We start from the raw sequence: 110712 nt of genomic DNA on the forward strand, positions 1-110712 counted from the left end.
GACAACGTCAACAACCACGAGCGCCAGTACTACACCTCCGGCACCAGCAACGCCCAGCTCGACGGGCAGGGCCACCTCGTCATCACGGCCAAGAAGGAAAACCCCGGCAACTACAACTGCTGGTACGGCCGCTGCGAGTACACCTCCGCGCGGATGAACACCGCCGGCAAGTTCAGCCAGGCCTACGGCCACTTCGAGACGCGCATGAAGCTCCCGCGCGGCCAGGGCATGTGGCCCGCGTTCTGGATGCTCGGCGGCGGCAACTGGCCCACGGACGGCGAAATCGACATCATGGAGAACGTCGGGTTCGAGCCGAACACCGTGCACGGCACCATCCACGGGCCCGGCTACTCCGGCTCCGGCGGCATCGGCGCGGCCTACAACGGCCCGAACTTCTCCGACGACTTCCACACCTACGCCATCGACTGGGCGCCCAACCAGATCAAGTGGTACGTCGACGGGAACCTCTACCAGACGCGCACGCCGTCCGACCTGAACGGCAACCGCTGGGTCTACGACCACAACTTCTTCATCATCCTCAACCTCGCCGTCGGCGGGTACTGGCCCGGCGATCCCAACAGCAGCACGCAGTTCCCGCAGCAGCTGGTCGTCGACTACGTCCACGTCACCAACACCTCGGGCGGCGGCAGCGGCCGGACCGGCACCATCACCGGCATCGGCGGCAAGTGCGTCGACGTCGCCGGCGCGAACAGCGCCAACGGGACGCCGATCCAGATCACCGACTGCAACGGCAATGCCGCCCAGAGCTGGACCGTCGGCACCGACGGCACCCTCCGCGCCCTCGGCAAGTGCATGGACGTCGCCGCCGCGGGCACCGCGGACGGCACGCCGGTGCAGCTCTACGACTGCAACGGAACCGGGGCCCAGCAATGGGTCGTCACCGCGGCGCGCGACATCGTGAACCCCAACGCGAACAAGTGCCTCGACGCGACGGGCAACAGCTCCGCGAACGGCACCCGCCTGCAGATCTGGACCTGCGGCGGCGGCGCCAACCAGAAGTGGACCACTCCCTGAGCTTTACCCCATAAGGAGAATCAAGTGCGGCGAATCCTCGTCGCGCTAATGGGGTGTGCCCTGTTAGCGCTTTCCCTCACCACCGGCTCCGCGCAGGCGGCCGTCGAAGCGGGCCCGTCCGCGAGCCAGCTGCTCGCCAAAACCCAGAACTGCCAACAGATCTCCACCGGCAAGTATTCCTTCGACGAAGGCGGCGCGGCCACCGTTCCCGTCTGCCAGACCCCCGGCGCCGTGTTCTTCACCGCCGACATGGACATCGACTGCGACGGTGTCCGCACCACGCAGTGCAACGAGAACACCGACTGCTGCTTCTACCCCGACACCGCGTTCCACACCTCGACCGACCAGCCGCTCAACGCGGCGCAGCTGCCCTACATCGTCCTCCCGCAGCCGACGTCCACCTGGGACTACCGCAACTACGGGATCGACGGCGGTTCGGTCGTGGCGGTGATCTACAACAACCAGGTCACCTACGCGGTCGTCGGCGACACCGGTCCGACGAGCATCATCGGCGAGGCGTCCTACGCCACCGCCGTCAGCCTCGGCATCAACCCCGACCCGAAGAACGGCGGCACCGAAGGCCCGGTCACGTACGTCGTGTTCCCGAACACGCACGTCGACCCGATCGAGAACCACGCGAACGCGGTCAGCCTCGGCGAGCAGGTCGCCACGCAGTTCGTCGGCGGCACCACGCCACCGCCCGCCGGAACGGCCGGGCCGATCAAGGGCATCGGCGGCAAGTGCGCCGACGTCGCCGGCGCCAGCAGCGCCAACGGCACCGCCGTCCAGCTCTACGACTGCAACGGCACGAACGCTCAACAGTGGACGGTCGGCACCGACGGCACGGTCCGCGCGCTCGGCAAGTGCCTCGACGTCACCAGCGCGGGCACGGCCAACGGCACCCCGACGCAGCTCTGGGACTGCAACGGTTCGAACGCCCAGAAGTGGTCGGCGAACGGCTCGCAGAACCTCGTGAACGCCGGCTCGGGCAAGTGCCTCGACGCCACCGGCAACAGCTCCGCCAACGGCACCCGGCTGCAGATCTGGACCTGCGGGTCCGGCGCGAACCAGAAGTGGACGCTCCCATGAGAAAACTGCTCACGCTGCTCGGCGTGACCGCGCTCGCCGCGGCCACCTTCGCCGCGCCCGCGCAGGCCGCGGGCGAGACGGTCAACGTCTGGCTCACCACCACCAGCGACGCCGGCGGCCGGACGGTCACCCGCGGCCTCCAGCAGCAGACCCCGATCACGTTCGCCGCGGGCACCGGCACCGGTGGCGTGACCATCAACGTCAACGAAGGCACCACCTACCAGCAGTTCGAAGGCGGCGGAGCGTCCTTCACGGACACCGCGGCCTGGCTGATGAACTCCAGCGGCGCACTTTCCCCAGCGACCCGCGACGACACGATGCGCAAGCTGTTCGACCCGAACAGCGGCATCGGGCTGAGCTTCATCCGCAACCCGCTCGGCGCGTCCGACCTGGCCCGCTACAGCTACACCTTCGACGACATGCCGGCCGGGCAGACCGACCCGAACCTCACGCACTTCTCCATCGCCCACGACCAGGCCGACGTGCTGCCGCTGACCAAGCAGGCCAAGCAGCTGAACCCGCAGGCCAAGGTGATGGCGTCGCCGTGGAGCGCGCCGCCGTGGATGAAGGACAACGACAGCTACCTGCTCGGCTGGGTCGAATCGCAGTACTACCCGGCCTACGCGCAGTACTTCGTCAAGTACCTCCAGGCCTACCAGGCCGCGGGCGTGCCGATCGACTACGTCTCGATGCAGAACGAACCGACGTGCTGCGCGAGCTACCCGTCGACCAACTGGAACGGCGCCGGGCTGGCGTACTTCGCGAAGAACAACCTGCTGCCCGCCCTGCAGGGCGCCGGACTGTCCACGAAGGTCCTCGCGCTCGACTGGAACTGGGACACCTACGCCTCCTACGGCGCCCCGACCCTGGACGACTCGGCGATCCGCACCCACCCGAACTTCGGGGGCGTGGCCTGGCACGGCTACGGCGGGAACATCGCGCAGCAGACGACCACGCACAACCAGTACCCGAACGTCAACGCCTACTCGACCGAGCACTCCGGCGGCACCTGGATTTCGAACCAGCAGGCCGAGGACATGAACAACATCGTGGACTATACCCGGAACTGGTCGAAGAGCTTCGTCAAGTGGAGTCTCGGCGTCGACCAGAACATGGGCCCGCACAACGGCGGCTGCGGCACCTGCACCGGTCTGATCACCGTCCACAACGGAGACTCGCGCAGCGGGCAGGTCGACTACACCGTCGAGTACTACACGATGGGCCACCTGACGAAGTTCGTGAAGCCGGGCGCGTACCGGATCGACTCGAACGACAACTCGACCGTCCGCAACGTCGCCTGGAAGAACCCGGACGGCTCGAAGGCGCTGATCGCGTACAACTCCGGCACCGGCAACCAGAGCGTGCGGGTGAACTGGGGCAACTCGTCCTTCACCTACACCCTGCCCGGCCACACCTCGGCGACGTTCACCTGGAGCGGCAACCAAGGCAACGGCGGCGGCACCGGCAAGACCGGCCCGATCACCGGCCTCGGCGGCAAGTGCGTCGACGTCGCGGGCGCGAGCAGCACCAACGGCACCGCCGTCCAGCTCTACGACTGCAACGGCTCCGCCGCCCAGCAGTGGACCGTCGGCACCGACGGCACGATCCGCGCGCTCGGCAAGTGCCTCGACGTCACCGGACAGTCCACAGCAGACGGTGCGCAGCTGCAACTCTGGGACTGCGGCGGCACGGCCAACCAGCAATGGGCGGCCACCGCGGCCAAGGACCTCGTCGGCTCCGGGTCGAACAAGTGCGTCGACGCGACCGGCAACTCCAGCGCCAACGGCACCCGGCTGCAGATCTGGACCTGCACCGGCGCCGCCAACCAGAAGTGGAACGTGCCCGCATGAAGAAACGAGCAGCATTCGGCGCCCTGATCGCCGCCTCGGCGATGGTCTTCGCCCCGGGCGTCGCCCAGGCGGCGACCGGCCCGATCACCGGCATCGCCGGCAAGTGCGTCGACGTCAACGCGGCGAGCACCGCCAACGGGACGGCGATCCAGCTCTACGACTGCAACGGCTCAGGCGCTCAACAGTGGACGGTCGGTTCCGACGGATCCCTGCAGGCGCTGGGCAAGTGCCTCGACGTGACGAGCGCCGGCACCGCGAACGGCACGACCATCCAGCTCTGGGACTGCAACGGCTCCAACGCCCAGAAGTGGACGGCCAACGCGGCGAAGAACCTCGTCAACACCGGCTCGGGCAAGTGCCTCGACGCCACCGGCAACTCCAGCGCCAACGGCACCCGGCTGCAGATCTGGACGTGCGCGAGCACGGCCAACCAGCAGTGGACGCTGCCCAGCGGCGGCACCACCCCGCCGCCCGGCCCGGGCGTGATGGCCGTCGCGCCGTACCTCTACAACGGCTGGGGCGACCCGCCGAACCCGTCGACGATCCAGAACGCCACCGGCGTCAAGTGGTTCACGCTCGCGTTCATCCTGTCCAACGGCTACTGCAACCCGCAGTGGGACGGCGGCCGGGCGCTCACCGGCGGCGTCGACCAGAACACGATCAACGCGGTGCGCGCGGGCGGCGGCGACGTCATCCCGTCGTTCGGCGGCTACTCCGGCAACAAGCTGGAGTCGTCGTGCGGCAGCGCGGGCGAGCTGGCGGCGGGCTACCAGAAGGTGATCAACGCCTACGGTCTCAAGGCGATCGACATCGACATCGAGGCCGACGCGTACAGCAACCCGACGGTGCAGCAGCGCACGGTCGACGCGCTGAAGACGGTCCGGGCGAACAACCCGGGCATCAAGCTCTACGTCACCTTCGGCACCGGGCAGTCCGGACCGGACAGCAGCCTGGTGAACCGGGCGGCCCAGTCCGGGCTCACGGTCGACGGCTGGGTCATCATGCCGTTCGACTTCGGCGGCGCCGGCCAGAACATGGGCACGCTGACGCAGCGGGCGGCCGAGGGCCTCAAGAACGTCGTCAAGAGCGCGTACGGCTACGACGACGACACCGCCTACCGGCACATGGGCATCTCGTCGATGAACGGGATCACCGACAACAACGAGACGGTCACCCTGAACGACTTCACCACCATCCTGGGCTACGCGAACGCGCACCACCTGGCCCGGTTGACGTTCTGGTCGGCCAACCGCGACCGCCCCTGCCCGGGCGGCTACCCGAACAACGACACCTGTTCGGGTGTTTCCCAGCAGGCGTGGGACTTCACCCGGATCTTCGCCCGCTACGCCGGCTGACGCCGAGCCGCTGAAGGCCACCATCGGGGCACTGGATGCCCGGATGGTGGCCTTCAGCGCGGGTGCGGGCTGCCGGGCCGCGGCTCTGGGGAGGCGGCGGCCCGGCAGCGTGGTCCGCCTGCCGCTGGGGGTCTCCGGCGGCGGAACCGCACCGAGGTTATCCAGCGGCGCCGGAGCCAGGCCGGTGCTCGGCCCGTCCGGACGCCAAGCGTGCCCGAACGCGCACCGTAAACTGGCCGCCATGGCGGAGACCGTGGCCGACGTGCTGGCCGAGCTGGCGACCCTCGACGACCCCAAAGCCCGTGCGGTCAACGAAAAGCACGGCGACGACCACGGCGTGAACCTGAGCAAGCTGCGAGCCGTCGCGAAACGGCTGAAAACGCAGCACGACCTCGCCCGCGAGCTCTGGCGGACCGACGACACCGCGGCCAAACTGCTCGCGACGCTGATCTGCCGCCCGAAGGCCTTCGAACGCGACGAGCTCGACGCCATGCTCCGGACCGCGCGCACCCCCAAGGTGCACGACTGGCTCGTCAACTACGTCGTCAAGAAGAGCCCGCACGCCGAGGAACTGCGCCAGGCCTGGTTCGCCGATCCGGACCCGGTGGTCGCGAGCGCCGGCTGGGCCTTGACGACCGCCCGCGTCCCGGCGATGACCGAGGGCTTGGACGAACTCCTCGACGTCATCGAAAAGGACATGAAGGACGCCCCGGACCGCCTGCAGTGGGCGATGAACCACTGCCTGGCCCAGATCGGCATCGAGCACGCCGGACTCCGCGCGCGGGCGATCGACATCGGCGAACGCCTGGAAGTGCTGAAGGACTACCCGACGCCGCCGAACTGCACGTCCCCGTTCGCGCCCGTCTGGATCGCGGAGATGGCGCGACGGCGGTAGCTACTCCGTCGCGCTCGCCGCGCGGGCGGCGTCCGCGCGCTCGGCGTACGCCTCGACGAGCTGCTCCTCCGCGTCCGCGAGGTACTTCATCAGCAGCTGCTCCGCGCCCGGCCCGTCGCCCGCCTCGATGCGGTCGAGGATCTCGTGGTTGCGCGGCAGGTAGCGCTCGTGGAACCGGCGCGGCTCGGCCATGATGTGGAAGACCAGCCGCAGCTCGGCGGTCAGCCTGCCGACCAGCTCGTTGACGCGCTCGCTGCCGGAGAGCGCGACCAGCTCCTGGTGGAACCAGACGTTCGCGGTGCCGAGGTCCTTCCAGTTGCCGGTGCGGGCGGCCTCGTCGCCGATGTCGACCTTCTCCTTGATCCGCGCGAAGGTCGCCGGCTTGGCCGTCACCCCGCGGACCGCCGCGCACTCGATGATCTTGCGGACGCGGTAGATGTCGACGACGTCCTCGACGCTCGGGATGCGGACGAAGACCCCGCGGTTGAGCTCGTGTGCGAGCAGCCGCTCGTGCGTGAGCAGCCGGAACGCTTCGCGCAGCGTGTTGCGCGAGACACCGAGCGCGTTGCCGATGTCCTGCTCCGACAGCCGGCCGCCGGGCAGGAAGAAGCCCTCGGCGATGCGCTTGCGGAGGACGCCGGCGACCCGTTCGGCCGTGCTCTTGCGGCTGACCAGGCCCCGGTCCGCGGCCAGGCCCGGTAACCCGCTGTCTTCGATGACCACGCTCCGATGATACCCGTCACACAGAGGACGATCCAATTGCCGTCTTGTGGAATTGTTCAACAATCCCTACCGTGTGAGGCACGCCACGATGAGAGACACTGGCCAGGAGGTGCCCATGACCGCGACCACTGCAACCGAGGCCCGGCCGTTCGACTGGTTCCGCACGCTCGGAAAACGCGGACGGCGAGCCTTCGTCGGCGCGTTCGGCGGCTACGGCCTGGACTCGTTCGACTACCAGACGCTGCCGCTCGGCCTGGCCGCCATCACGGCCTACTTCGGCATCTCGAGCGGCGAAGCCGGTCTGCTCGGCACGACGACGCTGGTCGTGTCGGCCCTCGGCGGCGTCGGCGCGGGCATGCTCGCCGACCGGATCGGCCGCGTCCGCACGCTCCAGATCACCATCGCGATGTACACGATCTTCACCGTGCTCTGCGGGTTCGCGCCGAACTTCGAGACGCTGCTGATCTTCCGCGCGCTGCAGGGCCTGGGCTTCGGCGGCGAGTGGGCGGCGGGCGCGGCACTGGTCGCGGAGTACTCCTCGGCCCGCTACCGCGGCCGGACGGTGGCGTTCGTGCAGAGCGCGTGGGCGGTCGGCTGGGGCCTGTCGGTGGTCGTCTACACCGTCGTGTTCAGCGTCGCGAGCGACGACGTGGCCTGGCGGATCATGTTCTGGACCGGCGTCATCCCGGCGCTGCTCGTGCTGTGGGTCCGCAAGAGCGTCAAGGACGCCCCGCGCGCGGAGGAACGCCTCAAGACCGAACGCCCGAAGGGCACGCTCGGCCAGATCTTCAAGGGCGACCTCGTGCGCACGACGTTCTTCGCCGCGCTGCTGGCCACCGGCGTCCAGGGCGGGTACTACACGATCTCGACGTGGCTGCCGTCCTACCTGAAGAAGACGCGCGAGCTGACCGTGATCGGCACCGGCGGCTACCTCGCGTTCCTCATCACCGGCGCCTTCGTCGGGTACGTCTGCGGCGGCTACCTCACGGACCTGCTGGGGCGCAAGAAAACGTTCCTGACCTTCGCGCTGCTCTCGGCCGCGCTGATCGTCGCGTACACGCAGATCCCCAAGGGCGCCAACGGGCTCGTGCTCGTGCTCGGCTTCCCGCTCGGCTTCTCGATGTCCGCGATCTTCAGCGGCTTCGGGGCGTTCCTCGCCGAGCTGTACCCGACGGCGCTGCGCGGGACGGGGCAAGGCTTCACGTACAACTTCGGCCGCGCGGTCGGGGCGATCTTCCCGACCGTCGTGGGCTTCCTCGGCGCCGGCGGAGCGATCGTCTTCGGCGCGCTCGGCTACGGCATCGCGGTGCTCGCGCTGCTCGGCCTGCCGGAAACCAGGGGTATCGAACTCGTCGACTGAGGGGGAACTCATGACGACCTTCGACCAGCCGGCCACGTTCACGCCGGCGCAAGCACGCGCGGTGTTCCGCCGCGGCACCGCCCGCCCCACCACGGGCTGGGCCAACGGCTTCACCCAGACCAACCTGATCGCCGTGCCCGAAGACTGGGCCTACGACGTCCTGCTCTTCTGCACCCGCAACCCGCAGCCGTGCCCGCTGCTCGACGTCACCGACGCCGGCGACCCGGCCACCCGGCTCGCCGAAGGCGCGGACCTGCGCACCGACCTGCCGCGCTACCGGATCTGGCAGAACGGCGTGCTGGCCGGCGAGATGGCGGACGCGACCGGGCTGTGGCGCAGCGACATGGTCGCCTTCTCCATCGGCTGCAGCTTCACGTTCGAGACGGCGCTGGCCGCCGAGGGCGTCCCGCTGCGGCACGTCGACCAGGGCCGCAACGTCGCGATGTACGTGACGAACCGGCAGTGCGAGCCGGCCGGGCGGCTGTTCGGCCCGATGGTGGTGTCGATGCGGCAGATCCCGGAGGACCGCGTCGACGACGCCATCCGGATCACCCGGGCGATGCCCGCCGTGCACGGCGCCCCGGTGCACATCGGCGACCCGCGGGCGCTGGGGATCGAGGACCTGTCCCGGCCGGACTTCGGCGATCCGGTGGACGCCCACCCCGGCGACGTCCCGGTGTTCTGGGCCTGCGGCGTCACCCCGCAGGCGGCGCTGATGGCGTCGCGGCCCCCCTTTGCGATCACCCACGCGCCGGGGTACATGTTCATCACCGACCGCCACGACAGCGAATACCGGGTGGGCTGAAATGGACTTGAACAGCGATCTCGGCGAGGGCTTCGGCGCCTGGCAGATGGGCGACGACGAAGCCATGCTCGACATCGTGACCAGCGCGAACATCGCGTGCGGCTTCCACGCCGGCGACCCGTCGGTGATGCGGCGGGTGTGCGAGCTGGCGGCCGAGCGCGACGTCGCGATCGGCGCCCACGTCGGGTACCGCGACCTGGCCGGGTTCGGCAGGCGCGCGCTCGACATCGCGCCGGACGACCTGGCCGACGAGGTGCTCTACCAGATCGGCGCGCTCGACGCGTTCGCCCGCGCGGCCGGCAGCCGCGTGACGTACGTGAAGCCGCACGGCGCGCTGTACAACACCGCCGCGGTGGACGCCGAGCAGGCCGCGGCGATCGTCGCGGGCCTGCGCCGCTACGACCCCGCGCTCGCGCTGCTCTGCCTGCCGAACTCGGAAATGCAGCGGCAGGCGGAGGCCGCGGGGGTGGTGGCGTACGCCGAGGCGTTCGCGGACCGCGCGTACACCGCCGACGGCAAGCTGGTCCCGCGCAAGCGGCCGGGCGCGGTCCTGCACGACCCCGACCTGGTCGCCGAGCGCGCGGTCGGCATGGCGACCGGCGGCGTCGTGACCGAGGACGGCAGCAAGCTCGACGTGCGCCCGGATTCCCTGTGCGTGCACGGGGACACACCGGGCGCGGTGGAGCTGGCCCGGCGGATCGAGGCGGCGCTGGCGGACGCCGGCGTGCAGCTCGGCGCGTTCACCGGATGACCGTCCGGTTGCTGCCGTGCGGGCGGCGCGCGGTGCTCGTGGAAACCGGTGACGTGCTGGGCTACCAGGCGGCCGTGGCGGAACTGGCGCCGGACGGCGTCGAGGAGCTGGTCCCGGCGGCGCGGACGCTCTTGGTCCGCTTCGACCCGGCGGTGACCGACGCCGGCCGGCTGGGCGCGGTGCTGCGCGAAGTGTCCCCTGTGGACAGTGCGACGGCCGAAGCGGGCGAGGTGGTGATCCCGGTGGTGTACGACGGCGAAGACCTGGCCGAGGTCGCCGCGGAAACGGGGCTGAGCGTCGGTGCGCTGATCGCCCGTCACAGCGGTGGCTCGTACGTCTCGGCGTTCTGCGGCTTCGCGCCGGGCTTCGCGTACCTGTCCGGCTCGGACCCGGTGCTGCACGTGTCCCGCCGGTCCTCGCCGCGCACCCGGATCCCGCCGGGCTCGGTGGCGATCGCCGGCGAGTACAGCGCGGTCTACCCGAGCGCGTCCCCCGGCGGCTGGCGGCTGCTGGGCCGGACCGAAGTGCCGGTGTGGGACGTCGAGCGCGACCCGCCGAACCTGCTGCCACCCGGCACCCGCGTCCGGTTCACGGCGGTGCCGTCGTGAAGCTCGAAGTCGTGCGGCCGGGCTTCACGACGACGGTGCAGGACCTCGGCCGCCCCGGCCACGCGGCGCTCGGCGTCGGCCGATCCGGGGCCGCCGACCGCTCGTCGTTCCGGCTGGCCAACCGGCTCGTCGGGAACCCTTCCGACGCGGCGGCGTTGGAGGTGACGCTGGGCGGGCTGGTGCTGCGCGCTTCCGCCGTCACCACGGTGGCCGTCACCGGAGCCGCTTGCCCGCTGTCGAAGGGCGGCCTGAACGGCCCGATCACGCTGTGGCCGGGCGAGGAACTCGCGCTGGGCACGGCGGTTTCAGGCCTGCGGTGCTACGTGGCGGTGCGCGGCGGCATCGACGTGCCACCGGTGCTCGGCTCGCGGGCGACGGACACGCTCGGGAAGCTGGGCCCGCCCCCGCTCGCCGCCGGCATGCTGCTGCCGATCGGCGCGGCGCCGCCGGAGTTCCCCGTCGTGGACCTCGCGCCCCGGGCGTCGTTGCCGGAATCGCCGGTGTTGCGGGTGACACCGGGACCGCGTCGCGACTGGTTCGCTTCGCCGGACGAGCTGCTGTCCACTGTGTACACGGTCTCGCCGGACTCGGACCGCGTCGGCATCCGCTTCACCGGCCCCCCGCTCGCCCGGTTGCGTCACGACGAACTCCCGTCGGAGGCGTGCGTCCCCGGATCGCTGCAGGTCCCGCCGTCCGGCCGGCCGATCCTGTTCCACGCCGACCACCCGACGACCGGCGGCTACCCCGTGCTCGCCGTCGTCGAGGAGGCCGACCTCGACCTCGCGGCCCAGCTGCGCCCGGGGCAGACCGTGCGCTTCCGTCCCGCGTCGTGAGTGGGAAACAGGGTTCTAACCCTGTTTCCCACTCACGACCACCAGCCACGCGATGTTGGTGAGGGCGATCGCGAGCCACAGCGGCCAGGTGCGCCGGGCGCGGAACGGGCCCCGCTCGGCGAGGTAGGCGTCGAGGGCCTCCGCGACCTGGTCGTCGATCTCGTCGCGCAGCCCCGGGCTCAGCTCAGACATGGGCGGGCACCGCCGGCCGCGGCAGGGCGACGGACAGGCACGCCAGCGCCAGCGGCACCTCCAGACCGGCCATGAGCAGGGAAAACACGACGTCATCGCTGGCCGTCACGACGTCGAACCAGGCGTCGGCGAGCAGCAGCGTCGCCGCCCCGATGGCCGCGAACGGCGTCCGCGGGTCGCCGCGCCCGAGCAGCCAGGCCGTGGCCAGCAGGCCGACCGCCTCCGCCGCGTCGAAGCCCGTCCACGCGAGCCGCCAGTGCTGCGCCTGCACGACGTCCGGCAGCGTCAGCCCCAGTACCGCGATCCACGGCAGCAGGCACAGACCCGCCGCCCAGAACAGCTTTTTCATCGTGACCCCCGATCTCCCGATCCAAGGTAGCCGATTGCAGAGATTTTTTGCAAACAGTCTCTGTAGTACGCTCCGGCCATGGTCCAACGTCCCGAGAAGCGCGTGCTCACCGGCGCGGATCTCAAGGCCTTCTACAAGGCCCTCGCGAACCCGGTGCGCCGGGACATCCTGTCCTACCTGGGCAAACACGGCGAAGCGAACTCGACGAGCGTCGCGAAAGCCCTCGGCGAAAGCACCGGGACGACCAGCTACCACCTGCGCAAGCTCGCCGACCTCGACCTGATCGCGGAGCTCGAGGACCGCGGCGACGGGCGGGAACGCTGGTGGAAGTCGCTGATGAAGGACATCTACACCCCGCCGGGCCTCGAGCTGACGCCGGACGAGCGCGAGGCCGCGCTGAAGCTGGGCGCCCTGAAGCTGGGCCACGACCTGGGCCTGGTCACGCGCGCGTACGCCGGCTACGACAGCGCCGGCGGCTGGAACCAGATCCACCGGTCGGGCCTGCACCTGACGAAGGAGCAGGCCACCGCGTTCGTCGAGGAGTACCAGAACCTCGTCTGGAAGTACGTCAGCGAGCCGGGGCAGCACCCCCAAGGCTCCCGGGCGCTCGCCGTCCGGCTCATCATCGTGCCGGAGGAAGACGAGTCCACAGCGGACTAGAGCCCGGACACCCGCAGCGTGACGTTCAGCCGTCCGGTCAGGCCCAGTGCCGGGTCCGCCGTGCCCGGCAGGGTTTTCGGGACGCCGTGGTAGGCGAGCCGGGACGGGCCGCCGAACACGAAGACGTCGCCCGAACGGAGTTCTACGTCGGTGTACGGCTTGCCGCGCGTCTCGGTGTTGCCGAAGCGGAACACGCAGGCGTCGCCGAGGCTGAACGAAACCACCGGGGCCAGGCTGCGCTCGTCCTTGTCCTGGTGCAGCCCCATCTTCGCGGTGGCGTCGTAGAAGTTGACCAGCGCGATGTCCGGCTCGTAGGCCTGCTCACCGGTCGCGGCCGCCAGCGCGCGGCGGCCGAGGTCGCCCAGCCAGTCCGGGAACGGCAGCACCGGCGTCCCCTCCCCGGTGGTGCGCGAGTAGCCGTACGGGTACCAGTGCCAGCCAAGGCAGACGGACTTCACCGACATCACCCCGCCGTTCGGCAGCCGGGTGTGGCGGTAGCCGGACCAGCCGCGGCAGGCCGTCACGAACTCGCGCTGCTCGTCGAAACCGAGCCAGTCGGGCAGGTGCACCGCGCCGGGTGCGATCTCGGCGCGCGGGCGCGGCAGGAGGGCGTCCATCACCTCGATTGTGCCGGAAGCTCCCGCCGGGCACGGTCGGTGATCGTCGAGGGCACGACGCGGTGACCGCGGAACGTGACGCCCGCGACGGCGAACTGCCGCAGGAGACGTCCCAACGGACCAACGGGACGCTCCTGCGGCCGAAACCCCTCGCCCTGGGCCACCATGAACTAGACGTTCCCACACCCGAATGTCACAAGCCAGCGTGGATCAGCTACGAACGGGTCACTTGACCACGGCGGGGCGGATCAGTCACCGAACGTCACGACGGTGACGCCCGCCCGGGCCGGCACGGGGTCGTTCATCTCGGCCAGCGCCGCCGGGACGTCGCCGAGCCCGATCCGCCGTCCGATCAGCGTGGTGAGGTCGATCCCCGCCGTCTCGACGACGCGCAGCAGCTCCGGGTACTCGTGGGCCTGGAGCCCGTGGATGCCGACCAGCTCCAGCTCGCCGCCGATGACCCGGTGCATCGGGATCGGCGCGACACCCTGCGCGGGCGGCATCAGCCCGGCCTGGACGTGGCGCCCGCGCTTGCGAAGGCTGCCCACGGACGCGGCGCAGGTCGACGGCGACCCGAGGCAGTCCAGCGAGACGTGCGTGCCGCCCCCGGTCAGCTCGCGCACGTGCGCCGCGACGGCTTCCGGGCCGTCGAACGCCGACGCGTCGACAGTCAGCACCGCACCCGACTTCGCCGCGAGCTCCAGCGCCGGCGGCGAGACGTCGACGGCGACCACCTTCGCGCCCGCCGCGACGGCCAGCAGGACGGCGGAGATCCCGACGCCGCCGCAGCCGTACACCGAAACCCACTGCCCCGCGGTGACCCGGCCCTGCCGCAGCACCGCGCGGAACGCCGTCCCGAACCGGCAGCCGAGGGCGGCGGCTTCGGCGGCGCCCAGCGAGTCCGGCAGCGCCACCAGGTTCGTCTCGGCGTGCTCGATGGCGACGCGCTCGGCGAAGGACCCCCAGTGCGTTGCGCCGGGCTGGAACTCGCGGTCGCAGATCTGCTGGTCGCCGCGCGCGCACTGGGCGCAGGTCCCGCACGCGCAGACGAACGGCACGGTGACGCGTGCGCCGAGCGCCCACCCGCGCACGCCGTCGCCGAGCGCGACGACCCGGCCGGCGAGTTCGTGCCCGGCGACGTGCGGCAGCGTCACGGCGGTGTCGTGGCCCTGCCAGGTGTGCCAGTCGCTGCGGCACACGCCGGTCGCGTCGACCTCGATCACCGCACCACCCGGCGGCGCCACCGGCTCCGGCACGTCCCGCAGCACGGGCGGGGCGCAGAACTCTTCGATCACGACAGCTCGCATGGCGGCGAGCCTACGTGATCCACTCGTTTCCCTTGCTGTCGCTCAATTGAGCGGCGGCGGCTGGGCGTGGAAGCGCGTTCTTCCCCGCGGCGGCCCGAGGAGCTTGCTGAGCGAGCCGTCCGGCACGTTCAGGATGTCCTCGAGATTCCGCAAGGCCTCCAACGATTCCGCGCGTTCCGGGCGGCACCGCCCGGACTGCCAGTGGCTGAGGGTGGCCAGGCTGACCACGGTTCCCCTGCCGCGCAAGCGATAGCGGATCCGATCGAGCCCGAGCCCGCGGGCCCGGATCGCCGCCCGCAGGGCCACGTCGAACGGGCCCGCGGCGAGCAGCTGGCTCAGCTCCGCCTGTTCCCCCCGGTCGATCGTGCGTGTTCGCTGACCGGTCATCACAACGCTCCGAAGCACTCCCGAATACGAACATTGGAGCGTAGGCGCAGGTTCGCAAGATCGGAAGAGCACTCACCCACCTGCCGTGCGCACCTTCCCGGCGATCGCGGCGAACGGTTCCGCGTAGCCGGAATTGATCGTGACGTAGGTAATCCCCCACCGCTCCCGCCACCGGAGAAGCCTTTCCGCGGCCCGGTCCGGGTCCGCGGGCAGCACGGTGACGGCACCGGCCGCGGCGAGCTCGGGCACGTCGACCCCGGCCCACCGCGCGATCCCGGGCGACGGCTCGTCTCCGACGGCCATGAGGTTCAGCCCCAGCTCGATGTCCGGCAGCCGCGCCCCGGCGAGCGTACGGAATCGATCCACAATGGACTCGGCCGCGCCCTCGGTGGTCTTCGGCGCCCAGGTGAACGTCACGGTGTCGGCTTCTTGCGCGGCGAGCGCGAGCATTTTCGGCCCCCCGCCGGCCACCACCAACGGCGGCCGGTCGGCCGTGCGCTTGAGGTACGCGATGGTCTCGGCCATCCGTGTGACGCGCTCACCCGGTGAGGGGAACTCCCGCCCGAGGCTCTCGGCGTGCGCCGCGGCCCCGGGCCGTCCGACGCCGAGCCCGAGCTCGAAGCGCCCGCCGGTCTGCCGGTGGAGGGTCTGCGCCTGCCAGCCGAGCGCCCGCGCGTCCCGGAAGGGATCGGCGAGCACGAAGGTGCCGAGCCGCAGGTCCCGCGTGACCGCGGCGGCGGCACCGAGGAGGACGAAGGGATCGGCGGTCCCGACGGGGTCGGTGGCGAGGAGGGTGTCGTAGCCGAGGTCCTCGACCCGCTTGGCCTGGCTCGTCCAGGCGGTGAGATCGGGCGCGAAGCCGGCGACGATGCCGAAGCGGAAGGGTTTCATGCGGCCATGGTCGCGGGGACGGGTTCGTCACCACATCCGCTTCACGACGTCACCCGCGCGTACGCCCCTCAGCGTCATCACGTCTTGGTCACCGAACGTAACACCAGCGGAGGCCGGTTCGTCTGTACGCACATCCCGGCGATGAGAGCGAGAGCAGATCGATGACCACCGAGGCGAACACCGGCCATGCACCGCTACCCGAGCCGGATCCGCAGCCTCCGCGCCGACGGCGCAAGCCACTTTTGATCGCTCTCGGCGCTGTCGTCGCCGCGGCGACCGCCACCGCACTGGCGGTCGTCTTCACGACCGGCAGCACCGCGGTCAACGGCACCTTGTCGTTGCTGTGCGACGTGCAGTGCATCAAGTCCACCGCCAACGGCTACGACGGGTACGCCGACCTCAGTGACGGCTCACAGGTCACCCTGGTGAACGAAAGCGGCCGGGTCGTGGCCACCACCGAGCTCCACCGGACTCCCGGCGAGGAAACGAAACTCGTCGACGGGATGTGGGTTCGAACGTTCACCTTCACGTTCGCCGACGTGCCGGGCGCGGACCGCTACGGCGTCCACGTCGGGAACAGCAACCGCGGCACCCTGTGGAAAGACGCCGACGAAGCCGAGCGGGCGGGATTCCAGCTTTCCCTCGGGGGCTAGCGCAGCGTAACCGACAACGCCTGCGCGATCTCCTTGCCGATGGCGTGCGTGGCCGCGTCCGGGGGTGAGCCCACCTTCACCACCATCGGGCCGCCGAACGGCTGGCGCTCCACCACCTCGATGCGTTCGCCCAGGTTGATCGCGTGTTCCGTCAGGTAGCGCAGCAGCTCCGGGTCCGTGTCCCACACCCGGACGATCTCGCCGACCGCGCCCGGCTCGAGGTCGTCCAGGATGCGGACCGACAGCTCCTCCACGCTGCCGTCCGGGGCCGGGATCGGGTCGCCGTGGGGGTCGCGGACCGGGTTGCCGAGCTTCGCCGCGATGCGCTCCACCAGCCGGTCGGACACCGCGTGCTCCAGCGCGTCCGCCTCCGCGTGGACCTCGTCCCACGTGTAGCCGAGCTCCGAGACCAGGTACGTCTCGATCAGCCGGTGCCGGCGCAGCACCGAGCGCGCCAGCAGCCTGCCGTCGGCGGTCAGCTCGATGCCGCGGTACGGCACGTGCGTGACCAGGCCGAGCTGGGACAGCTTCGTGACCATCCCCGACGCCGAGGACGGGCTGACCTCCAGCCGGCCGGCGAGTGACGTGTTGGTGACCGCCTCACCCCGCTCGACCAGGCCGTAGATCACCCGGACGTAGTCCTCGACCGACGAGGACCTCCGGACCGAACCATCTCCCATGCCGCATACTTTACGGGGCCGGGTTCTTTCTCGTGAAAGTTCACGGCCGCCAGCGGTATCGGATCCAGCCGGGGACCGGCTCGGCACCCAGCTGGGCGTAGAACGCCTGGCCCTTTTCGTTGCCCTCCTGCATGTCCCACTCGACGCGGCCGGTCGTGCGGTTGCGCAGCTCGTCCAGCAGCTCTCCCCCCAGCCCGTGGCGGCGGTGGGCCGGGCGGACGAACAGGTCGTCCAGCCAGATCCCCGGCCGGGCCTCCCACGTCGAGAAGTTCCAGCTGCAGAACGCGAAGCCGGCGACGGTCCCGGGCTCGCCGGGCGGGGTGGCGAGCAGCACCCACGCCTTCGGGTCCGGCCCGAACAGGTGCCCGCTCATCTCGGCGCGGTCGAGCTTCAGGTCGTGGTTGTCCTCGTAGACGGCGTGCTCCTCGATGAGCGCGCAGATTTCCTCGATGTCTTCGAAGACGGCGTCGCGGACGGGCATCTCGCCTCCCGTTTCTGTCGGTGGTGGTCGTTACTGTCGGGCTCGGAGGTGGTCGATGTCGCCGGAAGGCAAGTTCGAGGACCTGGTCGACGAGTTCACCGGACGCCCTGGCATCACGCCACCCGGGGCGACCGGCGGGTTCGGGCGCACCGCCCTGCGCGTGGACGGGCGGATCTTCGCGGTGTTCGTCCGCGGGCAGCTGGTGCTGAAGCTGCCCAAGGCCCGGGTGGACGAGCTGGTCGAGGGCGGGCACGGCGTGCGCTTCGACGCGAACAAGGGCACGCCGATGAAGGAGTGGCTGGCGCTGGACGCGGCGTCGCCCCAGCCGTGGTCCGCGCTGGCCGAAGAAGCACTCGATTTCGTGGGAAGGAAGTGAGTCATCAGGCTTGATAACGCAGTTCGCCGCCGACGGCGGTGCCTTGCACGCTGAGCCCGTCCAAAGCGGACTCCTCGAGCGGGGACCCGGACAACACGGCGAAGTCGGCGAGCTTCCCGGGCTCGAGCGTGCCCAGGTCACGCTCGGCGAAGGTCGCGTACGCCGATCCGTACGTGTACGCGCGCAACGCCTGCTCCGGCGTCAACGCCTCTTCGGGCGCGAAGGGGGCCCCTGACGCCGTGCGCCGCCGAACCATGTCGGCGAGCGCGAGCAGCGGAGCGCCGTTCACGACCGGGCGGTCCGAAGACGCGGGGAGCACGCAGCCCGCGTCGAGGACGCTGCGCAGCCGGTAGCACCACGGGACGCGGGGCTCGCCGAGCGCGGCGCGCATGCCGTCGCCGAGCTCGTTGACGAACCGTCCCTGCGGTGACGGGATGAGGCCGAGCGAAGCGAGCCGGGTCAGCTCCGCGGGCTGGAGCACCGCGCAGTGCTCGATGCGGTGCCGGTGGTCCGTGCGCGGCGTAGCGGCCAACGCGGCTTCGTAGGCGTCGAGGACGACGGTGATCGCGCGGTCGCCGATCGCGTGCGTCGCGATCTGCCAGCCCGCCTCGTGGGCGCGGCGGATCGTGCGGGCCAGCTCGTCCTCGGGCACCTGGAAGTAGCCGCGGTTGTCCGGCTCGCCGTCGAACGGGTCGTGCATCGCGCAGGTGCGACCGACGAGGGAGCCGTCGGCGAACAACTTCATCGGGCCGACGCGCAGCCACTCGTCGCCCAGGCCGGTGCGCAGGCCGAGGTCGAGGCCGAAGCCGGCGCCGTCGGGCAGGTCGTGCAGCACGCTCGCGGCGACCATCACCGTGCCGCGCACGCGCAGCACGCCGGCATCGCGCGCCTGCTGGTAGGCGGCCAGCTCCGCGGGTGTCTCGCCGACCAGGCCGCCGCCGATCCCGGCCTCCTGGACGCTGGTGATGCCCTCGGCGAGGTACTGCTCGGACGCCCGGGCGAGCCCGCGCACGACCCGCGAAACCGGCGTCGGGTACGTCAGCGGCCGCAGCAGCAGCTGGGCCTGCTCGCGCAGCAGCCCGGTCGGCGAGCCGTCGGTGTGCACGACGTCGCCGCCGACGGGCACGTTGCCGAGGTCGAGCTGGTCGAGCACGGCCGAGCTGACCACGGTCATGTGCCCGGACGTGTGCTTGAGCCGCACGAGCATCCCCGGCGCGGCGCGGTCCAGGCCGTGCCGGTCGGGGTGCCCGCCGGCGAGCTTGTTCTGGTCGTACCCGCTGCCGACCACCCAGCTCCCGGGCGGCAGCGTCGCGGCGCGCGCGGCGACGGCGTCGTAGACCTCCTCGACGCTGCGGCAGCCGCCGAGCGGGACGTCGTCGAGGCCCATGCCGAACCACGCCATGTGGTTGTGGGCGTCGTGGAAGCCGGGCACGACGAACCCGCCGGCGAGGTCGACGCGGGCGCGTGCGGACAGCTCGCGGGCGTCGTCGCCGAGCGCGACCACCCGGCCGTGCCACACGGCGAGCGCGCTGGTGACGCCCTCGCCCGTCCACACCGTGGCGTTCTCGTAGACCGTGTCGACCCGCATACGGCTGAGGCTATCGATCGATCGATCGAACGTCTAGCATCGCCCTCATGCCCACCGTGGACTTCGCCGTCGAGGACGGCATCGCGCAGATCCGGCTGAACCGGCCCGAGCGGCTCAACGCGGTCGCCGCCGTCCTGGTCGACGACTTCCTCGCCGCCCTCGACGCGGCCGCCCGCAGCGACGCCCGCGTCGTCGTGCTGTCCGGGAACGGGCGCGCGTTCTGCGCGGGGCACGACCTCAAGGAGCCCACCCCCGCGGGTGACTCGCGGACGCGGCTGGACCGGCTCCAGGACGTCACGCGGCGGCTGCGCGGGCTGCGCCAGCCGGTGATCGCGGCGGTGCACGGCTACGCGATCGGCGCCGGCGCGGAGTTCGCGCTCGGCTGCGACCTGATCCTGGCCGCCGAGGACGCCGTGTTCGCGTTCCCGGAGGTCTCGCTGGGCCTGAGCGTCACCGGCGCGGCGTCGCGGCTGCTGCCGCTGCTCGTCGGCCCGCTCAAGGCGAAGGAGCTCCTGCTGCTCGGCGAGCGCTTCGACGGCCGGAAAGCCGCCGAGCTGGGCATGGTCAACGCCGCCGTGCCCGCCGACCGGCTCCAGGCCGAAGCGCTGAGCTGGGCGAAGCGGATCGCCGAGCACCCGCCGGCGGCCGCGGCGATGGCGAAGCGCGTCCTCGACACTCCGATCGACGTCGAGCCGGCGCTCGAACTCGAAGTCAGCCACGCCCTGATCACCGAGCACTCGGCCGCGGTCGCCGCGTCGACGGAAGCGTTCCGGAGCCGGGGATGACCCCGCTCGCCGAGATCGGGACCCTGGACCAGCTCGTCCGGCGCGCCGCCGAGCTGTGGCCGGAGCGCACGGCGTGGGTGTTCGACCACCTGGACGAGGCGTTCACGTTCGCCGAGGTCGACCGCGAAAGCTCGCGAATCGCCGCGGCGCTGGCCGAGCGCGGCGTCGGTCCCGGCGACCGGGTCGCGGTGATGCTGCGGAACGTGCCCGCGTTCCCGCTGACCTGGCTCGCGCTGGCCAAGATCGGCGCGCAGCTGGTGCCGGTCAACACGAACTACCAGGAGTTCGACGGTGCCCACGTCCTCCGCCATTCCGGCGCGAAACTCGTCGTCGCCGCCGAAGAGTTCACCGGCCTCCTCAACCGGATCGGCCTCACCGAGGTCATCACCCCGGCCGCACTTTCACGTGAAAGTGCCCACCTGGGGCCCGCACTTTCACGTGAAAGTGCGGGCTTCACGCCGGTGCCGGAACTGCCGGTCAACATCCAGTACACCTCGGGTACGACCGGCGCCCCCAAGGGCTGCGTCCTGCCGAACCGCTACTGGACGACGCTCGCGATCGGCCTGGCCACCGACTTCCCCGCCGTCGGCGAAGCGGACGTCCTCCTGACCGCGCAGCCGTTCCACTACATCGATCCACAGTGGAACGTCGCGCTCGGGCTGGCCGGTGGCGCCACGCTCGTCGTGCTGGACCGGTTCCACCCCAGCACGTTCTGGGCGAAGGTCCGCGAGCACGGCGTCACGTGGTTCTACTGCCTCGGCCTGATGCCGGCGCTGCTGCTGCGCCAGGAACCGTCGGCGGCCGACCGCGACCACCGCGTCCGCGCGATCTGCGCGTCGGCCATCCCGCGCGAGCTGCACGCCGAGCTGGAGGCGCGCTGGGGTGTCCCGTGGTACGAGGCGTTCGGGATGACCGAGACCGGCGGCGACATCCGGATGACCGCCGCCGACCACGACGAGACCGTCGGCACCGGCTGCATCGGGCGCCCGAGCCGCGACCGCGAGGTGATGATCGCCGGCGACGACGGGAAGCCGTTGCCGCGCGGGGAAACCGGGCAGCTGCTGATCCGCGGCATCGGGTTGATGCACGGCTACCACGAAGATCCCGAGGCGACGGCGAAGGCGTTCGAGAACGGCTGGTTCCACACCGGCGACCTCGCCCGGCTGGACGACGCCGGCCGCGTCCACTACGTGGGCCGCACCAAGGACATGATCCGCCGCAGCGGCGAAAACGTGTCCGCGGACGAGGTCGAGCGCGCCCTGCTGCTGCACCCGGCGGTGCGGCTGGCGGCGGTCGTCGCGGTGCCCGACGAACTGCGCGGCGAGGAGATCAAGGCGTACGTCGTGTGCGACGGCGAGCGGCCCGACCCGGCCGAGCTGGCCGGGTTCTGCGCGGGAAAGCTGGCCTACTTCAAGGTTCCGCGGTTCTGGGCGTTCGCCGACGAACTGCCGATGACGCCGTCGGAGCGCGTCGCCAAGGGCGAACTGCGGAAGGTGGCCGACCCGCGCGCCGGGTCGTGGGACGCGAAGGCGGGAACATGGCTGTGAGCAGCCGGGAGCGGGTGCGCGCGGCGGCGGTGAAGCTGTTCGCCACCAAGGGGTTCCACGGCACCGGCATCCGGGATCTGGCGCAGGAGGCGGAACTCTCGTCGGCGAGCCTGTACCACTACATGGGCACCAAGGAAGATCTCCTCGCGGAGATCATGCACACGGCGCTGAACCGCTTGCTGGACGCGGCCCGCGAAGCGACGGCGGGCGGCGGCGACCCGGTGCATCGATTGCGCACGCTGGTCGCGCTGCACGTGCTCGCGCACGCGGTCGGCCCGGCGGAAACCCGCGTGGTGGACAACGAAGTCGACGTCCTGTCGCCGGCCGCGCGCGAGCCGGTGGTGGCGTTGCGGGACGCGTACGAACGCCTGTGGGCGGCGGCGATCGACGAGGGCGTCGCGGCCGGGGTGTTCCACACCGAACACCCGGCCGTGACGCGGCTCGCACTGCTGGAGATGTGCAGCGGCGTCGCCCGCTGGTACTCCCCGCGCGGCCCGCTGGCGCTGGACCAGCTCGCGGAGCACTACGCGGAGCTGGTGTCGAGGGCGCTGGGCTGCCCGTCCGCGCCGGGTGCCACCGACTTCCGGCGGTGCCGGGAAATCGTCGCGAAAGAGTGGGGCGTGTCCGTTTAGCGGCGCTTTTACCTGTGTACGCCTTGCCCAGACGGCGTGCGTGGGGGACGCTCGAAGGGTGACTGAGGAAACGATCCAACTGGAACTGGACGACTCGGGTCTCGCGCCGGGCCTCCCGGCGCCGGCACACCCCCGCGATCAGGTGCAGGATGTCCCCTATCGCCCGGTCGAGTTCCGCGATGACGATCTCCCCACCGCCCTGGAGCGGTGCTCCGCTTGGCTACGGCAGGCGCAGGAGTGGCTGGGCGAGCCGCTCGACGTCCTGGCCATCCACCTCGACTACGACGACCGCCAGGGTTCGCCGTACTACGACGTGAAGCTCCTGTGCAACGAAGAGGACCTGGCCGGCGTGCCGATCGCCATCCGCAACAAGAAGTAACCCCGAACACCGCCGAGGCCACCTCCCGGACGTCCGGGAGGTGGCCTCGTTCGCGTTCCGGGGGGTCAGCCGAGGACGCCGCCGACCTTCACGTGCCCCTTGAGGAGGTTGCGCGCGATGGTGCGGCGCTGGATCTCGTCGGTGCCTTCGTAGATGCGCAGCAGCCGCAGCTCGCGGTACCACCGCTCGATCGGCAGCTCCCGCGTGTAGCCCATGCCGCCGTGGATCTGCAGGACGCGGTCGACGATTTCGTTGGCCTTCTGGCCGCCGTACAGCTTCGCCATCGACTGCGCGTGCCGCGAGTCGACGCCCTGGTCGACCTGCCAGGCGGCGTTGAGCACGAGCCAGCGCAACGCCTCGAGCTCCACTCCGGAGTCGGCGATCATCCACTGGATGGCCTGGCGTTCCGCGATCTTCTGTCCGAACGTCTCCCGCGTGTTGGCGTGTTCGATCGCCATCGTGATCAGCCGCTCGCACGAACCGATCGCGCGCGCCGGCAGGAGGTAGCGGCCCTGCCCGATCCACTGCATCGCGAGTTCGAAGCCGCGGCCCTCTTCGCCGAGGATCTGCGTCTCGGGCACGCGGACGTCCTGGAAGATCAGCGACGCCGGGCCCCACTCGCCCATGGTGTCGATGTACTCGGACTTCCAGCCGGCTTCGCGGTCGACGAGGAAGCACGTGACGCCGCCGTTCGCGCCCTTCTCCGGGTCGGTGATCGCGAAGACCATGGTGAAGTCGGCTTCGTTGCCGCCGGTGATGAAGGTCTTCTCGCCGTTGATGATCCAGTCGGTGCCGTCCTTGCGGGCGGTGGTCCGGATGGCTTTCGCGTCCGACCCGGCGCCCGGCTCGGTGATCGCGAAGCACGACTTGCGCTCGCCCGAGATGGTCGGCAGCAGGTAGGTCTGCTTCTGCTCTTCGTTGGCGTGGAACAGGATGTTGTCCGCGGCGCCGCCGAAGCGGAACGGCACGAAGGTGCGGCCGAGCTCGGCCTCCAGCAGCGCGGCCATCACCGCGGACAGGCCCATGCCGCCGTACTCCTCCGGCGTGAAGACGCCCCAGAAGCCGGACTCCTTCGCCTTGAGCTGGAGGGCCTTCAGCTCCTCGCCGGTCAGGCCGGGCTGGTGCGCGCGCTCGCGGCGGAGGACTTCCTGCTCCAGCGGGATCAGCTCCCGCTGGACGAACGTGCGGACCCAGTCGCGCACTTCACGTTCTTCGGTGCTGAGAGAGAAATCCATGGGTGAGCTGCTCCTCCGACACTGGCTAAGCGCTTGCTTAGTCGAGGGTACCCCGTGAGAGGTGGATTACCCCAGACCTCCGCCCGAATTCGTGACAAGCGCCCGGACGCCCGGAAGGATCGGAGGGGTGATGGAGATCGTGGTCCGCTGGTCGTCGCCGTTGCCCGCCGAAGAGCGCTTCCTGCGCCTGCTGGACGAGACCGAGCAAGACCGGTTCGCGGCGTACCGCCAGGACGCCGACAAGCGCCGCTTCCTGACCGGCCGCGTGCTGGCGAAGACGGTCGCGGCGGAGCGGCTGGGCCTGGCCCCCGAGACGGTGAAGTTCGACGCGACCTGCGAAGACTGCGGCAAACCCCACGGCCGCCCCCGGGTCCCGGGCGCGGACCTGACGCTGTCGATCTCGCACTCGGGCGACCTGATCGGCCTCGCGGCGACCCCGTCGGTCCCGGTCGGCCTGGACGTCGAGACGGCCACCCGCCGCGCCGACGACGGCCTGATCGACTACGCGCTGAGCCCGGCCGAGGCAGCCCACCTGACCGGCCTCGGCCCGGACGAGAAGGCGGCGGCGTTCTTCGTCTACTGGACCCGCAAGGAAGCGGTGATGAAGGCCACGGGCAAGGGCCTGCGCATCCCGCTGCAGAGCATCACGTTCTCCCGCTACGACGAGCCGGCCCGCCTGCTGTCGTCCGGCGACCCGGCCCTGGACCCGGCACGCACCCGCCTGGCGGACCTGAAGGCCACGGACGGCTACCGCGCGGCCATCGCGGTGCTGACCACCGAGGAGCTCTCGGTGACCGAGGAGCACTGGCTCCCCTAGCGCCCGACCCGAGCGCCCCAATGTGGCGTTGGTTGCGTCCAACGCACCGAACGCCACATTGGGTGCGTCTGACGCACCGAACGCCACATTGGGGTGCTTTGGGCCGGGGTCAGACCGAGGTGAGGTCCGCCAGGCCCATCGCCGTCAGGAGGGTGCGGAACTTCGCCGTTGTCTCGTCCAGCTCCGACTGCGGGTCCGAAGCCGCCACGATGCCGCCGCCCGCGTACAGCCGCATCGAGGTCGACGCGATTTCCGCGCAGCGGATCGCCACCGCCCATTCGCCGTCGCCGGTGGCGTCCACCCAGCCGACCGCGCCCGCGTAGTAGTCGCGGTCGAAGGGCTCCAGTTCCTGGACCAGGTCGCGGGCGCCGTCGGTCGGGGTGCCGCAGATCGCCGGGGTCGGGTGGAGGGCGGCCGCGAGGTCGAGAGCCGTGATCTCCGGGTCGATCAGCTCGCCCGTGATCGGGGTGCGCAGGTGCCAGATCGCCGGCGTCGTCACCAGCTCCGGGCCCGCCGGGACGTCCAGCGTGCGGCAGAACGGCCGCAGCGCCTCGACGAGGTAGTCGATGACCACCGCGTGTTCGAGCTGGTCCTTGCGGGACGTCCGCAGCGCCTCGCCGTTGGCGCGGTCGGTCGCCGGGTCGGCCGACCGCGGCATCGAGCCGGCGTGCGGGGACGAGAACACCGTGCGGCCGGTGCGGCGCAGCAGCAGCTCGGGGGTGGCGCCGACCAGGGACCGGCCGCCGGGCAGCTCGGCCGCGTACGTGAAGTGGCGGGGGTTGCCGACCGCCAGGTTGCGCACGATGCGTTCGGCGGGCACCGGCGCCGCGAACTCGAGGTCGAGAGCGCGTGCCAGGACGACTTTGCGCAGGTCACGTGCGTCCAGGGCGTCGACGGCCGCCGAGACGGCGGCCACGTGCCGCGCGGGGGACGGGACCGCGCGCACCCGCGTGGGCGCCGGCAGGACCTCACGCGGCAGCGAGGGGGCACCTTCGGCGCGGTGGACGGTCCGGGGCACGACCAAGTGGCCCGGCACCTTCGTGTCGGGCCCGGTGTCGAACGGGAGGACGCCGACGGCCAGGGGGGCGCCGGTCTCGGCCAGCACGCCGGGGATCGCCGAAGCGAGGCGGCGGGGGTCCGTCTCGGTGACGGTCCGGAGGGTGCCCTGCGCGAGGAGTGCGCGCTGGGCCGTCGTGAACAAGAAGTCGCCACGCTGGTAGCGGGCGGCGAGGTCGAGTGCCGGGGTCGCCGGGTCAGGTGAGCTCACCCCACCAGCGTCCCAGGCTTCGGGAGATCCGCGAGGGGAGTGTCACGAGCGACACTCCCCTCGCGGGAGCTCCGGGTGACGAGCTACTTGAGCGCGTCGATGAGCGCCTCGCGCTGGCGCTCGCCCAGGCCGGCGGCCCGCCGGTCCGGGTCGATGCCGGCCTGCTCGAGCAGGGCGGCGACCTTCACCGCGCCGAGGCCGGGGACGGCCTTCAGCAGCTGGGTGACCTTCGTCTTCCCGATGGTCTTGTTCTCCTTGGCCTGCTTGAGCACCTTCTCGATGCTCTCCTTGCCGGACTTGATCGACGCGAGCAGCTCCGAACGCGCCTTGCGAGCCTCGGCGGCCTTGGCCAGGGCCTCGGCGCGCTGCTCCGGAGTCAACGTAGGCAGAGCCAACGTAGTGTCCTTTCCTCTCAGGTCTCCGCTTTCGCGGCCGACAGCTTTTGTGAGCGCTTGCTCCTGCAAGCGCTGCTCAGCCGTCTCTTGCCACGGCCCCAGTAAACGCCACCGGCTTCGTGGCCGTGCAACCGACACGCACTTATTACCCCCGGAGGTGATACCGGGCAACCCGCTCCGGCCTGCGGAAACGCTCCCAAGAAGCGGCTCGAGTGGCCAGACTCACCCGGAAGTGGAGCCTCCGTTACAGCGCGCATTTCCTTGCCTATAAGGAAAGGCGCATAAATTGATGATCTTGATCATCGTCCGGTCGTCGCCCGATCGCGCGACGACCGTGACCGAACGGAGCCGTTGTTGACCATGCCCGCTTCACCCGATCCGCACTAGAGTCGGCGCAACCCCAGTTCACCGGCGAACGACCCCCGGGAGCGACCATGTTGAGCACCATGCAGGACGGCCAGCTGTCGCTGGCGACCCTGCTCCGCCACGGCACGTCGGTGCACTCGGCGAGCGAAGTCATCACCTGGACCGGTTCAGAAGCCCGGCGCGAGAGCTACGGCGAGCTCGGCCGCAACGCCGCCCGCCTCGCGAACGCGCTCCGGAGCCTCGGCGTCACCGGCGACCAGCGCGTCGGCACGTTCATGTGGAACAACGCCGAGCACCTGGCGGCCTACCTGGCCGTCCCGGCGATGGGCGCCGTGCTGCACACCCTGAACATCCGGCTCTTCCCCGAGCAGCTGACGTTCGTCGCCAACCACGCCGAGGACCAGGTCGTCATCGTCGACGGCACGCTCGTCCCGCTGCTGGCCAAGCAGCTGCCCGAGTTCAAGACCGTCCGGCACGTCATCGTGGCCAACGGCGACGCGGCGTCGCTTCAAGCACCGGACGGCGTCCAGGTGCACGCCTACGCCGAGCTGCTGGCCGCCCAGCCGGACACCTTCGACTGGCCGGAAGTGGACGAGCGCTCCGCCGCCGCGATGTGCTACACCTCGGGCACGACGGGTGACCCCAAGGGCGTCGCCTATTCACACCGCTCGATCTGGCTGCACTCGATGCAGGTCTGCATGAGCGACAGCATGAACCTCGCGCAGAGCGACAAGGCGCTGGCCATCGTGCCGCAGTTCCACGCGATGGCGTGGGGCCTGCCGTACGCGGCGCTGATGGTCGGCGCGTCGCTGGTGATGCCGGACCGCTTCCTCCAGCCGGCCCCGCTCGCGGCGCTGCTCGCGGCCGAGAAGCCGACGTTCGCCGGCGCGGTCCCGACCGTCTGGCAGGGCCTGCTCGCCCACCTCGAAGCACACCCGCAGGACATCTCCCACCTGCGCGAAGTCGTCGTCGGCGGGTCGGCGGTGCCGCCGTCGCTGATGCACGCGTTCCAGGAGAAGCACAAGGTGTCGATCCTGCACGCGTGGGGCATGACCGAGACGTCGCCGCTGGGCAGCGTCGCCCGCCCGCCGGCGTCCGCGACCGGTGACGAGGCCTGGCGCTACCGCTACACGCAGGGCCGCTTCCCGGCGTCCGTCACCGCGCGGCTGATCGACGACGACGGCACGGTGCTGCCCTGGGACAACGAGGCCGTCGGCGAGCTCGAGGTCCAGGGCCCCTGGATCGCCGGCTCGTACTACGGCGGTTCGCAGGTCGACCCGGACAAGTTCCACGACGGCTGGCTGCGCACCGGTGACGTCGGCAAGATCAGCGCCGACGGCTACCTGACCCTGACCGACCGCGCCAAGGACGTCATCAAGTCCGGCGGCGAGTGGATCTCCTCGGTCGACCTGGAGAACCAGGTCATGGGCCACCCGGCGGTGGCCGAGGCCGCGGTCGTCGGCATCCCGGACGAGAAGTGGGACGAGCGGCCGCTGGTCGCCGTCGTGCTCAAGGAGGGGCAGACCGCCACACCGGAAGAGCTGCGCGACTTCCTGAGCGACAAGGTCGCGAAGTGGCAGCTGCCGGAGAACTGGACGTTCGTGGACGAAGTCCCCAAGACGAGCGTCGGCAAGTTCGACAAGAAGCGGATCCGCGCGTCCTACTCCGAGGGAAAGCTCGACATCGCCCAGCTCTAACGGGTAAATCTCCGGCGAGTCTTCATGCCTCTGAAGGCCACCATGAGGGAACCTAACGCCCTCATGGTGGCCTTCAGAGCACGTCGGAGGGGTTCTGGGGATGCATAACAGGCGCAAGTTCTTGGCGTTGGCGGGTGCGGGCGCGCTGACCGCGGCGTGCGGGTCGAACACCGGGCGGCAGGGTGACCCGCCGCCCTCGACGGCGTACTCGGCGGGGCCGCCGCCGTCGGACGCCCCGAAGGTCACGCTCCAGCAGTGGTACCACGCCTACGGCGAGGACGGCGTCCAGGAAGCCGTGAAGCGGTACGCCGCGAGCTACCCCGGCGCGACCGTGAACGTGCAGTGGAACCCCGGCGACTACGACTCCAAGATCGTCACCGCGCTGCAGAACAGCAAGGTGCCGGACGTCTTCGAGGCGCAGGTCAAGATCGACTGGGTGCGGCAGAACCAGGTGGTCTCGCTCGACGACGTCATCGCGCCGGTGAAGGGCGACTTCAGCCCGGCCGTGCTGGCCGCGCAGACCGTCGAGGGCAAGGTCTACGGCATCCCGCAGGCCACCGACACGCAGGTGCTCTTCTACCGCAAGAGCCTGCTGCAGGCCGCCGGCGTGCAGCCGCCGCAGACGGTCGACGAGCTGATCGACGCGGCGGCGAAGCTGACGAAGGATGGCATCAAGGGCCTCTTCGCCGGCAACGACGGCGGCGTCGGCGTGCTCACCGGCCCGCTGCTGTGGTCGGCGGGCCTCGACTACCTCAAGAACGGCAACCGCGAGGTCGGCTTCGACGACCCGCGCGCGGCGACCGCGCTGGGCAAGCTGCACACGCTCAACACCAACGGTTCCCTGCTGCTCGGCGCGCCGGCCGACTGGTCGGACCCCGGCGCGTTCGTCGACGGGCTCGCCGCGATGCAGTGGACCGGGCTGTGGAACGTGCCGAAGATCCGCTCGGCGTTCGACGACGACTTCGGCGTGCTCCCGTTCCCCAAGCTGGACGGCAGCGGGGCGCCGTCGGTGCCGGTCGGCGCGTACGGCGCGATGGTCAACGCCAAGAGCGAGCACGTCGCCGAGGCCAAGGCGTTCGTGAAGTGGCTGTGGATCGACCAGACGCAGAACCAGCTCGAATTCGCGACGAAGTTCGGCTTCCACGTGCCGGCCCGCCAAAGCCTGATCGACCGCGCGGACAACCTCAAGAACGGCCCGGCCGCCGACGCGGCCCGGTTCGTCAAGGAGAACAGCCACCTCGTCGGCGGTCCGGTGTGGACGCAGCAGGCGAACACGGCGCTGTCCGACGCGGCCGCGAAGATCGCCAAGGAGGGCGCGGACCCGGCGGCCCAGGTCAAGACGGCGGTCGAGGTGGCGAAGGCCGAGCTGAAGCGCCTGTTCGGATGAAGCGGCGCGACACGCGCGCGTTCTGGCTGTTCGTCGGGCCGTTCCTGCTGGGGCTGGCGATCTTCGCGTACCTGCCGATCGGCTGGAGCGCGTACCTTTCGTTCTTCGACGCGCGGAACACCGTGACCCCGACGGACTTCGTCGGGCTGGACAACTACGGGCACATGCTCACCGACGAGCCGTTCCTGTCGAGCCTGGGCACGTTCAGCGTGTTCGCGGTCTTCATCGTGCCGCTGACGTTCGTGCTGTCGCTGGCGCTCGCGCTCGGCGTCAACCAGCTGCGGTTCGCGCGCGCGTTCTTCCGTTCGGTGTTCTTCCTGCCGTTCGCGTGCTCGTACGTCGTGGCGTCGCTGATCTGGAAGACGTCGTTGTTCTCGGGTGTCCGATACGGACTGGCGAACACGGTGCTTTCGGTCTTCGGGGTGGACCCGGTGGCGTGGACCGGGACGGTGCACCCGCCGCTGTACTGGATCGTGCTGGTGACGGCCCGGTTGTGGCTGCAGCTGGGCTTCTACATGATCCTGTTCATCGCGGCGCTGCAACGGATCCCGCAGCACCTCTACGAAGCGGCGTGGCTCGACGGCGCGAAGCCGGGCTGGCAGGTCTTCCGGTACGTGACGCTCCCGCAGCTGCGCTCGACGGCGGTGGCGGTGCTGCTGCTGAACCTGATCAACGCCTACCAGGCGTTCGACGAGTTCTACAACATCATGGGCGACAGCCGCGGCTACCCGCCCTTCGCCCGGCCGCCCCTGGTCTACCTCTACTACACGTCGCTGGGCTCCGGCGGCCAGGACCTCGGCCGCGGCAGCGCGGGCGCGGTGATCCTGGCGCTGATCATCGCGCTCGTCACCCTGGTGCAGGGCCGGGTGCTGCGCTTCGGGAGGACGGCATGAGGGCGTTCCTCCGCTGGGCCGCCTTGATCGTGGCGGCGGTCCTGTTCCTGCTGCCCTTCTACCTGTTGCTGCGCAACGGCTTGGCGTCCCGGGCCGAGATCACCGCTCCCGAGTGGACGTTCTTCCCGTCCACGGTGCACTGGGAGAACTTCTCGAAGCTGTTCTCCTCGGACGACGTCCCGTTCGCCGGGAGCCTGCTCAACTCGGCGATCGTGGCGGTGCTGCAGACGGCCGGCCTGCTGGTGCTCTGCTCCCTGGCCGGCTACGGCCTGGCGCGGATCCCGTACCGCCACGCCAAGATCGTGTTCTACGCGGTGCTGGCGACCCTGATGATCCCGACGTCGGTGACGTTCGTGCCGAGCTTCGTGGTGGTTTCGTCACTGGGCTGGCTGTCGGACTTCCGCGGCCTGGTGATCCCCGGGCTGTTCAGCGCGTTCAGCGTGTTCCTGTTCCGCCAGTACTTCCTGGACTTCCCGCGCGAGCTGGAGGAAGCCGGGCGGGTGGACGGGCTCACCCGCTGGGGCGTGTTCTGGCGGATCGTGGTGCCGAATTCGAAGGGGTTCTTCGCGGCGATCGCGGTCATCACGGTGATCGGCAGCTGGAACGCGTTCCTGTGGCCGCTGATCATCGCCCAGTCGCCGGATTCGTGGACGGTCCAGGTGGCGCTGTCGGGGTTGCTGACGGCGCAGAACCCGCAGCTGAACCTGCTGTTCCTGGCGGCGGCGGTGTCAATCCTGCCGATCGTGCTGCTGTTCGCGTTCCTGCAGCGGTACCTCGTGCGCGGCGTGACCGAGTCCGGCCTGACGGGCTGAACCGCCACCACAGCAGGGCCGGCGTCAGCACGAGCGCGCCGCCGTCGGTGACCACCGAGGGCAGCAGGCCCGGCCAGCCGTACAGGTCGAGCGTCGCCCGCCACACCGACGGCGGGATCGCGAACACGCCCGCCGCCTGGGTCGCGTTCACCGCCAGGACCAGCCAGAACACCCACCTTCGACCGGTCAAGGCCAGTAGCCCCAGGAGGTTCCCGGCCAGGTAGACGTCTCCGACCAGCCTCAGCCCCGTCAGGAAGCCGTCCGACGGCGGCGCGCCGGCCAGGACAGCCGCGCGCGCCACCAGGTCGTGGTCGATCACCACGAAGTTCTGCAGTGCCGTGCCGATCGCGAAAAGCAGCGAGCACCCCGCTGTCCACCACCGCATCCCGAGCCCCCTCTATCAGCGATAGAGACCAATCTATCACTGATAGAGTGCGCCGGGTGCCGCTCGACCGCCGTCAGATCACCGAAGCCGCCCTCGAACTCCTCGACGAGGCCGGGCTCGCCGAGCTGAGCACGCGACGGCTCGCCGCCAGGCTCGGCGTCAGCTCGCCGACGCTGTACTGGCACGTCAAGGACAAAGCGCAGCTCCTCGACCTGCTCGCCGAAGCCGTCTGCGAGGACGCGTTCGACATCGACGGGACGCGGGATTGGCGCGGACAGCTCGAGCAGGGTCTGCACCAGTTCCGCGCGCTCCTGCTGAGGCACCGCGACGCCGCGACCCTGCTCCGGGACCGCCTGCCGGGGCCGAACCGCCTCGCCCACATCGAAACGACGTGCCGGATCCTCCTCGAAGCCGGCTTCACGCCCGAGGACACCGCGGGCATCGCCCGGCTGCTCACCGCGCACGTCTTCGCGTCGGCCGAGACGCCCGCGCGGCCGGATCCCGAGTTCCAGCGCCGGCTGGACGGCTTCCCCGCGGTCAAGGCCCTCGGTCCGGCGTTCGCCCGCACCAGCGCCGACGACCTGTTCGCCCTCGGCACCGAAGTCATCCTGGACGGTCTCGCCGCGCGGCGGAAATGACCACGACCTTCGGCGGTACACCCACCTCGACGCCCGTGACAGGGTAGCTCGAAATGTCACGTTCACCGCCCGGTCACCGACGTCCGGCACGGTGCTGGCAACCGAGAAGACTGGGGAGCGACTGTGCCGATCGTTCCCCAATCCGGCCACAGTCACGGCCGAATGATTGCGCAGCAACGGTTGCGTACCGCTCGAAGGTCGGCCTACTTTTGGCCGGATTGGGGAACAACCATGGCCGAACTCACCCGGCGCACCGTCGCCACCGCGGGCGCCGCCGGTCTCGGGCTCCTGCTCTGCACGCCCACCGCGAACGCCCTCGACCGCGCCCTGCGGCTCACCGGCACGCGGTCGGTCAGCACCACCGGCACCACGCTCGAGCAGGTCGCGACGGCGTCGGGCACCGGCTACTCGCGGCTGTCCGCGGGCCCGGGCTGGCCCCTGGTCGTCCGGAGCGACCTCGCCGCGCCGCAGAGCGGCCGCGACGACCGCCGCCGCGCGCTCAGCGCCTTCGTGCAGTTCACCGACCTGCACATCACCGACACCGAAAGCCCCGCGCGGTTCGAGTACCTGCACCCCTTCATCGGCTCCGCGCACCGGCCGCAGGAAGCGCTCGGCACCGTGGCCACCAGCGCGCTGGTCGAGCGCGTCAACAGCGTGCGGCAGGGCCCGTTCACCGGGCGGCCGTTCGACCTGATGGTCACCACCGGCGACAACACCGACAACCACGAGCTGATCGAGCTCGACTGGTTCCTCAAGGTCCTCAACGGCGGCACCGTCACCCCGGGCTCCGGCGACCCGAACGCCTACGAAGGCGTCCAGAGCTCGGGCAACAAGGAGTACTGGAACCCCTCGATCCCGGGCGTCGGCGACGACTACTCGGCCAAGGGCTTCCCGCAGCTGCCGGGCCTGCTCGAAGCGGCCATGAAGACGTTCACCGCGCCGGGCCTCGACGTGCCGTGGTTCTGCACCTTCGGCAACCACGACGACAGCATCGTCGGCTCGCTGCCGGCCCGGATCCCCGGCATCGACGCCTGGTACACCGGCAAGTACAAGGTCATCGGCAAGGACGAGACCACCGCGAAGAAGCTCGCCGACGCCATCAAGAAGCCGGGTTCGAGCATCCCGGTCGCCGAGCTGTTCGGCGGTTCCGGCACCATCCGCGAGATCACGCCGGACGCGCGGCGCCGCCCGTTCAGCACCGGCGAGTTCGTCCGCGCGCACCTGGATGCGGCCAACACCGGGCCCGGCCCGGCCGGCCACGGCTTCACCAGCGCCAACGCCGACGGCAAGAACGTCTACTACACGTTCCGGATCGCCCCGGGCATCACCGGGATCAGCCTCGACACGACCACCGACGCCGGGTTCGCGGACGGCTCGATCGGGCTGGCGCAGTACTCCTGGGTGGAGTCGACGCTCAAGCGCAACAGCTCGGCGTACTACGACTTCTTCGGCCGCAAGGTCACCCACGCCGTCACCGACGAGCTGTTCATCCTGTTCAGCCACCACACCAGCGGCTCGATGGGCAACCTGCTGCCGGACTCGCGTCACCTGCTCGACCCGCGCCTGGACGGCAACGCGTTCGTCGCACTGCTCAAGCGGTTCCCGAACGTGCTGGCCTGGGTCAACGGCCACACGCACCGCAACCAGATCACGGCGCACGCCGGGAACACCCCGCAGCAGGGCTTATGGGAGATCAACACCGCGTCGCACGTCGACTTCCCGCAGCACGCCCGGATCGTCGAGGTCGCGGACAACGCCGACGGCACGTTGTCGCTGTTCACGACGTTGATCGAGGCGGAGGCGCCGTACGCGGTGGACTACGGCGCCCGGACCCCGCAAGCGCTTGCGTCGCTGTACCGCGAACTGTCCTACAACGACATCCACACCGACCCGGGCCGCGTCGGCGCAAGCGGGGACCACAACACCGAGCTGCTGCTGGTCAACCCGCTGTCCTGACGTTACGTCGGAGGTAATCGCCCCGCGGCGGGCTTTCGGGCAAGCTGCGGGGCATGACCGATCCCGAGGGCACGCAGCTCTTCCACCGCTCCATGCCGTTCTCCGAGCGCCTCGGCGTCGAGGTGCTGGAACACGGGCGCGCGCTCGTCCGCAGCCGGCTGAAGTGGGACGAGAGCCTCTGCACGCTCGGTGGCGCGCTGCACGGGGGTGCGCTCATGGCGCTGGCCGACTCGACCGGGGCCGTGTGCGCGTTCCTCAACCTGCCTGAAGGCGGGCAGGGCACGACCACCGTCGAGTCGAAGACGAACTTCCTGCGCGCGGTGCGTTCGGGCTACGCCGTTGCGTCGTCCAGACCACTGCACGCCGGGCGCAAGTTCGTCGTGGTGGAGACGGAGATCCACGACGACGAGGGCAAGTTGGTCGCGAAAGTGACACAGACGCAGGCCGTCCTGTAGGTACCTGTTTACATACCTCGCCGGACCGGCGAAAATCCTCGCCTACTGGGTGGGTCGAGCGAGGAGCCGCGATGCGGGTACGCAGTCTGTTCACATTGTTGTCGGTTGTCGTGCTGACAGCCGTAACCGTTCAGGTCGCCGAAGCGGGGCCGCGCGACGACGAAGCCGTCGACTACCACGAGTGGACCGGCGGCCGCTTCCACGAAGGCGACTTCGCCGGGCTCGCGCTGACCCGGGACGGCCTGCGCATCACCCGCCCGATCGGCACCGTGCAGCACACCGAGCCGGAGCTCGGCACGACGCGGACGTACGAGTACAGCCAGTGGACGTCGCCCTCGTACCGGCAGGGCTTCGGCGCGACGCAGCTGGTCGCGTCCTGGAACGCAAAGACGCCGGCCAAGACGTGGCTGCAGGTCGAGGCGCAGGGCCGGACGTCGGCGGGCGCCGAAACCGGGTGGTACGTGATGGGCCGCTGGGCCAGCGGGGACGCCGATGTCCTCCGCACCAGCGTCGACGGCCAGGACGACGCGAACGCGCTGGTGGACGTCGACACGCTGGTCACGAAGGCCGGGGTGACGCTGAAGTCGTACAAGCTGCGGATCAGCCTCTACCGCGAAGCCGGCTCGGGCGCGACGCCGTCGGTGTCGCTGCTGGGCGCGATGACGTCCGCGGTGCCGGACCGCTTCGAGGTGCAGCCGACGAAGCCGGGCCGCGCCACCGGGATCGAACTGAAGGTGCCCACCTACGCGCAGAACCTCCACAAGGGACAGTTCCCGCAGTACGGCGGGGGCGGCGAGGCGTGGTGCAGCCCGACGTCGACCGAGATGGTGGCCGAGTACTGGGGCAAGAAGCCGTCCGCCGAGGAGATGTCGTGGATCCCGGCCGACTACGTCGACCCGCAGGTGGCGTTCGCGGCGCGCTACACCTACGACCACGCCTACGACGGCACCGGGAACTGGCCGTTCAACACCGCCTACGCGGCGTCGCGCGGGTTGAAGGGCCACATCACGCGGCTGCACTCGCTGAACGAGCTGGAGGGCTACATCGCCCGCGGCATCCCGGTGATCACGTCGCAGTCGTTCCTCGCTTCGGAGCTGGACGGCGCCGGCTACGGGACGGCGGGCCACATCATGGTCGTCGTCGGGTTCACGAAGGACGGCGACGTGATCGCCAACGACCCGGCGGCCAGCAGCAACGACCGCGTCCGGAACGTCTACAAGCGCGACCAGTTCGAGAAGATCTGGCAGCGGACCAAGCGCTACCGCGCGGACGGCACGGTGGCGGGCGGCCCCGGCGGCATCGCGTACATCATCACCCCCGCCTGATGTTCGCGAAGGCCACCTTCAGGAACCCTACGTTCCTGAAGGTGGCCTTCACGGCTTCACCAGGTCTTGCCGGCCTGCTCCCGGATCGCGCGGTTGATCCGGTTGAAGAAGCCGGTGAGCGCGATGTTCAGGACGATCGCCGACAGCTGCTTGTCGTCGAAGTGCACGGCGGCGGCCGCCCAGATCTCGTCGGTGACGCCGGGCCGGCCGTCCTGGATCCGCGTCGCGGCTTCGGTCAGCGCGAGCACCGCCCGCTCCGGCTCGGTGAAGAACGGCGTCTCGCGCCAGGTGACGACGTTGTGCAGCCGTTCGTCGGTTTCCCCCTGCCGCTTCGCCGACGCGACACCCGCGAAGACGCACGGGCTGCAGCCGTTGATCTGACTGGCCCGCAGGTGGACCAGTTCGAGCAGCAGCGGGTCGACCCCGGCGCCGTGCACCGCCTTGAACAGCTGCTGGACCGCGCCGACCACCTCGGGGCTGCTCTCGCTCGTCAGCCGTGCTTCCATCGTTTCCTCCATCGGTTACCTGTGCCCCTCCGGGCTCGTCACCACCACGACGGAGCCGGACCGAGGAAGGTAACGACATGCCCGACACGCTGGCCGAAGCGTTCGAAGCCCGGCGCGAGCGCCTGCTCGCGGTGGCGCACCGCCTGCTCGGGTCGCACGCCGACGCCGAGGACGCGGTCCAGGAGGCCTGGCTGCGCCTGTCCCGCCAGGACGCGGCGGCCATCGAAAACCTCGACGGCTGGCTGACCACGGTGGTCGGCCGGATCAGCCTGGACGTCCTGCGCTCGCGCAAGTCCCGCCCCGAGTCCCCGTACGACGAGATCGTGGTGGCGATCGACGACGGCACCGAGGACGTCGCCCGCGCCGACTCGGTGGGCTTGGCGCTGCTGGTGGTCCTCGAGTCGCTGGGGCCCGCCGAGCGGCTGGCGTTCGTGCTGCACGACCTGTTCGCGGTGCCGTTCGAGGAGCTCGGCCGCATCCTGGGCAAGTCCGCGGGAGCGACGAAGATGCTGGCCAGCCGCGCCCGCCGCAAGGTGCGGGCCGCGGACCGGCCGCCGGCGGCGGGAGGTTCCTCGCAGCGCGAAGTGGTCCAGGCGTTCCTGCGCGCGGCCCACGACGGCGACTTCGAGAGCTTGCTGCGGGTCCTCGACCCGGACGTCCAGCTGACGGTGGACACCCCGGGCGGCGTGGTGGTGGTACTGGGCGCGACGAAGGTGGCGGCGGGCGCCCAGTTCGGCGCGGCGTCCGACGGGAGCGCGGTGCTGGTCGGCGGGCTGCCGGGCGTGGTGGCGTGGCGCGGGGACGGATCGCCGTTGTCGGTGGTGGCGTTCGTGGTCGCGGACGGCCGGGTCACCGGCATCGCCGCGGTGGCCGACCCGGCGCGGCTGGCGTCGATGACGCTGCCGGAGCCGTCATGACATCCACCACCGCAGTTGCGGAGGGCGCAACTTGTTGCGTGATCGCCACCGAACCTCACTCATGCGGATGTCGCCATCTCCGCGTGATCCGTGATTAGCTGCGGGCAGGACCAGCAGGAGCCGGAAGGTGGATTCGCATGCCGTACGAGGTGCAGGGGGTCGTTTCGCGGGCGAAGGGCGAACTCGTCTCGCTCGAAACCGTCGTCGTGCCCGATCCCGGGCCCGGCGAGGCCGTCGTGAACGTGCAGGCCTGCGGGGTCTGCCACACCGACCTGCACTACCGCGAAGGCGGGATCAACGACGACTTCCCGTTCCTGCTCGGCCACGAAGCCGCCGGTGTCGTGGAAGCCGTCGGGGACGGCGTCACCGATCTCGAGCCCGGTGACTACGTCATCCTCAACTGGCGCGCGGTCTGCGGCACCTGCCGGGCCTGCAAGCGCGGCAAGCCGTGGTACTGCTTCGCCACCTTCAACGCCGCCCAGCCGATGACGCTGGCCGACGGCACCAAGCTGTCGCCCGCGCTCGGCGTCGGCGCCTTCCTCGAGAAGACGCTCGTCCACAGCGGACAGTGCACCAAGGTCGACCGCGAAGCCGAACCCGCCGTCGCCGGGCTGCTCGGCTGCGGGGTCATGGCCGGGCTCGGCGCCGCCATCAACACCGGCGCCGTCACGCGCGGGGACTCGGTCGCCGTGATCGGCTGCGGCGGCGTCGGGGACGCCGCCATCGCGGGCGCGAAGCTGGCCGGCGCCACGACGATCGTCGCGATCGACATGGACGACCGGAAGCTGGACTGGGCCAAGGACTTCGGCGCCACCCACACGGTGAACAGCCGGGGCCTTTCCGAAGCGCAGGTCGTCGAAGCCATGCAGGACGCGACGAACTCCTTCGGCCCGGACGTCGTCATCGACGCGGTCGGCCGCCCCGAAACCTGGCGCCAGGCGTTCTACGGGCGCGACCTCGCCGGCACCGTCGTGCTGGTCGGCGTGCCGACGCCGGACATGCGGCTGAACGACCTGCCGCTGATCGACTTCTTCTCGCGCGGCGGCTCGCTGAAGTCGTCCTGGTACGGCGACTGCCTGCCCAGCCGCGACTTCCCGATGCTCGTCGACCTCTACCTGCAGGGCCGGCTGCCGCTGGACAAGTTCGTCACCGAACGGATCGGCGTCGACGGCGTCGAGCAGTCCTTCGAGCGGATGCACCGCGGCGAGGTCCTGCGCAGCGTGGTGACGTTCTGACCCTCTTCACCGACGACGAGTACCCGGCCGAGCCCTACCCCGGGTCGCGGCCGGGCTACTCGTTCGTGCACTTCGACGGGGTCGGGCACCCGCTCGACACCGCACCCGACGGCTGGCGGGACCGGCTGGCCGTGCTGGCGTACGGCTCGAACGCGAACCCGTCGAAGATCAGCTGGCTGCGCGCGCGGCTCGGGCTCGAAGGCCCGGTCGTGGTGGCGCACGCGCGCTGCGCCGGGCTCGCCGCGGTGTGGGCCGCCGGGTTCCGCGTGGTCGACGACCAGCGGCCGGCCACCATCACCGCGCTGGACGGCGTCGAGGAGCACGCCGTCTGGTTCGTGACGCCGGACCAGCTGGCGGTGCTCGACCGCTGCGAGGGCCGCGGCACCCGCTACCACCTGGCCCGGCTGACCGAACCCGACGTCACCCTCGAAGACGGCACCCGGCTGACCGAGGTGCACACCTACGTCGGCGCCGCGCCGATCCGCTACCCCCTGCTGGTGGACGGCGAGCCGGTGCGCACCACCGACGTCCCGCAGGCCGAAGCGGCGGCGCTCGAAGGCGTCGCCGCGGACGGCCACGGCGTGCCGTGCGAAGTGCTCAGACCAGTTTCCCCGGGTTGAGGATCCCGGTCGGGTCCACCGCGGACTTCGCCGCCCGCAGCACTTCCACGCCCAGCGAGCCGATTTCCGCGCTCAGGTAGGGCGCGTGGTCGACGCCGACCGCGTGGTGGTGGGAGATCGTGCCGAGCCCGGTGATCGCCTCGCACGCCGCCGCCTTCGCGCGCTGCCACTGGCCGACCGGGTCGGCTTCGTCGCGGGCCGTCAGCACCGTGAAGTACAGCGACGCGCCGGTTTCGTACGCGTGCGAAATGTGGCACATCACGATCGCCGGGCCGAGCGACGCCGTCAGCGCGGCGCGGACGTCGTCGCGCAGTTCGTCCACATTGGACCAGTAGGCCGCGGTTTCCAGCGTCTCGACGCAGATCCCCCGGTCCAGCAGCGCGTCGCGCTGGCGGGGTCCGGCGAACCGGCCGTGACGCCAGGACTCGCCGAGCGCCTTGCCGACGCGCACCGCGCCCAGCGCCTTCAGCCGGCGCGTGGTCTCGCGGCGGCGCACCGCGACGTCGTGCGCGGTGCCTTCCCAGCCGACGATGAGGAAGCATGGCCGCCGCACCCCGCGCGCGGCGAGGTAGCGGCGCAGCGCCCCCGTCTTGAGACCCGCGTTCAGCGCCAGCGAAACCTCGGTTTCGTCCACATCGGACAGCCGGGTGACGTCGGCGAGCGCGTGGTGCTGCGCGAGGTCGCGGACCGCCTCGCGGCCGGCTCCCCAGCCGGGCAGCGCGTACCCCTCGTACCGGCGGACCGCCGGTGCCGGCCGCACCCGCAGCGCGACCTCGGTGATCACGCCGAGCGCCCCTTCGCTGCCGATCGCGAGCTGGCGCAGGTCCGGCCCGGCGGCAGACGCGGGCGCCACGCCGAGCTTCCACTCGCCGCGCGGGGTCGCCAGCCGCACGCCGGTGACCATGTCCTCGAACCGCCCGTAGCCCGACGAGGCCTGGCCGGCCGAGCGCGTCGCCGCGAAGCCGCCGATCGTGGCCCGCTCCCACGACTGCGGGATGTGCCCGAGCGTCAGGCCGTGCTCGCCGAGGAGGCGCTCGGCTTCGGGCCCGCGGACGCCGGCCTGCAGCACGGCGATGCGCGACTCGGCGTCGACCGACACCAGCGCGTCGAGCCGGACGAGGTCGAGCGCGATCACCGACGCCTTGTCGCCGCGCAGCGCCGCGACGCCGCCGACCACCGACGTGCCGCCGCCGAACGGGACGACGCCGATGTCGTGCCGGACGCACGCGTCGAGCACCGACTGGACCTCGTCGGCGTCGGCGGGGAGCACGACCGCGTCGGGCACCGGGAACGCCACCGCTGCCGACCGGCGCCGCAGCAGGTCGAGGTAGGACAGCCCGGTCGCCCTCGCCAGCCGCGCCGCGTCGTCCACCAGCACGTTCTCCGCGCCGACCACTTCCGACAACGCGTCGGCTGCAGATTCGTCCAGTTTCCGTGACGGTATTTCCACCGGCAATTCGCTCGCCGGGGCAGCACCGGGGGCCACTTGGCCGATACGCTGTTCAAGCCACTTGGCCGCTCGCGCGGGCAGCTGGGCGGCATCGGCGGCTTCCGCGGTCCAGGACCGGCGGAGACGGTGGTCAATGAGCGCGTTCACGACTACAGTGTGACATATGGACGTGAAACGTCACACCACGCAGACGGCGGGACCCTCCGCGCTCGCGGACACCCGCAGCCGTCAGACGGCGACCAGAGTGGCCGATGACGTGCTGCTCGACGCCGCGCGCTCGTGCGTGCTGGCCGTCGGTGTGCGCCGCACCACACTCGCCGAAATCGCCCGCACCGCCCGCGTCAGCCGCATGACGGTCTACCGCCGCTTCCCCGACGTCCGCAGCGTGCTCGCGGCGCTGATGACCCGCGAGTTCAGCGGGCTGCTGCGCACGGCGAGCGAGCGCGGCGCCGACGCCGCGGACAGCCGCGAGCGGCTCGTGCTCATCGCTTCGGCCGGCGTCCGCGCGCTGTCGGCCGACCCGCTGTTCCGCACGCTCCTCGACGTCGACCCCGAGCTCGTGCTGCCGTACATCGTCGAGCGGCTGGGCGCGACCCAGAAGTTCGCCGAGCAGGCGATGCACCAGCTCCTGGCGGCCGGCCACCAGGACGGCTCGATCCGGCGCGCCCCGGTCGCGGCCCAGTCCCGGGCGGTGCTGCTGGTGGTCCAGTCGTTCGCGTTCTCGCTGCGGCCCGCGACCGCGGACGTCGACGAAGCGGCGCTGCTGGCGGAATTCACGCACGTGCTCGACGCGGCTTTGAAGCCGTGACGTCCGGCTCCCTCAACGCGCGCCGCCGCGACCGCGAACTCACCGAGCTGGCCTCGGGCGAGCGCGTCGACGTCGTCGTGGTCGGCGGCGGCGTCACCGGCACGGGCATCGCACTGGACGCGGCTTCCCGCGGGCTGTCGGTGGCGCTGGTGGAAGCGCACGACCTCGCGTTCGGGACTTCGCGCTGGTCTTCGAAGCTCGTGCACGGCGGCCTGCGGTACCTGGCGCACGGGGAGCTGGGCCTGGCGCACGAAAGCGCTGTCGAGCGGGGCATCATGATGACGCGGACCGCGCCGCACCTGACGCGCGCGATGCCGCAGCTGTTCCCGTTGTACCCCAGCACTTCCCGGGCCCAGCAGGCGCTGGTGGCCGCCGGGCTCCGGGCGGGCGACGCGCTCCGCCGGGCGGCGCGCACGCCGTCGTCGGTGCTGCCGCGGCCGCGGACCATCCCTCCCGTCGAAGCGCTGGCGCTGGCTCCGGGGCTTTCCGCGCACGGGCTGCGCGGCGCCCTCTTGGCCTACGACGGCGCACTGGTCGACGACGCCCGGCTGGTGGTTTCCCTGGCCCGCACGGCGGCGTCGTTCGGCGCGCGAATCCTGACGCGCCTGTCGGCTTCGTCGCTCTCGGCGGACCGGGTCGCGGTCGTCGACGGCGTTTCGGGCGACTCGTTCGACATCCACGCGCGCCAGGTGATCAACGCGACGGGCGTGTGGGCGGGCACCCTGACCGGCTCGGTGCGCCTGCGGCCGTCGCTCGGTTCGCACCTGGTGCTCGCGCCGGGGACGGTGCCGATGGGCACGACGTCGGTCAACATCGGCGTGCCCGGCGAGACCAACCGGTTCGTCTTCCTGCTCCCCCAGCCCGACGGGCGGGTCTACCTGGGACTCACGGACGAGCCGGTCTCGGGTTCGATCCCCGACGTGCCGACGGTCCCCGAGTCCGATGTGGACTTCCTGCTGTCGCTGGCTTCCTCGGTGCTCTCGCGGCCGCTGACCCGGGCGGACGTGGCGGGTTCGTACGCCGGGTTGCGGCCGCTGGTCGAAGGCAGCGGCGGGCGGTCGGCGGACCTGTCCCGCAAGCACGCCGTGCTGGCCGGTGCCGACGGGTTGCTGACCGTGGTCGGCGGCAAGCTGACCACTTACCGCCGGATGGCGGAGGACGCCGTCGACGCGGCGATCCGCCTGGCCGGCCTCCCCGTTTCACCGTGCCGGACGGCGCGGTTGCCTTTGCTGGGCGCGGCTCCGCGCCCGGAGCTGTCCCTTGTGGACGCTCCGGCGCGGCTGGTGGCGCGGTACGGGACCGAGGCCCCGCGCGTGGCGGCGCTGGGCGAACTGGACGCGGAGTTCGCGGCGCCGGTGGCACCCGGCACCGGGATCACGGCGGCGGAGGTCGTGTGGGCGGTCCGCAACGAGGGGGCGCTGGACGTCTCGGACGTGCTGGAGCGCCGCACGCGGCTGGCGTTGGTCCCGGCGGACGCGGAAGCCGCGCGGGCCCGGGTCGCGGAACTCGTCGACAAGTCGCTGGCCGGACTCGCCTGAGCGTGGTGACCAGCCCCACGCCGACCATCCGACGAGCTTGCCGGGCGTTCGCGTGGCTTAGGGTGAGGACATGACCGAGGGGACGCTGGAGATCGACGGGATCTCCAAGCGCTACGGCACGAAGGTCGCGCTGGACGGCGTCTCGTTCGACGTCCGCGCCGGGGAGCTGTTCGGCTTCGTCGGCAGCAACGGGGCCGGGAAGACCACGACGATGCGGATCGCGCTGGGGGTGCTCGCCGCCGACGGCGGGGAGGTGCGCTTCGACGGCAGGCCGGTCACGCACGAGGCCCGCACGCACATCGGTTACATGCCGGAGGAACGCGGCCTGTACCCGAAGATGAAGGTGCTGGACCAGCTGGTCTACCTCGCCGAGCTGCACGGTCTCGGCACCAACGAGGCCCACCGCAACGCCGAGGCGTGGATCACCCGGCTCGGGCTGGCCGAGCGCCGCAAGGACGAGGTGCAGAAGCTCAGCCTCGGCAACCAGCAGCGCGTCCAGCTGGCCGCGGCCCTGGTGCACGACCCGGCCGTGCTGGTGCTCGACGAGCCGTTCTCCGGCCTCGACCCCCTCGCCGTCGACGTGATGAGCGGGGTGCTGCGGGAAAAGGCCGCCGCCGGCGTGCCCGTGGTGTTCTCCAGCCACCAGCTCGACCTCGTCGAACGGCTCTGCGACCGGGTCGGGATCATCCGCGGGGGCCGGATGGTCGCCGTCGGCGCGGTTGCCGAACTGACCGCGGGCGCGAGCAGCAAGCTCGTGGTCACCGCGCCGGCCGCGCGCCCCGGCTGGGCCGCGGGCCTGCCCGGGGTGCGGGTCGCCGAGGACCACGGCGCCACCACCGTGCTCGACCTCGACCCGGGCGCCGACGACCAGGCCGTGCTCGCCGCGGCGCTGGCCACCGGACCGGTCACCGAGTTCAGCCGCCGTCGCCGCTCGCTGACCGAGCTGTTCCGCGACGCGGTGGCCGAAGAGGGGGGACGATGAAGACGTTGAGCGGACGGCGGGCCGTCTGGCTGGTGCTGAAGCGCGAGCTGAACACGCGGCTGCGCACGCGGTCGTTCGTGATCGGCACCGCGGTGCTGCTGGTGCTGCTGCTCGGCTACGTCGGGTTCCAGACCGCGCTGGCCGGCTCGTCGGACAAGAGCACGGTGGGGCTGACCGGGCAGGCGACCGGGATCGCCAAGCAGCTGCAGGTCGCCGCCGCGCAGTCCGGGCGCCAGGTCGAAACGGTCACCGTCACCGATCCGGCCGAGGGCAGGCAGGCGGTCGAGAACGGCGATCTCGACGCGCTCGTCTCGGGCAGCGCGGCGAAGCTGACCGCCACGTACAAGTCCGCTTTGGACGACCAGCTGCGCCGGGTGCTCGATCAGGTCGCCCAGCAGCAGGTGCTCGACGGCGTCCTGTCGTCCGCACAGCTCGAACCGGCCGTCGTGATGGCGCAGGTGAACAGCACCCACGTGCAGGACGACGCCCTCTCGCCCGAACCCGCCGACCACACGCAGCGGCTGGTCCTCGGCCTGATCGTCGCGTTCCTGCTCTACATGAGCATCATCACCTACGGGATGATGGTCGCCCAGGGCGTGGTCGAGGAGAAGTCGAGCCGGGTCGTGGAGCTGCTGCTCGCCAGCGTCCGGCCGTGGCAGCTGTTGCTGGGCAAGGTGATCGGCATCGGCCTGGTCGGCCTGACCCAGCTGGTGGTCCTCGGCGCGGTGGGCCTGCTGGCCGCGACGGTGACCGGCGTGTTCACCCTGTCCGGCTTCGCGACCGGCGCGGTGCTGTGGGGTTTGCTCTGGTACCTGCTCGGTTTCCTGTTGTACGCCACGATCTACGGCGCGCTCGGCTCGCTCGTGTCGCGGCAGGAAGACACGCAGTCGGTCGTCGGGCCGCTGAACATCATCCTCGTCATCGGGTTCGTGGCGGGCTTCAACCTGCTGCTGCAGGACCCCTCGGGCACGGCGGTGAAGGTCGTCTCGCTGGTCCCGCTGCTGTCCCCGATCCTGATGCCGGCCCGGATTTCCACCGGCGCGGCGGCGGGCTGGGAGATCGGGCTGTCGCTCGCGCTGACGCTGGCGTCCGTCGCGCTGCTGACCTGGCTGGGCGGCAAGATCTACGGCAACAGCGTCCTGCGCATCGGCAGCCGCATCAAGCTTTCGGAGGCCCTGCGTGGCTGATGTGCGGACGGCCGGGCCGGACGACGTCGCGGCGATCGTCCGGTTCGGCGAGACGCACATCCGGCCGCACTACGCACCGCTGATCGGCGCGGCCGCCGCGGACGCGCAGGTCCGCGACTGGTGGAACGAACCGCACCTCGCCGCGGCGGTGGCCGCCGGGCGGGTGGTCGTCGCCGATGACGAAGGCGGGCTCTCGGGCGTCGGGCAGCGTGGCCACGACGGGACCGACCACGTCGTCTACAAGCTCTACGTCCATCCCGAGCACCGCGGCCGCGGGCTCGGCCCGCGGTTGCTCGACGCCCTGGTCCGGCAGCTGCCCGCCGGTACCGGGCGCCTCTGCCTCGAACATTTCGCGGCCAACGAGCGGGCCGGCGCGTTCTACGAGCGCGAGGGCTTCACCGTGGACCGGGTCGAGCCGAGCGCCACCGGCGATCCCCGGCTCGCCATCGTGTGGCGCGCCCGGCCGCTGATCACGACGTGATCTTCCCGTAGCGCTCCAAGGAAACCTGGCGCTCGTGGGCGTGGTCGACCATGGGCTCCGGGTACTCCGCCGGCCGGTCCTTCAGCTTGTGCACCGCCTTGCCCTGGACCGGCCGCAGCTCCGGCACGTACTTCCGCACGTAGTCGCCGTTCGGGTCGAACTTCTCCCCCTGCGTCGTCGGGTTGAAGATCCGGAAGTACGGCGCCGCGTCGGTGCCGCAGCCCGCGACCCACTGCCAGTTCAGCTGGTTCGACGCCAGGTCGCCGTCCACGAGGTGCTTCATGAAGTGGCGCGCGCCCAGCCACCACGGCAGGTGCAGGTCCTTCACCAGGAAGCTCGCGACGACCATCCGCACCCGGTTGTGCATCCAGCCCTCGGCCAGCAGCTGCCGCATCCCCGCGTCGACGATCGGGTAGCCCGTCTTGCCCGCGCACCACCGCTCGAACGCCTCGGGGTCGGTGTCGTGCTTCATCCCGTCGAACCGCTTGTCGTAGTTCTTCCGCGCGGTTTCCGGCCGGTGCCACAGGACGTCGGCGTGGAACTCGCGCCAGCAGATCTCGCTGCGCAACGACTTCGCGCCGACGCGGTCGTCACCCGCCAGGTCCGCCAGGACGGTCCGCGGGTGGATGCACCCCCAGCGCAGGTACGGCGACAGCCGCGTGGTGCCCTCGCGGTCCGGGCGGTCGCGATCGGAGTCGTAGGTCTCGATGCCGTCGTCGAGGAACTCGTGCCAGACGTCGAGCGCGGCCTGCTCGCCCGGCTCGGGCAGGGTCGCGGAAACCTTGGGCGCCTTGGGTATCTTCAGCGAACGCGGCGGTTCCACCCAGTCCACAAGGGACGGTCCGGTGTCCGCGGGCGAGTGCCAGCCGCGCGCGGTCCAGGCGCGGTAGAACGGCGTGAAGACGCGGTAGGGATCGCCGTCCGGCTTGGTGACCCGGCCCGGCGTCACGGCATACGGGGAGCCCGTCTCGACCCAGTCGATGCCCTGCTCGGCCAACGCCTTCGCGACCTCGGCGTCCCGGCGGCGGCCGTACGGGCCGGTGTCGGCGCTGACGTGCACGGCGGCCGCGCCGATCTTCTTCGCGGCCTTCACGACCTCCGCCGCCGGCTCGCCGCGCACGAGCATCAGCCGGCCGCCGAGCTGCTCGTCCAGCTTCTCCAGGCAGCCGTACATGAAGGCCTCACGGGCGGCGCCGGACGGCTTGATGAGCGCCTCGTCGAGGACGTACAACGCGAGCACGTGCTTGCTGTGCTTCGACGCTTCGAGCAGGGCGGCGTGGTCGCCCAGCCGCAGGTCGCGGCGGAACCACAGGACGACGGGTGCTTCTTTGGTCACGCCGCACAACGATAAGCGCCCCGCCGTGCGGGTGCACGGCGGGGCGGTTACCGGGGTGAGGGCTCAGCGCTCCGACATCGGGGTGTAGTCCCGCGACGCGTGGCCGGTGTAGATCTGCCGCGGGCGGCCGATCTTCGTGGCCGGGTCGTTGATCATCTCGCGCCAGTGCGCGATCCAGCCCGGCAGGCGGCCGAGCGCGAACAGCACCGTGAAGAACTTCGTCGGGAAGCCCAGCGCCCGGTAGATCAGGCCGGTGTAGAAGTCCACGTTCGGGTACAGCTTCCGCTCGACGAAGTAGTCGTCGGAAAGGGCGGTTTCCTCGAGCTTCTTGGCGATGTCGAGCAGCTGGTCGCCGCCCTTCAGCTTGCCGAGGATCTCGTCGGCGGTGTTCTTGATGATCTTCGCGCGCGGGTCGTAGTTCTTGTAGACCCGGTGCCCGAAGCCCATCAGCTTCACGCCCTTTTCCTTGTTCTTCACCCGCTCCACGAACTTGGCGACGTCGCCGCCGTCCTTCTGGATGCCCTCGAGCATGTCGAGGACCGCCGCGTTCGCGCCGCCGTGCAGCGGGCCGAACAGCGCGTTGATGCCCGCCGAAATCGAGGCGAACAGGTTGGCCTCGGACGAGCCGACCAGGCGCACGGTCGAGGTCGAGCAGTTCTGCTCGTGGTCGGCGTGCAGGATGAACAGCAGGTCCAGCGCCTTCGCGATGTCCGGGTCGACCTCGTACGGCTCGGCCGGGAAGCCGAACGTCATCCGCAGGAAGTTCTCGACCAGGCCCAGCGAGTTGTCCGGGTAGAGCAGCGGCTGGCCGACGGACTTCTTGTACGCGTACGCGGCCAGGGTCGGGACCTTGGCGAGCAGCCGGATGGTGGACAGCTCCACGTTCGGCTCGTCGAACGGGTCGAGCGAGTCCTGGTAGAAGGTCGACAACGCCGACACCGCGCTGGACAGGACGGGCATCGGGTGCGCGTCGCGCGGGAAGCCGCTGAAGAAGGCCTTCAGGTCCTCGTGCAGCAGCGTGTGGCGCTGGATCTTCTCGGTGAAGTCGGCCAGCTGGGCCTGGGTCGGCAGCTCGCCGTAGATCAGGAGGTATGAGACCTCGACGAAGGTCGACTTCTCCGCCAGCTGCTCGATCGGGTAGCCCCGGTAGCGGAGGATGCCGGCGTCACCGTCGATGTAGGCGATGGCGGACGACGCGGCGCCGGTGTTGACGAAACCGGGGTCGTAGGTGATGTACCCCGTCTGCGCCAGCAGCTTCCCCAGTTCGATCCCGGGCGCGCCCTCGACCGGGTGGACGATCTTGAACTCGTGCTCGCCACTCGGCAGGGTCAGCTTCGCGGTTTCGCCGCCGGACTGCCCCGCAGTCGTCGCGTCGGACATGCAAGTCCCTCTCACGTTCGGCACGGAGCGGCGGCGCCTGTACGTTTCACAGGTAGCCACGTGTTCACGCGAGGAAACACTGGCGCCTCGCTGCACACCGCCCCGCTGGGGTATGAAGAATGCCCCTCTACGCTAGTCGAGGAACTGGTGTTCGCGCAGCGGTGGCGTTGCTCCTGGGGGCCCCTTTGGGACCAGGTTCACACGCTCGACGCCATATCCGCGGACGTCGGCGGCTCGGCACCGCTGCGCGACACCGTGATCGACGCCGCTTTCGCCGCGAAAGCGAGGGCCTCGCGCCACGCGTCCGCGTCGAGGGAGGCCAGGTCGGCGACCTCCCGGGTGTGCAGCCAGGCCAGCAGCGCGCCCTGCACGGTGTCGCCGGCGCCGATCGTGTCGACCACCTCGACCTTCCGCGACGGCACGTGGGCCAGCTCACCTGCGGCGGTGATCACCGCGAGCCCGTCGGCGCCCCGGGTGAGCACCACGGCGTCCACACCGGACTCGACCCACGTCTTCGCGGCGGCGATCGGGTCGGCGCCGCCGGTGAGCCACGCGGCGTCGTCGTCGGAGATCTTGAGCAGCCGGACGTCCGGCAGCCAGGACGCGAACCGGGCGCGGTAGGCGGCCGGGTCGGTGATCAGCGCCTCGCGGATGTTCGGGTCGAGGACGGTCAGCACGCCGCGCGCGGCCTCGCGCCGCAGCATCGCCTCGTACGCCGACGCGCCGGGTTCGAGGACCATGCCGAGGGTGCCGAGCGAGAGCGCGGTCACCGTGTCCGGCAGCGGTCCCGGATCCGCGACGAGCCGGTCCGCGGTGCCCTCGACGTAGAACGTGTAGCGCGCGGCGCCCTTCGCGTCGAGCGCGACCACGGCGAGCGTCGTCGGTTCGTCGCCGCGCTGCAGCAGCGCGGTGCCGACGTCCGATGCGTGCAGCCGCTCGACCATCGCGTCGCCGAAGCGGTCGGTGGACACGCGCGAGAGGAAGGCCGTCGGCACGCCGAGGCGGCCGGCCGCCAGCGCGACGTTGTACGGGCCGCCGCCCAGGCGGGGCAGCAGCGCGCGCAGCCCACCGTCCACAGTGGAATCCAAGGGGTCGCCGGGAACCAGGTCGACCAGAGCTTCTCCGCCTACGACGATCACGCGGGGAGTTTATCGATTGCGGGCTGACAATTCCTGTCCGCTATTTGTTCAGCCCGCCGAGCAGCAGTTCACCCAGAGCGGTGAACGCTTCGGCGTCGGAAACGTCGGTGCGCCGGCCCAGCTCCCCGGTCTGGATGCCTTCGATGATCAGCCCGGTCATCTCGGCCACGAGCCGGGCGTGGACGTCGCGGAACACCCCGTCGGCGACGCCCTTGTCGATGAACTGCCGGAGCCGCCCGGCCGCGAACCGGCTGTTGACCTGGTAGGCCTCGCGCGCCGGGCCGAACTCGGCGAGGTCGCGCATGAACGCCGCCGACGCCCGGTTCAGGTGCTCGGAGACGCCCGCCAGGTACTCCCCGATGAGCTTGCGGGCGTCGTCGATCCCGGCGATCCGCTCTTCGATCCGCTCGCCGGCGCCCCGGAAGAAGTGGGTGACGACCTTGACGGCGAGCTGCTCCTTGCTGGGCGCGAGCGCGTAGAGCGTCGACTTCGAGCAGCGCAGGCGGGCGGCGAGGTCGTCGAGGGTGAAGCCGGCGAACCCCTCCGCGAGGAAGAGCGCCTCGAGCTCGCCGAGCAGGGCGCGCTGGCGCGCGGTCGGCCGTCGGCGGGGTTCGGGGCGCATCGGTTCACTATCTCCTACGTCTTCCGGCCACCCCAGGCCCGTCGTACTGTACTCTAAGCGGGCCCACAGTACTGTTTTCAGTACCGCTTTGGAGGACGACGATGCCCGCCGAACGCCTGCTGCCGGATTCGGACGCCGAGGACCTGGTCGCGCTCGCGACCGAGATCGCCCGCGACGAGCTCGCGCCCCGCGCGGCGGCGGCCGAAGAGGCCGAGCAGTTCCCCCGCGACCAGTTCCGCCTGCTCGGCAAGTCGGGCCTGCTCGGGCTGCCGTACCCGGAGCGCTGGGGCGGCGGCGACGTGCGATACGAGGTCTACCTGCAGGTCCTGGAGGAGCTCGCGGCCGCGTGGATGACGGTCGGCGTCGGGCTGTCGGTGCACACGATGTCCTGCTACGCGCTGGCCGAGTACGGCAGCGACGAGCAGCGCGACGAGTGGTTCCCGGACATGCTCGAGGGGTCACTGCTGGGTGCGTACGCGCTCTCGGAGACGAACGCGGGCTCGGACGCGGCCGCTTTGTCGACCCGCGCGCGGCTGGACGGCTCGGACTACGTCGTCAACGGCACGAAGGCGTGGATCACGCACGCGGGCGTGGCGGACTTCTACACGACAATGGTCCGCACGGGCCCCGACGAGATCTCGTGCCTGCTGGTCGACGGCGCCACCGAAGGCCTCTCGGCGGCACCGCGCGAGAAGAAGATGGGCCTCACCGGCTCCCCGACCGCCCAGCTGATCTTCGACGGCGCCCGCGTACCGGCGTCCCGCCTGCTGGGTTCGGCGGGCGACGGGCTGCGGATCGCGTTGTCGTCCCTGAGTTCGGGCCGGCTCGGCATCGCGGCGTGCGCGGTCGGGTTGGCCCAGGCGGCACTGGACGAGGCGGTGGCGTACGCGAAGGGCCGCTCGCAGTTCGGCCGCCCGATCATCGACTTCCAGGGCGTCGAGTTCCTGCTGGCCGACATGGCGGCGACGGTGGAGTCGTCCCGGGCGACGTACCTGGAGGCGGCACGGCGGCGCGACCGCGGGCTGCCGTTCCAGCGCCAGGCGTCGATCGCGAAGCTGGTGGCGACCGACGGCGCGATGAAGGTGACGACGGACGCGGTCCAGGTCCTCGGCGGGGCCGGGTACACGCGGGACTTCCCGGTGGAGCGGTACATGCGGGAGGCGAAGGTGCCGCAGATCTTCGAGGGGACGAACCAGATCCAGCGGATGGTGATCGCGCGGGAGCTGAAGAAGGCCTGATCCAGCGGGTTCGGTCACACGCTTGGGACACCTACGGTTACTCCTGGTTGCACCTGAGCCGTGAGGCAATGCCGGGCGCCGTGAGGAGCCGTTGTGATTGCACTTCCCGAGCCGGGCCCTGCTCGCAAGTGGGAGATCCCCGATCACCTGCTGACGATCGAGGAGTACGCGGCGCTCGGTGAAACCGACACAGGTTTCACCGAACTCGTGGAAGGCCGCGTCGTGATGTCCCCCGGCCCCAAGCCCGGGCACAACCTCGTGATGCTCGAGCGAGTACGCGAAGACAAAGACATGATTCGGGCCGAAGAGGTCGCCGTTGAGATCGAAATCGTGTCGCCGGGCTCCAAGCACACCGACTACCACGTCAAGCACGACGAGTACGCCGACGCGGGCATCCCGCACTACTGGATCGTCGACATCACCGAGCCGGTCTCCCTGGTCGCCCGCCACCAAGCCGGCGAGTTCGGCTACCTCGATGCCTCAGCGGTCACCGGCACCTTCGCCACCGACGTCCCGTTCCCGGTCAAGATCGACCTCGACGCCCTGCTCGACTGACCCGACCTGGTCGAGCGAACGCTGTCCCACCCACGGGACGGATACCGTTTCCGCATGCCCGACCAGCTGCTGACCATCGAGGAGTACCGCGCGCTCGGGGAGTCCGACCGCGGCTTCACCGAACTGGTGGAAGGCCGCGTAGTCCCCTCGCCCGGCGCCGGCCGCACGCACAACATGGCCGCGTGCCGGCTGGCCGCACAACTGGAGCGTCAGCTTCCGCGCGGCCTCGCGTTCGCCCTCGGCACCGACATCGACCTCGGCTTGGCACCACCCGGCGAGCCCGGCTTCGCCCGTCGTCCGGATCTTCTGGTCTTCGACCGGACAGCCCGCGACCCGATCCGCGCCAAGAACGTGGCGGTGGTCGTCGAGATCGCGACAACGGGCTCCCGGCGCACGGACTACCGCGTGAAGCACGACGAGTACGCCGACGCGGGGATCCCGCACTACTGGATCGTCGACCTCACCGAACCGGTCACCCTCGTCGCCTGCCAGGGCTACCGAGACGCGCCGCCTGTCACCGGCACCTTCGCGACCGGTGAACCGTTCCCCGTCGAGCTCGACCTCGACGCATTGATCGGGCAGCACGCCGGAACCGCCCGGTAACCGGCGTGCCGCCCGAAACTCAGCGGGCCTCGCGGTAGCGCCGGTCCTTCGACACGCCCTCACCCAGCGACTCGTCGAAGTGGTATACCTCGTCGCCGCGCACGAAGACGCGCAGCGCCCGGTTCATCACGTCCAGCGGGTCGCCCGACCACAGCACGACGTCCGCGTCCAGGCCCGGCTTCAGCGCGCCGATCTGCCCGTCCAGGCCCAGCATCGACGCCGGGTTGACGGTCAGCGACTTCAGCGCCGTCGCCGGGTCGAGGCCGTCCTTCACGGCCAGTGCCGCCTGGTAGACCAGGAAGTTGATCGGGATCACCGGGTGGTCGGTGGTGATCGCGATCCGCACGCCCGCGCGGGCCAGGATGCCGGCCGAGCGCAGCGTGCGGTTGCGCAGCTCCACCTTGGACTTCGTGGTGAACAGGGGCCCCAGGATCACCGGGACGTCCCGCTCGGCCAGCAGGTCCGCGATCAGGTGGCCTTCGGTGCCGTGGTTGATCACCAGCTTGTAGCCGAACTCGTCGGCCAGCCGCAGCGCCGTGGCGATGTCGTCCGCGCGGTGGACGTGCTGGTCCCAGTACAGCTCGCCGTCGAGGACCTTCGACAGCGTCTCCAGCGTCAGGTCCACCTCGTGCGGCTTGCCCTCGGCCTCGGCGTGCGCGCGCTTGGCCTGGTAGTTGCGGGCCTTGGTGAAGGCCTCGCGCAGGATCGCCGCGACCCCCAGCCGTGTCGACGGCGTCTGCTTCTTGTCGCCGTACACGCGCTTCGGGTTCTCGCCCAGCGCGCTCTTCACGCTGACGTGCTCCGCGAAGATCATGTCGAGGATGCTGCGGCCCCAGGTCTTGACGCCGATGGTCTGGCCGCCGATCGGGTTGCCCGAACCCGGCTTGATGACGACGCTCGTGACGCCGCCGGCCAGCGCGTCGTCGAAGCCCGGCTCGTACGGGTCGATGCCGTCGATCGCGCGGAAGCGGGCGCCGTTCGGGTCGGTCATCTCGTTGGTGTCGTTGCCCGCCCAGCCCTCACCGTCCTCGTGCACGCCGAGGTGCGCGTGCGCGTCGATGAAGCCGGGCAGCACCCAGGTGCCGGCCGCGTCGACGAGCTCGGCGTCCTCCGGGATGTCCACATCGGCCTCGGCGCCGATCGCGACGATCTTGCCGCCGTCGATGAGGACCGTGCCGCCGTCGATGGGTTCACCGTCGATGGGGACGACGTAGCCCCCGACAATTGCCTTCGCCATAGTTCGCCACGCTAACGAACTCGTCCGGGCGGGTGCACGCGGGCCTTCTCCAAGTGCACCAGTTCGTGGTTGTTCTCGGGGGTCCGGTGCGTCTCGCGGTACCCGTGCTTGGCGTACAGGTGCAGCGGCCCCGCGCTCTTCGAGCCGGTGCACAACCGGAACAGCGTCACCGCGGCGGGGGCCTGCGCCTCCGCGAACCGCAGCAGGCCGCCGCCCAGCCCGGCGCTCTGCCGGTCCGGCGCGACGACCAGCCGCCCGATCACCCCGACCGGCCCGGTCACCGTCAGGCGCACCGACGCGACCAGGCGCCCGTTCTCGCGGACGCCCCACGAAAGGCCTTCGAGCGCCACCCGCGTCTCGTCGAGGGTCTCCAGCAGGGGCGGCAGGTCGAGGTCGCCGTGCGCGCGGGCCTCGGTGACGTACGCGGCGCGCTGCAACGTCAGCACCTCGCCCGCGTCGGCGGGACCCAGCCGGTTCACCGGACCCGGATGCCCCAGCTGCCCGACCACGACGCCGACGGCTCCAGCTCGATCAGGTCGGTGCCCGTGTTGAGCGCGTCGGCCGGGCAGGTCATCGGCTCGATCGCGACGGCCCGGCCGCGGCCGACCAGGTCGTCCGGTGTGAACACCTGCGCCCAGCGGAAGTCCGGGCCGGTCCAGACGAGCAGCTGCTGGTCGCCGTGCGCCAGCACGAAGTGGTGCGTGCCGTCCTCGGCCGCCGCGAGGCCGCCGAACGCCGTGTCCAGGTCGACGCCTTCGAGCACCCGGCCGGCGCGGAAGTCGTACTCCGTGCCCTCGACGTCCTGCTCCGGCGCGTACGGCATCTGCTGGTCGCCCTCGTACGGCCGGACGCGGCTCGCCGGCAGCGTCAGGGTCAGCTCGTCGGTGGGGACGTCGCCGATCCGGAAGTACGGGTGCGTGCCGACGCCGACGCCGATCGGCTGCTCGCCCTCGTTGCGGATCTCGTGCGTCACGGTCAGTTCGCGCGGCGCGAGCTCGTAGGTCACCGTCGCGCGCACCGGCACCGGCCAGCCCGGCTGCGCCTCGACGTCGACGGCCAGGGTGATCGACGACTCGGCGTGCTCCAGCAGCTCCCACTCGAGGTGGCGGGTCAGGCCGTGGATGGCGTTGCCGCGCGCCTCCTCGGTGATCTCGAGCTGCTGTTCCTCACCCTGGAAGGTCCACTTCCCGGCCTTGGTCCGGTTCGGCCACGGCAGCAGCACCTGGCCGGCGCCCTTCGGCGGCTTCTCGTCTTCGCCGAATTCCTCGACGTACGGCACGCCGCCGACCTCGAAAGCGCGCAGCCCGGCGCCGATTTCGGTGACGACGGCGCGCGCGTTGCCGCGGGTGATCTCGAACTGCTGACCGGTCGGGTTGCCCATGGGCACGACCTTACCGATCCGCGCCGTTGCCGATCCGGCCAAAGGTAGGCCGCCCCCCGAGCGGCACGTGACCGTTGCGATCAGCCGATTCGGCCGTGGCCGTGGTCGGAGCGGCAACCGAACGACACAGTACTAGACCGGTCGTCATAGTTTGCGATACGGTCGTGCCATGGTCCGTCGCACCGACACGCGGCAGCGGATGCTCGACACCGCCGCCGACCTGTTCCAGACCCAGGGCTACCACGCCACCGGCCTCACCCAGCTGACGACGGCGGGCGGCGCCCCCAAGGGCTCGCTGTACTTCCACTTCCCCGGCGGCAAGGAACAGCTCGCCGCCGAAGCCGTCCGGCTTTCCGGCGAGCGCACCGGCGCGCTGCTCGAAGCGATCCTGCGGGACGCGCCCGACGCGCCGACCGCGATCGACCGCGCCGTCGACGCGCTGGCGGGATTCCTGACGGAGTCGGACTTCCAGCGCGGTTGTCCACTCGCGACGGTCGCATTGGACGTCGCCGCGGCGAGTGAACCGATCCGCGAAGCCTGCGCGGACGGCTACTCGTCGTGGCACGCGATCTTCACGGATTACCTTGCCGGGCAAGGTCTTCCGGCCGAGCGCGCCGATGAGCTGGCCACCGTCGTGCTCGCCACGATCGAAGGCGGGCTGCTGCTGGCCCGCACCCGCCGCGACCTCGCGCCGCTACGCGCCGTCGCCACCCATCTGCACACCACCCTCGACCGGGAGTTCGCCTGATGCGCGTCCACCACCTCAACTGCGGCACCATGCGCCCCCTCGGCGGAAAGCTGATCGACGGCCGGCCGGGCCTGTTCCGGCGCGCCACCATGGTCTGCCACTGCCTGCTGCTCGAAACGGACACCGGTCTCGTGCTCGTCGAGACCGGCATGGGCACGCCGGCCGCGGTCGACCGCGCCGCCTGGCTCGGCGCCGGGTTCGTCCGCCAGTCCAACCCGATCCCCGACCCGGCGCAGACGGCGATCGCGCAGATCCGCGCGCTCGGGTTCGACCCGGCGGACGTCCGCGACATCGTGCTGACCCACCTCGACCTCGACCACGCCGGCGGGCTGATCGACTTCCCCTGGGCGCGCGTGCACGTCTACGCCGAGGAGCTGCGGGCGTTCACCGAGCCCCGCGACGCCGTCGAACGCGGGCGCTACCGCCGGATCCAGTTCGCGCACGGTCCACAGTGGACGTCCTATGCGGACACCGGGGAGCCGTGGTTCGGCTTCGACGCCGTCCGGCCGCTCGACGGCCTGCCGCCCGAGGTCCTGCTGGTCCCGCTCTCCGGCCACACGCGCGGGCACGCCGGGATCGCCGTCGACACCGGCAGCGGCTGGCTGTTCAACGCCGGCGACTCGTACTTCTTCCACGGCCAGGTCGACCCGGCCGGGCCCGGCTGCCCGCCCGGGCTCAAGTGGTTCGAAGGCCACATGGAGACGGTGAAGGGCGCCCGGCTGGACAATCACCGCCGGCTGCGCCAGCTTGTTCAGGAGCACGGCGGCGAGGTCACCGTCTTCGCCGCGCACGACGAGACCGAGTTCCTCCGGCTGAGCACCAGGAGCAGCGTATGAAGGTGCACCACCTGAACTGCGGATCGATGCGCCCGGCGGGCGGCAAGCTGCTCGACGGCGAGCCGGGCCTGCTGCGGCGGGCGGAGCTGGTCGCCCACTGCCTGCTGGTCGAAACCGGCGACGGCCTGGTGCTGGTCGACACCGGCTTCGGCAGCGAGGGCGTGGCCCGCCCCGGCGAGTGGCTGGGCCGGGCGTTCCTGACGATGGTCGGCGCCAAACCGGTCGCCGCCGAGACAGCGGTCGCGCAGATCAAGGCACTCGGCCTCGACCCGGCCGACGTCCGGCACATCGTGATGACCCACCTCGACGTCGACCACGCGGGCGGGCTGGCCGACTTCCCCAACGCCGTCGTGCACGTCCGCGCCGAGGAGCACCGCGCGGCCACGTCCCCGGCGAACGCGGCGGAGAAGAACCGCTACCGGGCGGCCCAGTTCGCGCACCGCCCGCTGTGGAGCACGTACGACGAGACGGGCGAGCCGTGGTTCGGCTTCGAAGCGGTCCGCTCGCTGAAGGGGCTGCCGGCGGAGTTCCTGCTGGTCCCGCTCACCGGCCACACGCGCGGCCACACGGGCGTCGCGGTCGACACGGGTGACGGCTGGCTGCTGCACGCGGGCGACGCGTACTTCTTCCACGGCCAGCTGGACCCGGTCGCACCGCACTGCCCGCCGGGGCTGACGGTGTTCCAGAACCTCGTGCAGACCCTGCGCGGGCCGCGGCTGGAGAACCTGGCGCGGCTGCACGAGCTGGCGCGGGACCACCACGACGAGGTCAAGGTGTTCTCGGCGCACAGCCCGGTCGAACTGGCCGCCCTGCGCCGCTGAGGGAACCGGATGATCTCCCGTCGCATCTGAGCCGCGACGAAGGAGGTTCAGCGGTGACGAACAAGTGGTGGAGTGCGGCCTTGACCGGGGCGGTCGCGGTGCTGGTCACGGCGTGCGGGAGCGACACCCCGCCCGCACCGGCCGCCGCCGCGGCGCCGGAAGCGCCGCCGCTCGACCTCTCCGGGGTCGTCCTGCTGCAGCAGGCGCCGACGCACCTCGACGACGTCGTCTTCGCCGATCCCGCCACCGGCGCGGCGAAGACGACCTTGTCGCTGCCCGGGTACGACAGCTCGCTGAACCGGTTCGCCGGGCCGGCCACCAAGCTGGACCTCATCTCGCCCGACGGTCAGTACGCGACGCTCGAAACCGACGACGGCGTCGACGTGTTCAAGCTCAACGCCGCCGACCGGCGGTACGAACGCACCGGCACCGTGCCGGAACCGGAGCGGTCGATGAGCGAGAAGGCGGCCAGGTTCCGGAACCCGCGGTTCGGGCCGGCCGGGTCGAAGCTGTACTTCGACGACGGCGAGGCGGTGTACTCCGTCGACTACCGGCAGCTCGGGCAGCCGGTGAAGGAAGCCGCCATCGTGCCGAACAGCAGCTCCGACCAGCACGTGGAGGACTGGGCGATCGACCCGCGGGGCGCGGTGCTGACCTGGAAGGACGCCCGGCACGCCGGCGACGGCCTGACGTACCTGACCGACTCGGCGGGCGCGATCGCCTACGCCTTCTACGAAGAACCCGGCGCCGTCTACCAGTTCGTCACCGCGCTCGACGCGACGACCGTGCTGATGTCCGCCGTCTCCGGCTCCGAAGAGCACGGCGTCCTGATGCGCCTGTCGATCGCCGGCGGAACGCCGCAGCTCACCAAGCTGGTCGACCGGTCCGAGCCGATGATCGCCAAGACCGCGGCGGCCCCGGACAAGGCCGCCGTGCTGTACCAGACCGACCAGGACGAGTGGTTCCAGTCGCCGGCCACGCCGGGCGCGGTCGCGCGGCCCGCGCTCGGCCTGCTGAAGCCGACCGGGACGCTGTCGGAGCGGAAGCTCGTCGGCTGGGCGTGATCAGCTGGCGTCGACGGCCTGCTTGACCAGCGGCGCCATCTGCTCCGGCGTCATCTTGGCCGGGCCGGTGTAGTTGACCAGCACCGGCGTGCCCGCGACCAGCTCCGCCGTGGCGAGGGTCGCCGTCTTCTGCTCGTCGACGTAGTAGACGGCGCCGTCCGGGAAGCCGGCGACGTCCTTCGCGCCCGGCTTGGCCTTCTTGATCGACGCCACCATCTCGGCGGGCTTGCCCTGCTTGCCCTCGTAGCGGGTGACCGCGAGCGCGCCCGCGGCCTTGCCGTCCAGCTGGTACTCGCAGCTGCGGGCCTTGCCGCCGTTGGCCGCGTTGTCCTGCACCGGACCCGCGACCGCCGTGAGGTTGTCCAGGAACAGCGCCTTCGACACGGCCGCCGCGGGCAGCAGCTTGCACGGGTCCAGCGACGCGGCGGCGGCGTTCGAGCTCGGCGCCGGCTTCGGGGCCGCGGACGACGACGTCGCCGTGGTGGGTTTGTCCCCCGAAGAGCAGGCGGTCAAAGCGGCAAAAGCGACCAATACGACGGCGAAGGTACGCATGACCGCACCGTACTCTGAACGGCCTACGCGGTCGGTGCCCGGTATCGCCAGAACGCCGGGAGCACGAACATCGCGGCGCAGACCAGCACGATGACCAGCAGGCCACCACCGGTCGCGGCCGCCGTCGTGCCGAACGCGGCGGCACCCCAGCCGTGGGTGAGGTCGGCGATCCGCGGGCCGCCCGCCACCACGACGGTGAAGACGCCCTGGAGCCGGCCTCGCATCTCGTCGGTGGTGGCTACCTGCAGGATCGCCATCCGGTAGACGGCACTGACCATGTCCGCGGCGCCGGCGAGCGCCATGAAGACGACGGCGAGCCACAGCGAGTGCGCCAGCCCGAACCCGGCGACCGCCGCACCCCACGCGCAGATCGAGACGACCACCGCGACGCCCTGGCGGTGGATGCGCGTCAGCCAGCCGCTGAACAGGCCGATCAGCATCGCGCCCAGCGGCAGCGCGGCGTAGAGCCAGCCGAGCGCGGGCCCGCCGCCGGGCGGATCGCCGAACGTGCGCTCGGCCATTTCCGGGATCAGCGCCCGCGGCATGCCGAAGACCATCGCGATGATGTCGGCGACGAAGGAGGCCAGCAGGATCTTCTGCCCGGCGAGGTACTTGAAGCCGTCGATGACGTCGCTGAGCCCGGCGCGCCGCGACGGCCCGTTGAGCGGCGGGATCGACGGCAGCCGCCAGACGGCGACGAGCGTGATCGCGAGGGCGACGACGTCGATCAGGTAGAGCGTCGAGAGCCCGAGGACCGGGATCAACGCACCGGCGAGCAGCGGGCCGAAGACCGCGCCGAAGGTCGACATGGTGGTGTTCAGCGCGTTCGCCGACGGCAGCAGTTCGCCGGGCACGAGCCGGGCGACGACCGCGCCGCGCGTCGGCATGTTGATCGCGAAGAACGCCTGGTTGACGGCGAGGAGGCCGAGCACCAGCCAGACCGAGCCGAAGTTCGCGAACGCCTGCAGCCAGAGCAGCGCGGACGTGACCGCGACCCCGACGTTCGTGACGAAGAGCAGCTTCCGCCGATCGACGGCGTCGGCGACGGCCCCGCCCCAGAGCCCGAAGACCAGCAGCGGCACGAGCGCGACGAGCCCGGTGAGCCCGACGTAGGCGGAGGACCCGGTGAGGTCGAAGACCTGCTTCGGCACCGCGACGGCGGTCAGCTGGGTACCGACGGCGGTGACCACAGTGGACAGCCAGAGCCGCCGGAAAGCCGGGATCTTCAGCGGCCGCGTGTCGACGATGATGCGTCCGAGGACCTTGCGCACGCCCGAGCGGGGCGGCAGTGTCCCCGGTTCACCAGTCACAACAGACGAGCTTAGCTCGGCTAACTATCTCGCCGCAGGTGATTTACCTCGCCCGGGTCAAGCGCCCCAATGTGGCGTTGGTTGCGTCCAACGCACCCAATGTGGCGTTCGGTGCGTCAGACGCACCGAACGCCACATTGGGGCGCTTGGGGTCAGGGGGCGACGCGCTCCACGTGCCAGCCGTCGTCCGTCCGCACGTACCGCAACCGGTCGTGCATCCGGTCCTCCCGCCCCTGCCAGAACTCCACCAGGTCCGGCCGGATCCGCCAGCCGCCCCAGTGCGGGGGCGCCGGGATGTGCTCCACGTCCGCGAAGCGGCGCTCGATCCCGCTCAACGCGTTGTCCAGCGCGCGCCGCCCATCGACCACACGGGACTGCGGGGACGCCCACGCCCCCAGCTGCGAACCGCGCGGGCGCTTCGCCCAGTACTCCGCCGTCTCCTTGGTGCCGACCTTCTCCACCTCGCCGCGGACGTGGACCTGGCGCTGCAGCGGGTACCAGGGGAACGTGACCGACGCGTACCGGGTCGCGGTCAGGTCGTGGCTCTTGGTCGACGTGTAGTTCGTGTAGAACACGACGCCGCGGTCGTCGAGGCCCTTGCACAACACGGTGCGCGACGAGGGGCGGCCCTCGGCGTCCGCCGTCGCGAGGACCATCGCGTTCGGTTCGGCGATGCCCGCGGCGACGGCCTGGTTCAGCCAGCCCTGCAATTGGTCGGTCCAGGTGGCGGCGAGCGCGGATTCGTCGAACGCGGCGCCGTCGTAGGCCACTCGCATTCCCGGAAGCCGTACTACGGCGTCTTCCACCTGGTCCTCGATTCCCGGCATCATGGCCAAACCTCCACGCCCGGTCGGGGCATCAGTCGACTTCGGCTCTAGGCACGTTAAGGCCTCGCGAGCTGCAGCGGAACCCACTGAACGGTGACACCCGACACCACGTCGGCGCCATCAGCCCGTAACCGCAGGACAGCAAGCCGTAACCCCCGCGTTACCCGCCGGACCAGGATCGATACAGGACGCACCTACCTTCGGCCCGTTCCCCACCACCCCGGAGGCAGGCATGACCGAGACCCTGTCCAGCGCCGAAGAAAGCGCCCCGCCGAAACGCCGCTACGCCCCGCTCGCGGCCAACGAAAACCGCGAGGACTACTCACTGCGCTTCGCCGCTCATTCGTTCCGGAAATGGTCACCGTTCGTGGTCGCGACGACGGCGCTGGGCGGTATCGCCTACCTCGCCGATTTCGCGATCGGCGCCAGCATCGTCCTTTCCTACGGGTTCACGTCCGGGGTCCTCGCGATCCTCGCCGCCGCCGTCGTGATCTTCGTGACCGGTGTGCCCATCGCGGCCGCCTGCGCGAAGTCCGGTGTGGACATGGACCTGCTGACCCGCGGAGCCGGCTTCGGCTACTTCGGGTCGACGCTGACGTCGCTGGTCTACGCGAGCTTCACCGTCATCTTCTTCTCCCTCGAAGGCTCGATCATGGGCCAGGCCTTCGAGCTCGCCCTCGGCATCCCGCTGCCGATCGGCTACCTGCTCGCCACGCTGATCGTGCTGCCGTTCGCGCTCTACGGCATGGGCGCGGTCGCGAAGATGCAGACCTGGACGCAGCCGCTCTGGATCGCCGGGCTGGTGCTGCCGTTCGTCGTCGTGCTGGTCCGCGAGCCGGGCAAGTTCGCCGAGTTCGCGCACTTCGCGGGCACCGACGGCGCCGGCTCGGGGTTCTCGGCGATCGGGTTCGGCCTCGGCATGGGTGTCGCGCTGTCGCTGATCGGGCAGATCGGCGAACAGGCCGACTACCTGCGGTTCATGCCCGAGAAGACCGCCGAGAACAAGCGGTCGTGGTGGGCCGCGGTGCTCGCCGCCGGCCCCGGCTGGGTGATCCTCGGCGCCGCGAAGCAGATCGGCGGGGCGCTGCTGGCGTTCCTCGCGCTCGGCGTCGTCGGGAAGACGCACGCGCTCGAGCCGATCGCGCCGTACCTGGAAGCGGTGAAGCCGGCCCTCGGCCCGGTCGCGCTGACGTTCGCCGCGCTGTTCGTCGTCGTCTCGCAGATCAAGATCAACACGACGAACGCGTACTCGGGCTCGCTGTCGTTCGCGAACTTCTTCTCCCGCGTGCTGCACAAGCACCCCGGCCGCGTCTGGTACGTGCTGGTGAACTGCGGGATCGCGCTCGCGCTGATGGAGTTCGGCGCGTTCGGCTTCCTGAACAAGATCCTGGGCTTCTACTCGAACGTCGCGATCGCGTGGATCGGCGCGGTGTGCGCCGACCTGGTGATCGCGAAGCCGCTCGGGCTTTCGCCGCGCTACATCGAGTTCAAGCGGGCCTACCTGCACAAGATCAACCCGGTCGGGTTCGGCTCGATGCTCGTCGCGTCGGCGGTGTCGATCGTGGCGTACTTCGGCGCGTTCGGGCCGTTCCTGGCCGCGTTCAGCCCGCTGCTCGCCCTGCTCATCGCCATCGTGCTGGTGCCGACGCTCGCCGTCGCGACGAAGGGGAAGTACTACCTGGCGCGGGAGAACACCGTCGCCACCCCGGACGCCGACCTGCGCGCAACGCACACCTGCTCGACCTGCGGCGACCCGTACGAGCTGCCGGACGTCGCGGACTGCGCGAAGCAGGACGGCCCGATCTGCTCGCTGTGCTGCACGCTCGACAACACCTGCCACGACGTGTGCCAGACGACCGGCCCGGTCGCGCTGGGCCTGCCGGCGGTCCGGACCCCGTGAAGTCCGTGAAGGCCCGGTACCCGCGTCCGCTGCGGGTGCCGGGCCTTCACGTTGGCCGGTTTCCCCCCTGGTCCCCCTCCCGGCTCGACTCCTTCACGTCCGGGGCGGCGCCGGGGTTGCCCGGCATTTCCGAGATCTTTTCCGGCCGCATGATGGCCGCCAGCATCAGCGCGCGCAGCTCCGCGCCGACGTCTTCGACGGGCAGCGGCGGCTCGTGCGCCTGCCACTCGCGCAGCAGGCCGGTGGCCGCGCCGACCAGCGCGATCGCCGTCAGCCGGTAGTCGCGGTCGGGCGCGGCGCCGAGTTCGGCCGCGCGCCGCGCCTCCGTCTCGATGAAGGTCGCCCAGCGGTCGACCCAGACCTGGTGCTGCTCCTCCAGCTCCGCGCTGACGCCGACCGCTTCCACGTAGTTGAGCCGGGGCAGCCGGGGGTCGACGGTGACCGTGTCGATGAAGACGTCGAGCAGCGTGGCGATGCGGGTCATGGCGTCGGCGTCGGCGACCTCGTCGAGCGCGGCGGTGACGTGTTCGAGCGCGAGCATGTTGATCCGGTCGTGGAGGATGCGGAGCACGTCCTCCTTGCCGGTGAACTCCTCGTAGAAGTTCCGCGTCGAGACGCCGGCGTGGCCGCACACCTCGGTGATCTTCGTGTGCCGGAAGCCGGCGGAGGTGAACAGCTCGAGGCCGGCCGTGAGCAGTCGCTCGCGGCGGTCGGCGCGACGTTGCTCGGGTGCGACGCCGCCGTACGTACGAGCCACCGGTTGTCTCCTCCTTCTGAGGGATTGCCAGATCCTACCGGGCTGGCTACTTTGTGAAAACTTCGATTACCAAAGAGCCGGAGGCAATGATGCTTCGTCGGTTGCTGGTCGCCGTCACCCTCCTTTTCGTGGCCGCGGCGCCGGCCGCGCAGGCCGATCCGGGCGCGGTGCTCTCCGCGCAGCCGACCACGGTGTTCGTCGGCCCGTTCCCGGCCCCGGTCAAGGCGTGGCACCTCGTCTACCGCTCGACGTCGGCGACCGGCGCGCCGACCGCGGTGTCCGGGACGCTCCTGGTCCCGCCGGTGCCGTGGCTGCGCGGCGGCCCGCGCCCGCTGATCACGTACGCGGTGGGCACCCACGGCCTCGGCGACCAGTGCGCGCCCTCTTCCTTGCTGGCGCGGGGCGCCGAGAACGAAAGCGCGCTGCTCGCGCAGGCGCTGTCGCAGGGCTGGGCGGTCGTCGTCACGGACTACGAAGGCCTCGGCACGCCGGGGACGCACACGTACGCGGTCGGCCGGTCCGAAGGCCACGCGGTGCTGGACGCGGCCCGGGCGGCCTCCCGCGTACCCGGCGCCGGGTTGTCGGCCGCCGGCCCGGTCGGCGTGTTCGGCTACTCGCAGGGCGGCCAGGCGGCGGCGTGGGCGGCGGAACTGCAGGCGTCGTACGCGCCTTCGCTGAACGTCGTCGGTGTCGCGGCGGGCGGGGTGCCGGCGGACTTGACCGAAGTGTTCCGCTTCAACGACGGCGGCCCGGCCTTCGGCCTGGTCCTGGGCGCGGCCACGGGTTTCGCGGCGGCCTACCCGGACGTGCCGTTCGAGTCCATCCTCAACGACCGCGGCCGCGAAGCGGTGGCACGGGTCTCGCAGGCGTGCACGATCGAACTCGGCGCGGCGGCGCCGTTCGCGCACCTGCAGGACTTCGTGACGGTGCCGGACCCGATCCACGACCCGCGCTGGCAGGCCCGGCTGGCGGAGAACTACCTGGGCACGACGGCCCCGAAGGCGCCGGTGTACCTGTACCACGGAACGCTCGACGAGCTGATCCCGTTCAGCGTCGGGACGGCGTTGCGCGACCGCTGGCAGTCCCGCGGCGCGGCCGTCACCTGGCAGGAGTTCCCGCTCCTGGAACACATCGGCGGCGTCTCGCTCGGCGGCCCGGCGGCGATGACCTGGCTGGGCACGAAGTTCTGAGGATTCCGTTCGCCGGGGACGGCGCAGGGGGCCTTCCCCGGCGAACGGTGCGGTTCAGCCGCGGGCGACCGCGCCAATGAGCCGGGAGTGCCGCGCCAGCAGCTCCCGGTACGTCGTGATGACGTCGTCGTCGAAGGCGTCCGGCCAGTTCGTCTTCGAATGCCACGGGTACGGCACGCCTTCTTCCTTCCACCGCAGGTGCGACACGCGCCAGGCGTTGTAGTGCTCGACGAACTGGTGGAAGGAGGCGGGGAAGTCGTCCTCCTCGATCAGGTGGGACTTGGTCGCCAGCAGCTGCTGGACCGCGGCGTTGCGGGGCATCAGGTCGTGGTCGACCCAGAAGAGCCACAGGTCGAGGTCCTTCTGCGGGACCGGGCGGTCGGCACCGAAGACGTGCGGCCGCCCCAGTGTCGTCAGCAGGTCGCGGAAGGACGCCTTCCCTTCGTAGATCAGCACGGCGAGCGGGCCGTAGAGCTCCTCGAGCTGCTTCTCGACGTGGGCGAGCCGCGCGGTGAGGCGGATGCGCCGCCGTTCGGACCGCGCGTTCAGCAGGTTGCTCACGAACCAGCCGACGATCGAGACCGACCCGGCGATGACGGCGACGACGACGGCTGCGTTCATCCGACCTCCAGCTTCCCGGCCACAGCCTACGGCGACAACGCCTTCAAGGCCGTCACCGCGTCGGGCGCCAGCGAAGTCGTCAGGGTGCCGCCCCCGGCCAGCGGGGTGCGGGACCACCACTCGCCCGACGCCGCCGGGTGGTCCGGGCCGCCGACCACCAGGTCCGTGGCCAGCACCCGGCGGCCCGCCAGCACCGCCAGGCTCGCGTCCAGCCCCGCGTCGCCGACCGAAAGCGTCTGGCGCAGCACCGGAACCCCGCCCCGGGTGACCGACTGCGTGGTCGTCAAGGACCCCGGCGCCTCCCCCGCGCGGCCGAGCACCAGCACCTCCCGGGTGCGCAAGTACGCGTCGGAGGCCAGCTCCCCGCGGAAAACCGCCGTGTGGCGGGCCCGGGCGGTGATCACCGTCGGCTCCGGCAGGTACTCCAGCGAGCCGCCCGGCTCCACGACCACGTCCACAGTGGACAACGACGCCTCGCCGTGGAGACCCGGCAGCGCCAAGGTGGCCGCCACGCCGGACAACCGGAGGGACGCGCCCGGACCCACGTGGACGGTGAGCAGCAGGTCGTCGCCGCCCAGCGGGGAGGTCGCCGAGTTGACCAGGTGGACCACCGCCGTCGAACCGCGGCCCCGGCGCGGGAACAACGTCAGCGGCGCCATCGAACGCAGCTCGCGCAGGACCGTCCGCGAGCCGTCGAAGCACGCCGTCAACCGGGCGTGGGCCTTCACAGCAGGGAACGGACCCAGGCCGCGACGTCCGGCGCGTCGGGAGTGTCCACAAGGGACTGTGTGATGACCGGCAGCTCGCCCCGCATCCGGTGCGCGTCCGACGTCATCACCGCCATGTCCGCGTTCACCAGGTGCGCGATGTCGATCTTGTTGATCACCAGCAGGTCCGCCGTCGTCACGCCGGGGCCGCCCTTGCGCGGCACCTTGTCGCCGCCCGCCACGTCCACCACGAAGATCTGGCTGTCGGCCAGGCCGCGGCTGAACACCGCCGTCAGGTTGTCGCCGCCGCTCTCGATGATCACCAGGTCCAGGCCGGGGAACTTCTCCTCCAGCCGCTCGACCGCGTCCAGGTTCGCGGTGATGTCGTCGCGGATCGCGGTGTGCGGGCACGCGCCCGTCTGCACCGCCTCGATCCGCGCCGGGTCCAGCACGCCCGCGCGACGCAGGAAGTCCGCGTCCTCGGTCGTGTAGATGTCGTTCGTCACCACCGCGAGGTTGATCTCGTCGCCGAGCGCGCGGCACAGCGCCGCGGTCAGCGCCGTCTTGCCGGAGCCGACCGGGCCGCCGATGCCGATCCGGTACGCGCGGCCCGCGGTGGGCGCCGCGTCGTAGTGGTCGGGTTCGGCGGCCGTCGGGTCGAAGTTGACCTCGTGGAAGTGTCCGTGGCCGTGGCCTTCAGCTGGCAAAGAGACGCACCTCTTCCTGGTGGTGCCGGGCGTGCGCCTCGGCGAACAGGTCCAACGCGGGCGAGCCCGGCGACGGCAGCGACGCCGGATCGTCCCCCGCCACGGCCGCCGCTTTCGAACAGACGGACTCGAGATCCAGGCGCGCCACGACGGCGTTGACCGCGAAAGGATCCAGTCCCAGCAGCCGAACGGCCGCGCTCGCCGGCCCGCTCACCGCCAAGTAGGCGACGGCCATCGCGGCGTCGTACGGCGCCCCGCCCGCGACGCCGACCAGCGCGCCCAGCACCACCGGGTGGTGCGGTCGCGGGGTCTCCGCCACCAGCGCGTCCAGCACCGGGGACGGCCACGCGATCCGCCCGGCCCGGGCGGTCCCCCGCCCCTGGGCCCGTGACGCCGCACGCTGCGCGAGCGACGGCGTCCGCGCGTCCAGCTCGGCGTCCAGGAGCAACCAGTGTCCACTGGGGACAGTCCGCGAAGCCGCGTGCGCCGAAGCCGCCGCGAAAACGGCCGCCAGGAAGCCCGCCGTCCGCAACCGGCCGGACAGGAACCCCGGCAGGTCGCGCACCGAAGTCACCAGTCGCCGGGAGACGACTTCCTCCAGCCCGCCACTGTGGACGTGCCCGCCGCCGGGGAAGCGGGAGTCCGCGAGGATCAGCGCCGAGAGGTCCATCAGAACAGGAAGTACCGTTGCGCCATCGGCAGTTCGGTCACCGGCTGCGGTTCGATCAGCTCGCCGTCGACGTGCACGGCGAAGCTGTCCGGCTCGACGCGGACGTCCGGGGTGGCGTCGTTGAGCACCATGTCCGCCTTGGTCCGCGCGCGCATGTCCGACACGGCGACCAGCGGCCGCGTGATGCCGAACGTCTCGCGCAAGCCGCTGTCCAAAGCGGACGGTGCCACGAAGTGCAGGCTCAGCGCCGCCCCGATGTTCGCCCCGAACATGGGGCGGGCCACGACCGGCTGCGGCGTCGGGATGGACGCGTTCGCGTCGCCCATCGCCGCCCACGCCGGGAAGCCGCCCTTCAGCACCACGTGCGGGCGGACACCGAAGAACTTCGGCTCCCACAGGACGAGGTCCGCGAGCTTGCCGACCTCGACCGAGCCGATCTCGGTCTCCATGCCGTGCGCGATGGCCGGGTTGATCGTGTACTTGGCGACGTAGCGGCGCGCGCGCAGGTTGTCGGCCGCGCCGTCGCCGGGCAGCGCGCCGCGGCGGCGTTTCATCACGTGCGCGGTCTGCCACGTCCGGATGATCACCTCGCCGATCCGGCCCATCGCCTGCGAGTCCGAGCTCATCATCGAGATGGCGCCCAGGTCGTGCAGGACGTCCTCGGCCGCGATCGTGGTCGGCCGGATGCGGCTCTCGGCGAAGGCGAGGTCCTCGGGCACCGACGGGTTGAGGTGGTGGCAGACGACCAGCATGTCGAGGTGCTCGTCGAGCGTGTTGGCGGTGTGCGGCCGGGTCGGGTTGGTCGACGACGGCAGCACGTTCGGCAGCGAGACGACCTGGATGATGTCCGGCGCGTGCCCGCCGCCGGCGCCTTCGGTGTGGTACGCGTTGATCGAGCGCCCGCCGATGGCGTCCACAGTGGACTCCAGGAACCCGGCCTCGTTCAGCGTGTCGGTGTGGATCGCCACCTGGACACCGGCTTCGTCGGCCACGGTCAGGCAGGCGTCGATGGCGGCCGGCGTCGTACCCCAGTCCTCGTGCAGCTTGAAGCCGCCCGCGCCGGCCGCGAGCTGCTCGCGCAAGGCGTCGTGCCGGACGGTGTTCCCCTTGCCCAGCAACAGGACGTTGACCGGGTAACCGTCCATGGCGGACAGCATCCGGCCGAGGTTCCACGCGCCGGGCGTGACGGTGGTGGCCTTCGTGCCCTCGTTGGGCCCGGTGCCGCCGCCGACCAGGGTGGTCAGCCCGGCCGCCAGGGCCGTGTCGACGAGCTGCGGGCAGATGAAGTGGACGTGGCAGTCGATGCCGCCCGCGGTGAGGATCTTGCCGTTGCCGGACAGCACCTCGGTCGACGGCCCGATGACCAGGGCCGGGTCGACGCCGTCCATCGTGTCCGGGTTGCCCGCCTTGCCGATGCCGACGATCCGGCCGTCGCGCACGCCGACGTCGGCCTTGACGACGCCCCAGTGGTCGAGGATCACCGCACCGGTGATGATCAGGTCGGGGGTGCCCTCGGCGCGGGTCGCCGTGCCCTGGCCCATCGATTCGCGGATGACCTTGCCGCCGCCGAACAGCACCTCGTCGCCGGAGCCGCCGGGCCCCATCGAGCGGTCTTCGGTGACTTCGATCAGCAGGTCGGTGTCGGCGAGCCGGATCCGGTCGCCGGTGGTCGGGCCGAACAGCTCGGCGTAGCGCTCGCGGTCGATCTGCGGCATTTCAGAACTCTCCGGAAAATTCGGTCCGCAAGCCCGGAACGCGGCGGGCCCCGGCGAGCGGCACGAGATCGACTTCGCGTTCGACCCCCGGTTCGAAGCGCACGGACGTGCCGGCCGGGACGTCGAGCCGGTGGCCGCGGGCGGCGTCGCGGTCGAATTCCAGGCCGGGGTTGACTGCGGCGAAGTGGTAGTGCGAGCCGACCTGGACCGGCCGGTCGCCGAGGTTGCGGACCAGGAGCCGGACCCGCGGGCGGCCGGGGTTCAGCTCGACCGGCTCGTCGCCGGGAATGATCTCACCTGGGTGCATCCGTCCCCTCCCTCACACGATCGGGTCGTGCACGGTGACGAGCTTCGTGCCGTCCGGGAACGTGGCCTCGACCTGCACGGAATCGACCATCTCGGGCACGCCGTCGAGCACCTGCGCCCGCGAGAGCACGCTCCGGCCGCTGGCGACGAGCTCACTGACCGTGCGCCCGTCCCGGGCCCCTTCGAGGACGTGGTCGGTGATCAGCGCGACCGCCTCGGGGTAGTTCAACCGGACGCCGCGGTCCAGCCGCTTCCGCGCGACGTCCGCCGCCACGTGGATGAGCAGCTTGTCGCGCTCCTGCGGGCTGAGGTGCATCCGCTAGGTCTATCACCCGGACCACGGCGGCGCCTGGTTCGGAAACATACCTTTAACCTGGGCTTCGTCACACTGAGTGGTGAAAATTCTCCCGTCGGACGGCCTCGGTGACTGAATCGTTCTCGTAATCGTGACCGAAACCACCGCTTCTTTCGATTGCCCCCCGGCGATCGAGGGAGCAAGGTCTATCCATCCGTGCGATGGCGCGCGCGTTCCGTGCGCATTTCCGTCCGCGCGTGCACCACCACCAAGACGGGGAAAAAAGCGCACCGAAAGGTTCCGCGAAACAGTGACTACCTCCACGATCAGCAAGCCACAGCCGTCCGGCCAACCCGACGACGGCTTCCGACCGGGTCTGGAGGGCGTCGTCGCCTTCCACACCGAAATCGCCGAACCCGACCGGGACGGCGGTGCGCTGCGCTACCGCGGCGTCGACATCGAGGACCTCGCCGGCAAGGTGACCTTCGGTGACGTGTGGGGCCTCCTCGTGGACGGCCGGTTCGGCCACGGCCTCCCGCCGGCCGAGCCGTTCCCGCTGCCGGTGCACACCGGCGACGTCCGGGTGGACGTCCAGGCCGCGCTGGCCATGCTCGCGCCGATCTGGGGCTACCGCCCGCTGCTCGACATCACCGACGAAGAGGCCCGCGAACAGCTGGCCCGCGCCTCGGTGATGGCCCTCTCCTACGTCGCGCAGTCGGCGCGCGGCATCGGCCAGCCCGCCGTGCCGCAGGCGCGCGTCGACGAGGCCCACTCGATCACCGAGCGGTTCCTGATCCGCTGGCGCGGCGAGCCCGACCCGGCGCACGTCAAGGCACTCGACGCGTACTGGGTGTCGGCCGCTGAGCACGGCCTCAACGCCTCGACCTTCACCGCGCGCGTCATCGCCTCCACCGGCGCCGACGTCGCGGCGGCCATGTCCGGCGCCATCGGCGCGATGTCGGGCCCGCTGCACGGCGGCGCGCCGGCGCGCGTGCTGCCGATGATCGAAGAGGTCGAACGCTCCGGCGACCCGGCCGGCCTGGTGAAGGGCATCCTGGACCGCAAGGAACGCCTGATGGGCTTCGGCCACCGCGTCTACCGCGCCGAAGACCCGCGGGCGCGCGTGCTGCGCCGGACGTGCAAGGAGCTCGGCGCGACCCGCTACGAGGCGGCCGCGGCGCTGGAGCAGGCGGCGCTGAAGGAGCTGCGCGAGCGGCGCCCGGACCACCCGATCGAGACGAACGTCGAGTTCTGGGCCGCGGTCATCCTGGACTTCGCCCAGGTCCCGCCGCACATGATGCCCGCGATGTTCAGCTCGGCCCGCACCGCCGGCTGGGCCGCGCACATCCTGGAGCAGAAGCGCACCGGACGTCTGGTGCGGCCGTCGGCCAAGTACGTCGGCCCGGCGCCCCGCACCCCCGAGGACGTCGAGGGCTGGGAACTGGTCACCAAGCACTGACCCCCGTACCCGCGCACTTTCACGTGAAAGTGAACCGGAGGAACCCTCCACCTCACTTTCACGTGAAAGTGCCGGCTTGGTCGTGGGCGGCGGTGGCGGCGAGCATTGCCGTGAGCTGGTCGACCAGCCACGTGTCCAGGTGCTCGTGCGGGAGCGTGCGTTCCTGGAGCCAGGACAAGAGGGCGCCCTCGACGACGGCGGTCCAGCAGCGCAGGGTGAGAGACAGCAGGGGCGAGGGATCGGTGACGCCGAGGGCGTCCAGGATCAGGGCCACCGCGCGGTTGCGGACCTCGTCGATCGCCGCGTCCGTGTCCGACGTCGCGATCACCGAACCGCTGCGCAGCAACGCGATGTACCCGGCCCGGTAGTGGTCGGCGACGTCGATCAGGCCGCGGACAGCCGCCTTCAACCGGGCTTCGGGCGGGCCTTCCTCGAGCCCGGCCAGGCCGTCGATGAGGCCGTCGGTGACCGTGCGCAGGGCCTGCACCTGCAGCTCGCGCAGGCTCGGGAAGTACCGGTAGAACAACGGCCTCGAAACCTCGGCGCGCGCGACGATGTCGTCCACCGTGACCAGTTCCGGCGCCCGCGAGCCGAACAGGTCGAGCGCGGCGCGGATCAGGTCGTCGCGGCGGGCCTGCGGCGACATCCGCCGCGGGCGGCTCACGGCGTCAGGTCCAGCTTCGCCGCCGCACGCAGCAATCCGGGCGTCAGTCGCGAAAGGACCAGCGCCACCTTCGCCTCCGGAGTGGACGGTGCGATCGCGGTGTCCTTCTCCACCGCTCGCAGGATGTCCTTCGCGACGCCCTCCGGGCCGAACCCGCGTCGCGCGTAGAGCTTGGAGCTCTGCTGCTGACGCCGTCGCTGCTCCGCTTCGGACACCCCGACGAACGTCGTCGTGTTGGTGATGTTGGTCTTCACGATCCCCGGGCACACCGCCGTGACGCCGATCCGGTGCGCGGCCAGCTCGGCGCGCAGGCCGACGCTCAGCGCCAGCACGGCGGACTTCGTCGTGGCGTACGCGGTCAGGATCTTCGACGGCAGGTAGGCGGCCGCGGAGGCGAGGTTGACGATCTGGCCGCCTTCCCCGCGCTCGGCGAGCATCGGCGCGAACGCGCGGCAGCCGTGGATCACGCCCCACAGGTTGACGTCGATGACGCGCTCCCAGTCCTCGACGGACGTGTCGAGGAACGGACCGGACATCCCGATGCCGGCGTTGTTGACCACGATGTCCGGGACGCCGTGGTTGTCGCGGACGTCCTGGGCGAAGCGGTGCACGGCCTCGCCGTCCGAAGAGTCCACTGTGTACTCGGCGACGCCGTGTCCGTCCAGCAGCTTCAGGGTTTCCGCCGCCGCGGCCTGGTCGATGTCGGTGACGATGACGTCGGCACCTTCGGCGGCGAAGGCGAGCGCGGTGGCCCGGCCGATCCCGCTGCCGGCGCCGGTGACGACGACCAGCTTGTGCGCGAAGCGGCCGGTCCCCACGCGCGCCTGGCGCAGGGCCCGGCTTTCGGCGCCGGTCTCGGCGTACTCGATCAGCTCGGCGGCGGCGCGGGCGACCACGTCCGGCTTGGCGCGGGTGACCCAGTGCGTCCCGACGATCAGCCGGATCCGCAGGTCCGGCACCCAGCGGGCGACCTCGGTCTGCAGCGGGGTCGTGACGTAGGCGTCGCCGGTCGGGGCCAGCACCTGCACCGGGACGTCGGCGGGCCGCGGGGCGGGCCGCGAAAGCCGGGTGAACATGTTGGCGCGGTAGAGCTCGAGCCCGTGTTGGCCGTCGGACTTGTCCGGGGGCGCCGCGTCGGGTTCCATGCGCTGGATCTGCTTGCCCAGCAGGCCGGTGCGCCACAGCACGTCCGGGATCAGCGGGAGCTGGAACGCGAGGATGTACCACGAGTGCAGGAACTGGCTCAGCGCGTTCTTGAGGCGCTTCGGTGTCGGGCGCGTGAGCTGCGCGCGGAACCAGGCGCCCGCGTGGTCGAGGCTCGGCCCGGAGATCGACGTGTAGGACGCGATCCGGCCGCACAGCCCGTCGCCGGTGACGGCGTGCCAGGTCTGGATCGAGCCCCAGTCGTGGGCGACCAGGTGCACCTTCCCGGCCGGCTGCACCGCCTCGACGACCGCGCGCAGGTCGTCGGCCAGCTGGTCCAGCCGGTAGGACGAGCGTCCCGATGGCTTGTCCGACTGTCCGGCCCCGCGCACGTCGTAGGTGACGATGCGGTGCTTCGCCCCGAGTGCGGCAGCCACCCCGCCCCACATCGAGCTGTTGTCCGGGTAGCCGTGCACGAGCACGACCGTGGGCCCGTCGTCGCGGCCGTCGATGTGGACCGAGAGGCGGACACCGTCGCTGGCGGTCACCCACTTGTGAGACATTCTGTCATGTTAGACAACCTGTCAACAGCGCTGTTCACCCACGCGGCGGCTGGCGGCGGCTCCCCGTTCATGCATGGCCGCCGTTTTTGCTTGTATGACAGCGTTTTCGTGGTTTCCCGTGGAACCAAGCGGACCGGCTGACGTCGGTGTCCACCGAACGGTGGACAGCCGGATTCAGCTGAGCGTTGCTCACGATCGAGGCCGCGAGCGGCCAGGCTTGAGCCATGACCACAGCAGTGAGCGTGCGCGGCCTGCGCAAGCAGTACCCCGGTCACCTGGCCGTGGCCGGGCTGGACCTGGACATCGCCCGGGGCGAGGTGTTCGCCCTGCTCGGCCCGAACGGCGCCGGGAAGACCACGACCGTCGAGATCCTGGAGGGCCACCGCCAGCGCACCGCCGGTGACGTCACCGTGCTCGGGGAGGACCCCGGCAAGGCCGGCCGCGCGTGGCGGTCGCGGATCGGCATCGTCCTGCAGACCGCCAACGACGCCGCCGAGCTGAGCGTCGCGGAGACCGTGCGGCACTTCGCGAAGTACTACCCCGACCCGCGCGACCCGGACGAAGTCATCGACAAGGTCGGGCTCACCGCGAAGGCCGGGACCCGCGTGAAGTCGCTCTCGGGCGGGCAGCGGCGCCGCGTCGACGTCGCGCTCGGCATCATCGGACGGCCCGAACTGCTCTTCCTCGACGAGCCGACCACCGGCTTCGACCCCGAGGCGCGACGGCAGTTCTGGACGCTCATCGGCGACCTCGCCGACGAGGGCACCACGATCCTGCTCACCACCCACTACCTCGACGAGGCCGAGGCGCTCGCCGACCGCGTCGCCGTGATCGCGCGCGGCGAGATCGTCGCGCAGGACACCCCGCGCAACCTCGGCGGCCGGGCCGTCGCCGAGGCCACCGTGCGGTGGGTGGACGAACGCGGCGAGCACGTCGAGCGCACGGCGTACCCGACCAAACTCGTCACCGAGCTCTCCGCGGGGGGTAGGGAGCTCGCGAACCTGACCGTGACCAGGCCGAGCCTGGAGGACATCTACCTGGACCTGATCGGAGACAAAGCATGACCACCCTCGCCCTACCCGGCGCGCTTTCACTGGGGCTGGCCCGCGGCGGCACCGAGCTGCGGCAGTTCTTCCGGCACAAGGAACAGGTGGTCTTCACCTTCTCCCTGCCCGCGGTGCTGATGATCCTGCTCGGGTCCATCCTGGACGGTCCGACCGCGCTCGAGGGCGTCACCTCCGGGCAGCTGCTCGCGGCCGGGATGATCGGCTCCGGCATCGTCTCGACGTCGTTCAACAGCATCGCGACCGGCGTCTCCGGCGACCGCGAATCCGGGGCCCTCAAACGCCTGCGCGGCACGCCGATGCCGCCGGCGTCCTACTTCATCGGCAAGATGGTGCTGGTCGCGGTGTCCAGCCTGGCCCAGACCGTGCTGATGGCCGGCGTCGCGGTGCTGCTCTTCGGGCTCGAACTGCCGTCCGACCCGGCGAAGTGGCTGACGCTGCTGTGGGTGTTCGCGCTCGGCATCGTCTCCTGCACGCTGCTCGGGATCGCGATCAGCGCGCTCGCCAAGTCCACCAACGGCGCGGTCGCCATCGTGCAGATGCTGTACTTGGTGCTGCAGTTCATCTCGGGGGTGTTCGTCTCGCCGATCACCAACCTGCCGAAAGTTATGGTGGACGTCGCTTCGTTCTTCCCCCTGAAGTGGATTTGCCAGGGCTTCCGGTCGGTGTTCCTGCCGGACGCCGCGGTGCGGATGGAGATGGCTGGGTCATGGGAGCTCCCGCGGGTGGCGCTGGTGCTGGGGATCTGGTGCGTGGTGGGCGCGGTGCTGGCGCGGCTGACGTTCCGGTGGACCGACGCGAAGTGAAGGACGCCTGGGACCGGTTCAACTGGCTCTGGGAGATCCTCTTCGCGGTGGCGTACCTGGCCACGACGGTGCTGGTGGTGCTGGACGAAGCCGATCCGGTGCGCACCGCCGTCGCGGTCGGGGCGCTCACCGCGCTCGCGCTGACCTACCTGCTGTGGGGCCGCCGGGTCGTGCGCGACGAGGGGCACCTGCCGCAGCGGTGGACGCTGGCGCTCGTGGTCCTGGCGCTGGTCGCGGTCGCGATGTTCGCCAACACGACGACCAGCTTCATCCTGTTCATGGTGTGCCCGCTGCTGTTCTCGACGCTCGAGTTCCGGCCGGCCGCGGTGCTGACGACGATCGCGATCCTGCTGAGCCCGGCGTCGGCGGTCCTCAACGACGGGCTGGCCGGGCCGACGCTGCACATCCTGCTGCCGATGACCGCGATCCTGATCGTCTTCGGGATCCTGTCCGGCAAGTTCATCCTGCACGTCATCGAGGAGAGCCGGGCGCGGGCGGACCTGATCGCCCGGCTCGAAGCGAGCCAGGCCGAAGTCGCCCGCCTCTCCCGGGAAGCGGGCACCGCGGCCGAACGCGAACGCCTTGCGCGGGAGATCCACGACACGCTCGCGCAGGGGTTCACCAGCATCGTCACCCTCGCCCAGGCCATCGAGTCCGAAGTGGACGCCGACCCGGCCGCGGCGCGGCGGCACGCCGAACTGGCCGCCCGGACCGCGCGCGACAACCTCACCGAGGCCCGCGCGATGGTCGCCGCGCTGGCCCCGGCCGACCTGACCGCCGGCTCGCTCGTCGACGCCGTCCGGCGGCAGGCCGACCGGCTGGCGGACGAGACGGGCCTCACCGTGCGGTACGAAGTGGACGGTGCGCTGCCGGCGCTGCCCATGGCCGGTGAAGTCGTCCTGCTGCGGGGCGCGCAGGAGGCGCTGAACAACGTCCGGCGGCACGCGGCCGCGTCGGCGGTTTCGGTCACCCTGTCCGTTGTGGACGATTCGGTCCGGCTGTCCGTCCGCGACGACGGCGCCGGCTTCGCCCCGGACCGCGCCGACGGGTTCGGGCTGCGGGGCATGCGGTCCCGCGCCGAGCAGGTCGGTGGCAGACTGAGCGTCCGGAGCGGCCCCAGCGGCACCGAACTCAACTTGGAGGTGCCCGCTTGATCCGCGTCCTGCTGGTCGACGACCACCCGGTCGTCCGCGAAGGTCTCCGCGGCATGCTCGAAGCCGAACCCGACCTGACGGTGGTCGGCGAAGCGGGCTCCGGCGACGAAGCCGTCGCGCTCGACCGCGTCGCCGAACCCGACGTCGTGCTGATGGACCTGCGGATGCCCGGCCTCGACGGTGTCGGCGCCACCAAGCGGATCCTGCGTGACCGGCCCACCCGCCGGGTCGTCGTGCTCACGACGTACGAAACGGACGCCGACATCCTGCGCGCGGTCGAGGCCGGCGCGTCCGGCTACCTGCTGAAGGACGCGTCCCGCACGGAACTGGCGAACGCGATCCGCGCGGCGGCCCGCGGCGAGACGGTGCTGGCGCCGTCGGTGGCGGGCAAGCTGGTGAACCGGGTCCGCAACCCGGAGCCGCAACCGCTTTCGGCGCGCGAGGTGGAGGTGCTGCGGCTGGTCGCGAAGGGCGGCACGAACGCCGACATCGGCCGCGCGCTGCACATCAGCGAAGCGACGGTGAAAACGCACCTCCTCCGGGTCTTCGGCAAGCTGGGCGTCTCGGACCGCACGGCCGCGGTGACGACGGCGATGGCGAGGAACCTGCTCGGCTGAAGGGGACGTTGCCGGCATCTGATGCGACGAAAGTCCCCTTCAGCTCATCACATGCACTGAACGTCCCCTTCAGCGCGGCCCGGGACCTGCTTCTCCCGCCGCCGCGCGGCAGAATGCCTTCATGCTTGAGTCGACCGAACACGCCCTGCTCCGCCGGATCGCCCACGAGCAGGCCGCCTGCCGGGCGCCGTCGCTGGTCGCCGCCGTGGTGCGGGACGGCGAAATCGTCTGGTCCGGTGGCCGGGGGCGCGTCGGGGACGCGCGGCCCGGCACCGACACCCAGTACCGGCTGGGCTCGATCACCAAGACCATCGTGGCCACCGCCGTCATGCGGCTGCGCGACGAAGGCCTCCTCGACCTCAACGACCCGCTCGAAAAGCACGTCCCCGGCACGCCGTTCGGCGCCGCCACCGTCGCCCAGCTGCTGTCCCACACCTCCGGCCTGACGTCCGAATCGCCGGGCCTGTGGTGGGAGCGGACCCCGGGCGCCGACTGGGACGCCCTCGTCGGGAGCCTCGCCGAGGGCGCGACCAAGCACCGGCCGGGCGCGAAGTTCCACTACTCGAACGTCGGCTACGGCGTGCTCGGCGAGCTCGTCTCGCGCCTCCGCGGCAAGGGCTGGCTCTCCGTGCTCGACGAGGAGGTCCTCGGCCCGCTCGGGATGACCCGCACCACCCCGCACCCGACCGGCGAGCACGCCGACGGCTTCGCCGTGCACCCCTTCGCCGACGTCCTGCTGCCCGAGCCGAGCCCGGACGCCGGCGCGATGGCGCCCGCCGGGCAGCTGTGGTCGACCGCGCGGGACCTCGGCCGCTGGACGGCGTTCCTCGGCGGCCACGGCGGCGGGGTCCTGGCGCCGGAGACCATCGAGGAAATGCGGACCATGGTCACCGTCGACGACACCGACGTGTGGACGACCGGCTTCGGGCTCGGCCTGATGCTCGTGCGCTACGGCGGCCGCCGGCTGGCCGGGCACACCGGCTCGATGCCCGGCTTCCTCGCCGTCACGCTGGTCGACCCGGTCGCGCAGACCGGCGCGCTGGTGCTCACGAACTCGACGTCCGGCGTCGGCATCACCCAGCTCTGCCTGGACCTGATCACGACGACCGACGAGCGGGAACCACGCTTGCCCCTCGAATGGGAGCCCGCTCCCGTCGACCCGGAGCTGCTGGCGCTGACCGGGCTCTGGCACTGGGGCCCGACGCCGTACCACCTGCGCGTCCAGGGCGAAGGGCAGCTCCTGCTGGCGCCGGTCGAGGGCGCCGGGCGCAGCTCGCGCTTCCGCGTGACCGGGAAGGACACCTACGTCGGCCTCGACGGCTACTACTCCGGCGAGACGCTCGAGGTGGGCCGCAACGCCGACGGCGTGGCCACCCACCTCGACCTGGCGACGTTCGTCTTCACGCGCACGCCGTACGACCCGGCCGCGCCGGTCCCGGGCGGCGTCGAGGACTGGCGCTGAGGGGAGCCGGGCCCCGCTCACACCCCCAGGGCGGTGGTGAGCGGGGCCCTCAGGTCAGCGCGGCCGTGCCCGCCGCGTAGGCGACGGAGGCGGCGAACCGGGTGGCGAGGCGCTTGCCTTCGCCCCAGTCGAACAGGCCGAACTTCAACTGGGTCTGGACGGTGATCGTGGACCCGGCCGCCGACGGCGAAACCGTCGCGGTGACGACCTGGCCCCAGCTGAAGAAGGTCATCCCGGTGCGGCAGGTGACGTACCCGCGCTGGGCGTCGTAGAACGGGCCCTGCCCGCCGATCGCCGTGACCCCGGCGGGGAGCGCGTTCCACAGCACCTCGGGCGGCACCGGGAAACTCTGCTGCACTGTCGTCATGGCGGGCCAACCTACCGGGCCGCGCGAGCGCCGGGCACCGTGTTTTTCCGGTCACGGCGGTGGACGCCGAACTCGCCGACGGCGTAGTGGTCGCCGTCCGGGAGGCCGATGACGAGGTGCTCCGAAGGCCACCCGGCCAGCCACAGCCGGCGGCGGCCGGCCAGCTCGGCGGCGACGTCGGCGGGGGCCGCGTCCAGGTGGAACTTGATCCGCCGGCCATCGGGCAGCACGGCCCAGCCGTCGACCGGCTCCCCGGGCCGCACGTCGAACGCGGCGGCGGCCACCGGCGACCGGCGGCCGTCCAGGCACCGCGCGATCTCGGCGAGGTCGGAGCGCCACCCCGCCAGGCCCAGCACGACCAGCAGGCTCGGCACCGGGACGAGCACCGGCAGCCAGCCGCCGTCGAGGACGATGGCCGCCACCTCGGCGGCCACGGCGAGGGCGGCGGCCGTCCAGAGCGTCGCGGTCCGGGCCCGGAGCCGCCACCGCACCCGGGAGCGCCGCCTCAGCCGGACGCGGCGATCGCGGACCGGGCGGTCCTCGCCGGTCACCCACCACGGCAGCCGGGGGACGAAGACCAGCGCCAGCGTCGCCGCGAAGCCGACCGGCAGGCCGATGGCGGTGGTGTCGGTCCAGCCCTCGACGAGGAGGTGCACCGCGGCCACCACCGCGAACCAGGCGAAAAAGTACCAACGAGGCTTCATCGATTCCACATGTCGGACACCCGGCCACCTCTGTTAGCAGCCCGATCCCGACCTGAGAGACTGGCCACATGACCGACGCTGAGTTGACCATCCCCGCAGACCTCAAGCCGGCCGACGGCCGCTTCGGCTGCGGACCGTCGAAGGTCCGCGCCGAGCAGCTGAGCGCACTGGCGGAGTCCGGCTCCACCTACCTCGGCACGTCGCACCGGCAGAAGCCGGTCAAGTCCCTCGTCGGGCGCGTCCGGGCCGGCCTGTCCGAGCTCTTCTCGCTGCCCGAGGGCTACGAAGTGATCCTCGGCAACGGCGGCACCACCGCGTTCTGGGACGCGGCCGCCTTCGGCCTGGTCCGCGAGCGCGCGCAGCACTTCACCTACGGCGAGTTCTCCTCGAAGTTCGCCACCGTGACCAAGGGCGCGCCGTTCCTGGCCGACCCGATCGTCGTCAAGGCCGAGCCGGGCAGCGCGCCGGACATCGCCTACGAAGCCGGTGCGGACCTCGTCGGCTGGGCGCACAACGAGACGTCCACCGGTGTGGCCGTGCCGGTCCGCCGCCCCGAGGGCAGCGAGGGCGCGCTCGTCGCGATCGACGCCACCTCCGGCGCCGGCGGCCTCCCGGTCAAGGCCGAGGACTTCGACGTCTACTACTTCGCGCCGCAGAAGTCGTTCGCCGCGGACGGCGGGCTGTGGATCGCGCTGGCCTCCCCGGCCGCGGTCGAGCGGATCGGCGAGATCGGCGGCGGCGACCGCTGGATCCCCGAGTTCCTGTCGCTGACCACCGCGCTGGACAACTCCCGCAAGGACCAGACGTACAACACCCCGGCCGTGGCCACGCTGTTCCTGCTCGCCGAGCAGATCGAGTGGATGAACGGCCAGGGCGGCCTCGAGTGGACGACTTCGCGCACGAAGGACTCGTCGTCGCGGCTGTACGAGTGGGCCGAGAAGACGAGCTACACCACGCCGTTCGTGAAGGACGCGGACCTGCGCTCGCAGGTCGTCGGCACGGTCGACTTCAGCGACGACGTCGACGCCGCCGCGGTGGCGAAGGTGCTGCGCGCCAACGGGATCGTCGACACCGAGCCGTACCGCAAGCTGGGCCGCAACCAGCTGCGCGTCGGCCTGTTCCCGGCCATCGACCCGGACGACATCACGAAGCTCACGCAGAGCATCGAGTACGTGGTCGAGCGGCTCAGCTGACCCGGGACTCCGCGGAAGGGACCTTCGCCGCTTCGGCGGTGGGGGTCCCTTTCTTCGAGGTCAGGCGGCGGGCGCCGAACGCGGCGAGAGCCAGCAGCGCGAGCCCGTACAGCTCGTAGGACTCCGTCGCCAGCCACCAGCCGGGCGACGGGGCCGGGCGCGGGGCGAACCACATCGGTCCGACGATGAACAACGCCAGTCCCGCGACGACGACCCCCACCGCCACCCACCGGACCGCCCGGTCGCAGCGCCACGCGTACCACCCGGCGAGGACGAGGACCGGCACGCACCACGTCCAGTGGTGGGTCCACGAGATCGGCGAGACCAGCAGCCCGCCGAGCGCACAGGCGGTGAGCCCGAGCACCGGCTCGGCGGCGCGCACGATGATCACCGCGACCAGTGCCATCACGGCCAGTGCGGCCAGCACCCACACGAACTCCGGCAGGCCGGCGCGCACGGTCAGGCCGTGCAGCGACTGGTTCCCGACGTAGTCCACGCCGCCGATGCGGCCCGCGTCGAAGACGAGCTTCGTCCAGTACGTGAAGGACGCCGACGGGCGGACCAGCCACAGCAGCGCCCCGGCGGCCAGGAAGCCGACGACCACCCGCGCGGCCGCCTTGAAGTCGCGGCGGAACAGGAAGTAGACGACGAACACGGCCGGGGTCAGCTTGATCGCCGCGGCCACGCCGATCAGCAGGCCCTTCGTCCGCTTCCGCTCGCCGGGCAGCAGCACGTCGAGCACCACCAGCACCATGAGCAGCGCGTTGATCTGCCCGAAGCCGAGCGTCGAGCGCACCGGCTCCAGCAGGGCGCCGGCGAGCTGCGCGCCGATCGCGACGAGCGCGGCCACGGCCCGGCCGGTGACCTTCGACGCGTCGGTGAGCGAACCGTTGAGCGTCGCGACGTACAGGTAGGCGACGACGCCGGTCGCGAGGATCGACGCGATGCTGACCAGCTTCATCGTCACCGCGAACGGCAGCAGCGTGCCGGGCAGGAACACCGCCGCGGCGAACGGCGTGTACGTGAACGGCAGCAGGATCTGGTGCGTGGTCGGCACCCAGGCGTCGTACGGCGAACCCTGCTGCGCGAGCGCCTTGGCGCCGCCCAGGTAGACCTCCAGGTCCAGGCCGTCGAACCGCTTCAGGACGAGGACCAGGACGACCGCGGCGACCTCGAGCGCCGCGAGCGCCACCACCAGCCTTCGACCCGACCACCCAGCCACCGCGTCCCCCTCGAACCAGGTCTCCGACCGGCCGAGATTACCGGGCGCTCAGCAGCAGCCGCGCACCGGCAACCGCACTGACCTGGCGTTCGCCGCGGCCGGGCGGCTCGCCGCGGCCTCGGCGTCGGCGAACATCCGGGCCCGCCTGGCCCGGTCGAGCACGCGGCCCGCGGTGACGACGGTGTCGATCCGCCGGACCGCGCGGATGTCGGCGAGCGGGTCGGCGTCCAGCAGCACCAGGTCGGCGGCCTTGCCGGGGCTGATCGTCCCCATGGTGTCCGCCCGGCCGAGGAACGCGGCCGCGTCGCGGGTCACGGTCTGCAGCGCCCGCCTCGGCGTGAGCCCGGCCTCGACCAGGAAGTCCAGCTCGTCGTGCAGGCTGAAGCCGGGGAAGACGTACGGGTTCTGGCAGTCGGTCCCGCCGAGCAGCCCGACGCCGGCGCGGTACGCCTCCCCGGTGAGCCGCAGCTGCGCCTGGAAGTACTCCTCCTGCTGGGCGATCTGCTCCGGCGTGACCGGCGTGAAGAGCGTGAGCCGGTCGGCCCAGTAGTCGCGGATCTCCTGCGAGACGTACTTGAGCCGCGGGTCGTGCGCGTAGGTGTCGGCGGGCTTCGAAATGACGCGGTTGACCGCGAACGTCGGGGTCAGCCGGCTGCCGAGCGCCTTCAGCCCGGCGAAGTGGCGCTCGGCCGTGACCGGGTCGTAGGCCTGGGCGGCCTGCCGGTCGAGTTCGCGGGCGAGGTTGAAGAAGTCGCGCGGGGCCTTCGGGTCGAACGGCTTGGCGTCGAGACGGGCGAAGAACTCGTCGCGGCGGCCCGAGGTCGCGATCGGCAGCCCGAAGGAGTGCTCGAAGCTGCGCTGTCCGTAGCGGGCGGCTTCCAGCTGCCCCATCCGGTACGGCCAGTGCCCGGCGAAGGTGAGGCCGAGCCGGTCGCACTCGTCGGCGATCGCGGTGAAGCACTCCCGGGGCAGGTAGAAGTACACCTTGACGAAGTCCGCGCCCTGGGCCGCGGCGGTCCGGACCGCCGCGCGCGCCTCCTCGGCGTTCGCGACCTGGGTGATCGGCGGGCCGAGCAGGGAGACCGGCCCGTCGATGATCGCGCTGGCCAGCACGACCCGCGGGCCGAGCAGCTCGCCGCGGACGATCTTGTCGCGGGTGGCGCGGTTCTCGGCGTAGCCCTGCATCTCCCGGATCCCGGTGACGCCGTTGGCCAGGAACAGCGGCGGCCACACCCCTTCCATCTCGATGCCGTGGGCGTGCATGTCCCAGAGCCCGGGCACGAGGAAGCGGCCACGGCCGTCGATCACCCGGGCGGACCCGCGAAGCGGCACTTCGGCGGCCGGCCCGACCCAGGCGATCCGGTCCCCGACCAGCACGACCGCGGAGTTCGGCCGGGCGGGCCCGTCGGTGCCGTCGACGACGGTCGCCCCGCTCACCACGACGACGTCGGTACCGGCCGCGGCGGCCTCCCGCGCGAACACCGCGGGTGCGATCCCGGCGGCGGCCAGCCCCGCGCCCGCCGTGGCCAGCCACCGCAGGAAGTCCCGCCGGTTCGCCTCGACTCGCACCAAGCCCACCCGCCCCTTCGATCACGACCCCGGTGCCCATTCAACGCGGGCGCGATCGAGCGCGAAATCTTCCAACGTGCTGAATGCCGGGCAGCGTGTAACCCGCCACCCGGCATCCGTGTCACCGCACCCCGGGTCAGGCCAGCGCCTGCGTGGGCGGCAGCCGGGCCGCCCGCACCGCCGGGTACGCCCCCGCCACGGCCCCCACCAGCGCCGCGACCCCGACCCCACCGGCCAGTGCCCCCACCGGCAGCACCGCCGGCCACCCCTGGCTCAGCGCGTACCCCGCCGTCACCAGCACCCCGGCCAGCACCCCCGCCAGGCCGCCCAGCCCGGACAGCAGCACCGACTCGGCCAGGAACTGCCCGCGGACCTGCCGCTTCGTCGCGCCGAGCGCGCGGCGGAGACCGATCTCGCGGCGCCGCTCCAGCACCGAGATCACCATCGTGTTCGCCACCCCGACGCCGCCGACGAGCAGCGCGACCCCGCCGAGCCCGAGGAACAGCGCGCTGTACGTCGTGTCCGTGAGCTTCTGCGCGGCGAGCGCGTCCGACGGGCGGCGCACCTCGACCTCGTTGGGCGCCTGCGGGTTCAGCGTCGCCGCCAGCACCGACCGCACACTGTCCACTTGGGACTCTTCGGCGCGGACGTACACCGTGGACGGGTGGCCGTCGAAGCCGAGCAGCCGCTTCGCGACGTCCCAGCCGACCAGCGCCGACCGCTCGATCTCCGGTGCCAGCGGCATCGGCGCCAGTATCCCGGCCACGGTGAACCACTGCGTCCCGATCAGCACCTGCGGCGGGCGGGCCGGGTCACAGCTGTCGTTCGGGGGCTCCGGGTGGCGGAGTCCCCGGCCTGGGGCGGAGCCCCGGATGCCACAGTGGTCGATGCCGAGCCGGGCCGCGGCCTGGGAGCCGAGCACCACCACCGGGTAGTCCTGGTTGGCCGCTGCCAGGAACGCGCCCACGCGGACCTTGCCGCCGAGCACGGCCAGCAGGTCCGGCCGCGCCGCGTACACGGCCAGCCCGGAGGAGTCGTTCGGCGCGATCTTGTCGCTGCGCCGCACGTTCGCCGACGTCGTCCCGGTGCCGCTGACCGCCTGCACCGGGCCGATCCGCTTGGCCATCGGGACGGCGTCGTCCGGCAGCGTCGCGGTGTCCCCGAACAGCGTCTGCCCCGGCCCGGCGGTGAGCAGGTTCGTGCCGAGCGCGGCCAGCCGGTCGTGCAGCGCCTGCGCGCCGGACGCCGGGATCGCCAGCACCGCGACCATCGCGGCGACGCCGATCGCGATGCCCAGCGCGGAAAGCACCGCGCGCACCGGCCGCGTGCGCATGCCGTGCGCCCCGAGCGCCACGACGTCCGGCGTCTTGAGCCGGGCCGGTTCCGGCAGCGTCACCAGCGTCATCGCGCACCCACCAGGCCGGTGTCCAGCCGCAGGTGCCCGTCGAGCAGCTCGATCCGGCGCGGCATGCCGGCGGCGATCTCCCGGTCGTGGGTGATCACGACGATCGTGGTGCCCTCCGCCGACAGCTCCCCCAGCAGCGCCAGCACGGACGCGCCGGTGCCGGTGTCGAGGTTGCCGGTCGGCTCGTCGGCCAGCAGGATCGACGGCTCGTTGACCACCGCCCGCGCGATCGCGACGCGCTGGCGTTCCCCGCCCGACAGCTCGCCGGGCCGGTGCCACGCCCGGTGCCCCAGCTTGACGCGGTCGAGCGCGACCAGCGCCCGCTCGCGCCGCCGCCGTCGCGGCACCCCGGCGTAGAGCAGGCCGGTGCACACGTTGTCCACCGCACTCATCCCTTCGTCGAGGAAGAACTGCTGGAACACGAACCCGATCCAGCGCGACCGCAGCGCGGAGACCTTGCGGTCCGGCAGCGCGGCGACGTCGTGGCCGTGCAGCTCGATCCGCCCCGACGACGGCCGGTCGAGAGTGCCCATCAGGTGCAGCAGCGTCGACTTGCCGGACCCGGACGGGCCGACGATCGCGACCATTTCGCCGTCCTCGAGCGACAGCGAGACGCCGTCGAGCGCGGCGACGCCGCCGGGGTAGGTGCGCGTGACCTCGTGCAAGCGCAGCACGGGTGTCACGACGTCGTCACCACCCGCAGGCCCGCGGTCAGGCCGTCGCCGGTGACCTCGACCTTGCCACCGCTGAACAGTCCGGTTTGGACAGCCACCAGCCGGCGCTTCCCGTTCTCGTCGACCTCGACCGCGTACCCGCCTTCGGCGAGCGCGAGCAGCGCGCCGACCGGGACCGCCAGCACGCCCCGGTGGACGTCCTTGGTGAACCGGACGCTCGCCGGCGACGAGTCGAGCGTGCCGCCCGCGGCCGGATCGTCGAGCCGGACGGCCACGGTGATCGTGGGCTTGCCGTCGTTGTTGCCCGCCGCGTCCTTGCCCTCGACGGCGGACCGGCCGACGTCGGTGATCGTCCCCGGTGTCGTCTTGCCGTTGATCGTCACGGACGCCTTCGCGCCCTGCTGGGCGAGGTCCTGCTTGGCCGCCTCGAGCTTCACCTGCACCGACCGGACGGTCCCGGTCGTCTTGAGCACCTCGCCCTGGGCCGGCGAGCCGGGCTTGGCGGCGAGCGACGACACCCGGACCTCGCCCGCCGCGAGCACGACGTCGCCCTGGCCGAACGCGCCGGTCTGCTCGAGGCCGAGGGACTTCTGCCACTTCTTCAGCGCGGCCGCCGTCGCCGAGGTGAACTTCTTGTCCGGCGTGCCGAAGCCGCCGAAGCCGCACGCCTTGAGGTTCTCCTCCAGCTGCTTGACGTCGGCGCCGTCCTCCGCGCCGGCGGCGAGGTCGCGGTAGAACGGGAGCGTGCCGTAGAACAGCGGCACCGGCTTGGCGTCCACTCCGTACACCGCCTGGCAGCGGGTGATCTTGGCGCCGGCCGCGGGCAGCGACGTGATCGTGCCGGGCTTGCGGCCCTGGACGGTCTCCTCGTCGCCGTAGCCGAGGGTGCCGTCGGCTTCCTCCTCTTCACTGAGGTCGGTCTTGACGACCTCGGCGGTCTCCACCGGCGGCGGCGCGGCCTCCTTGACCGGCGTCGCGCTCGACACCCGGGTCAGGACCACGACGGAGCCGGTGCCCAGCACGACGACGAGGACCGCGGCCGCGACGAACCAGCGGGTCCGGCCGCGACGACGCGGCTTGAGTTCGGTCACGTGGGTCATCCCGCCGGTGCCGCCTTCACGCTCATGCCGAGCCCGCACGCCTTCGCGGCCTCTTCGAACTTCTTCGGGTCGTCGCCCGGCCCGCCGATCCGCGCCGTCCCCTTGCCGCTCGGGTCCGGGTCGGGCATGTCGATGCCGTGGTCGCGCATGCACTTGGCGTCCTTGCGCATCTTGTCCAGCTCCTCGGCGCTCGGCGGCTTCATCTCGCCGCCGTTGGGCATGAGGTGCCGGCACGCCTTCTGCGCGGCTTCGATCTTCGAGACGTCGGCGCCGTCGCCGCCCAGGGTGATCGCCATGCCGCCGCCGTCGCCGGCCGGCTTGGGGTCGGGCATGTCGACGCCGTGCTCGCGCATGCACTTGGCGAAGTCGCGCATCTTGTCTTCGTCGCTCTTGCCGCTGTTGTCGGCCGCCGTGGGCCCGCCCGACTTCGGCGGCGTCGAGATCGAAGCCACCTTCGACCCGTCGTCCCCCTGGCCGCCGCAGCCCGCGAGCAGCAGCGCCGCCCCGATCGCCGCGACGACGATCCGTGTCCGCATCGGCTCGCTCCTTTCGTTGTCGGTCGGGTGCCAGGTCTACGGATCGGGGGATTCGGGCGCGCTAAGCGACGTCGCTTATGCGGTCCTTATGGCCTCCCTGCGCAGACTGGGCCGGTGCGGGTGCTGGTGGTGGAGGACGAGCGGCTCTTGGCCGACTCGGTCGCGGAGGGGCTGCGGCGGTTTTCGATGGCCGTCGACGTCTGCTACGACGGCGCGCAGGCCCTGGAACGGGTCGGCGTGCACGGCTACGACGTCGTGGTGCTCGACCGCGACCTGCCGGTGGTGCACGGCGACGACGTCTGCGCCGCCGTGGTCCGGGCCGGCGGCGAGGCGCGGGTGCTGATGCTGACCGCGGCCGCCGACGTCACCGACCGGGTGGCCGGGCTGGGCCTCGGCGCCGACGACTACCTGACGAAGCCGTTCGCGTTCGCCGAGCTGGTCGCCCGCGTCCAGGCGCTGTCGCGGCGCGCGCGGCCGGCGCTGCCACCGGTGCTGGAACGCGGCGGCGTCGTCCTCGACCTGCCCCGCCACCAGGCCGCCCGCGACGGCCGGTTCCTGCTGCTCTCGCCGAAGGAGTTCGCCGTGCTCGAGGTCCTGATGCGGGCGGAAGGCACGGTGGTCAGCGCCGAGGACCTGCTGGACAAGGCGTGGGACGAGCACGCGGACCCGTTCACGAACGCGGTCCGCGTCGCGGTGATGACGTTGCGGCGCAAGCTCGGCGACCCGCCGGTGATCGAGACCGTGCCCGGCGCGGGCTACCGGTTCGGCACCCGGTGAACGCCCTTTCGGTCCGGACCAAGCTCACCGCCTGGTACGGCGGGCTGTTCCTGCTGGCCGGGCTGGTCCTCGTCGTCATCAACTACCTCTTGGTGCAGAGCACGCTGCCGGACCCGGCCCGGGTCGCGTCGACGACGATCGGCTCGGCCGACGCCACCTACGGCATCGCGGCCGGCACGCCCCTGCCGTCCGAAGGCGTCGCCGTGCGGCTGCTCAGCGGCTCGCTCGACGAGTACCGCTCCTCGACGCTGTCCACGTTGCTCGTCGGCTCGGCGATCGCGCTGGTGGCGACGGCCGGGCCGGCGGTGCTGTTCGGCTGGCTGATGGCCGGCCGCGCGCTGCGGCCCCTGCACGACATCACCTCGACGGCCCGGCGGCTGGAGGCGGGCAAGCTCGACCGCCGCATCAACCTCGAGGGCCCGCCCGACGAGCTGAAGGAACTGGCGGACACGTTCGACGGCATGCTCGACCGGCTCGCGGAATCGTTCGACAGCCAGAAGCGGTTCGTCGCGAACGCGTCGCACGAACTGCGGACGCCGCTGGCCGTGCAGCGAACGCTGATCGAAGTGGCGATGGCCGACCCGGAAGTGACGCCGGAGCTGCGGAAGCTCGGCACCCACCTGCTCCACACGAACGAGCGCAGCGAGCGGATGATCGAGGGCCTCCTGGTCCTCGCGCGCAGCGACCGCGGCCTGCACGCGCGCACGCCGGTCCGGCTGGACGCCGTGGTCGCTTCGGTGGTCCGGGCGACGGCCGCTTCGGCGGCCGAGGCCGGGGTGACGGTCGAGACGCGCCTGCGGCCGCGGGTGGTGGCGGGCGACCCGGTCCTGCTGGAGCGCCTGGTGACGAACCTGGTGGTCAACGCGATCACGTACAACGCCTCGGGCGGCTGGGTGTACGTCGAGGTCCGCGGGGACCCGGCCCTGGAGGTGCGCAACTCGGGCCCGGTGGTACCGCCCGAGGCCGTGCCGGCGTTGTTCGAGCCGTTCCGCCGGGTGGGCGGCGCGGAGCGGACCGGCGACACGCGCAACGCGGGGCTCGGGCTGTCGATCGTGCGCTCGGTGGCCCAGGCGCACGGGGGTTACGCGGAGGCCCAGCCCGGCCGGCGCGGCGGCCTCACCGTGACGGTGCGGCTGCCGCCGTCTTGATCCACTCGATCGTGACTTACCGTGTCCGGCGTGTCACACAGCAGCCGCTGACCTGGGTGACCCATGATGGGAAGGTCGCTAAATGAACAGTGGGCAGTTCGGCACGGACTCGGCGCGCCTCGCACGTCAAGTCGACGCGCCGTTCTAACGTGGGCACCCACAACGGTGAAGAAGATTCGGGGAGGCGAGAACAATGCGGGCGCTGCGAGTGGTCGGGCTGCACGAGGACGGCAAGTCCATCGTGCTCGAAGACCCGGCGAGCCGCACTCGCTTCCTGCTCCCGGCTGATGAGCGACTGCGTGCGGCGGCGCGGGGGGACATCACCCGCCTCGGCCAGATCGAAATCGAGTTGGAGAGCCAGATGCGGCCACGCGAGATCCAGGCGCGAATCCGCGCCGGCGAGTCAGTCGAGCAGGTCGCGAGCGGCGCCGGGATCTCGGTGCAGCGCGTCGAACGCTTCGCCTACCCCGTCCTGCTGGAGCGTTCGCGCACCGCCGAACTGGCGCAGAGCGCCCACCCCGTCCGCGAAGACGGGCCCGACGTGCAGACGCTCGGCGAGGTCGTCGCGTACGGCTTCGGCGTCCGCGGGCACGACTACTCGCAGGCCACCTGGGACTCCTGGAAGGGTGACGACGGCCGCTGGGTCGTCGTGCTCCAGTGGAAGGCCGGCCGGTCGGACAACCGCGCGCACTGGGCGTTCTCCCCCGGCGCGCACGGCGGCACGGTCACGGCGCTCGACGAGAACGCCGAAGTCCTCCTCGACCCGAACGCGTACCGCCCGCCCCGGACGGTCCGCGCCCTGGACCCGGCCCGCGAAGCGGAGTTCCAGCCGACGCTGGACTCGGTCCCGCCGGAGCGCGCCGAACTGCCTTCGGCCGAGCCGGACCCGGACGACGACACCCGCGAGATCCCGCGCGTCCCGGCGGACCCCGAGGACGACACCGACACCAATCAGCCGCGGCCGAAGGCCAAGAAGAACCACCCGATCGTGCCATCCTGGGAGGACGTGCTCCTCGGGGTCCGCTCACAGCGCGGCTGAGCACGGCAGTCACCCAAGCGCCCCAATGTGGCGTTGGTTGCGTCCAGCGCACCCAATGTGGCGTTCGGTGCGTCTGACGCACCGAACGCCACATTGGGGCGCTACAGCTAGGTCACCTGTGCCGCGAGCGTCTTCGGCGCCACCTGCCGGTAGGCCTCGCGCACGATCCGGTCGACCTCGGCCCAGTCGACGTCGACGTCCAGCCGCACGCCCAGCCAGCCGCGGTGCCCGACGTACGCCGGCCGGAAGAACCGCACGGGCTCGGTCCGCACCAGCTCCTCCTGCACCCCGGGCGGTGCCGGGCACCAGAAGGCGAGCCTGCCGTCGCCGTGGTGGTCGTCGGCGAACATGACGAAGGTCTTCTTGCCGCGCACGAACCAGGCGGGCGATCCGTGGCTGAGCCGCTCGGTCGCTTCGGGCAGCGCCAGGCAGAGCTTCCGCAGCTCGTCGAGCTGCCCGCCCATCAAGCGCCGCCGAAGGCGATCACGAGCACGCCGATCCACGCGATCACCACACCGCCCGCGGCGCCGTACGCGGCCCACCGCAGGATCGGCGTGCGCCGGATCAGCCACAGCGACGGCGTGATCCCGGCCGTCACGACGACCGACGCCGCCAGCGCCAGCCACCCGCTGGTCTCCCTGGCCAGCGTCGAAGCCAGCGCCAGCATCGCGACGACGACCACCGCCGCGATGAACGCCGACACCGTCAGGCCGGTCAGCCACGGGGTCGGTTCGCCGGGCGGGCCGGGCGGGCCCAGCACGGTCCGGACGAACCGGTGACCGGCTTCGGGCTCCCGCGGTGGCGGCTCGACGACCGTGTCGGCGCCGGTCACCGGGTCCACGAACCGGACGGTCGTGCCCATCACCGAGGCGAGCCGGCCGGCCAGCTGGCGGCCGCGCTGCGAAACGACCGCGCCCGCCTCCGCGCCGGAATCGGCCGAGACCGCGGCCGCGACGCGCGCCCACTCGTGCAGGGCCTGCGCCAGATCGGCGCCGATCGCGAGCTTGTGCGGGTCCACCTCGCGCGCGTGCTCCCCGCCGGGGCCGGCCAGCACGGCGCGCTCGCCGCGGATCCGCAGCTCCATGGTGTCCTTTCGCCCAGACCAGGGGAACACCTTAGCCACCCGGAGCCAGTTCGTAGAAGGCGACGGCGGCGGCGGTCGCGATGTTCAGTGAGTCGACTCCGGCCGGCATGGGTATCCGGACCGCGTGATCCGCCGCCGCCAGCGCCGCTTCGGTCAGTCCGGGACCCTCGGCACCGAAGAGCAACGCCACCCGCCCGGGCGCGTGCGCGCGCAGCTCACGCAGGGGGATCGACCCTGGTCGCGGGGTGAACGCCGCGACGGCGAACCCGCGCGCACGCAGGTCGTCGAGCCCGCCCGGCCAGTCCTCGAGCTGCCCGAACGGCACGCGCAGCACGTGTCCCATCGACACGCGCACGCTGCGCCGGTAGAGCGGGTCGGAACAGCCGGGCCCGAGCAGCACCCCGCCGACGCCGAGCGCGGCCGCGTTGCGGAAGAGCGCGCCGAGGTTTTCGTGGTCGCCGACGCCTTCCAGCACGGCGATCGTGCCGGCGCCGTCGACGACTTCGGAAACCGTGAGCGGCGCCGGCCGGTCGGCGACGGCGAGGATGCCGCGGTTGAGGTGGAAGCCGACCACGTCGGCCATCGTCTCCGCGGACGCGACGTACTGGGGCGCCTCGATTCCCTCGAGTTCGGCCGCCAGCTCGGCGAACCGCCGCTCGACCCCGAGCAGGGCCCGCACGGGGTACCGGGACGTCAGCAACCGGGACACCACGACGGTGCCTTCGGCGATGACGAATCCCCGCCCGCCAGGCCGGTCCGGCCGCCGGTCCGCTGTGGACAGGTCGCGGAAATCGTCGACCCGCGGGTCGTCCCGATCGTCGATGTGGATCACGCCCATCCGCCCAGTCTGTCACCCGCTTGCCGGGCGCCGGACTGGTCCGAACGTCCACGCGCGGGTGGTACGAACGGGGCCATTTTTCTTTCGGTTAACCCCTCGTGACGGAGAGCACCAGTTTGGCCGCTAGCACGGGTGCATCGCCTGTGTAACGGTTGTCCGCCAGGACTTGAAACACGTCCTAGTTCCACGCCGACGCACGAAGCAGGGATGGTCATGGGGATGGACCTCGCGGCTCAATCGTTCAACACGCTGGACCGCGGGCGGTACCGCCGCAAGGTGCAGCGCTGCCTGGACACGTTGGCCCGCATGCTCACCGACGGCAGTTTTTCGTTCCCCCGCAAGAACATCGGGCTCGAAGTCGAGCTGAACCTGGTCGACCGCGAGCTGCGCCCGTCGATGACGAACACCGCCGTGCTGGAGGCGCTGGACGACCCGTCGTTCACCACCGAGCTGGGCCAGCACAACATCGAGCTGAACGTGCCGCCGCGGCCGCTGGCCGGCGATTCGGCCCTGCAGCTCGAAGACGACCTCCGCGCGTACCTCGGGACCGCCGCGGCCAAGGCGCGGGACACCGGGTCGGCGCTGGCCATGATCGGCATCCTGCCGACGTTGAAGCACGAGCACTTCGACCAGAAGTGGCTCACCAACAAGACGCGGTACTCCACGCTGAACGACCAGATCTTCGCCGCGCGCGGCGAGCGCACCGTGCTCGCGATGGAAGGCGCGCCGCTGTCGGGCCGGCAGCCGGAGCGGTTGCGCAGCTACGCCGAATCCATCCTGCCCGAGGCCGCGTGCACCAGCGTGCAGCTGCACCTCCAGGTCGCGCCGGAGGAGTTCGCCGCGCACTGGAACGCGGCGCAGTGCCTGGCCGGGCCGCAGATCGCGCTGGCGTCGAACTCGCCGTTCCTGCTGGGCAAGGCGCTGTGGCACGAGACGCGCATCCCGCTGTTCCTGCAGGCGACCGACACCCGGCCGGAAGAGCTGAAGAACCAGGGCGTGCGGCCCCGCGTGTGGTTCGGCGAGCGCTGGATCACGTCGATCTTCGACCTGTTCGAGGAGAACGTCCGCTACTTCCCCGGCCTGCTCCCGGAAACCGACGCCGAAGACCCGATCGAAGCGCTCGACGCGGGCCAGGCGCCGAAGCTCACCGAGCTGCGCATGCACAACGGCACGATCTGGCGCTGGAACCGCCCGGTGTACGACGTCGTCGACGGCCTGCCGCACCTGCGCGTGGAGAACCGGGTGCTGCCGGCCGGCCCGACGGTCGTCGACACGGTGGCGAACGCGGCGTTCTTCTACGGTGCCCAGCGCGCGCTCGCCGAGGCGGAACGCCCGGTGTGGAGCCAGATGTCCTTCCAGGCGGCGGAGGAAAACCTCTACGCGGGCGCGCGCCGGGGGTTCGACGCGCAGCTGTACTGGCCGGGCATCGGCTGGATCCCGCCGGACGAGCTGGCGCTGCGCGTGCTGCTGCCGCTCGCCCACGAGGGGCTGCGCCGCTCCGACGTCTCCGACGAAGCCCGCGAGCGCTACCTCGGGATCGTCGAACGCCGCTGCCTCGCGCGGCGGACCGGGGCGACCTGGCAGCGCGACTACGTTCTGCGCGCACAGGACCGCGGGCTGGACCGGGAAGCCGCGCTGAGCCTGATGCTGGGGCGCTACCTGGAGCTGTCGGAGGCCGGCGAGCCGGTGCACACCTGGCGCGTCGATGATTGAGCGCTAGCCTGGGCGGATGCCGAAGATTCTCGGTGAGTCGCTGGAAGCGCACCGGCGCGAAGTGCGGACGCGGGTCTTCGACGTCCTGCGCGCGCAGCTCTACGAACGCGGCTTCGACGCGATCACGCTCGCCGGGGTCGCCTCGGCCGCCGGGGTGGGCCGGACCGCGCTGTACAACCACTTCCCCGACAAGGAGAGCCTGCTGGTCGCCTTCGTCGAGGACGAGGCCGCCCGGTACGTCACGCGGCTGACCGAAGCCGTCGAGGCCCAGGCCGATCCGGCCGACCAGCTGGCCACCTTCGTCCGGCTGCAGCTGCGGGTGCTGGCGGAGTACCACATGCCGCCGGGCACGGCGCTCGCGTCGGCGCTGGCCCCCGCGGCGTACCGGCGGATCAGCGCGCACGCCGACCCGATCACCGACCGGCTGCGCGCCATCCTCACCGGCGGCGTCGACCTGGGGCACTGGCCCGCCGAGGACCCGGACGTGCTGATCCCGATGATCACCGCGGCACTGGGCAACCGGACCCTGGTCGACGGCCCGCCCGAGCAGCTGGAAGACGTCATCGAAGCATCGGTGCGGTTCGTGCTCCGGGCGGTCGGCGCGTCGATTTAGGGTAGCCTAAGCCGGGATTGTGCCCTACGATCTTTCTGACAGCGTGTCAGATCGATCGCCGGGAGGCCTGCCCATGTCGGTGACCACGGACGCCCGCCCGTTCTCGGCGACGCTGCGCGCGTCGACGCTCGAGGTGCACGAGAAGGCGAACTACTCGACGTACATGCGCGCCCTGCTCGGCGGCGAGCTGTCGCAAGAGGGCTACACCCAGCTGGCGATCCAGTACTACTTCGTCTACGGCGCCATCGAGGCGGCGAGCGACGCGATGGCCGATCACCCGGTCGGGGGCGAATTCGTCTTCGACGAGCTCCGGCGGCTGCCCAGCCTGGAGCGCGACCTGGCCCACCTGGTCGGCCCGGACTGGCGGTCGACGATCTCCCCGCTGGCTTCGACGCAGGCGTACGTCGCGCGAGTGCGCGAAGCGTCTTCGTGGGCGGGCGGGTACGTGGCGCACCACTACACGCGCTACCTCGGCGACATCGCGGGCGGCCAGGCCATCCGCCGGCTGCTGGAGAAGACGTACGACGTCGCCGAGGCCGGCACGCTCTTCTACCACTTCGACGGCATCGGCAGCGCGCCCCGCTTCCGCGACCGGTACCGCGCGAAGCTCGACAACGCGCCGTGGGACGAAGCCGAGCGCGCCCGCGTGATCGACGAGACGCTGGTGGCGTTCGAATGCAACGTCGCCGTCTTCGACGAACTGGCCCAGCGGCTGGACGAGTTCCGCGCCGCATGATCGTCGTCACAGCTCGTTGACCTCCAGTTAAGTCCAGGTAGCAGGCTCGGTTTCGGGTGGCGGACCCTCGGGTACGCCACTTACGAGCCCGCCGTCCCACGCTGTGACGGCCACCCGCCCCCGCTCGCCGCGAAGGGCGGTGTGCTACTAGGTTCGGTACCGGAAACTTGTGTCGAAGACAGAAGGAGGGCCAATGGCCCGCTACGAGCTGCCCGATCTCGACTACGACTACGGCGCCCTCGCGCCGCACATCTCCGGCGAGATCAACGAGCTGCACCACAGCAAGCACCACGCGACCTACGTCAAGGGCGCGAACGACACGCTCGACAAGCTCGAAGCCGCCCGCGAAGCGAACGACTTCGGCTCGATCGTCGGCCTGGAGACCACGCTGGCCTTCAACCTGGCCGGCCACGCCAACCACGTCGTGTGGTGGAAGATCCTGTCGCCGGAAGGCGGCGACAAGCCGACCGGTGAGCTGGCCGCGGCGATCGACGAGGCGTTCGGTTCCTTCGACAAGTTCAAGGCGCAGTTCACCGCCGTGTCGACCACGATCCAGGGCAACGGCTGGGGCGCGCTCTCCTGGGACCCGATCGGCAAGACGCTGATCACCCAGCAGCTGCGCGACCACCACAACAACCTGATCCTGCCGACCGTGCCGATCCTGCTGGTCGACGTCTGGGAGCACGCGTTCTACCTGGACTACAAGAACGTGAAGCCGGACTACGTCAAGGCTCTCTGGAACATCTTCAACTGGGCGGAGATCTCCAAGCGCTTCGACAACGCCGTCGCCGGCGGCAACGGCCTGCTGCTCGGCTGAGCTCTTCCTCGAACGGGGTCCTCCACTCGGAGGGCCCCGTTTTTCGTCGTCGGGTGAAATCGCTTGACCTCGAGTGTGGTCGAGGTGTTTGGCTTGAGCCATGGACGTCGACGCGTATCTGGACCGGCTGGGGGTGCGGCGACCCGCCGCTGCCGACCTCGCGACCCTGCGCCACCTGCAGGAACGCCACCTGGTCGCGATCCCGTTCGAAAACCTGAGCATCCACCTGGGCGAGCCCGTCGAGCTGACCGAAGCGGCGTTGTTCGCGAAGATCGTGCGCCGGCGGCGAGGCGGGTTCTGCTACGAGCTGAACGGGCTCTTCGCGGCGCTGCTGCGCGAGCTCGGCTACTCCGCGCGCCTGCACGCGGCGCAGGTCTTCCGCCCCGACGGCACCCTCGGCCCGCCGCTCGACCACGCGGCGATCGTCGTCGACCTGGACGAGCCGTGGCTGGTGGACGTCGGTTTCGGCCGCTTCGCGCGGCACCCGCTGCGCCTGTCCGGCGTGGACGCCCAGCGCGACCCGGACGGCGAGTTCCTGCTGCTGGACACCCCCGACGGCGACGTCGACGTGCTGCTGGACGGCGAGCCGCAGTACCGGCTGGAGCGCCGCGCGCGCCCGCTGGCCGACTTCGTCCCGATGGCGTGGTGGCAGTCGACGTCCCCCGAGTCGCACTTCACGCGCTCGCTGACCTGCTCCCGCCCGACGTCCCAGGGTCGCGTCACGCTGTCGGGCGCCAAGCTGATCGAGACGGTCGACGGCGTCCGGAACGAAGTCGCGCTGCCGACCGAGGCCGCGATCCGGGCGGCCTACCGCGTCTACTTCGGTCTCCCGCTGAAGCGCCTGCCGACCCCACCGGGTGGGAGTCCCTTGACGAGCGGGACGCTCAGCCCGACACTGCCGTGACGTGAACGGAGCCCCGGCCTGGGGTTCCCAGGGCCGGGGCTCCGTCCGTTCCCGAACTGACTGCCGCTCCCACCACGAAGCGGACATGTATGAGGTTAGCCTAACCTCATCTCCCGAAGCAAGAGCCGGGTCGTGGAGACTCACATCTCACTCGTTCAGGTGACATCACCTGCAGGAACCGCCGGTTTTTGTCGGTGCGTGTCGATACGGTCACAGCGTGAACACGAGGGGGATGTACCCGCCGAAAAAAGACCACACGGTCCTGATCGCGCTGTCGGTCTCGGCCGCGGTGATCGTGCTGTCCTTGCTGGCCTGGTACTTGACGCGCGACTCGCCGGAGTCGCACGCGAAACCGCTGAAGCTGCCTTCGGAATGGCCGTCACCCGACGGCGAGGTGGTCCGGCAGGTACCGATGCCGACCGGCGAGCTGGCCGTGGCCCTGCCGGGCCGCACGAGCGGCCACGTGCTCTGCGGAGCAGTACCGGAGGCGACGTGGGCGAGCGCGCTGGGCGGCCCGGTGCTGCGCGAAGTCGACGAGAACGGGATGTGCCACGTCGTCTCGGCGAACCTCGACGTCTCGGCCACGTTCTGGGCTGATCCGGTGCCGATCAAGGGCGTCGATCCCGAGGCCGTGACCGTCGCCGGCCGCCAAGGCGAACTGGGCCGGTTCGGCACGGAAGGTTTCGGCCGGACCCTCGCGATCCGGCTGAGCGACTCGACCGAGAAGTGGGTGCGCCCCACGCTCCAGTTGGTCGTGCACCAAGTGCCGGGAGACCGGGCCGAGCACGACTACCGCGCCATCGCGCTGGCCCTGGCCGGCCCGATGGTCGGCGCGATCACCACGCCGGGGCCATCGCTGCCGGCCGCGGGCAAGCCCAGGGAGATGACCCCGATCCTCGGCACGGGCATCACCGACGCGCCCTACCCGCTGATCACCTGGCAGCTGTGCACCCAGCTGTCCCGCGCGTTGAAGGTCCCACTCGACCAGCTGAAGCCCGGCCCCTTCGGGTCTTGCCAGCGCGAGGAAGACCTCAAGTCGGTCACGCTGACCTACCACCAGGACAGTGAGGGATCCTTCACCGACCGGGTCGCCGGCCGTCCAGCGCACGAGAAGACGCTGGGCAGCTCGTTGGAGATCCAGCTCCTCGACGATTCCCGGCAGACCCTCGAGATCAGCTGGATCGACGGCGCCAAGCCCGATGGCGAACTGCGCGCGTTCGCCGAGGAGGTGGTGCCGCCGCTCCTGGGCCGCTAGACCTTCGCCCGCTTCAGCACCCGCAGCCCGAACCCCCGCTGCACCGGCCAGGAAACGCCACCCCGCCGGATCAGCACCACCGCGCACACGACCGCGGCCAGCGCCGAAACCGCTCCGCCGATGTAGAAGGGAGACCGCCCGCCGAACGCGTCCGCCATCCAGCCGACCATCGGCCCGCCGATCGGGTTGCCGCCGATCAGGACCAGCACGTACAGGCCCATCACCCGGCCCCGCATCTCCGGGCTGACCGACGTCTGCACCAGCGCGTTCGCCGTGTTGAGGAACGTCATCGTCGCGAAGCCGAGCGGGATCAGGCCGAGGCCGAACGTCAGGTAGGTCGGCATGAAGGCCGTGATCAGCTCGAACACGCCCAGGAAGAAGGCCGACACCAGCATCAGCCGCACCCGCGGCCGTCCCTTGGTGCCGCGGCGGGCGGACATCACCGCGCCGGTGAACGTGCCGACCGCGACCAGCGTGGAAAGGAGACCGTAGCCGTCGGCGGCGGTGTGGAAGACGTTCGCCGCGACGATCGGCAGCGAGCTGAAGTAGGTGATGCCGAACGTGCTGACGAACAGCACCAGCACCATCACGGTCATCAAGTCGGAGCGCCGCCGGACGTACCGGAGGCCCTCGACGAGCTGTCCCTTCTCGCGCGGCACCGCCGCGACGCGGAACAGCTTGTCCGGGTTCATCAGCAGCAGCCCGATGATCACCGCGACCGTGCTGAGCGCGTTCGCGATGAACAGCCAGCCGGTGCCGATCCAGGTGATCGCGAACCCGGCGATGGCCGGGCCGACGATGCGCGCCATGTTGAAGATCGACGAGTTGAGCGCGACGGCGTTCGCGATCTGGTCGCGGCCCACCATCTCGGCGACGAACGACTGCCGCGTCGGCACTTCGAGCGACGCCGTGATGCCGAGCGTGAAGCACAGGACGTAGACCTGCCACAGCGCGACGATCCCGCTGATGTCGAGCACGCCGAGGACGACAGCCTGCACGCACGCGGCGGCCTGGATCCAGGTGAGCAGCCGGCGCTTGTCGACGCGGTCGGCGAGGACGCCGGCCCACAGCGACAGGAAGAGCGTCGGCGCGAACTGCAGCGCGACCGCGATGCCGAGGGCGATCGGGTTGTTGCCGCTGAGGGTGAACACCAGCCAGTCCTGGGCGATGCGCTGCATCCAGGTGCCGATGTTCGAGATGACCTGGCCGGTGAAGAACAGCCGGTAGTTGCGGACCCGCAGCGACGCGAACATGCTGCCGCGCTTGGCCGGAGACGGCGGTGAGGCGGACGGCGGTGGCGCCGTGTCCCGGGTAGCAGTGGACTCGATCGAACGCTTGGTTTCGCTACCCGTGGCCGTCACCGTGGTTAGTTCCCCGCCATCCTGTCGATGATTTCGGCGGCTTTGGAGAGCACTTCGCGCTCTTCGTCGCCGAGTTCCGCCAATTGCCGGTCCAGCCACGCCTCCCGCACGGAGATGGCCTTCTGCACGTAGGCCAGACCGCTCTCCGACAACTCGACGATGGCTTGCCTGCCATCGGTCGGGTGCGGGCGCCGCTCGACGAACTTCAGCTCTTCGAGCGCGGCGATCACCCTCGTCATCGAGGGCGGCTGGACGCCTTCCTTCGCGGCGAGCTGCCCCGGGGTCAGCGCGCCGCACTTGTGCAAGGTGGACAGCGCGGCGACCTGCGTCAGCGTGAGGTCGTCCCCGACGCGCTGTGCCCGCAGCCGGCGGTTGAGCCGGACCACCGCGAGACGCAACCGACTCGCCAAGGAGCGTTCGTGCGTGTCGCCGGACATATAGTTAGCATACCTTACGAAACTTCGGCCGCACGGGTGATCTCCGTCAAGCGGCAACCTGGAATACGGACCGCGCGTCCTCACCAGGGAAACCCTGGGGGTCGGATGAACAAGAAGCTGGTGGGCTCGGCCGTGGTCGGCGCGGCGGTACTGGCGATCGTGGCGGCGCAGTTCCTGAGCGGCCCGGACGCCGCACCGGCGGCCGCACCGCCGTCGACGCCGCCGACGACGATGCCCACCGCCACCACGCTGCCGTACCAGGAGACGAAGGAGATCTACGACTTCCCGGCCCAGCCGGGCAGCGAGACCGGCGGCTTCGACTTCGAAATCCCGGTCCCGACCGGCTGGACCGCCACGCACGACAAGGACCGCGCGACCTACCGCAGCGGCGAACTCGTGCTGGAGACCGATCGCGTGCCGATCACCCAGGAAGACGCGCTCAGCGCCCTGCAGGCCATCGCGAAGGCGAGCCCCCACCCCGGCACCGTCGCGAAGCACGCCGACGTCGGCTACGACGAAGCCGCCGAATGGGACTACTCCTACGTCCGCGACGGCGTGCTCCGGCAGGTGAACCTCGTCGGCGTCGGTGTCGGCGACGTGCTGATCACCATCCGCTACGAGGCTCCCCAGCCGGAGTTCCTCAGCCACGTGAACGTCCTGGCGGACGCCCTCGAGGTCAGCAGCGCGGGCTGATCACTTGAACGCCGCCTGGATCGGCCCGACCGCGAAGTACGCCACGAAGGCCAGCGCGATCACCCACATCAGCGGGTGCACCTGGCGGGCCTTGCCGGTCGCCGCGCGGATCACGACGTAGCTGACGAAGCCGGCGCCGATGCCGTTGGCGATCGAGTACGTGAACGGCATGACGACGATGGTCAGGAACGCCGGCAGCGCGATCGAGTAGTCGGTGAAGTCGATGTCGCGCACCTGCGACATCAGCATCGCGCCGACCACCACCAACGCCGGCGCGGCCGCCTCGACCGGCACGACCTGGTACAGCGGGGTCAGGAACATGGCGGCGATGAACAGCACGCCGGTGACGACGTTGGCCAGGCCGGTCCGCGCGCCCTCCGCGATGCCGGACGCCGACTCGACGAACACCGTGTTCGAGCTGGCCGAGCCGAAGCCGCCGGCCGCGCCCGCGAGGCCCTCGACGAACAGCGCCTTGCCGACGTTGGGCAGCTGGCCGTCCGGCGGCAGCAGGTCGGCTTCCTTCGCGAGGCCGGTCATGGTGCCCATGGCGTCGAAGAAGTCGGCGAGCACCAGCGTGAACACCAGCAGGCAGACGGTGATGATCGGCAGCCGCGTCCAGGCGCCGAAGGAGACGTCGCCGACCAGCGAGAGGTTCGGCAGGCCGAGCACCTGGTCCGGCAGCGCCGGGTAGCCGAGGTTCCAGCCGAGCGGGTTCGTGCCCTTCGACGGCCCGGCCTTGACGATCGCCTCGACGACGATGGCCAGCACCGTCGACGCCAGCACGCCGATGAGGATCGCGCCCTTGACCTTCCGCACCACGAGGATGCCGGTGACCAGCAGGCCGACGACGAACACCGCGGTCGGCCAGGAGGCGATCGAGCCGTTGATGCCCAAGCCGACCGGGACGGTGGTGTGCGCGGCGTCCGGCAGCCGGCGCACGAACCCGGCGTCGACCAGGCCGATCAGGCAGATGAACACGCCGATGCCGACGGCGATCGCGGACTTCAGCGCGGCCGGCACGGCCTTGAACACCGCGGTGCGGAAGCCGGTGAGCACGAGCAGGACGATGATCACGCCCTCGATGACCACCAGGCCCATCGCCTCGGGCCAGGTCATCTGCGGGGCGATGGTGACCGCGACCAGGCTGTTGATGCCGAGGCCGGTGGCGATCGCGAACGGGTAGTTCGCGACCAGGCCCATCAGGATCGTCATGACGCCGGCGACGAGCGCGGTCACCGCGGCCACCTGCGAGACGGGCAGGATGCCGCCGAGGAGGTCCTTGTGCGCGCCCGCGTCGTCGGCCGAGAAGCTGCCGATGATGAGCGGGTTCAGCACCACGATGTAAGCCATCGTGACGAAGGTGACCAAGCCGCCGCGCAGCTCGCGCGACACCGTCGAACCCCGCTCGGTGATCTTGAAGAACCGGTCCAGTGTGGACGTCCCCGCGCGGGTCGTCTCCTGCTCCGCCATTCGCCTGCCCATTCTCTCGCTGCTGCGGAGTACCCTGCACCTCGTGAGTGAACCGATCAATCCACCGGAGGTTACGGGCTCGTTGCGGCACACGCCGGAGCTGCCCAAGAGGCTGACCGACCTGACGCCGGTGGTGATCGTAGGCACCTCGATCTGGGCTGTCGCGCTGGTGGTGCTCTTCTTCACGACATCGGGGCTCTGGGTGCAGACGGCGCTGTCCGGCTTCGCGCTCGGCTTCGTCGGCCTGGCGATCATCGGCTGGCAACGCGCCGCCGCCCGCCGCGGCTCGAAGTCGGCCCAGCGGCTTTAGCTCAGGAGGGTCCGCGGTGAGGGGTCGTCGAGGAGCGCGGTGATCAGGTGCCGGTCGGGCCAGCGCCCGGCCGCCCAGGCGAACGCGCGGGCCAGGCCCTCGGACGTGTCCGCCGCGTGCAGCCGGCCGTCGGACCACCACTGGACGTCGTGCTCGGCGCCCTGGATCGCCACGGTCAGCGGGTCGTGCACCAGGACGCCCCCGTCGGGCAGCCGGACGCCGAGCTGGTCGGCGACGAGCTTCAGCGCGGGCAGCTCGGCCCAGGGCGCGTACTCGCCCTCGCTGGTCACCTCGGCGGGCGCGCCGCTCGCGAGCGGCAGGTCGAGCAGGTCGGCGAGCCGCTCCGGGTCCTCGGGGCCGACCACGTACCGGTCGGGCTCGAGCGCGCCGGCCACCCACGGCACGTCCAGCACGAGCGCGTCGTCCACAACGGACCCGTCCGCGGCCCGGATCCCCCGCGGCGCGCGCGGCCCGAGGCCCGACTCGACGACGGCGTCGTAAGCGCGGGTGGTCAGCCCCGGCGAGACCGCGCGCTCGGGGTCGGCGAGCCGGTCGAGGAGGTCGTCCGCCTCCTCCACTGTGGACAGTTCGAGGTCCGCCCGCACCCCGGCGGCCGCGAGGAGCTGCTCGCCGAGACCGAGGTCGGGAACCTCGTCGTAGAGCCCGGCCAGATCGGCGTCCGGCAGGCGCCATTCGTTCGGCGCGAACCCGCCGAGCACGGCGTACTGCGCGATCCACCAGGCGGCGTGCCCCCGCGGCGCGCGCAGGGCGTGCCAGGTCTCGGGCCGCGCGGCGAGCAGGCGCAGCGCGGCCGGCCAGGAGTCGTCGGCGACGAGGTCGAGGTCCCGGATCGCGACGAGCGTCGACGGCGGCTCCGGCAGCGAGTCCCACCAGGTTTCTTCGTCGGGCAGGTCGTGGTCGGGTTCGTGCGGCTCGTCGTCGACGACCAGCGCGAACGAGTCGAGCACCCCGGCGGCTTTCAGCGTGCCGGCCGGCCAGTCTTCGGCGAAGTCCTCGTCGAGCACGTCGAGCGCGCCGTCCTCTTCGAAGACCTCTTCGTCGAAGACGTCGATCAGCGGCGACGACGGGAGCACGAGTTCGTCGGCCCGCCGCCAGGTGTCGGTGGCGGGCAGCGCGAGCGCGCCGACCCAGCGCGGAGCATCGTCCCCGCAGTCGGCGACCAGCCGCAGCACGGCACCGGCGAGCGTCGTACCGTCCAATCCGGACCGCACGTCTTCGACGCTGCGCTCGACGGCGTCCCGCAGCTGATCGGCGTTGAGCAGCTCGCGCGCGTCGGCGTGCTTGGCCCCCAACCGTTCCAGCAACGGGTGCGACGCGGCCGGGTGCACCAGCCGCAGCCCCGGGATGTCCACATCGGACAACAGGTCGAGCAGCTCCGCGGAACCTTCGACCAGCAGGCACCCCCGAGCCCCGGGCAGCGTTCGCCCGTCCGACAGCGGAACCGGCAGACCGTCCAGTTTGGCCGCGGTGACCGCGTGCGAGTCGACGGCGATCGCGAGCGCGGCGTAGACCTCGCGCCACCACCCGGGATCCCGACTGACGCCGGTAAGCGTTTCCAGCACCTCTTCGATGCCGATCACTTGCCCCGAAACGGCTTTCAGCGCTTGCGCCGGCACGGACCCCTTGACCAGTCCCGGCACGAAGTCGGCGAGCAGCTCCGGCAGTCCGGGCACATCGACGTCGAGAACCCTTGCCTGTCGCCCGGAAACCTCTTTTCCGTCCTGAGTGGACACCCAAGTCTCGTTGCCCAGCGCGGCAAGCACTTCATCACGCAACTTGGCGTCCACAGTGGACTTCGGAAACCCGGGCACCGGAACGAGCACGAACCGGTGTTCCGCCGGCAGCAACCGGACAAGCCCGACGTACTCACCGGCGGCCTTTTCCAGCGCCGCGGTCAGCTCGGCCCCGGGCAACACCCGGCGGCGCGACGGTTCGACCGGAACGGACGCGAGCAGCCGAGCGGGCAACGAAAGCGCGTCATCGGTGGGCGTGGGCGCGCGCAGAACGTCTTCGCCGAGCGGCTCGGGTACGCCGTCCGGCCCGACCGGGACCGCCCAGACGACGTCACCGCGGTGCGTCAGCCACCGGGTTTCACTTACCGGGCCCCGAATTTCGACGACGTCCTGCGTCGAGGACCGCGTCCAAACGCGCCCCCCGACCTCGAACTCGGCCAGCCACGGCAGAGCGAGCAGCAGGTCGGCGACATCGCGCGCGAGCTCTTCGAGAAGAGCACCGCCGTCGACGTCGTCCCGCAGCGGCAGCCGGACCTCGGTGTCGAAGCCCTCCGGAACATCCCCGTCCACCGGCCACGGCAACCGCAGCACGGGAACCTCGCCGTCGATCCCGGCGGCCTTCCGAGTCCACTCGGCGGAGAAGGCGACCCCACCGGTCCGGGAGACGACCCGGGGTTCATCGGAAACGGTCCGCACGGCGGCGAACCCGACCCCGAACCGCCCGACGGTCTCGCCGGTCTTCCCGGAAGCCCGAAGCGAGGCCAGCGAAGCAACCCCGCGCGCGTCTAGCGGCGCACCGGTGTTGGCGAACCGGAGTTCCCGGTCCACAAAGGACACCCGAACCCGCCCCGGCACACCGGCGGCCATGGCGGCATCGGCGGCGTTCTGGGCCAGCTCGACGAAGAGCCGATCCCGATAAGCCCCGACCCGCAGATCCCGTTCGACGTTGGTGTCTTCGATGAGCCGCGTCGGCGAGTCCCGCCAAGCACGCAGGGTCGCCTCACGAAGCCGCCCGGAACCGAACGGATCGGCCCCGCCCGGCTCAGCGCTCACCGGCACCATCGATCGGAGCACCCTCCGACGCCTCGGTGACGACATCGTCGACGGGAGCGGCTTCGGGAAGCTCAACCTCATCAGCCGAGGCGGGCTCGCTCTCGGCATCGGCCTCACCAGGCTCGGCAACCGCATCGGTCACCTCAGCTTGAGTCGGCTCAGCTTCCGCGGGCTCAGGAACATCAGCTTCAACGGGCACAGCAGCATGCGGCTCCGCGCCACCATCGGCCACCTGGGACGACTCCGCCGCCACCGGCTCGGCAACCGCCGGCTCAGCCACGACCGGCTCCGCATCGGTCACCTCTGCGTGAGCCGACTCAGCAACCTCGGACTCGCCAACGGCCTCCGGCTCGGCACCGCCACCGGTCACCTCAGCCTGAGCCGACTCCGCAGTCTCAGCGCCCGCCGACTCAGCCGGCTCGGTCAACTCGACCTGAGTCGGCTCGGCAAGCACATCGGCCACCTCGGCCTGCGCCGACGCCGCCTCCACCGGCTCGCCAACCGCCGGTCCAGCCACCGCCGATTCGGCAGCAGCACCGCTGGCCTCGGCCTGAGTCGGCTCAGCCACCCCAGGCTCCACAACCGCATCGGCCACCTCCGCCTGAGCCGACTCCACCACCACCGGCTCCACAACCGCATCAGTCACCTCGGCCTGAGCCGCCTCCGCCGCCGCAGGCTCCACAACCGCGCCAGTCACCTCGACCTGAGTCGGCTCCACCGTCGCAGGCTCCGCGACCACATCAGCCACCTCACCCCGAGCCGGCTCCGCCGCAGCTTCCTCGGCGACCTCCGGCTCCACCTCCGCCGGCGACACGTCCGACTCCGCGACCGCCGTCTCCGGCTCGGCCGCCGCCGTCTCCACCACCTCCGGCGAAGGCGCCGGTGTGAAGTCCAGCAGTGAGTCGTCGTACACCAGCTCTGCCACCGGGACCGAGGACGTCACCTCGACCTCGACCTCCGAGTGGGCCCCACAGCCGTACTCCACGTCCACCACGTGGCCGTCCGCTGGGGCGATGTCGTTGCTGCACACGCCGAACACGCCGCGCAACGAGCCCGCCAGCTGGACGAAGAAGCCGCACGTGCCGCAGACGTCCGGGGCGCTGCGGGCCATGTCCGAACGCGGGCCGAACTCGCCGCTGTGCCAGCGGGACGCCGCTTCCGTGCGGCCGAAGCGGGACAGCACGTGGACGCGGCCCAGGCCCGCGTCGCGGGCGACCTCCTCCACCGCCGGGTCGTCCGACTGCAGGTACGCCGGGGCCAGGCGGGGGTCGTTCTCGTCCGTCGGGAAGATGTCGCCGACGCCCAGGTCGCCCGCGCGGACCCGGCGCTCCCACGGGACCCACGGCGGGGCGATCAGCGCCTCCGGGCCGGGCACCAGGACGACCTCGCTGACCGTCACCGGCTCTTCGTCGGCCGCCAGTGCGACGGTCACTGACCAGCGCCAGCCACGGTAGCCGGGTACCTGGGCCTCGAACAGGTGACTCGCTGTGACCGCGTCCTCGCGGGTGACCCCCACGTGGGCGCCGAGCTGCTCCCCGGGCGCTTCCTCCAGCACCGCGGCTCGCGCGAACTCCACCGCGTCAGCGAGTTTGCGCTGCACGGAACCGTCGTCGAGGGTCAGCAGCAAAGTCATGCGGCCAATTGTGCCGCACGCATCCGCGGCGCCCGTGCCAGGCTGTTCAACGTGCGCACGCCCATCGTCACGACCCTGCTGCTCGCCGCCGCCCTCGGCGGCTGCGCCGGTGCCCCCGAACAACAAGACGGCCCGGCGCGGCTCACCGTCGAAGTGGTCTCGACCTTGGCGCACGACCCCACCGCGTTCACCGAGGGCCTCGAGTTCGCCGGCGACACGCTCTACGAAAGCACCGGGCTCGCCGGCCAGTCGACGCTCACCGCCGGGCCGGCCGGCGGGCCGCCCGCCACGAAGGTCACGCTGCCGTCGCCGCTGTTCGGCGAGGGCGTCACCGTGCTCGGGCCGACGCTCTGGCAGCTCACCTGGCAGGACGGCGTCGCCATCGAGCGCGACGCGAAGACCCTCGCCGAGCTGCGGCAGGTGCCCTACGAGGGCGAAGGCTGGGGGTTGTGCCACCAGGCCGACGGACGGCTCGTCATGAGCGACGGCTCGTCGCGGCTCACCTTCCGCGACCCGAAGACCTTCGCCGTGACCGGGAGCGTCGACGTCGGCCGCGACCAGCTCAACGAGCTCGAGTGCGTCGGCGGCGACGTCTACGCAAACGTTTGGCACACCGACACGATCCTGCGGGTCGACGCCGCGACCGGGCACGTCACCGGCACCATCGACGCAGGTCGGCTGCGTGCCGAGGTGAACCCGGCGGACGCCGAAGCCGTGCTCAACGGTATCGCCGCCGTGCCGGGGACCGGCGATTTCCTCCTCACCGGGAAGCAGTGGCCGGTCACGTTCCGGGTGAGGTTCGTCCCGGTCTCCCCCTGAAAGCACGGATGAGCAGGCGGAACCGACCCCCGGTAAGGCAGGATTGACACGTGGCACTCTTCGGCTCCCGCTCCGACGGCTCCGGCTCGCAGCCGCGCGGCCGCAAGTCGAAGCGACGCTGGACGCCGGAGCCGGGCGCGGCGGAAGCGCGGTCCTGGCGCGAGGCCGCCCGGAACCCGCAGCCCACCCGCGTCGAGCAGCCCGGCCCGCCGCCGGCCGAGCACACCCGCGTCGAGCACCGCAGCGCGGCGCCGCCCACCCGAGCCGAACGGCCCGCGCCCCCGCCCCCGCCGCCCCCGCGCGGCGGGTACTACGGCGCGCCGGACGCGAACGAGGCGCCGACCGCGGCCGCGCCGATGGGGCACCGGCCGCCGCCGCCACGCGGGGCACGGCCTTACCCGCCGCACGACCCGCACCGCACCGAGCCCGTCCGCCGCGAACCCGGCGGCTTCTACCAGGGCGACCGGTACCCCGGCAGCGGCGAGTACGAGCACTACGACACCGGTGGCTACGCCGGTGAGCCGCGGCCGCCGGAGCCGGAGCCACTGCCGCCGCGTGAAGAACCGCGGACGCCGGGCGGCACGCCGAAGCTGCCGAAGAAGATCACCGTCACGCGCGTGGCGGCGATGCGCAGCCGCCAGCTGACCGGCCAGGCCGTCGGCGCCTTCCAGCGCGCGACGAAGGCCGACGGCGCCGAGAAGTCCGGCCTCACCTCGCTGACCTACGCCGTGATGCTGAACTACGCCAGCGACGCGGCGATGGCGATCGCGCTGGCCAACACCCTGTTCTTCGCCGCGACCAGCGGCGAGAGCAAGGGCAAGGTGGCGCTCTACCTGCTCATCACGATCGCGCCGTTCGCGCTGGTCGCGCCGGTGATCGGGCCGGCGCTCGACAAGGTGCAGCGCGGCCGCCGGCTCGCCATGTGCGCGTCGTCGGTCGGCCAGGGCCTGATGGCCGTCGTGATGGCGCTGCACTTCGACGACTGGCTGCTCTACCCGGCCGCGCTCGGGATGATGGTGCTCTCGAAGTCGTTCACCGTGCTCAAGGCCGCGGTGACGCCCCGGGTGCTGCCGTCCGAGATCACGCTGTCCAAGACCAACGCCCGGCTGACGACGTTCGGCCTGGTCGCCGCGGGCGCGTTCGGCGCGCTGGCCAGCGGCATCAACGCCATCTCCGGGTCGGCGGGCGCGCTGTGGTTCACGGCGCTGATCTGCGTCGCCGCCGCCGTGCAGTCGATGCGGATCCCGGCCTGGGTGGAGGCGACCGAGGGCGAGGTCCCGACGTCGCTTTCGGCCCACCCGACCGAGAAGAAGCGCCGCCAGCCGATGGGGCGCCACATCGTCGTCGCGCTGTGGGGCAACGGCTCGGTGCGCATCCTCACCGGCTTCCTCATGATGTTCGCCGCGTTCGCGGTGAAGGCCCAGACCGAAGGCAGCGGGCAGACGCCGTTCATGCAGCTGCTGCTGCTCGGCGTGATCGGCGCCGCGGCGGGCGCCGGCGGCTTCCTCGGCAACGCGCTGGGCTCGCGGCTGCACTTCGGCAGCCCGGACCAGGTGATCGTCGGGTGCGTGGCGGGCTGCGTGCTGGCCGCGCTGGTCGCGACGATCCTGCCCGGCCTGGCCACGGCCGCGATCGTCGGCCTGGTCGGCGCCACGGCCAGCGCGCTGGCGAAGATCAGCCTCGACGCCGTCATCCAGGAAGACCTGCCCGAGGAGTCGCGCGCGTCGGCGTTCGGCCGTTCGGAAACCGTGCTGCAGCTGGCCTGGTGCCTCGGCGGCGCGGTCGGCCTGCTGCTGCCGCCGACGTACTGGATCGGGTTCCTGGTCATCACGGTCGTGCTGGCGGTCGGCCTGACCCAG

At 71.3% G+C, this 110712-nt stretch carries 114 protein-coding genes (2 of these 114 running past the window's edge); 63 read left to right on the forward strand and 51 right to left on the reverse strand.

All coding sequences use genetic code 11. The features are described from left to right. From AB5J73_RS06835 to AB5J73_RS06855, 5 genes are all read left to right on the forward strand, one after another. Positions 1–1035, forward strand: partial view of a family 16 glycosylhydrolase gene (locus tag AB5J73_RS06835; RefSeq protein ID WP_370968857.1) — the 3' portion only. 180 nt of this gene lie to the left of the window's left edge; only the last 1035 of its 1215 coding nucleotides appear in the window; its start codon lies beyond the left edge, outside the window; the stop codon is at positions 1033–1035. 24 nt (positions 1036–1059) lie between these two features. Next, on the forward strand, positions 1060–2124 hold the full coding sequence (locus AB5J73_RS06840) for a ricin-type beta-trefoil lectin domain protein (RefSeq protein ID WP_370968858.1): 1065 nt from the start codon (positions 1060–1062) through the stop codon (positions 2122–2124). Continuing rightward, positions 2121–3974: a ricin-type beta-trefoil lectin domain protein gene (locus tag AB5J73_RS06845; RefSeq protein WP_370968859.1), complete on the forward strand. Its 1854-nt coding sequence runs from the start codon at positions 2121–2123 to the stop codon at positions 3972–3974. The genes AB5J73_RS06840 and AB5J73_RS06845 overlap by 4 nt, the downstream gene beginning before the upstream one ends. Next, positions 3971–5329, forward strand: a complete 1359-nt coding sequence (locus AB5J73_RS06850; protein ID WP_370968860.1) for a ricin-type beta-trefoil lectin domain protein — start codon at positions 3971–3973, stop codon at positions 5327–5329. The genes AB5J73_RS06845 and AB5J73_RS06850 overlap by 4 nt, the downstream gene beginning before the upstream one ends. Before the next feature lie 241 nt (positions 5330–5570). After that, a complete protein-coding gene (locus tag AB5J73_RS06855; RefSeq protein ID WP_370968861.1) occupies positions 5571–6224 on the forward strand; it encodes a DNA alkylation repair protein in 654 nt (217 codons plus the stop codon). Here the strand turns inward: AB5J73_RS06855 and AB5J73_RS06860 are convergent, their stop codons facing one another. After that, entirely contained in the window at positions 6225–6947 is a 723-nt protein-coding gene (locus AB5J73_RS06860) for a GntR family transcriptional regulator (RefSeq protein WP_370968862.1), read from the reverse strand. It lies immediately after the preceding gene. 115 nt (positions 6948–7062) lie between these two features. Between AB5J73_RS06860 and AB5J73_RS06865 the strand changes: the two genes are divergently transcribed. From AB5J73_RS06865 to AB5J73_RS06885, 5 genes are read left to right on the forward strand one after another with little or no spacing between them, the layout of a single operon-like run. Then, the gene (locus tag AB5J73_RS06865) at positions 7063–8307 is read left to right on the forward strand and encodes an MFS transporter (protein WP_370968863.1); all 1245 of its coding nucleotides are present in this window, start codon (positions 7063–7065) and stop codon (positions 8305–8307) included. Between the two features lie 10 nt (positions 8308–8317). Then, entirely contained in the window at positions 8318–9112 is a 795-nt protein-coding gene (locus AB5J73_RS06870) for a putative hydro-lyase (protein WP_370968864.1), read from the forward strand. A gap of 1 nt (position 9113) precedes the next feature. After that, a complete protein-coding gene (locus AB5J73_RS06875; protein WP_370968865.1) occupies positions 9114–9863 on the forward strand; it encodes a LamB/YcsF family protein in 750 nt (249 codons plus the stop codon). Beyond that, positions 9860–10471 (forward strand): allophanate hydrolase subunit 1, encoded by a 612-nt coding sequence (locus tag AB5J73_RS06880; RefSeq protein WP_370968866.1) that lies wholly within the window; start codon positions 9860–9862, stop codon positions 10469–10471. The genes AB5J73_RS06875 and AB5J73_RS06880 overlap by 4 nt, the downstream gene beginning before the upstream one ends. After that, the gene (locus AB5J73_RS06885) at positions 10468–11304 is read left to right on the forward strand and encodes a biotin-dependent carboxyltransferase family protein (protein WP_370968867.1); all 837 of its coding nucleotides are present in this window, start codon (positions 10468–10470) and stop codon (positions 11302–11304) included. The genes AB5J73_RS06880 and AB5J73_RS06885 overlap by 4 nt, the downstream gene beginning before the upstream one ends. Before the next feature lie 15 nt (positions 11305–11319). On the opposite strand, the gene AB5J73_RS06890 is transcribed toward AB5J73_RS06885, so the two are convergent. Further along, a complete protein-coding gene (locus tag AB5J73_RS06890; protein WP_370968868.1) occupies positions 11320–11496 on the reverse strand; it encodes a hypothetical protein in 177 nt (58 codons plus the stop codon). Beyond that, complete coding sequence (locus tag AB5J73_RS06895) at positions 11489–11845, reverse strand: hypothetical protein (RefSeq protein WP_370968869.1); 357 nt, start codon at positions 11843–11845, stop codon at positions 11489–11491. The genes AB5J73_RS06890 and AB5J73_RS06895 overlap by 8 nt, the downstream gene beginning before the upstream one ends. A 78-nt stretch (positions 11846–11923) precedes the next feature. On the opposite strand from AB5J73_RS06895, the gene AB5J73_RS06900 reads away from it, so the two are divergent. After that, positions 11924–12505 (forward strand): ArsR/SmtB family transcription factor, encoded by a 582-nt coding sequence (locus AB5J73_RS06900; protein WP_370968870.1) that lies wholly within the window; start codon positions 11924–11926, stop codon positions 12503–12505. On the opposite strand, the gene AB5J73_RS06905 is transcribed toward AB5J73_RS06900, so the two are convergent. From AB5J73_RS06905 to AB5J73_RS06920, 4 genes are all read right to left on the reverse strand, one after another. Continuing rightward, positions 12502–13122, reverse strand: a complete 621-nt coding sequence (locus tag AB5J73_RS06905; RefSeq protein ID WP_370968871.1) for an alpha-ketoglutarate-dependent dioxygenase AlkB — start codon at positions 13120–13122, stop codon at positions 12502–12504. The two genes, AB5J73_RS06900 and AB5J73_RS06905, sit on opposite strands and share 4 nt — an antisense overlap. A 248-nt stretch (positions 13123–13370) precedes the next feature. After that, positions 13371–14429, reverse strand: a complete 1059-nt coding sequence (locus tag AB5J73_RS06910; RefSeq protein ID WP_370968872.1) for an alcohol dehydrogenase catalytic domain-containing protein — start codon at positions 14427–14429, stop codon at positions 13371–13373. 42 nt (positions 14430–14471) lie between these two features. Further along, the gene (locus tag AB5J73_RS06915) at positions 14472–14816 is read right to left on the reverse strand and encodes a transcriptional regulator (protein ID WP_370968873.1); all 345 of its coding nucleotides are present in this window, start codon (positions 14814–14816) and stop codon (positions 14472–14474) included. Positions 14817–14888: 72 nt separating this feature from the next. Beyond that, a complete protein-coding gene (locus AB5J73_RS06920; RefSeq protein WP_370968874.1) occupies positions 14889–15707 on the reverse strand; it encodes an LLM class flavin-dependent oxidoreductase in 819 nt (272 codons plus the stop codon). Positions 15708–15949: 242 nt separating this feature from the next. On the opposite strand from AB5J73_RS06920, the gene AB5J73_RS06925 reads away from it, so the two are divergent. After that, complete coding sequence (locus AB5J73_RS06925; protein WP_370968875.1) at positions 15950–16360, forward strand: hypothetical protein; 411 nt, start codon at positions 15950–15952, stop codon at positions 16358–16360. Here AB5J73_RS06925 and AB5J73_RS06930 read toward each other — a convergent pair. Together AB5J73_RS06930 and AB5J73_RS06935 are read right to left on the reverse strand one after the other, a co-directional pair. Beyond that, on the reverse strand, positions 16357–17040 hold the full coding sequence (locus AB5J73_RS06930; RefSeq protein ID WP_247018054.1) for a metal-dependent transcriptional regulator: 684 nt from the start codon (positions 17038–17040) through the stop codon (positions 16357–16359). The two genes, AB5J73_RS06925 and AB5J73_RS06930, sit on opposite strands and share 4 nt — an antisense overlap. A 40-nt stretch (positions 17041–17080) precedes the next feature. Next, positions 17081–17521: a GNAT family N-acetyltransferase gene (locus AB5J73_RS06935; RefSeq protein ID WP_247018052.1), complete on the reverse strand. Its 441-nt coding sequence runs from the start codon at positions 17519–17521 to the stop codon at positions 17081–17083. 55 nt (positions 17522–17576) lie between these two features. Here AB5J73_RS06935 and AB5J73_RS06940 point away from each other — a divergent pair, with 55 nt between their 5' ends. Further along, complete coding sequence (locus AB5J73_RS06940; RefSeq protein WP_370968876.1) at positions 17577–17897, forward strand: hypothetical protein; 321 nt, start codon at positions 17577–17579, stop codon at positions 17895–17897. A gap of 4 nt (positions 17898–17901) precedes the next feature. On the opposite strand, the gene AB5J73_RS06945 is transcribed toward AB5J73_RS06940, so the two are convergent. After that, a complete protein-coding gene (locus AB5J73_RS06945) occupies positions 17902–19485 on the reverse strand; it encodes an amidohydrolase (RefSeq protein ID WP_370968877.1) in 1584 nt (527 codons plus the stop codon). A 47-nt stretch (positions 19486–19532) separates the two neighbouring features. Between AB5J73_RS06945 and AB5J73_RS06950 the strand changes: the two genes are divergently transcribed. Genes AB5J73_RS06950 through AB5J73_RS06965 form a run of 4 tightly spaced genes read left to right on the forward strand, consistent with a single transcriptional unit; the run spans position 19533 to position 22828 of the window. Then, a complete protein-coding gene (locus tag AB5J73_RS06950; protein WP_370968878.1) occupies positions 19533–20270 on the forward strand; it encodes an enoyl-CoA hydratase/isomerase family protein in 738 nt (245 codons plus the stop codon). After that, positions 20267–21817 carry an ATP-dependent acyl-CoA ligase gene (locus AB5J73_RS06955; protein ID WP_370968879.1) on the forward strand — a complete coding sequence of 517 codons (1551 nt, stop codon included), beginning with the start codon at positions 20267–20269 and terminating at the stop codon, positions 21815–21817. Before AB5J73_RS06950 ends, AB5J73_RS06955 begins: the two co-directional genes overlap by 4 nt. Beyond that, the gene (locus AB5J73_RS06960; protein WP_370972974.1) at positions 21814–22449 is read left to right on the forward strand and encodes a TetR/AcrR family transcriptional regulator; all 636 of its coding nucleotides are present in this window, start codon (positions 21814–21816) and stop codon (positions 22447–22449) included. The genes AB5J73_RS06955 and AB5J73_RS06960 overlap by 4 nt, the downstream gene beginning before the upstream one ends. Positions 22450–22507: 58 nt before the next feature. Further along, positions 22508–22828: a hypothetical protein gene (locus AB5J73_RS06965; protein WP_086839577.1), complete on the forward strand. Its 321-nt coding sequence runs from the start codon at positions 22508–22510 to the stop codon at positions 22826–22828. Between the two features lie 65 nt (positions 22829–22893). Here AB5J73_RS06965 and AB5J73_RS06970 read toward each other — a convergent pair whose 3' ends face one another. After that, positions 22894–24063 carry an acyl-CoA dehydrogenase family protein gene (locus tag AB5J73_RS06970; protein ID WP_370968880.1) on the reverse strand — a complete coding sequence of 390 codons (1170 nt, stop codon included), beginning with the start codon at positions 24061–24063 and terminating at the stop codon, positions 22894–22896. Positions 24064–24193: 130 nt separating this feature from the next. Here AB5J73_RS06970 and AB5J73_RS06975 point away from each other — a divergent pair, with 130 nt between their 5' ends. Then, the gene (locus tag AB5J73_RS06975; RefSeq protein WP_370968881.1) at positions 24194–24880 is read left to right on the forward strand and encodes a 4'-phosphopantetheinyl transferase superfamily protein; all 687 of its coding nucleotides are present in this window, start codon (positions 24194–24196) and stop codon (positions 24878–24880) included. A gap of 109 nt (positions 24881–24989) precedes the next feature. Here the strand turns inward: AB5J73_RS06975 and AB5J73_RS06980 are convergent, their stop codons facing one another. Then, positions 24990–26147, reverse strand: a complete 1158-nt coding sequence (locus AB5J73_RS06980) for an isochorismate synthase (RefSeq protein ID WP_370968882.1) — start codon at positions 26145–26147, stop codon at positions 24990–24992. Positions 26148–26230: 83 nt separating this feature from the next. After that, the gene (gene mihF, locus AB5J73_RS06985) at positions 26231–26542 is read right to left on the reverse strand and encodes an integration host factor, actinobacterial type (protein WP_051767699.1); all 312 of its coding nucleotides are present in this window, start codon (positions 26540–26542) and stop codon (positions 26231–26233) included. A gap of 434 nt (positions 26543–26976) precedes the next feature. On the opposite strand from mihF, the gene AB5J73_RS06990 reads away from it, so the two are divergent. From AB5J73_RS06990 to AB5J73_RS07025, 8 genes are all read left to right on the forward strand, one after another. Beyond that, positions 26977–28605, forward strand: coding sequence for a long-chain fatty acid--CoA ligase (locus AB5J73_RS06990; protein WP_370968883.1), 1629 nt, complete (start codon positions 26977–26979; stop codon positions 28603–28605). Between the two features lie 100 nt (positions 28606–28705). Further along, positions 28706–29992 (forward strand): ABC transporter substrate-binding protein, encoded by a 1287-nt coding sequence (locus AB5J73_RS06995; RefSeq protein ID WP_370968884.1) that lies wholly within the window; start codon positions 28706–28708, stop codon positions 29990–29992. After that, on the forward strand, positions 29989–30885 hold the full coding sequence (locus AB5J73_RS07000) for a carbohydrate ABC transporter permease (RefSeq protein ID WP_370968885.1): 897 nt from the start codon (positions 29989–29991) through the stop codon (positions 30883–30885). Before AB5J73_RS06995 ends, AB5J73_RS07000 begins: the two co-directional genes overlap by 4 nt. Further along, entirely contained in the window at positions 30882–31697 is an 816-nt protein-coding gene (locus AB5J73_RS07005; RefSeq protein WP_370968886.1) for a carbohydrate ABC transporter permease, read from the forward strand. The genes AB5J73_RS07000 and AB5J73_RS07005 overlap by 4 nt, the downstream gene beginning before the upstream one ends. A gap of 441 nt (positions 31698–32138) precedes the next feature. Next, on the forward strand, positions 32139–32720 hold the full coding sequence (locus AB5J73_RS07010; RefSeq protein WP_370968887.1) for a TetR/AcrR family transcriptional regulator C-terminal domain-containing protein: 582 nt from the start codon (positions 32139–32141) through the stop codon (positions 32718–32720). Positions 32721–32951: 231 nt separating this feature from the next. Next, on the forward strand, positions 32952–34676 hold the full coding sequence (locus AB5J73_RS07015) for a TIGR03767 family metallophosphoesterase (RefSeq protein WP_370968888.1): 1725 nt from the start codon (positions 32952–32954) through the stop codon (positions 34674–34676). A gap of 53 nt (positions 34677–34729) precedes the next feature. Next, on the forward strand, positions 34730–35131 hold the full coding sequence (locus AB5J73_RS07020) for a PaaI family thioesterase (RefSeq protein WP_370968889.1): 402 nt from the start codon (positions 34730–34732) through the stop codon (positions 35129–35131). A gap of 71 nt (positions 35132–35202) precedes the next feature. After that, the gene (locus AB5J73_RS07025) at positions 35203–36456 is read left to right on the forward strand and encodes a peptidase C39 family protein (RefSeq protein ID WP_370968890.1); all 1254 of its coding nucleotides are present in this window, start codon (positions 35203–35205) and stop codon (positions 36454–36456) included. A gap of 56 nt (positions 36457–36512) precedes the next feature. Here the strand turns inward: AB5J73_RS07025 and AB5J73_RS07030 are convergent, their stop codons facing one another. Then, positions 36513–36962 (reverse strand): carboxymuconolactone decarboxylase family protein, encoded by a 450-nt coding sequence (locus AB5J73_RS07030; RefSeq protein ID WP_370968891.1) that lies wholly within the window; start codon positions 36960–36962, stop codon positions 36513–36515. Between the two features lie 77 nt (positions 36963–37039). Here AB5J73_RS07030 and AB5J73_RS07035 point away from each other — a divergent pair, with 77 nt between their 5' ends. From AB5J73_RS07035 to AB5J73_RS07045, 3 genes are all read left to right on the forward strand, one after another. After that, positions 37040–37879, forward strand: a complete 840-nt coding sequence (locus AB5J73_RS07035; RefSeq protein ID WP_370968892.1) for a sigma-70 family RNA polymerase sigma factor — start codon at positions 37040–37042, stop codon at positions 37877–37879. Positions 37880–38016: 137 nt separating this feature from the next. Next, positions 38017–39114, forward strand: a complete 1098-nt coding sequence (locus AB5J73_RS07040; protein WP_370968893.1) for an S-(hydroxymethyl)mycothiol dehydrogenase — start codon at positions 38017–38019, stop codon at positions 39112–39114. A gap of 65 nt (positions 39115–39179) precedes the next feature. Next, positions 39180–39734, forward strand: coding sequence for a gamma-glutamylcyclotransferase family protein (locus AB5J73_RS07045; protein ID WP_370968894.1), 555 nt, complete (start codon positions 39180–39182; stop codon positions 39732–39734). On the opposite strand, the gene AB5J73_RS07050 is transcribed toward AB5J73_RS07045, so the two are convergent. Further along, positions 39712–41331 carry an FAD-binding oxidoreductase gene (locus tag AB5J73_RS07050; protein WP_370968895.1) on the reverse strand — a complete coding sequence of 540 codons (1620 nt, stop codon included), beginning with the start codon at positions 41329–41331 and terminating at the stop codon, positions 39712–39714. The genes AB5J73_RS07045 and AB5J73_RS07050 overlap by 23 nt on opposite strands. Positions 41332–41428: 97 nt before the next feature. Here AB5J73_RS07050 and AB5J73_RS07055 point away from each other — a divergent pair, with 97 nt between their 5' ends. From AB5J73_RS07055 to AB5J73_RS07075, 5 genes are all read left to right on the forward strand, one after another. Then, the gene (locus AB5J73_RS07055) at positions 41429–41992 is read left to right on the forward strand and encodes a TetR/AcrR family transcriptional regulator (RefSeq protein ID WP_370972976.1); all 564 of its coding nucleotides are present in this window, start codon (positions 41429–41431) and stop codon (positions 41990–41992) included. After that, complete coding sequence (locus tag AB5J73_RS07060) at positions 41989–43530, forward strand: glycerol-3-phosphate dehydrogenase/oxidase (protein ID WP_370968896.1); 1542 nt, start codon at positions 41989–41991, stop codon at positions 43528–43530. The genes AB5J73_RS07055 and AB5J73_RS07060 overlap by 4 nt, the downstream gene beginning before the upstream one ends. A gap of 70 nt (positions 43531–43600) precedes the next feature. Next, the gene (locus AB5J73_RS07065; RefSeq protein WP_370968897.1) at positions 43601–44512 is read left to right on the forward strand and encodes an ABC transporter ATP-binding protein; all 912 of its coding nucleotides are present in this window, start codon (positions 43601–43603) and stop codon (positions 44510–44512) included. Continuing rightward, complete coding sequence (locus tag AB5J73_RS07070; protein ID WP_370968898.1) at positions 44509–45699, forward strand: ABC transporter permease; 1191 nt, start codon at positions 44509–44511, stop codon at positions 45697–45699. Before AB5J73_RS07065 ends, AB5J73_RS07070 begins: the two co-directional genes overlap by 4 nt. After that, positions 45692–46180 carry a GNAT family N-acetyltransferase gene (locus tag AB5J73_RS07075; RefSeq protein ID WP_370968899.1) on the forward strand — a complete coding sequence of 163 codons (489 nt, stop codon included), beginning with the start codon at positions 45692–45694 and terminating at the stop codon, positions 46178–46180. The genes AB5J73_RS07070 and AB5J73_RS07075 overlap by 8 nt, the downstream gene beginning before the upstream one ends. Here the strand turns inward: AB5J73_RS07075 and AB5J73_RS07080 are convergent. The 4 genes from AB5J73_RS07080 to AB5J73_RS07095 all read right to left on the reverse strand — a co-directional run bounded on the left by AB5J73_RS07080 (position 46170) and on the right by AB5J73_RS07095 (position 50657). Continuing rightward, positions 46170–47516: a deoxyribodipyrimidine photo-lyase gene (locus AB5J73_RS07080; protein ID WP_370968900.1), complete on the reverse strand. Its 1347-nt coding sequence runs from the start codon at positions 47514–47516 to the stop codon at positions 46170–46172. The genes AB5J73_RS07075 and AB5J73_RS07080 overlap by 11 nt on opposite strands. 63 nt (positions 47517–47579) lie before the next feature. Continuing rightward, complete coding sequence (locus AB5J73_RS07085) at positions 47580–48896, reverse strand: citrate synthase (protein ID WP_370968901.1); 1317 nt, start codon at positions 48894–48896, stop codon at positions 47580–47582. Between the two features lie 197 nt (positions 48897–49093). Next, positions 49094–50035 (reverse strand): carbohydrate kinase, encoded by a 942-nt coding sequence (locus AB5J73_RS07090; RefSeq protein WP_370968902.1) that lies wholly within the window; start codon positions 50033–50035, stop codon positions 49094–49096. Between the two features lie 40 nt (positions 50036–50075). After that, positions 50076–50657 (reverse strand): TetR/AcrR family transcriptional regulator, encoded by a 582-nt coding sequence (locus tag AB5J73_RS07095; RefSeq protein WP_370968903.1) that lies wholly within the window; start codon positions 50655–50657, stop codon positions 50076–50078. Positions 50658–50758: 101 nt separating this feature from the next. Between AB5J73_RS07095 and AB5J73_RS07100 the strand changes: the two genes are divergently transcribed. The 3 genes from AB5J73_RS07100 (at position 50759) to AB5J73_RS07110 (ending at position 53053) form a co-directional block, all read left to right on the forward strand. Beyond that, on the forward strand, positions 50759–51895 hold the full coding sequence (locus tag AB5J73_RS07100) for an acyl-CoA dehydrogenase family protein (protein ID WP_370968904.1): 1137 nt from the start codon (positions 50759–50761) through the stop codon (positions 51893–51895). A 93-nt stretch (positions 51896–51988) separates the two neighbouring features. Next, positions 51989–52450, forward strand: coding sequence for a Uma2 family endonuclease (locus AB5J73_RS07105; RefSeq protein WP_370968905.1), 462 nt, complete (start codon positions 51989–51991; stop codon positions 52448–52450). A 54-nt stretch (positions 52451–52504) separates the two neighbouring features. Further along, positions 52505–53053, forward strand: coding sequence for a Uma2 family endonuclease (locus AB5J73_RS07110; protein ID WP_370968906.1), 549 nt, complete (start codon positions 52505–52507; stop codon positions 53051–53053). A 19-nt stretch (positions 53054–53072) separates the two neighbouring features. Here the strand turns inward: AB5J73_RS07110 and AB5J73_RS07115 are convergent, their stop codons facing one another. From AB5J73_RS07115 to AB5J73_RS07125, 3 genes are read right to left on the reverse strand one after another with little or no spacing between them, the layout of a single operon-like run. Beyond that, positions 53073–54290 (reverse strand): amidohydrolase, encoded by a 1218-nt coding sequence (locus tag AB5J73_RS07115; RefSeq protein ID WP_370968907.1) that lies wholly within the window; start codon positions 54288–54290, stop codon positions 53073–53075. A gap of 11 nt (positions 54291–54301) precedes the next feature. Then, the gene (locus AB5J73_RS07120) at positions 54302–54799 is read right to left on the reverse strand and encodes a GNAT family N-acetyltransferase (RefSeq protein ID WP_370968908.1); all 498 of its coding nucleotides are present in this window, start codon (positions 54797–54799) and stop codon (positions 54302–54304) included. After that, entirely contained in the window at positions 54766–55671 is a 906-nt protein-coding gene (locus AB5J73_RS07125; RefSeq protein ID WP_370968909.1) for an aldose 1-epimerase family protein, read from the reverse strand. The genes AB5J73_RS07120 and AB5J73_RS07125 overlap by 34 nt, the downstream gene beginning before the upstream one ends. Positions 55672–55840: 169 nt before the next feature. Between AB5J73_RS07125 and AB5J73_RS07130 the strand changes: the two genes are divergently transcribed. From AB5J73_RS07130 to AB5J73_RS07145, 4 genes are read left to right on the forward strand one after another with little or no spacing between them, the layout of a single operon-like run. Then, positions 55841–56419 (forward strand): TetR/AcrR family transcriptional regulator, encoded by a 579-nt coding sequence (locus AB5J73_RS07130; protein WP_370968910.1) that lies wholly within the window; start codon positions 55841–55843, stop codon positions 56417–56419. Next, entirely contained in the window at positions 56419–57255 is an 837-nt protein-coding gene (locus AB5J73_RS07135) for an MBL fold metallo-hydrolase (RefSeq protein WP_370968911.1), read from the forward strand. Before AB5J73_RS07130 ends, AB5J73_RS07135 begins: the two co-directional genes overlap by 1 nt. After that, positions 57252–58076 carry an MBL fold metallo-hydrolase gene (locus AB5J73_RS07140; protein ID WP_370968912.1) on the forward strand — a complete coding sequence of 275 codons (825 nt, stop codon included), beginning with the start codon at positions 57252–57254 and terminating at the stop codon, positions 58074–58076. Before AB5J73_RS07135 ends, AB5J73_RS07140 begins: the two co-directional genes overlap by 4 nt. A 53-nt stretch (positions 58077–58129) precedes the next feature. After that, positions 58130–59140: a hypothetical protein gene (locus tag AB5J73_RS07145; RefSeq protein WP_370968913.1), complete on the forward strand. Its 1011-nt coding sequence runs from the start codon at positions 58130–58132 to the stop codon at positions 59138–59140. Here the strand turns inward: AB5J73_RS07145 and AB5J73_RS07150 are convergent, their stop codons facing one another. The 3 genes from AB5J73_RS07150 to pdxH all read right to left on the reverse strand — a co-directional run bounded on the left by AB5J73_RS07150 (position 59141) and on the right by pdxH (position 61832). Further along, a complete protein-coding gene (locus tag AB5J73_RS07150) occupies positions 59141–59692 on the reverse strand; it encodes a DUF3558 family protein (RefSeq protein WP_370968914.1) in 552 nt (183 codons plus the stop codon). 23 nt (positions 59693–59715) lie between these two features. Further along, entirely contained in the window at positions 59716–60981 is a 1266-nt protein-coding gene (locus AB5J73_RS07155; RefSeq protein WP_370972979.1) for an MFS transporter, read from the reverse strand. A 173-nt stretch (positions 60982–61154) separates the two neighbouring features. Continuing rightward, positions 61155–61832 (reverse strand): pyridoxamine 5'-phosphate oxidase, encoded by a 678-nt coding sequence (gene pdxH / locus AB5J73_RS07160; protein WP_160702540.1) that lies wholly within the window; start codon positions 61830–61832, stop codon positions 61155–61157. A gap of 229 nt (positions 61833–62061) precedes the next feature. Between pdxH and AB5J73_RS07165 the strand changes: the two genes are divergently transcribed. Further along, positions 62062–63729 (forward strand): cytosine permease, encoded by a 1668-nt coding sequence (locus AB5J73_RS07165; RefSeq protein WP_370968915.1) that lies wholly within the window; start codon positions 62062–62064, stop codon positions 63727–63729. A 46-nt stretch (positions 63730–63775) separates the two neighbouring features. On the opposite strand, the gene AB5J73_RS07170 is transcribed toward AB5J73_RS07165, so the two are convergent. Beyond that, on the reverse strand, positions 63776–64486 hold the full coding sequence (locus AB5J73_RS07170) for a TetR/AcrR family transcriptional regulator (RefSeq protein WP_370968916.1): 711 nt from the start codon (positions 64484–64486) through the stop codon (positions 63776–63778). 89 nt (positions 64487–64575) lie between these two features. Here AB5J73_RS07170 and AB5J73_RS07175 point away from each other — a divergent pair, with 89 nt between their 5' ends. Further along, entirely contained in the window at positions 64576–65676 is a 1101-nt protein-coding gene (locus AB5J73_RS07175) for a lipase family protein (protein ID WP_370972982.1), read from the forward strand. Positions 65677–65730: 54 nt separating this feature from the next. On the opposite strand, the gene AB5J73_RS07180 is transcribed toward AB5J73_RS07175, so the two are convergent. The 7 genes from AB5J73_RS07180 to AB5J73_RS07210 are packed head-to-tail and all read right to left on the reverse strand — an operon-like array spanning position 65731 to position 70718. Next, positions 65731–66297 (reverse strand): hypothetical protein, encoded by a 567-nt coding sequence (locus tag AB5J73_RS07180; protein WP_370968917.1) that lies wholly within the window; start codon positions 66295–66297, stop codon positions 65731–65733. Positions 66298–66323: 26 nt separating this feature from the next. Then, entirely contained in the window at positions 66324–67025 is a 702-nt protein-coding gene (locus AB5J73_RS07185; RefSeq protein ID WP_370968918.1) for an urease accessory protein UreD, read from the reverse strand. Next, positions 67022–67711, reverse strand: coding sequence for an urease accessory protein UreG (gene ureG, locus AB5J73_RS07190; RefSeq protein WP_370968919.1), 690 nt, complete (start codon positions 67709–67711; stop codon positions 67022–67024). Before ureG ends, AB5J73_RS07185 begins: the two co-directional genes overlap by 4 nt. Continuing rightward, complete coding sequence (locus AB5J73_RS07195) at positions 67701–68381, reverse strand: urease accessory protein UreF (RefSeq protein ID WP_370968920.1); 681 nt, start codon at positions 68379–68381, stop codon at positions 67701–67703. The genes ureG and AB5J73_RS07195 overlap by 11 nt, the downstream gene beginning before the upstream one ends. Further along, entirely contained in the window at positions 68381–70096 is a 1716-nt protein-coding gene (locus AB5J73_RS07200) for an urease subunit alpha (protein WP_370968921.1), read from the reverse strand. Before AB5J73_RS07200 ends, AB5J73_RS07195 begins: the two co-directional genes overlap by 1 nt. A 1-nt stretch (position 70097) precedes the next feature. After that, the gene (locus tag AB5J73_RS07205; RefSeq protein WP_086856315.1) at positions 70098–70403 is read right to left on the reverse strand and encodes an urease subunit beta; all 306 of its coding nucleotides are present in this window, start codon (positions 70401–70403) and stop codon (positions 70098–70100) included. Between the two features lie 12 nt (positions 70404–70415). Further along, positions 70416–70718, reverse strand: a complete 303-nt coding sequence (locus AB5J73_RS07210; protein ID WP_125307962.1) for an urease subunit gamma — start codon at positions 70716–70718, stop codon at positions 70416–70418. A 289-nt stretch (positions 70719–71007) separates the two neighbouring features. Between AB5J73_RS07210 and AB5J73_RS07215 the strand changes: the two genes are divergently transcribed. Continuing rightward, the gene (locus AB5J73_RS07215; protein WP_370968922.1) at positions 71008–72156 is read left to right on the forward strand and encodes a citrate synthase 2; all 1149 of its coding nucleotides are present in this window, start codon (positions 71008–71010) and stop codon (positions 72154–72156) included. Positions 72157–72214: 58 nt separating this feature from the next. On the opposite strand, the gene AB5J73_RS07220 is transcribed toward AB5J73_RS07215, so the two are convergent. Next, positions 72215–72802, reverse strand: coding sequence for a TetR/AcrR family transcriptional regulator (locus AB5J73_RS07220; protein ID WP_370972985.1), 588 nt, complete (start codon positions 72800–72802; stop codon positions 72215–72217). Between the two features lie 14 nt (positions 72803–72816). After that, positions 72817–74511 carry an SDR family oxidoreductase gene (locus AB5J73_RS07225; RefSeq protein WP_370972988.1) on the reverse strand — a complete coding sequence of 565 codons (1695 nt, stop codon included), beginning with the start codon at positions 74509–74511 and terminating at the stop codon, positions 72817–72819. Positions 74512–74750: 239 nt separating this feature from the next. Here AB5J73_RS07225 and AB5J73_RS07230 point away from each other — a divergent pair, with 239 nt between their 5' ends. The 5 genes from AB5J73_RS07230 (at position 74751) to AB5J73_RS07250 (ending at position 79629) form a co-directional block, all read left to right on the forward strand. Continuing rightward, a complete protein-coding gene (locus tag AB5J73_RS07230; protein WP_370968923.1) occupies positions 74751–75590 on the forward strand; it encodes an ABC transporter ATP-binding protein in 840 nt (279 codons plus the stop codon). Beyond that, a complete protein-coding gene (locus AB5J73_RS07235) occupies positions 75587–76396 on the forward strand; it encodes an ABC transporter permease (protein WP_370968924.1) in 810 nt (269 codons plus the stop codon). The genes AB5J73_RS07230 and AB5J73_RS07235 overlap by 4 nt, the downstream gene beginning before the upstream one ends. Beyond that, complete coding sequence (locus AB5J73_RS07240) at positions 76393–77550, forward strand: sensor histidine kinase (protein WP_370972990.1); 1158 nt, start codon at positions 76393–76395, stop codon at positions 77548–77550. Before AB5J73_RS07235 ends, AB5J73_RS07240 begins: the two co-directional genes overlap by 4 nt. Then, positions 77547–78167 carry a response regulator gene (locus AB5J73_RS07245; protein ID WP_370968925.1) on the forward strand — a complete coding sequence of 207 codons (621 nt, stop codon included), beginning with the start codon at positions 77547–77549 and terminating at the stop codon, positions 78165–78167. Before AB5J73_RS07240 ends, AB5J73_RS07245 begins: the two co-directional genes overlap by 4 nt. A 121-nt stretch (positions 78168–78288) precedes the next feature. Next, positions 78289–79629, forward strand: a complete 1341-nt coding sequence (locus tag AB5J73_RS07250; protein WP_370968926.1) for a serine hydrolase domain-containing protein — start codon at positions 78289–78291, stop codon at positions 79627–79629. A 49-nt stretch (positions 79630–79678) separates the two neighbouring features. Here AB5J73_RS07250 and AB5J73_RS07255 read toward each other — a convergent pair whose 3' ends face one another. Next, entirely contained in the window at positions 79679–79996 is a 318-nt protein-coding gene (locus AB5J73_RS07255; protein WP_370968927.1) for a hypothetical protein, read from the reverse strand. An 11-nt stretch (positions 79997–80007) separates the two neighbouring features. Beyond that, positions 80008–80700 carry a hypothetical protein gene (locus AB5J73_RS07260; RefSeq protein WP_370968928.1) on the reverse strand — a complete coding sequence of 231 codons (693 nt, stop codon included), beginning with the start codon at positions 80698–80700 and terminating at the stop codon, positions 80008–80010. Positions 80701–80768: 68 nt separating this feature from the next. On the opposite strand from AB5J73_RS07260, the gene serC reads away from it, so the two are divergent. Next, positions 80769–81893, forward strand: a complete 1125-nt coding sequence (gene serC / locus AB5J73_RS07265; RefSeq protein WP_086856325.1) for a phosphoserine transaminase — start codon at positions 80769–80771, stop codon at positions 81891–81893. Here serC and AB5J73_RS07270 read toward each other — a convergent pair. The 6 genes from AB5J73_RS07270 to AB5J73_RS07295 form a co-directional block, all read right to left on the reverse strand. Then, positions 81886–83088, reverse strand: a complete 1203-nt coding sequence (locus tag AB5J73_RS07270; protein ID WP_370968929.1) for a glycosyltransferase 87 family protein — start codon at positions 83086–83088, stop codon at positions 81886–81888. The genes serC and AB5J73_RS07270 overlap by 8 nt on opposite strands. A gap of 75 nt (positions 83089–83163) precedes the next feature. After that, the gene (locus tag AB5J73_RS07275) at positions 83164–84684 is read right to left on the reverse strand and encodes an amidohydrolase family protein (protein ID WP_370968930.1); all 1521 of its coding nucleotides are present in this window, start codon (positions 84682–84684) and stop codon (positions 83164–83166) included. 136 nt (positions 84685–84820) lie between these two features. Next, positions 84821–86089: an ABC transporter permease gene (locus AB5J73_RS07280; RefSeq protein ID WP_370968931.1), complete on the reverse strand. Its 1269-nt coding sequence runs from the start codon at positions 86087–86089 to the stop codon at positions 84821–84823. After that, positions 86086–86772: an ABC transporter ATP-binding protein gene (locus AB5J73_RS07285; RefSeq protein ID WP_370968932.1), complete on the reverse strand. Its 687-nt coding sequence runs from the start codon at positions 86770–86772 to the stop codon at positions 86086–86088. The genes AB5J73_RS07280 and AB5J73_RS07285 overlap by 4 nt, the downstream gene beginning before the upstream one ends. Further along, entirely contained in the window at positions 86769–87863 is a 1095-nt protein-coding gene (locus AB5J73_RS07290) for a peptidoglycan-binding protein (protein WP_370968933.1), read from the reverse strand. Before AB5J73_RS07290 ends, AB5J73_RS07285 begins: the two co-directional genes overlap by 4 nt. Beyond that, on the reverse strand, positions 87860–88399 hold the full coding sequence (locus tag AB5J73_RS07295) for a hypothetical protein (RefSeq protein WP_370968934.1): 540 nt from the start codon (positions 88397–88399) through the stop codon (positions 87860–87862). Before AB5J73_RS07295 ends, AB5J73_RS07290 begins: the two co-directional genes overlap by 4 nt. Positions 88400–88513: 114 nt before the next feature. Between AB5J73_RS07295 and AB5J73_RS07300 the strand changes: the two genes are divergently transcribed. The 3 genes from AB5J73_RS07300 to sepH all read left to right on the forward strand — a co-directional run bounded on the left by AB5J73_RS07300 (position 88514) and on the right by sepH (position 91363). After that, on the forward strand, positions 88514–89176 hold the full coding sequence (locus AB5J73_RS07300) for a response regulator transcription factor (RefSeq protein WP_370968935.1): 663 nt from the start codon (positions 88514–88516) through the stop codon (positions 89174–89176). Further along, positions 89173–90324, forward strand: coding sequence for a sensor histidine kinase (locus tag AB5J73_RS07305; RefSeq protein ID WP_370968936.1), 1152 nt, complete (start codon positions 89173–89175; stop codon positions 90322–90324). Before AB5J73_RS07300 ends, AB5J73_RS07305 begins: the two co-directional genes overlap by 4 nt. A 193-nt stretch (positions 90325–90517) precedes the next feature. After that, on the forward strand, positions 90518–91363 hold the full coding sequence (gene sepH, locus AB5J73_RS07310; protein ID WP_370968937.1) for a septation protein SepH: 846 nt from the start codon (positions 90518–90520) through the stop codon (positions 91361–91363). 107 nt (positions 91364–91470) lie between these two features. Here sepH and AB5J73_RS07315 read toward each other — a convergent pair whose 3' ends face one another. From AB5J73_RS07315 to AB5J73_RS07325, 3 genes are read right to left on the reverse strand one after another with little or no spacing between them, the layout of a single operon-like run. Then, positions 91471–91827, reverse strand: a complete 357-nt coding sequence (locus AB5J73_RS07315; RefSeq protein WP_370968938.1) for an MmcQ/YjbR family DNA-binding protein — start codon at positions 91825–91827, stop codon at positions 91471–91473. Continuing rightward, positions 91827–92447 (reverse strand): DUF2537 domain-containing protein, encoded by a 621-nt coding sequence (locus AB5J73_RS07320; RefSeq protein ID WP_370968939.1) that lies wholly within the window; start codon positions 92445–92447, stop codon positions 91827–91829. Before AB5J73_RS07320 ends, AB5J73_RS07315 begins: the two co-directional genes overlap by 1 nt. Positions 92448–92478: 31 nt before the next feature. Beyond that, positions 92479–93285, reverse strand: a complete 807-nt coding sequence (locus tag AB5J73_RS07325) for a TrmH family RNA methyltransferase (protein ID WP_370968940.1) — start codon at positions 93283–93285, stop codon at positions 92479–92481. A 213-nt stretch (positions 93286–93498) separates the two neighbouring features. On the opposite strand from AB5J73_RS07325, the gene AB5J73_RS07330 reads away from it, so the two are divergent. The 6 genes from AB5J73_RS07330 to AB5J73_RS07355 all read left to right on the forward strand — a co-directional run bounded on the left by AB5J73_RS07330 (position 93499) and on the right by AB5J73_RS07355 (position 99323). Then, a complete protein-coding gene (locus AB5J73_RS07330; RefSeq protein WP_370968941.1) occupies positions 93499–94998 on the forward strand; it encodes a glutamate--cysteine ligase in 1500 nt (499 codons plus the stop codon). A gap of 16 nt (positions 94999–95014) precedes the next feature. Continuing rightward, on the forward strand, positions 95015–95611 hold the full coding sequence (locus AB5J73_RS07335; protein WP_370968942.1) for a TetR/AcrR family transcriptional regulator: 597 nt from the start codon (positions 95015–95017) through the stop codon (positions 95609–95611). Between the two features lie 73 nt (positions 95612–95684). Further along, the gene (locus AB5J73_RS07340) at positions 95685–96347 is read left to right on the forward strand and encodes a heme oxygenase (biliverdin-producing) (protein WP_370968943.1); all 663 of its coding nucleotides are present in this window, start codon (positions 95685–95687) and stop codon (positions 96345–96347) included. A gap of 193 nt (positions 96348–96540) precedes the next feature. Beyond that, positions 96541–97164 carry a superoxide dismutase gene (locus AB5J73_RS07345; RefSeq protein ID WP_003088226.1) on the forward strand — a complete coding sequence of 208 codons (624 nt, stop codon included), beginning with the start codon at positions 96541–96543 and terminating at the stop codon, positions 97162–97164. Between the two features lie 100 nt (positions 97165–97264). Continuing rightward, positions 97265–98068, forward strand: coding sequence for an arylamine N-acetyltransferase (locus AB5J73_RS07350; protein ID WP_370968944.1), 804 nt, complete (start codon positions 97265–97267; stop codon positions 98066–98068). Between the two features lie 217 nt (positions 98069–98285). Next, positions 98286–99323, forward strand: a complete 1038-nt coding sequence (locus tag AB5J73_RS07355; protein WP_370968945.1) for a hypothetical protein — start codon at positions 98286–98288, stop codon at positions 99321–99323. Here the strand turns inward: AB5J73_RS07355 and AB5J73_RS07360 are convergent. Together AB5J73_RS07360 and AB5J73_RS07365 are read right to left on the reverse strand one after the other, a co-directional pair. Beyond that, positions 99320–100576: an MFS transporter gene (locus AB5J73_RS07360; protein WP_370968946.1), complete on the reverse strand. Its 1257-nt coding sequence runs from the start codon at positions 100574–100576 to the stop codon at positions 99320–99322. The genes AB5J73_RS07355 and AB5J73_RS07360 overlap by 4 nt on opposite strands. A 113-nt stretch (positions 100577–100689) precedes the next feature. Continuing rightward, positions 100690–101121, reverse strand: a complete 432-nt coding sequence (locus tag AB5J73_RS07365) for a MarR family winged helix-turn-helix transcriptional regulator (RefSeq protein ID WP_086861485.1) — start codon at positions 101119–101121, stop codon at positions 100690–100692. 105 nt (positions 101122–101226) lie between these two features. On the opposite strand from AB5J73_RS07365, the gene AB5J73_RS07370 reads away from it, so the two are divergent. Continuing rightward, positions 101227–101814 (forward strand): hypothetical protein, encoded by a 588-nt coding sequence (locus tag AB5J73_RS07370; RefSeq protein ID WP_370968947.1) that lies wholly within the window; start codon positions 101227–101229, stop codon positions 101812–101814. Here the strand turns inward: AB5J73_RS07370 and AB5J73_RS07375 are convergent, their stop codons facing one another. After that, complete coding sequence (locus AB5J73_RS07375) at positions 101815–103284, reverse strand: NCS2 family permease (protein WP_370972992.1); 1470 nt, start codon at positions 103282–103284, stop codon at positions 101815–101817. Between the two features lie 82 nt (positions 103285–103366). Between AB5J73_RS07375 and AB5J73_RS07380 the strand changes: the two genes are divergently transcribed. After that, a complete protein-coding gene (locus tag AB5J73_RS07380; RefSeq protein WP_308673962.1) occupies positions 103367–103594 on the forward strand; it encodes a DUF2530 domain-containing protein in 228 nt (75 codons plus the stop codon). Here the strand turns inward: AB5J73_RS07380 and AB5J73_RS07385 are convergent. Continuing rightward, positions 103591–106410, reverse strand: coding sequence for a sacsin N-terminal ATP-binding-like domain-containing protein (locus tag AB5J73_RS07385; protein WP_370968948.1), 2820 nt, complete (start codon positions 106408–106410; stop codon positions 103591–103593). The two genes, AB5J73_RS07380 and AB5J73_RS07385, sit on opposite strands and share 4 nt — an antisense overlap. Then, on the reverse strand, positions 106391–108034 hold the full coding sequence (locus AB5J73_RS07390) for a DUF3027 domain-containing protein (protein ID WP_370968949.1): 1644 nt from the start codon (positions 108032–108034) through the stop codon (positions 106391–106393). The genes AB5J73_RS07385 and AB5J73_RS07390 overlap by 20 nt, the downstream gene beginning before the upstream one ends. A gap of 51 nt (positions 108035–108085) precedes the next feature. On the opposite strand from AB5J73_RS07390, the gene AB5J73_RS07395 reads away from it, so the two are divergent. Together AB5J73_RS07395 and AB5J73_RS07400 are read left to right on the forward strand one after the other, a co-directional pair. Beyond that, the gene (locus AB5J73_RS07395) at positions 108086–108853 is read left to right on the forward strand and encodes a glutaminyl-peptide cyclotransferase (protein WP_370968950.1); all 768 of its coding nucleotides are present in this window, start codon (positions 108086–108088) and stop codon (positions 108851–108853) included. A 50-nt stretch (positions 108854–108903) separates the two neighbouring features. Further along, positions 108904–110712, forward strand: partial view of an MFS transporter gene (locus AB5J73_RS07400; protein ID WP_370968951.1) — the 5' portion only. Its footprint extends 126 nt past the window's final position; only the first 1809 of its 1935 coding nucleotides appear in the window; it begins with the start codon at positions 108904–108906; the stop codon falls past the right edge of the window.

It is taken from the genome of Amycolatopsis sp. cg9, from assembly GCF_041346945.1.
Lineage (GTDB): Bacteria > Actinomycetota > Actinomycetes > Mycobacteriales > Pseudonocardiaceae > Amycolatopsis.

Coding starts and splice junctions, on each gene's coding strand:
- AB5J73_RS07205 (WP_086856315.1), bottom strand. CDS start 70,403: ATGCACCCAGGTGAGATCATTCCCGGCGACGAGCCGGTCGAGCTGAAC.
- AB5J73_RS07005 (WP_370968886.1), top strand. CDS start 30,882: ATGAGGGCGTTCCTCCGCTGGGCCGCCTTGATCGTGGCGGCGGTCCTG.
- AB5J73_RS07015 (WP_370968888.1), top strand. CDS start 32,952: ATGGCCGAACTCACCCGGCGCACCGTCGCCACCGCGGGCGCCGCCGGT.
- AB5J73_RS06930 (WP_247018054.1), bottom strand. CDS start 17,040: ATGGGAGATGGTTCGGTCCGGAGGTCCTCGTCGGTCGAGGACTACGTC.
- AB5J73_RS07260 (WP_370968928.1), bottom strand. CDS start 80,700: ATGAAGCCTCGTTGGTACTTTTTCGCCTGGTTCGCGGTGGTGGCCGCG.
- AB5J73_RS06940 (WP_370968876.1), top strand. CDS start 17,577: ATGTCGCCGGAAGGCAAGTTCGAGGACCTGGTCGACGAGTTCACCGGA.
- AB5J73_RS07070 (WP_370968898.1), top strand. CDS start 44,509: ATGAAGACGTTGAGCGGACGGCGGGCCGTCTGGCTGGTGCTGAAGCGC.
- AB5J73_RS06990 (WP_370968883.1), top strand. CDS start 26,977: ATGTTGAGCACCATGCAGGACGGCCAGCTGTCGCTGGCGACCCTGCTC.
- AB5J73_RS07320 (WP_370968939.1), bottom strand. CDS start 92,447: ATGGAGCTGCGGATCCGCGGCGAGCGCGCCGTGCTGGCCGGCCCCGGC.
- AB5J73_RS07370 (WP_370968947.1), top strand. CDS start 101,227: ATGAACAAGAAGCTGGTGGGCTCGGCCGTGGTCGGCGCGGCGGTACTG.
- AB5J73_RS06850 (WP_370968860.1), top strand. CDS start 3,971: ATGAAGAAACGAGCAGCATTCGGCGCCCTGATCGCCGCCTCGGCGATG.
- AB5J73_RS06875 (WP_370968865.1), top strand. CDS start 9,114: ATGGACTTGAACAGCGATCTCGGCGAGGGCTTCGGCGCCTGGCAGATG.
- AB5J73_RS07030 (WP_370968891.1), bottom strand. CDS start 36,962: ATGGAAGCACGGCTGACGAGCGAGAGCAGCCCCGAGGTGGTCGGCGCG.
- AB5J73_RS07125 (WP_370968909.1), bottom strand. CDS start 55,671: ATGGGCAACCCGACCGGTCAGCAGTTCGAGATCACCCGCGGCAACGCG.
- AB5J73_RS07115 (WP_370968907.1), bottom strand. CDS start 54,290: ATGGCGAAGGCAATTGTCGGGGGCTACGTCGTCCCCATCGACGGTGAA.
- AB5J73_RS07250 (WP_370968926.1), top strand. CDS start 78,289: ATGCTTGAGTCGACCGAACACGCCCTGCTCCGCCGGATCGCCCACGAG.
- AB5J73_RS07200 (WP_370968921.1), bottom strand. CDS start 70,096: ATGCCGCAGATCGACCGCGAGCGCTACGCCGAGCTGTTCGGCCCGACC.
- AB5J73_RS06845 (WP_370968859.1), top strand. CDS start 2,121: ATGAGAAAACTGCTCACGCTGCTCGGCGTGACCGCGCTCGCCGCGGCC.
- AB5J73_RS06855 (WP_370968861.1), top strand. CDS start 5,571: ATGGCGGAGACCGTGGCCGACGTGCTGGCCGAGCTGGCGACCCTCGAC.
- AB5J73_RS07360 (WP_370968946.1), bottom strand. CDS start 100,576: ATGTTCGCGTCGCTGCGGGTCCGCAACTACCGGCTGTTCTTCACCGGC.
- AB5J73_RS07290 (WP_370968933.1), bottom strand. CDS start 87,863: ATGACCCACGTGACCGAACTCAAGCCGCGTCGTCGCGGCCGGACCCGC.
- AB5J73_RS06910 (WP_370968872.1), bottom strand. CDS start 14,429: ATGCGAGCTGTCGTGATCGAAGAGTTCTGCGCCCCGCCCGTGCTGCGG.
- AB5J73_RS07085 (WP_370968901.1), bottom strand. CDS start 48,896: ATGTCCGACGCGACGACTGCGGGGCAGTCCGGCGGCGAAACCGCGAAG.
- AB5J73_RS07325 (WP_370968940.1), bottom strand. CDS start 93,285: ATGGGCGTGATCCACATCGACGATCGGGACGACCCGCGGGTCGACGAT.
- AB5J73_RS07230 (WP_370968923.1), top strand. CDS start 74,751: ATGACCACAGCAGTGAGCGTGCGCGGCCTGCGCAAGCAGTACCCCGGT.
- AB5J73_RS07175 (WP_370972982.1), top strand. CDS start 64,576: ATGCTTCGTCGGTTGCTGGTCGCCGTCACCCTCCTTTTCGTGGCCGCG.
- AB5J73_RS07150 (WP_370968914.1), bottom strand. CDS start 59,692: ATGCGTACCTTCGCCGTCGTATTGGTCGCTTTTGCCGCTTTGACCGCC.
- AB5J73_RS07095 (WP_370968903.1), bottom strand. CDS start 50,657: ATGCGCCCCGAACCCCGCCGACGGCCGACCGCGCGCCAGCGCGCCCTG.
- AB5J73_RS06905 (WP_370968871.1), bottom strand. CDS start 13,122: ATGGACGCCCTCCTGCCGCGCCCGCGCGCCGAGATCGCACCCGGCGCG.
- AB5J73_RS06880 (WP_370968866.1), top strand. CDS start 9,860: ATGACCGTCCGGTTGCTGCCGTGCGGGCGGCGCGCGGTGCTCGTGGAA.
- AB5J73_RS07035 (WP_370968892.1), top strand. CDS start 37,040: ATGCCCGACACGCTGGCCGAAGCGTTCGAAGCCCGGCGCGAGCGCCTG.
- AB5J73_RS07220 (WP_370972985.1), bottom strand. CDS start 72,802: ATGTCGCCGCAGGCCCGCCGCGACGACCTGATCCGCGCCGCGCTCGAC.
- AB5J73_RS07340 (WP_370968943.1), top strand. CDS start 95,685: ATGTCGGTGACCACGGACGCCCGCCCGTTCTCGGCGACGCTGCGCGCG.
- AB5J73_RS06950 (WP_370968878.1), top strand. CDS start 19,533: ATGCCCACCGTGGACTTCGCCGTCGAGGACGGCATCGCGCAGATCCGG.
- AB5J73_RS07195 (WP_370968920.1), bottom strand. CDS start 68,381: ATGGACCTCTCGGCGCTGATCCTCGCGGACTCCCGCTTCCCCGGCGGC.
- AB5J73_RS07295 (WP_370968934.1), bottom strand. CDS start 88,399: ATGCGGACACGGATCGTCGTCGCGGCGATCGGGGCGGCGCTGCTGCTC.
- AB5J73_RS07390 (WP_370968949.1), bottom strand. CDS start 108,034: ATGACTTTGCTGCTGACCCTCGACGACGGTTCCGTGCAGCGCAAACTC.
- AB5J73_RS07210 (WP_125307962.1), bottom strand. CDS start 70,718: ATGCACCTCAGCCCGCAGGAGCGCGACAAGCTGCTCATCCACGTGGCG.
- AB5J73_RS07040 (WP_370968893.1), top strand. CDS start 38,017: ATGCCGTACGAGGTGCAGGGGGTCGTTTCGCGGGCGAAGGGCGAACTC.
- AB5J73_RS07365 (WP_086861485.1), bottom strand. CDS start 101,121: ATGTCCGGCGACACGCACGAACGCTCCTTGGCGAGTCGGTTGCGTCTC.
- AB5J73_RS07335 (WP_370968942.1), top strand. CDS start 95,015: ATGCCGAAGATTCTCGGTGAGTCGCTGGAAGCGCACCGGCGCGAAGTG.
- AB5J73_RS07065 (WP_370968897.1), top strand. CDS start 43,601: ATGACCGAGGGGACGCTGGAGATCGACGGGATCTCCAAGCGCTACGGC.
- AB5J73_RS07135 (WP_370968911.1), top strand. CDS start 56,419: ATGCGCGTCCACCACCTCAACTGCGGCACCATGCGCCCCCTCGGCGGA.
- AB5J73_RS07375 (WP_370972992.1), bottom strand. CDS start 103,284: ATGGCGGAGCAGGAGACGACCCGCGCGGGGACGTCCACACTGGACCGG.
- AB5J73_RS06895 (WP_370968869.1), bottom strand. CDS start 11,845: ATGAAAAAGCTGTTCTGGGCGGCGGGTCTGTGCCTGCTGCCGTGGATC.
- AB5J73_RS06890 (WP_370968868.1), bottom strand. CDS start 11,496: ATGTCTGAGCTGAGCCCGGGGCTGCGCGACGAGATCGACGACCAGGTC.
- AB5J73_RS07315 (WP_370968938.1), bottom strand. CDS start 91,827: ATGGGCGGGCAGCTCGACGAGCTGCGGAAGCTCTGCCTGGCGCTGCCC.
- AB5J73_RS06915 (WP_370968873.1), bottom strand. CDS start 14,816: ATGACCGGTCAGCGAACACGCACGATCGACCGGGGGGAACAGGCGGAG.
- AB5J73_RS07140 (WP_370968912.1), top strand. CDS start 57,252: ATGAAGGTGCACCACCTGAACTGCGGATCGATGCGCCCGGCGGGCGGC.
- AB5J73_RS07280 (WP_370968931.1), bottom strand. CDS start 86,089: ATGACGCTGGTGACGCTGCCGGAACCGGCCCGGCTCAAGACGCCGGAC.
- AB5J73_RS06870 (WP_370968864.1), top strand. CDS start 8,318: ATGACGACCTTCGACCAGCCGGCCACGTTCACGCCGGCGCAAGCACGC.
- AB5J73_RS06900 (WP_370968870.1), top strand. CDS start 11,924: ATGGTCCAACGTCCCGAGAAGCGCGTGCTCACCGGCGCGGATCTCAAG.
- AB5J73_RS07165 (WP_370968915.1), top strand. CDS start 62,062: ATGACCGAGACCCTGTCCAGCGCCGAAGAAAGCGCCCCGCCGAAACGC.
- AB5J73_RS07100 (WP_370968904.1), top strand. CDS start 50,759: ATGCCCGCCGAACGCCTGCTGCCGGATTCGGACGCCGAGGACCTGGTC.
- sepH (WP_370968937.1), top strand. CDS start 90,518: ATGCGGGCGCTGCGAGTGGTCGGGCTGCACGAGGACGGCAAGTCCATC.
- AB5J73_RS06955 (WP_370968879.1), top strand. CDS start 20,267: ATGACCCCGCTCGCCGAGATCGGGACCCTGGACCAGCTCGTCCGGCGC.
- AB5J73_RS06920 (WP_370968874.1), bottom strand. CDS start 15,707: ATGAAACCCTTCCGCTTCGGCATCGTCGCCGGCTTCGCGCCCGATCTC.
- AB5J73_RS06970 (WP_370968880.1), bottom strand. CDS start 24,063: ATGGATTTCTCTCTCAGCACCGAAGAACGTGAAGTGCGCGACTGGGTC.
- AB5J73_RS07385 (WP_370968948.1), bottom strand. CDS start 106,410: ATGGTGCCGGTGAGCGCTGAGCCGGGCGGGGCCGATCCGTTCGGTTCC.
- serC (WP_086856325.1), top strand. CDS start 80,769: ATGACCGACGCTGAGTTGACCATCCCCGCAGACCTCAAGCCGGCCGAC.
- AB5J73_RS06945 (WP_370968877.1), bottom strand. CDS start 19,485: ATGCGGGTCGACACGGTCTACGAGAACGCCACGGTGTGGACGGGCGAG.
- AB5J73_RS07110 (WP_370968906.1), top strand. CDS start 52,505: ATGCCCGACCAGCTGCTGACCATCGAGGAGTACCGCGCGCTCGGGGAG.
- AB5J73_RS07330 (WP_370968941.1), top strand. CDS start 93,499: ATGGGGATGGACCTCGCGGCTCAATCGTTCAACACGCTGGACCGCGGG.
- AB5J73_RS06995 (WP_370968884.1), top strand. CDS start 28,706: ATGCATAACAGGCGCAAGTTCTTGGCGTTGGCGGGTGCGGGCGCGCTG.
- AB5J73_RS07255 (WP_370968927.1), bottom strand. CDS start 79,996: ATGACGACAGTGCAGCAGAGTTTCCCGGTGCCGCCCGAGGTGCTGTGG.
- pdxH (WP_160702540.1), bottom strand. CDS start 61,832: ATGATGCCGGGAATCGAGGACCAGGTGGAAGACGCCGTAGTACGGCTT.
- AB5J73_RS07025 (WP_370968890.1), top strand. CDS start 35,203: ATGCGGGTACGCAGTCTGTTCACATTGTTGTCGGTTGTCGTGCTGACA.
- AB5J73_RS07235 (WP_370968924.1), top strand. CDS start 75,587: ATGACCACCCTCGCCCTACCCGGCGCGCTTTCACTGGGGCTGGCCCGC.
- AB5J73_RS06935 (WP_247018052.1), bottom strand. CDS start 17,521: ATGCCCGTCCGCGACGCCGTCTTCGAAGACATCGAGGAAATCTGCGCG.
- AB5J73_RS07000 (WP_370968885.1), top strand. CDS start 29,989: ATGAAGCGGCGCGACACGCGCGCGTTCTGGCTGTTCGTCGGGCCGTTC.
- AB5J73_RS07350 (WP_370968944.1), top strand. CDS start 97,265: ATGGACGTCGACGCGTATCTGGACCGGCTGGGGGTGCGGCGACCCGCC.
- AB5J73_RS07020 (WP_370968889.1), top strand. CDS start 34,730: ATGACCGATCCCGAGGGCACGCAGCTCTTCCACCGCTCCATGCCGTTC.
- AB5J73_RS07130 (WP_370968910.1), top strand. CDS start 55,841: ATGGTCCGTCGCACCGACACGCGGCAGCGGATGCTCGACACCGCCGCC.
- AB5J73_RS06865 (WP_370968863.1), top strand. CDS start 7,063: ATGACCGCGACCACTGCAACCGAGGCCCGGCCGTTCGACTGGTTCCGC.
- AB5J73_RS07180 (WP_370968917.1), bottom strand. CDS start 66,297: ATGAACGCAGCCGTCGTCGTCGCCGTCATCGCCGGGTCGGTCTCGATC.
- AB5J73_RS07345 (WP_003088226.1), top strand. CDS start 96,541: ATGGCCCGCTACGAGCTGCCCGATCTCGACTACGACTACGGCGCCCTC.
- AB5J73_RS06975 (WP_370968881.1), top strand. CDS start 24,194: ATGGAGATCGTGGTCCGCTGGTCGTCGCCGTTGCCCGCCGAAGAGCGC.